The organism is Pseudomonadota bacterium, from assembly GCA_034189865.1.
GTDB lineage: Bacteria > Pseudomonadota > Gammaproteobacteria > UBA5335 > UBA5335 > JAXHTV01.
This window is the reverse complement of sequence record JAXHTV010000006.1, coordinates 1-113,117: the sequence shown is the minus strand read 5'-3', so window position 1 is coordinate 113,117 and position 113,117 is coordinate 1. Positions and strand designations below refer to the sequence as shown.

Sequence of the window (113,117 nt, the reverse complement as noted above, 5' to 3'; positions counted from 1 at the left end):
CACCACCCGGACACGAGCACCATCGTAGCCCCGGCCCACCAACGCCTGGCGGGTGGATTCACTGGTGCAAATCACGCCATCCAACTGTGCCAGTGCTCGCCGCTCAAGGGCGTCCAATTGGCGGGCAGCGGCAGCGGTCAGACCGGTCTCGAGTGCCAGCGGATGGTGAATCAGGCCAACTACACTGTCTCGCCGCGGGCGACGGGGCAAAGCATCGGTGAACGCTGGCAAAGCCAAGCCGTCGATCACCAAACAACCGCCGGATTCCAAGCGGGCCAGGATTCGGCGGGCGCTCTGCCGCGCCGCGTCATCCGGCAGCGGGAAGGCGCCGGCCATCTCATGCACGTGTAGATCATGCCCCATCGCGCGAAGACCATGGACCATCTCGCGGTCATACAAATATCCGCCGGTCCGCTGTTCAAGAGGGCCCGGCACCGCGAAGTGAACCGTCATCGATCCAGGACCAGAGACCCTTCATAGGTCGCCCAGGCGGTAGGTGACTCCCGCAGCGTCACCCGCAACCCGTGAAGCCGGTTGAGCGCTTCCTTGCCCAACGCACCGGTGAGAATCTCCGCTTTCAAATCCTCGAACACGGCCAAGGCCAAATACTCGGTGGTGGTGTTTTGGCCGGCAAAGCGGGGCATCTCGTCCAGGTTTCGATAGTTGAGCGGGGAAAGCACACGGCTGAGCAACTCGCCGGCCTGACCGATGTCAACGATCAAACCATCCTCATCCAATCGATCGGTCAGGAAGCTCGCTTCGACCGCGTAAGTGGCCCCGTGCAATGCCTGAGCGGGACCGAACACCGCACCGCGGAAACTGTGGGCGATCATGAAATGTTGGCTCACGGTCAAGCTAAACATGGCAATTCAATCCGGTTCTAGGGAATGGAACGATTCGGCGTAATCCAGCACTTGGCAGAGCGCGGGCTGCTCACCACAAGCGCGGGCCATCGCCTCCGGCGCCCGAGCAAACGGCATGGCCGGTTCAAGCAACACATCCAGGCGCGGATCGGCCAACAGGGCCAGGGCCAAGCGCAGCCGGCGCGCCCGGGACCAACGGGCCCGCCGGCTGGCTGATACATGCCCCACCTGGGATGAGAGCAATTGCAAGCGCTTGGCGTGGAATTCCTGTCCCAACGGCAGCTCCACGGCCCGATTGCCGTACCAACTGAGCTCCACCACCCGACCTTCGAAGCCGCACAGACCCAGCGCCAAACGCAGTCCGTCCGGCTGACCGCTGGCATGGAACACCAGGTCGGCGTCGCCGTCGGCTTGTCCCGGCTCGGCAAATGACAACCCCAAGGCCTCCGCCACCGCCCGCCGCTGGGGTTGACGATCGATAAGTTGTACGCGGGCGCCCGCCAAGGAGGCCGCCAAATACGCCGTCAGACAGCCGACCACCCCCGCGCCCACCACCCGAATCTCATCGCCGATGCGGGGCTCTCCGTCCCACAGCGCGTTGATGGCCGTTTCCATGTTGGCAGCCAGTACCGCGCGCTGCGGCGGCACCTGGGCCGGCAGTGGGTGCACCGCCTCGGCGGGTACTTCGAACCAGTCCTGATGGGGGTGCAGGCAAAACACCCAATCGTGCGGTACCTCAGGATCGAGCACCCGGCCTACCGCCGAATAGCCGTATTTGACGGGACTTGGAAAATCACCCGTTTGAAAAGGGCAGCGCATGCGGGCGTACTCGCTCTGCGGTATACGGCCGTGAAACACCAACCGCTCAGTCCCGCGGCTGATGCCACTGTAGCGCGTCCGTACCCGGACCCCGCCGGGCTCCCCGATTCGGGCCGGTTCGGTGCGCAAAGCCACCTCGGCGGGACCGGTCACCCACAGGGCCGTGGCCGATTCAAGCAACGCCGACATCGCGCATCTCCATGTCAAACAGCACGTCCGGACCCTGAATAAAATGCCGGGCTACCGGTCGCAGCGATTGTCGCAAACTGGAGATGGTCTGCAGATTGATACCCTGCCGGCCGGAGCCGATGATCACCGGCGCCACCGTCACGTGCAGTCGGTCGAGACAGCCCTGCGCCAGAAAGCGCGAGACCGTCACGCCACCACCCTCCACCATCAGCCGAAACAAGCCACGCTCGGCCAATGACTTGACCAAACTGGCCAAGCGCAAGCCGTCGCCCTGCCGGGGGATACGGATCACCTCGCGCTCGGGCAACGGTAACCGGCGGGCGTCGAAAACAGCGTCTTCAGCGCAGCACAGCAGCGTTTCGGCCGCGTGGTCCTGAAACAACCCGAAACGGGGATTGAGCGTGCAGTTGGTATCGATCACCACCCGAACGGGGTTGGTGCCATCGCAGCGCCGCACCGTCAGACGGGGATCGTCATGGTGCACGGTACCCGCGCCCACAATCACCGCATCGCACAGGGCGCGCAGGCGATGGACGTGGTCGAGATTCTCAGTGCCGGTAATGAATTGGGACTCACCGGTGGTGGTGGCAATACGCCCGTCCAGGCTTTGCCCCAGATGGGCAACCACGTGCGAACGACCCGGCTTCGAGCTCACCAGCGGCAGATACAAATCCAGCATCCGGGCCGCCGGCTCCTCTACCGGCAGGGCGGCATCCCACTGCCCGTTCCGGTGAACCCGCAACACCGTGCCAGCGAAATGGGTTGGTGCCCGCTGCATGCGACCGTCTGTCGAGGTCAGACTCAGGGTATCGTCCGCATCGCTGCGTGCGAAACCGACACACGCCGCCTGCACGGCCTGCCAAGCGAGTATCGCGTCGATTCGGTTCACCATCCTTCGCGGCATATTGTGCATGATCGCAACTCCCTTGCCCGAGTCCGCGTTCGCTTGACCGGTATGGGTCAAATGCGGCACCCATCTTGACCATGCGTTCAATCTTAGATGGACGGCCGCCAGATGTGAACGCCAAAGATAGGCATGGGCGGCCACAACACCAAAGCGGCCACCAGTAACCACAACATAGCGGCGAGCACAACGGGGGATGCGTCGCGGTTCTCACCCCTGATCCAACCGGCCTGAAACAGCATCCAGGGCAGGGCGGCGAACCACAGCGGGAAAACCACCGAAACGTTTCCCTGCCGCCAGAATACCGCGGCCAACATCAGCACCACGCTCCCCATGGCCAGGACGTAATCGGGACCGGCCACGGCATTACGCCCCATCGCCGACCGGAGCAAGGCCGGCCCCGCACTCGCCGCCAATGCGACCAATGAAAGTAACGCCCACGGAGACTCGCCAAGCTTTACGGCGGCGAGTGCCAAGGCCGCGGCCCCAACGAAAGGTCCCAAGGTTCCCACCACGGCCCGATCAAGCAACAGCCCCCAAAGCATTGCCACGGCCGCTAGGGCCATCAGCAGTCCGTAACCCACCGCCGCATACTCAAACGGAGTCCCGCCCGCCAGCACGGTGACATAAGCCACACCCACCGATCCGCCCAAGGCAAAGACCAACCGGGCCTTTCGGGACAATGGCAAGTCGAACAGCCTCACGTAAACCAAGCCGCCGGCGGCGCACAGAACCAGAACGGCCAGGACCGCCTCAAGCATACTAGGACGGTCCCACTGCCAGTTAAGAATCCGGCCCCAACTCAGCAGCAACGCCAGCACGGCGCCGCTGCCCCACCACGGTAAGCGCATGGCTAGCAGCAACGCCCCAATGCCCATCGACAACAGAAACGGCAAGAACAGCGCATCGAACACGGGCGTATTCAAATAGTCCAGCATCGGGTTTGCTCACATCGGAATAGGAGGGAGCGGCGGCTCCCTCCGGGTTCGGAAGGTATTCTAGGCTGCGACGGACGCCGGCGACAGGGCGGCGCGGCCGAGAGATACCCGGCCGCGCAAGATCTCAAATGCGGTTGGCGAAATACTTGCGGATGAGATGATCCAAACTGAGTTTACCGGCGCCGAAAAAACCCAACGGGACAAACATCACCAGAAAAATCAACGGCAGACGATAATTGCCGAAGCCCTTGTTGGTGATGACGTAACCTTTCAGGAAATCCGCTAGCCCCGTCCACTGATCGGGGAAATGAACCGCGTACGCCGCAACGAAAGTCACCACCATGAGCGTTGCGGTTACAAAACGCGTGCCCAGGCCCAGTACCAATGCGATCCCGCCGATGACCTCGGCCCACAGGGCGAGCTGCCAGCTCAGCGAGGTGGGCAGTACATTAAAGGGGAATGGAAAATCGTCTTGGATCCGGGCAAACCAATTCTGCCCCCGATACTTCATCATCCCCGCACTGTAGAACTCCCAGCCCAGGATCAGCCGAATACCGAGCAGTCCCAGGTAGGCACCGAACCGCTCTAGTTGTTCCGTCACCGCAAAATAGAACGCGATCAACCGGTCCATATCCACTCCAAGCATTTTGTTGTTCGTTAGGTTTTGGCGCCGAGAATGACATCCCGACGGCGCAGGTCGGCGAGAATGTCCCCGCCGGCCTGCATCACCGACGACGGATCGGCATGACCCAATTCCTGCGCCAAGCGCGCGAGCAATTGTTCGCCGGTGAGCGCCGCCTCGTTCATGAGTTCCAGCAGGCGGGCCGTCACGGCATTGATCTCCAAAAAACGAACCGTGTCGTCAAGATCGCGCCAGACCACGAGAAATGTCGGCGCCTCCGGTGGATCAGCGGGCTGATAGTCTTTACCAATCCGGTGCACCGGCCAGGTGTATTGCAAGGTCCAGCTGAGGGGCGAGACGATGGGAACGGCTGCTATCAGATCGCCATCAGCGTCGATAGACGCCCAATCCGGTTCCGCATCGGAGGTGGACAAGGCCAACTCGGACCACTCGTAGTGCGCCAACTCAAGCAGGAAAGGGGGGTCGGCCGGGTCGGGTTCCCGACCCGCCATGAGGTAATCCAGAAATTCTTTGGGAATCTCCCGAAACAGCGGCGTGGCCGGCCGATAGTTAGCGAAGAAATCCCGCACGATGCCGTGCCAGCGAGCATCGTCGGTCAGTTGCCGGATCACCGGAAAGGCGTTGGCCACGAACCGCTCGAAGTTACGGTAGAAAAGCTCACGATAAACCGCCATTCGGCGCGCTTCGACATCCGTCGGCGCGGCGGCGTTTTCGGGATCCCGAATATGGGCCGCGAAATCCCGTTGGCTGCGGTGCAGGTCGTGCAAATCAGCCATTGACCACCTGCCCCATACGATCCTGAACGCGCCGAATCATGCGCACTTCGTTCACCAGTTCATTGAACGGCGGAATGTTGAAATCCCGCTCCAACAAGGTAGGGAACACCCCGAAGCGATCATAGGCATGGGCCAACAGATCCCACACCGGATCGCACACGTCGTTGCCATGGGTATCGATGCGAAGATCCGGCGCTTCTTCGTGGTGCCCGGCGATATGCCCGTAGGCAATCCGATGCCCGGGTAAGGCATCGATGAATCCGACCGGATCGTAACCGTGGTTCACGGAATTGACATAGACGTTGTTCACATCGAGCAGCAGGTCACAATCGGCCTGTGCCAAAACGGCGTTGAGAAACTCGATCTCGGCCATCTCCTGGCCGGGCGCGGCGTAGTACGAGACATTCTCGATCGCGATCCGCTCGCCCAGAATATCCTGGACGCGGCCGATTCGCCCCGCGACGTAGTCCACGGCCGCATCGGTGAACGGAATCGGCATCAGATCGTAGAGCTGGCCACCATCGGTGCAGTAGCTCAGGTGTTCGCTGTAGCAACGGATCCGGTGCTCACGCATGAACGCGCCGACCTGCCGCACCAGATCCTCATTGAGCGGATCGGGTCCTCCCAGAGACAACGACAGCCCATGACACACAAAGGGCCAGCGCTCGGTAATAGCCCGAAAACGTTTGGCCAAACGCCCACCCAGGCCGATCCAGTTCTCCGGCACCGCTTCCAGGAAACTGATTTCCCCAGGCTCGGTTTCGGCAAGGTCGGCCAGGATGGCCCGGCGCAGGCCAAGGCCTGCGCCGTGTAACGATTGGCTCAGTGGATTTACTTGATTTGCCATCACGTCAAACCATCGCTAACAGGACAGCTGTCCTGACCGTCTTAACCGACGATGTTGCCACCACAGCTGCCTTCGCCGCAGCTGCCCTCACCACAACTGCCTTCCGGCTTTTTGTCGTCCTCACCGCAGCTGCCTTCGCCGCAACTGCCTTCACCGCAGCTCCCCTCGGTACCGGCGACCTGATACCCCTTGCTCAGCTCGTTAACCGAAAAGGGATTGTCACTGGCCGTGGCCACAACCTGTGTTGACAGCGTGCCGACGAACAAGGCGCCGAGGGCGAGAGCAGCAGGTTTGACGTACTTTTTGTCCGACATGACGGAAATCTCCTGATAAGTTTCAATTTCGGATGTTGGGTTATACTCCACCCGCGAGCCGGGCATTCGGACCCAACCCTCGTCGAGTATAGCCTTCGGGACATTGGACCGGGACGATGCCGAACTGCTTGCGGATCGATTGTGTTCTGCCCGCACCCGTATGCCGACAACGACACCCGTATGCCTGGCAATAGACCGAGGTCGTCATGAAATCCTTACAGCCACGACGTGAAAGCAAATCGACGGTCGAACGGTCTGGCAAGGATATGAACGACAAACAACGCGGCTTTGAACTGATCGTTAAAGCGTACAGCGACGATATGTATCGATTCGCGTATTGGCTCTGCGGGGATCAGCATCAGGCGCACGACTTGGTGCAGGAAACGTTCCTGCGGGCGTGGCGGTCCATTGATAAGCTTCGCGACGCCAAAGCAGTCAAGGCTTGGTTATTCACCACCTTGCGGCGGGAGAACGCCCGCTTGTACGAACGCAAGCGGTTCGACACCACCGACATCGACGAAATGGAACTGGCCGACGGTTTCACCCCGGAGCCGATGGAAGCGGCGAATCTGGCACAGATTCGCGGCCACCTCCTCGATCTGCCCCCTGACTATCGTGAACCCTTGGTGCTACAGGTCTTGTTTGGGCACTCGGTGGCGGAAATCGCCGAGCTACTGGAATTGAGTGACAGTGCCGTCATGACCCGGCTTTTTCGCGCGCGACAAAAACTCATGGCCCGCCTCGAAGATCAAAATTCCCGTACTGCCCGGGAGGTTTCGCCATGAACTGCATAGAATTCCGCCGAAATGTATTAACCCATCCTGCCGAGCTGAACGCCGAGTGCAGAACGCACCGCGATACGTGCCCGCCCTGCGCGGCTTACGCGGAACGGGTCATACACATGGACCGACAGCTCCATGACGCCTTCGCCGTCAACGCACCGAAAGAGCTGGTGGCCGATATCCTGGTAGCCCAGCATCTCGGCGAGCGCCGTTCGCGTTGGGATATCCGCTGGTTTGCCCTTGCAGCCTCGGTGTTGCTGGCAGCCACCCTACTGTTCACACAATGGCCCCAAACAGACGCCTTCAGCCAACAGATCGCCGAACATCTCTCAGCCGATCCGCTGCATCTGGTGGCCCAATCCACCACCGACCGGGCGGCCGTCGCGCAGATGGTCGCGGACATGGGCGGCCAACTCCAACCCGACCGTATGCCGGCGCCCATCCATGCGACCGGTTGCGTGATCACGGGGAAAAAAGGCCTGCACCTGGTGCTCCAAGGTCGACACGGTTTGGTCACCGCCTTCTTGTTGCCGGCGCACCCGAGCCGAGAGGCTCCCGCCACGCTTCACCTCGGGCAGCAGGAAGGCACTGTATTGCCCGCGCAGCGCGGCGTGATCGTGGTTGTGGGCGAGCCGAATGAACCCCTCGATGCCATCGGTCATCAGCTCGATGAGGCCATCGTCTGGGGAATCTAGACGGTCCGTCGCGCAACGAACTCATCGTTGCCAACATCAGCTCAGGCACGCTAGGGTGAATCCATGAGCCCCTTCGCCCGTTTGTTTCTGCTGTTCGCGCTGGTGCCGTTGGTCGAACTCTACCTGCTCATCCAGGTGGGGCTGAGAATCGGTGCCGTGCCCACCATCTTGTTGGTGTTGATCACCGCCTCGGTGGGTGCGGCCATGATGCGGCACCAAGGGCTGCAGACCTGGGCCCAAGTTCAAACGGCGACGGCCCGCGGCGAATTACCTGCGGTGCCGCTGCTGGAAGGCCTGTGCCTGCTCGTCGCCGGCGCCTTATTGCTGACTCCGGGCTTTTTCACCGACACGCTAGGTTTCCTGTTACTGGTCCCGGAACTCCGGCGGCGCTTGATCCGGCGCTATCTGCATCGGCTCGACGCCCATATGCGCGCTGCTACCGGAACCGGCCCCAGGGGCCGACAACCGCCGCGGGGTGATCGCGGCGGTCGGATCATCGAAGGGGAGTTCGAGCATCGCGACCGCGATTGAGCGCTCTGCTGCCCGGATGCACGCCGGACGTGTGATGGCCCGCTTGGCCTGATAAAATCGCCCGCTATGAATGCCTTGGTCGGTTTAATCATGGGCTCCCGCTCCGACTGGAGCACCCTGGAACATACAGCCAATACCCTCGAACAATTGCAGATTCCGTTCGAGAGTCGGGTTGTATCGGCCCACCGAACACCGGACTTATTATTCGAGTATGCGGGTAGCGCCCGGGACCGCGGTCTGGAAGTCATCATTGCCGGAGCTGGCGGGGCCGCCCATCTACCCGGCATGGTGGCAGCCAAAACGCCGTTGCCGGTGCTCGGGATACCGGTGGAGTCGCACAGTCTCAAAGGTATGGATTCGCTGCTGTCCATCGTGCAAATGCCCGCCGGTATCCCGGTGGGAACGCTGGCCATCGGTCGGGCCGGCGCCGTCAATGGCGCCCTGTTGGCGGCGGCCATTCTGGCCAGCAAGTATCCGGCCATCCGCGCCGCCCTGGACCGATTCCGCCAAGATCAAACCGAGCGCGTGCTCGCCCATCCGAGCCCCGAGGCCGAGCAATGAAAATCGGCATTTTGGGTGGTGGCCAGCTTGCACAAATGCTGGCCCTGGCGGGATTTCCCTTGGGGCAGCGCTGCGTCGCGCTGGATCCCAAGGCCGATGCCCCCGCCGGACAATTGGTCCCGCTGATTGTCGCCGATTACGACGACCGGGCGGCTTTGGACCAACTCGCCGCGCAGGTGGACGTGGTCACCTTCGATTTCGAAAACGTGCCGGTGGAGTCCGCTCGCTATCTGTCCACCCGCCTGCCCTGTTTCCCGCCCCACTTGGCGCTTGAGAAATCCCAAGATCGTTTGGCCGAGAAATCGCTCTTCACGGACTTGGACATTCCCACGGCACCCTATTTCCCCGTGGACACCCGCGAGGATCTCACTGAGGGCGTGGCAGCCCTCGGCCTGCCAGCCCTGCTCAAAACCCGCCGCTTCGGCTATGACGGCAAAGGTCAGTTTCTACTTCGCGAGGCCGCCGATTTGGACCGGGCCTGGACCGAACTGGGCGGCCAGGCTTTGCTGCTGGAAGGTTTTGTTCAATTCGAACGGGAACTGTCCATCATTGCCGTGCGCGGACGCGACGGCCAGACCGCCTTCTACCCTTTGAGCGAAAATCAGCATTCCGGGGGCATCCTGCGGGTTTCTCGTGCCCCTTATCGTGCGCCCGAGCTGGAAACCCAAGCCCAAAGTTACATGGACCGACTCCTGAATGTGCTGGATTACGTGGGGGTACTGGCACTGGAATGTTTTGTTTGCAAAGACGGGTTGCTGGCCAACGAATTCGCGCCACGGGTACACAACTCGGGGCATTGGACCATCGAGGGCGCCCGCACCAGCCAGTTCGAAAACCATCTGCGGGCCATCGCCGGTCTACCCCTCGGCGATCCCAGCGCCCGGGGTGATAGCGTGATGTTCAACTGTATCGGTAAAGAGCCGCCGCTGGCACAGGTCGCAGCCGTTCCCGGCGCCCACATCCATCGCTATGGCAAGGCCGCCCGGCCCGGCCGCAAGCTCGGCCACATCACCCTCACCGGCCAGGACCCGGCTGAACTCCGGGAACGGGAGGCACAGCTGGCCGCACTGATACCCACTGATTCGGCAGATCCGTCCGCGATCAGCTGAGCACAATGCGATAGCAAACGGTCCCTTCGGCCACCGCCCGACCGGTTTCGGCGCCCACCACTAACACGCGGCTCAGGAACATCTCATCACGCTCCCACTGTGCCTGTGCCAGCGCGGTCAACGCCTCGTCCGACCCACCGGAGGCGAAGAAGCTCACGTTGATCGCCGGCGTGGAAGCCCGCTTTGCACCGGCGGCTAAGGAAGCCCAAGCCGCCATGGCCCCAGCGGTGTCGATTAAAGCGGCCACCGCGCCATCGTGCAGCTGGCCTTTTCCGTCGCCGATCTCGTCGCGATAAGGAAGCGTGAGCTTCGCCCGCCCGGCGGCCATGTGCTCAATGGCAATTCCCAAATGGCCGATAAAACCGGAGCCGGTGAGCAGCTTGCCCATGGCGCTGGATTGGTTATCGCCTTCCACGAATTCTCCCGGCCGAACCTCGACGGGATCGATGGCGTAGTGCGGGGCCGTTTGCGCGATACGAACAATCACCTGTCCGACCGCGAGCGGCTCTTCATCGGTGGTCAAAACGTGAACATCAACGAAAACAATGCCTTTGCCAGTTTTCACCACCCGCCCCTCCGCCACCACGGCTTGTTGCACGGCCGCGGCCAGATAGTGCACGTTTTGATTGACGACTTGCACCTGGGCAGCCTGAACGTCGGGTACCGTTTGCAGCACCGCCTCACGCGCGGCCAAATTAATGAGTGAAGCGGAAACACCGCCATGCAAGGCACCACCCATGTTGGAATTCTGCGCCCGATAGGGCAGATGAAGGCGGATGCCGCGCTCACTCACGGCAAGTCCCTCCACCCCGAGCCAGTCACGATACGGAACCCTGACTACGCCATCTTGCGTCATCCTCGTCTCCTTACTTGCGCGCGGAACCTCGATCCGTCCCGGTCCGCGGATGGGCGTTTTGATTCATCAGAACTTCCGGCCTGCACGCCGGCAAGTCTCCATCAGCGTAGACTAGAGACATGAGTACGCAATGGAAACGTGTTCTTGCCCTGGTGGTGATGTTGATCGTGGAATCGACGGGCTATGCAGCGGCCAGTGAACCGAAGATCTGGGATACCCGGGAAGGTCGATGGATCACAGAGACTGATCTTCATGCGCGCTTGGCCACGGCACCTTTGATCGTGTTGGGTGAAATCCATGACCACCCCGTCCATCATCGAATCCAAACGCGCCTGATCGAAGGGCTGGCAAGGCAAGGTCCACCGCGCACGCTGTTACTGGAAATGCTCACCACGGAAGAACAGCCCGCGCTGGCGAACTACCTGCGTGAACACCCGACCGATGCCGGTGCGCTCGGTGCCGAGGTGCAGTGGGAGGAGCGGGGCTGGCCGGACTGGTCACTGTATCGCCCGGTGGTTCAGGCAGCGCTGGATGCCCGAATGCCGCTGGCTCCCGCGGATCTTCCCCGGGGGATCATCAAACAAGTCGCCAAAGACGGAATCGACGTGCTAGCACCTGAGGTGCAGGCGGAACTGGCCATTGAAACAGCGTTTCCGGCCCCGCTGGAGGACGCGCTCGCGGCGCTACTCTCGGCGGCACATTGCGATGCCCTCCCCCCAACAGCCTTACCTGGCATGGTCGCCGCGCAGCACGTCCGAGATGCCTATATGGCCCGACAACTGCTGACCCGCGCCACGGCTGGCGGTGGCGTTTTGCTGACCGGCAACGGTCACCTGGACCGGCGCTGGGGTGTTCCGGCATTCGTCCGGCGACAAGCGGATGACACCGAGGTCACCACCGTGGCCTTGATCGAAACCGCCGCGGAAGACCCGGCCCCGGCTCTTTCGGCGTCCTCCGGTTATGATTTCATCTGGTTTACCGAGCCACGACATCGGGCGGAAGATCCCTGCGCCGCGTTTCGGGCGATGCAGACCACCGGGCCCGGCAACGCCCTGACCGAGAAGCGCTAAGAGGCCAGTGTGGGGACCGACTCACCGATTTCCTCGGCAAAGTGGCAGGCCACCCGATGGCCGGGTATCAACTCACGCAGGGGCGGGGCGGTCTCGGCACATTGAGACCGGGCATAGGTGCATCGAGTGCGGAACCGGCAACCGCTCGGCGGGTTAATGGGAGAGGGTAGATCGCCTTCCAGGGCCGGCGGGCGAACACGCGCCATCTCGGGATCCGGCAAGGGAATGGACTGAATCAGCGCCTGCGTATAAGGATGCGCCGGCTGGGAAAACAGGGCATCCCGGTCCGCCAGCTCCACCACGCGACCGAGATACATGACCATGATTCGCTGGCTGATATGACGAACCACCGACAGATCGTGCGCGATGAACAGCAAGGTCAGAGACATCTCCGCCTGCAAATCCTGCAAGAGATTGACGATCTGCGCCTGAATAGACACATCCAGAGCCGATACCGGTTCATCGCAGATCAATAGTTTGGGCCCCAGAATCAGCGCCCTCGCGATACCGATGCGCTGGCACTGCCCGCCGGAGAACTCATGGGGATAGCCATTCAGGTGGCGCTCGGACAAGCCCACACGCTCCAAGGTTTTCACCACCTCACGCCGGGTCGCGTCACGTCCGAGATCGGGCCTGAATGTCCACAGCGGCTCGGCCACAATCTGCCCCACCGTCATCCGGGGATTCAAGGACGCCAGCGGATCCTGAAATATGATCTGGGCTTTCTGCCGAAGCCGGTGCTTGGCAGTTTTGGATAATCCGGTGATGGACTCACCTTCCAACAACACCTCGCCGCTGCTGACCGGCAGCAAACCCAAGATTCCACGTGCCAGGGTGGATTTTCCGCATCCCGATTCGCCAACGATGCCCAGCGTTTCGCCTACGCCAACCTCGAAGCTCAGCCCGTCGACGGCCCGAAGATACGGCCGCTCACCAAACAGGCTTGGTCGCGGACAGGGGAAATGGACCGCCAGATCGCGGACTTCCAGCAGTGGACTATCGTTCATGGGATTCCAACGCGAGATGGCAGCGCTTGAAATGACCGGGCTGCGGCTCGGTCAGCGCCGGAATCTGGCGATCGCAAATCGCGACCCGATGGCGACAGCGCGGGTGGAAGGGGCAACCGCTGGGCAAGGCGCGGGGATCGGGCGGTTGGCCCGGAATGGTCAGCAAACGCTCCCCGACACTGCTCAGGCGAGGCAGCGAATCCAACAAACCCATGGTGTACGGGTGGCGGGTATCGCCGAATACCTCGTGAACACTTCCGGACTCCACTGCTTCGCCGGCATACATCACCAATAGCCGGTCGCACAATCCGGCCACCACACCCAAATCGTGGGTGATCAGGATGATGGCCGTGTTGAACTCGGTGCGAAGATCTCGCAACAACTCTACGATTTGTGCCTGGACTGTCACGTCCAGTGCCGTGGTCGGTTCGTCTGCAATCAATAGCTGCGGCCGACACAGCAAGCCCATGGCGATCATCACCCGTTGCCGCATCCCCCCCGAAAACTCGTGGGGATATTGATCGATCCGGCAGATCCCTTCGGGGATGCGCACGGCATCGAGCATGCGCAACACTTCCTGGCGGGCCACGGCGCGGGACACGCCCTTGTGTCGGGTCAACACCTCGGCCATTTGTTGCCCTACCGTCAGATAGGGATTGAGGGACGTCATGGGGTCCTGAAACACCATGGCAATCCGCGAGCCCCGCAACCGGTTAAGATCGGAAACGGGCATGCCGAGCAACTCCTCGCCCGCGAAGCGCACCGATCCGCTGGCCTGAGCATTGTCGGCCAGTAATCCCATCATGCTGAGTACCGACTGGCTCTTACCAGAGCCGGATTCACCGACGATTCCCAGGGTTTCGCCTTGATCCAGAGTAAAACTGAGATTTCGAACCGCCGGCACGGCGCCGTCGGGCGTGCCAAAAGTCACGCTGAGATCTTGTACGTCCAAAAGCACCGCTAGCGGTCCTTGGGATCCAGGGCATCTCGCAGCCCGTCGCCGATAAAATTAAAACAAAACAAGGTCAGTGCCAGAAACAGCGCCGGGAACACGAGCAGCCATGGTGCGGTTTCCATCTGCTGTGCGCCGTCATTGACCAGCGCTCCCCAGCTGGTTTGGGGCTCTTGAACGCCAAGACCGAGAAAAGACAAAAACGACTCCACCAATATCACTTGGGGGATGGTCAGCGTCACATAAACCACCACCACCCCCAGGAGGTTGGGAATGACATGGCGACGTAAAATATCGAAACTGGAAACACCATAAGCCTGCGCCGCTTCGACAAATTCGCGCTGTTTCAAACTCAAGGTCTGACCGCGGACGATGCGGGCCATATCCAACCAGTTGATGGCGCCGATGGCGGCGAAAATGAGCAAAATGTTGCGGCCGAAGATGACCATCAGCAAGATGACGAAAAACATAAACGGCATGGCGTAGAGAATATCCACGATCCGCATCATGATGCTATCCACCCGGCCACCCAGGTAACCGGCCGTGGCGCCGTAGCTGATGCCGATGATCAAACTGACCAAGGTCGCCGCCACACCGACCAACAATGATATCCGCCCGCCGTACAAGGTCCGGGCAAACAAATCGCGTCCCAAAAAATCGGTTCCAAAGATATGGCCCGAGGTCAAAGACGGTGTCAGCAGAATCGCGTCCCAATCGCTGGTCTCGTAATCGTAGGGACTGAGCCACGGTCCGATGGTAACCAGAATCGCGAGTGTCATGAGGATTGCCAAACTCACCATGGCGGCGCGATTGGCCCGCAGGCGGCGCCCGGCGTCGACCCAAAGGCTGCGGCCCTTCACGGGATGCCCTTCGAGTGCTGATGGAACGGATACGTTGGACTGTGACACGAACTTAATACCTGACCCGTGGATCCAGCACCGCATAGAGCAAATCCACGAAAAAGTTGAACAGAATGATCAGCGTGCCATAGAAAACGACCACCCCCATCACCAGGGTATAATCGCGGTTCAATGCACCCTGGACGAAGTAGCGCCCGATCCCCGGAATACCGAAGATGCTCTCGATGACGACCGAGCCGGTAATGACGCCGGCCATGGCGGGTCCGAGGTAGGAGACCACGGGCAACAGGGCCGGTTTCATCGCGTGGCGGAAAATAACCAGCCAAGTCGGCAAGCCTTTGGCATGTGCGGTACGAATGTAGTTGCTGCGCAATACTTCAATCATGCTCCCCCGCATCAAACGCGCGATGTAGGCCACCATCGGCAGTGCCAAGGCCACGACCGGCAACACCAAACTGGCCCAGCCCTGGTCCAGCCCGCCGGCAGGTAGCCAGCCCAGGCCGACGGCGAAAAACAGAATCAGCAAGGGCGCCACGACAAAGTTGGGGATGGAAATACCGGTCATGGACAGCGCCATCACACCATAATCGGTCGGACGGTTTTGCCGCAGGGCGGCCGAAATACCGGCACTTAAGCCGAGCAACAAGGCCAACGCCATGGCCAACGCCCCCAACCGCAGGGAGACCGGGAAGCCCTGGGCAATCAGTTCGTTAACAGTGTAATCGGCATACTTGAACGACGGTCCCAAGTCGCCACGCAACAAATCACCCAAGTAGCGCAGGTATTGTTGCCAAAGCGGTTCATCCAGATGGTACTTGGCGGCCAGATTGGCTTCGATCTCGGGGGGGAGATTTTTCTCGATATCGAACGGCCCGCCAGGCGCAACGCGAATGAGAAAAAATGCGAGGGTGACCAAGACCCAGAGCGTCGGCAATGCCCCGAAAAAGCGCGCAAGACTATAACGTAACAGCGCTGGTTCCTCCGAAATGTGACCCGTTTATAACCCGACGGGGCGCCGAATGATGAGATCTTTGGTGTAGTGATGATTCATGATGTTCGGTACGTAACCCTCAACCCAGGGCTTGATCAAGGTCTTACTGACATAGAAGAACAAGGGAATCACCGGATGATCTGCCAGCAGCCGCGACTCCGCTTGCGCCATGAGCCGATTACGCGCCTCACCGTCGGGTAGTTGAGAGATTGCTGCCAACAAAGCATCGTAGTCCAGGTTATCGTAGCCCGAGTCATTGATCCCGTGTTGGGAATGCATCAATTCCAGGAAGGTATAGGGATCGGGGTAGTCGCCAATCCAGCCCGCGCGGAAAACCTCGGTGACTTGTTTCTGCTTACGGTTCTGCAGGAAGACCTTCCACTCCTCATTGAACAAGGTCGTTTGAACGCCAAGGGCTTGTTTCCACATCTGGGAGATCGCCACCGCGATTTTGCGATGATCCTCCAAGGTGTTGTAGCGAATCTCCACCCGCAACGGGTTGTCCGCCGAGTATCCGGCCTCCGCGTACAGCCGACGGGCCTCGGTGATACGCTCCTCCTGGGTCCATTCGGCGTAGTCCAGCTGCTGCTGCTCGTATCCGGGCAACCCCGGCGGTACCCAGCCATAAGCCGGGATTTCACCCGCACCGGTGATTTTTTCGGCCAGAACCGTCCGATCGATGGCCATGGACAAGGCCCGCCGCAGCTTCTCCGCGCCAGCGAACGGCGGACGGGTGAGATTAAACCCATAGTAGTAGGTGCCCAGATACGGGTTGACGTGCAGCTGGGAGCCCAAGTGCTCTTTGGCCCACGGGAACTGTGCCGTGGGCACCCCCCCCCAATCCAACTCACCGGCACGATAGCGTTTGAATTCGGCCGAGGCGTCTTCAATCGGGTAGTAACGAACCTCGTCGATATGGGTGTTGGCGTTGTCCCAATAGTAGGGATTGCGACGTAGCGTAATGTGGGATTGCACCACCGCTTCAGCCAAGCTGTAAGCGCCGTTGGAGACCATATGTCCGGGCCGGGCGAACCGTTCGCCGTACGCCTTCAGCGACGACCGATGAATAGGATAGGTCGTGGAGTGAGTGAGTAGACCCAGAAAATAAGGCGTGGGGGCTTTGAGCTGGATTCTCAGCGTATGGGCATCCAGGGCATCAACCGCCAAGGCCCGAGGCGCTAGATCGCCGGCGAGAATGGCTTCGGCATTGAGGATGGGCGCCAGAATCAACCCGTAATTGGAACCCGTGGCGGGGTCGACACTTCGCCGCATACCCGCCACGAAGTCAGCGGCAACCACCGGGTCACCATTGGACCAATGCGCGGTCGGGCGCAGATTGAAAATGTAGGTTTTCCCATCGGCACTGATATCCCAGGACTCTGCCACGCCCGGGATGGGTCCCCCATCTGAGCCGGTCAAGACCAAACCTTCGTACAAATCGCGGAGAATATTGGATGAGGACACATCTTCAGCGCGATGGGGATCCAAGGTCTGGGGTTCGGCCCCGTTGCCTTTGCGCAGGACGGTCAGACCCCGCTCGATCAGCGGACCTTGTTTCTGAGTGTCGACTGGATCGTCGCTCGAACACCCTGTCAGCATCAGTGAGAACAGCAGGATGCCTAGGAGTGTGATCATGTTCCGGTTGTTAATCATGGCTTCGGCCTTTCCTTTGCCCTAGCAGCCAGCACGCAGTGGTACAAGCGCGTGCCCTCGTTGCGATTATTAAATAGTATGACTCGGTCGAGATGGCCCCAACGACAACCGCCCCGGTCTGACAACTAGGCCGACCGCTTCAGGTGCACCAGCAGCAACGAGATGGCCGCCGGGGTAACACCCGATATTCGTGCCGCCTGACCCACCGTGCTCGGCCGAACGTTGGCGAGCTTCTGGCGCACTTCATTCGAAAGCCCACTGACGCGTTGGTAATCCAAGGTTTCCGGCAAGAGCGTTTGCTCGTGTTCCCGTTGCCGCGCGATCTCTCGCTTTTGCCGATCGATGTAACCAGCGTACTTTGCCTGGATCGTAACCTGATCCGCCACCGGGCCAACCACCGGCGTTAATCCGACCAGATCCATCAAGCCGGCGTAATCCACATCCGGCCGCTTTAAAAGCTCGCTGGCACGCTGCTCCCGGGTCAGCGCTGTTCCGAGCACCCGTGCTGCATCCGGTTGCGAGAGCTCCTCGGGCCGGATCCAGGTTTGTTCCAACCGTTGCAGTTCGGCGGCAATAGCGTCCCGCTTGCGGGCGTAGTGATCCCAACGCTCGGCGGGAACCAATCCCAGCTCACGGCCGATTTCCGTCAGCCGGAGATCGGCGTTGTCCTCACGCAGTAGCAAGCGATACTCGGCACGACTGGTAAACATCCGGTAGGGCTCTACCGTACCGCAGGTCACCAGATCATCGATCAGGACGCCAATATAGGCTTGATCGCGGCGCGGCGTCCAAGCCGGCTCGCCCAAAACGCGCCTGGCGGCGTTCAAGCCAGCGATCAGGCCTTGCGCCGCGGCTTCTTCGTAGCCCGTGGTTCCGTTGATCTGACCAGCGAAAAAGAGATTGGGCAAACACTGAGTTTCCAGCGAGTGCTTAAGCCCTCGCGGATCGAAATAATCGTATTCGATCGCATACCCTGGACGGGTAAGACGCGCCTGTTCTAAGCCAGCCATCGACCGCACGAGGGCATACTGAATGTCGAACGGCAAACTGGTTGAAATGCCGTTGGGGTAGACCTCCGTGGTGTTGAGACCCTCCGGCTCCAGGAATACCTGGTGGGAGGTCTTCTCGGCGAAGCGCATCACTTTGTCTTCAACCGACGGGCAGTAACGAGGACCGACCCCTTCGATCTGCCCGGTGTACATGGGTGAACGATCCAAACCGCCCCGAATAATCTCGTGGGTGCGCTCGTTAGTGTGGGTAATGTGACACGGAATCTGGCCCGGATGCTCAGATGGCGTACCCAGGAACGAAAACACCGGTAAGGGGTCATCACCCGGTTGCCGTTGCAGACGATCATAATCGATGCTCCGGCCGTCGATTCTCGGCGGGGTGCCGGTCTTCAACCGGCCTACGCCCAGCGGCATTTCCCGCAAGCGTGCGGCCAATGCGTTGGCTGGGGGATCGCCGGCTCGCCCGCCCTCGTGATTCGATAAGCCGACGTGAATTCGGCCGCCGAGGAAGGTGCCGACCGTCAAAACCACCGCCTGGGCCCGAAACGTCAAGCCCAACTGGGTCACCACGCCGCAGACGGCTCCCTGCTCAACCAGCAGGTCGTCAACCGCTTGCTGGAACAGCGTCAAATTCGGCTCTCGCTCCAACACCTCGCGCACGGCGGACTTATACAGCACCCGGTCCGCTTGGCAACGGGTCGCCCGCACCGCCGGGCCCTTGCGCGCATTAAGAATACGGAAATGGATGCCGGCACGATCGGCCGCTCGGGCCATCAGTCCGCCGAGGGCATCAATTTCCTTGACCAAGTGGCCCTTGCCGATACCCCCGATGGCGGGATTGCAGCTCATTTGCCCGAGGGTTTCGATATTGTGGGTCAGCAGCAGCACGCGCACCCCCATACGGGCTGCGGCCAGGGCCGCTTCCGTGCCAGCATGGCCGCCACCGACAACGATGACATCAAAAGTATCGGGATACGACATAACGGTACTTAATCTGTTTCTAAAACAAGAAATTGTATGATTTTTCCCGTATCAGACCAAGCCCGAGACAGGGTTTCACTTGCCGATACAAAAACTGGAGAAAATTTTTCCCAGCAGATCATCACTGGTGACCTTGCCGGTGATCTCTCCCAAATGCTGCTGCGCAAGCTTCAACTCTTCGGCCACTAATTCACCCGCCGCTGCGGTGTCCAGCTGGCGACGACCGGCAATCAAATGGCGGCGAGCCCGCGCCAGGGCATCCATGTGTCTTCGGCGAGCGGAGAAAATTCCGGCATCAGAACCGCCCTTACCCACCACCGACCGAAGTTCCTGCCGCAACACCTCGAGCCCCGCGCCGCTTCGGGCCGAGACGCCGAGAACCTGTCGGTTAGCAGCGAAGCCGGACACCGGACCCGGGGGGGTCCCGGTCAAATCGATTTTGTTTCGAACCCATAGCATCGGGGAGCCATCCGGGATCGTCACCGCCATTTCTGCCAAGTAGTCGACCGGATCGCCCGCATCCAGCCGATCATCGGTCACCCACAATAAGGCATCAGCACTGGCCGCGGCGCTGCGGGCACGACGAATCCCTTCCCGCTCGATTTGGTCATCACTGGCTCGCAGACCGGCAGTATCGACCACATGCACCGGCATGCCGTCGATGAGAATCTGGGTTTTCAGCACATCCCGGGTGGTACCGGGAATATCGCTGACGATGGCGGTTTCTTCACCCGCCAAGCGATTGAGTAAACTGGATTTACCGGCATTGGGCGGACCCGCGATGACCACGGTCATGCCCTCGCTCAGCAAACGCCCCTGGTCGGCCGTCGCCATGAGCGCGTCGATCCGTGTGATTAGATCTGCAATCCGCCCGGCGACATCCCCCGAGGAGAGGAAGTCGATCTCCTCATCCGGGAAATCCAACGCCGCTTCGGTGTAAGCGCGAAGCTCGGTCAAGGCCTCAACCAGACTGTCCACACGGTGGGAGAATTCACCCCGCAGCGAAGCCCCTGCGGCGCGGACGGCAGCCACCGAACCGCTGGCGATCAAATCGGCCACTGCCTCAGCCTGGGTCAGATCTAACTTGCCATTCAAAAACGCCCGCTCCGAGAATTCGCCCGGGCGTGCCGCGCGCGCCCCCAATCCGAGACAGCGCGCGAGCAAAAGATCCATCACCACAGGACCACCGTGGCCCTGAAACTCCACGACGTGCTCGCCGGTAAACGAGTGCGGTGCGGGAAAATACAGGATGAGTCCTTCATCGATGGGCACTCCCGCCGCATCGACAAACCGAGCAAACTTGGCCTGACGCGCGTCAGGCAACGAGCCTGCCATGGTACGGGCTATTTCCGGCGCCTGGGGACCGGACAGTCGGACGATACCTACGGCGCCGAAACCCGGTGGCGTAGCCACCGCGGCAATCGTGTCCCGAACGTAGGTCACACGGACCTCAAGTGGCAGGTTGGGTCTTTCCGGTCTCCGCATCCACTTTTCGGGTGATATACCACTGTTGAATAATGCTGAGAACGTTGTTGACCAACCAATAAAGCACCAAGCCGGATGGGAAAAGCGCGAAGAATACGGTGAGTCCCACTGGCATAAACATCATCACCCGTTGCTGGATGGGATCCATCGTCGCCTGGGCAGCACTGAGCTTCTGTTGAGCCCACATGCTGACGCCGAACAGAATCGGCAAGACATAGTACGGATCAGGGTTGGACAGATCATCGACCCATAAAAGGAAAGGTGCCTGACGCAACTCCACGCTCTCTGACAGCACCCAATAGAGCGAGATAAACACCGGCATTTGAACCAAAAGCGGTAGACACCCGCCCAGGGGATTGAATTTCTCTTTGCGATACAACTCCATCATCGCTTCGTTGAGCTTTTGACGATCGTCCCCGAAGCGTTCCCGTAACGCCTGAATACGGGGTGCGAACTGGCGCATTTTAGCCATGGAGCGGTATTGGGATTCCGACAGCTTGTAGAAGGCGAGCTTAATCACGAAGGTCAGAATAATAATGGACAAACCCCAGTTACCAACCAGCGCGTGGAACCAGGAAAGCACCAAAAATAGTGGCTGGGCAATAATGGTGAATATGCCGTAGTCGACGGTCAACTCTAAGCCAGGTGCGATATCGCCCAAGGCATCTTGTGCTTTTGGCCCGGCATAGACCCGATTGCCGAAACTGATGGTCCCGCCAGGTTCCACGCTTTCGGTGGAACTGACAAAGCCCATCAAATAACGGTTGCCGGATAGCGTCTTGCCATAGTAGCGGTTGACGATTTCCGGTGGAGGGATCACGGCGGCGACAAAATAGTGTTGCAGCATGGCAGCCCAACCACCGGTGATTTCAGTGTCCAGTGCCTCTTCGTCCAGGTCGCCGAAATCCAGCTTGTGGTACTTGCCATCGTAATAGGCACCGCCGACATAGCTTTGGGGCATGAAAAAGCTGCCCCCCTTGGATTCCGCATCACTGCGTTGCAGCTGGCTATAGGGACGGCCTTGCCACGTGGCTTGGGTGCCGTTCTCTACTTGATAGGTCAAATCGACGTCGTAGCGGCCGCGGTGCAACACGTAGGTCTTGGTAATCTTCACGCCGCTGGCCGACTCCCAGGTCAGCGGTACCACTAGGGAATCGGCACCGTCGACCAAGCGATAGCTTGCCTGGTCAATGGAGAAATCCGCCAAATGGTCCGGCGCCATCCCTTCGGCCGCGAGAATTCCGCTTTGGGCCACAAAGAACCGACCGTTGCCGTCAGCCAACAATTCGACGGGCTCGGCAACTTCACCCAAAGATTGGGGATACTGGAGCAATTGAACGGATCGTAAATCGCCGCCGCGGGTATCGATCTCCACGCGAAGCACATCCGTCTCCGCCACGATGCGATGACCGCTGGTGAGTGCGGGGGCTGTCATTGCGGAAGCTGGCGGGGCCGCTCCGCCAACCGTCGCCTGGGGACGATCGTCGGTTTCCACCGAACCGGGCGAGGTTGTGGCGATGGGCGGGGAGGCAGGTTGACTGATCTCGGTTGGCGCAAAGTCTTCTTGCCAGGCTTGCCACAGCAAGAAACCGAGAAAAATCAATGCTGCCAAAAGCAGGAAGCGCACATTTTCCATGAGTACCCTCGAATGCCGTCAAGGACTGCATCGCGACTCATTGAACGGCATTCCGCCGTCGGGTCCGTTCGATGATGCGCCGCCAATGTCTTTCCAGGCTTGCGAACAATTGACTACGGGTGGCAGAAGCCACATCGGGTTTCGCCAATACGACGATGTCCAGTCCGTTCAATTCATATTGCCGATGCCGGAAGCTCTCCCGCACCGCCCGTTTGATGCGATTTCGCGCCACCACGCCACCAGCGTTCCGATTTGACACGACCATGCCCAGCCGAGGTCGCCCCAGGCCGTTGGGCCGAGCCAAGACGGTCAGATAGGTGTCTTTTGAACCCGTCGCTTCGGCAAACACCCGATCGAATTCCGCTCGGCGGGTCAAACGCGCGTCGCGGGGAAAGCCCCGGTTGACCGTCACCACGCTGCTGACTGTCTGAGATTTACGCTGAAAGGCGATGGCGTCCTTTCGCACGTCTGGATTTCAACACCAAACGACCACCCCGGGTTGATGTCCGTTGACGGAATCCATGGGTTCGTTTGCGCCGCAGGTTGCTGGGCTGAAAAGTTCGTTTCATGGCCTTATCCGCAAGTAAATTGTTCGGCAAAACAAATACTTGAGATTTGATCGCCGGGTATTTTTAGGCGCGAGATCCTAAAGGCTCTGACCCTCCGCTGTCAACCTCTGAAGTCTGTTTCGAAGCGGTGGTATAGGTTCTCGAAGGGGTATAGACTGGGCCATTCGCCAATCAGGTCGATCATGACCTGGGCCGGAAAGAGCATTTTTTCGATGTCAGCTGAAGGAGTTCGGTTCAACGTGGGACTGTGGCAGGAGTGCGTAAGATACCTGGAAACACGGCTACCAGAACAGGAACTCAACACCTGGATTAGACCGCTACAAGCCGTAGAGAAAAACGATTGCCTCCGTCTGTTGGCTCCAAATCCCATCGTCCAAGACCGCGTTCATCGGAATTTTTTCGGTTTAATTCAAGAAGCGGTTTCTGAATTGTCTCACGAACACCAGCCCGCCGTCACCGTGGAGGTCGGCACGCTCGGTGGCGAACGCGACACGGCGAACAACGGCGCAGTCGGCCCCAAACGGAACCGAAGCACCGGCCGCCGCGGAGTGGGTAGCAATCTCAACAACACATTTACCTTCGACAGCTTCGTCGAAGGTAAATCCAATCACATGGCCATCGCGGCAGCCCGCCAGGTGGCCGACAACCCCGGCGAATCGTATAACCCACTGTTTATTTATGGTGGTGTTGGGTTAGGCAAAACCCACCTCATGCATGCCGTGGGTCACCAAATGCTGGCCCGACGACCCGAGCGTAAGATTATTTATCTTCACTCGGAACGCTTCGTCGACGACATGGTCAATGCCTTGCGTCACCGCCGAATCGATGAGTTCAAAAAGCTTTATCGGTCCGTCGATGCCCTTTTCATTGATGACATTCAGTTTTTCGCATTCAAAGAGCAATCCCAGGAAGAGTTCTTTCACACTTTCAACTCGCTGGTCGAGGCCCAAAAACAAATCATACTGACATGCGATCGCTACCCGCGAGAGGTCGAAGGCCTAGAGGAACGCTTGAAATCGCGCTTCGGGTGGGGTTTGACGGTGGCGATCGAACCGCCGGAGTTGGAAACGCGAGTTGCGATCCTGATGAAGAAAGCCGAGCAGTCCGCCATCGAATTGCCCAGCGACGTGGCCTTTTTCATTGCCAAACGCATTCGTTCCAATGTTCGGGAGCTCGAAGGCGCGTTGCGCAGGGTGATGGCCAGTTCCCGTTTTACCGGCCAGCCGATCACCCTGGATCTCAGCCGCGAGGCATTGAAAGATCTGCTCATATTGCAGCAGAAGAAAATCACGCCGGAGAACATTCAAAAAACCGTCGCAGACTATTATAAACTTCGCGTTGCCGATTTATTATCCACGCGGAGGACGCGAACGATCGCGCGCCCCCGACAAATCGCGATGGCACTGGCCAAGGAATTAACTAACCATAGCTTGCCGGACATCGGTCGTTCGTTCGGTGGACGTGATCACACAACCGTGCTCCATGCGTGTCGGAAAATTCAGGAGCTTCGTGAATCCGATCCCAGTATAGAGGAAGATTATCAGTTGTTGCTTCGAATTCTGTCGGGTTGAGGGTAAACCCGGTAAAACCTGTGGATAATCTGGGTATTTCTCTGCGGATACCCAAGGGGGCAAATGTTACCCCCAAATTATCCCCAGGTTTTTTCAGTCATTTGCACAAAGTTCAAGGTAGCTGAAAATCCGTTTAAGTGATTTATTTTATTTGTTTTTTATGGTTTTGCTCACAGCAACGGTTGAGACCAATTACAACAACTAGGATATTTAATATATTTTGCTGTAGTTAAGAAGTCCGGCAAGCAGGGATCGTGATGAAGCTCGAAATCGTACGCGAAAATTTGTTGTCTCCCCTTCAAGCCGTGGTTGGTGTTGTCGAAAGACGCCAAACCATGCCCATACTCGCAAACGTGTTGCTGCGCGTTAGAGATAACAAGCTGTGGCTGGCGGCAACGGATCTGGAAGTGGAGATGGTCGCTCACGCGGATTTGGATGAAGGGCTTGCTGGCGCCACAACGGTCGCCGGACGCAAACTCATGGATATCTGTCGTTCCCTTCCGGAGTCCAGCGAGATCGCTATCGCCGCCGAGGGAGATCGGTTGGTTCTAAAATCGGGAGGCAGCCGATTTTCCTTAGCAACCTTACCCGCGGATGACTTCCCGTTGGTGGATTCGGTCGATGGCGATCTGAGTTTCCAAATTTCGCAAGCTCATTTGAAGCACTTAATCGAGCAAACCCAGTTCGCGATGGCCCATCAGGATGTTCGCTACTACTTGAATGGGCTACTTTTTGAGTTTCGTCCCAACAAGCTCAGAGCGGTAGGCACCGATGGTCATCGGCTTTCTTTGTGTGATATCGACATGGCGCTGCCAGATGTGGGCGTTCGCCAAGTCATCGTTCCCCGAAAAGGGATATTGGAATTGCAGCGTTTGTTGACCGACGATGAGGACCAAGCGGACATTGAAGTCAGCCATAATCACATTCGGGTTAACTTGGGTTCGCGGCAGTTCACTTCGAAGTTGGTCGATGGTCGTTTCCCGGATTATGAGAAAGTTATCCCCCCGAAGGGAGCTCGTCGACTGGTCGTCGATCGCGGTCAGTTTCGCCAAGCGCTTACCCGTGCCGCGATTTTGTCGAACGAAAAGTTCCGAGGTGTTCGCTTGAATCTGAGTCCGGATAGTGTGGTAGTGCTCGCCCACAATTCCGAACATGAAAATGCGGAAGAACAGTTGCAGGCGAAATTTCAGGGCGAAGGCTTGGAGATCGGGTTTAACGTCGGTTACTTATTGGATCCCTTGTCCGTCGTACCAGCCGATGAGATTGAAGTCGAGTTTACCGATGGGAACGGCAGTTGTGTGATTCATGGCCTGAGCGACGAGCGCAGCCGGCATGTTGTGATGCCCATGCGTCTCTAATTGCCTATGCCCCTTGTTTCTTTGGGGAGCCGAACGTTCCGGTGTTTCCAACACTTGGATGTTGAGCTCAGTGAACAATGGAATTGTGTGTTCGGTCAAAATGGCTCTGGGAAGACCAGCTTTTTAGAAGCCATTGCCGTTCTGGGGCACGGACGATCCTTCCGCACCAATCTCCGTAAGCCACTTGTGAAAGCGGGTGCGAGTGGCTTTCAAGTGTTCGGGCAAGTCACCTGTGGTCCTGGGCGGGCCTGGCCGATGGGTCTGAGTTGGACGACCAGTCAGGGCGTTGAAGCACGCATCGGCGGTCAGCCCGCAAGGTCTATCGGGGAGTTGGCTCACCGTTTGCCGGTGCAAGTTCTGCATAGCCGAAGTCACGAACTGGTTTCGGGCGGACCGGCAGAGCGTCGACGGTATTTGGACTGGAGTGTGTTCCACGTGGAACACACCTCCCATGCCGCTTGGCGTCGGTTTCGTGGCGCATTAGATCAGAGAAATGCCTGTTTGAGGCGCGGCGGTCGTCCGTCCGAGATTCGGGTTTGGGATCACTCACTGGTCGAAGCTGGGGAGTTGATTGATCGGTGGCGTCGGCAACAGTTGGCAGAATTGCAGCCGAAGATTGAGTCGCTTGTTGCGCATTTGGCGAACATAGGGTCTTTGACTCTGCGGTATCGGTCCGGCTGGCCGGATGGGCAGAGTCTTGGGGAGGCAATTTCGAACGGCATTGCCGTCGATGTCCGCTACGGACAGACGCGTTCCGGCCCCCATCGGGCCGATCTGGATATTCTGGTGGACGGGCGCCCGGCGGCGGAACGTCTATCCCGTGGGCAACAGAAATTGTTGTCAGCCGCACTGGTGTTTGCGCAGGTGGCGACTGCTCGGGAGGTAAATCAATGCACACCCTTACTTCTAGTCGACGATTTATCGTCGGAATTGGATGAAGAGGGGGTGATTCGGTTGACCGCGGCCATGGGTCAGCTGGGGGCGCAGATTGTGGTATCCAGCCTTCGTCGAGATTTGCACCCGCCGGCAGAAATAGACACTACAAGGTGGTTCCACGTGGAACACGGCCATGTGAAGGCAATGATATAATTACTTTTTTATTATTAAGGCGACTAGGGAATGAGTGCGAATTCCTACGACTCGAGCAATATTAAGGTTCTCAAGGGGCTCGATGCTGTTCGAAAGCGTCCGGGTATGTACATTGGGGACACGGATGACGGTACCGGATTACATCACATGGTGTTCGAGGTCGTCGACAACGCCGTTGACGAAGCCTTGGCCGGCTATTGTAGCGAGATCCAAGTGGTGATCCATGGCGATCAATCGGTTACGGTCAGTGACAATGGGCGGGGTATCCCGGTCGACATGCATCCGGAAGAGGGTCGACCGGCTGCGGAAGTGATTATGACCGTCCTTCATGCAGGCGGGAAATTCGACGCGAACTCCTACAAAGTCTCCGGTGGATTACACGGTGTTGGCGTTTCAGTGGTGAATGCCTTGTCCGAAACCCTGGAGTTAACCATTTATCGTGCGGGGAAAATCCATCGGCAGCGATACGAACACGGCGAACCGGTGACCAAACTGGAAATCGTCGGAGATACGGATCGTACCGGGACGACGGTTCGGTTTAAACCCAGCGCGGAAACTTTCACGAATATTGAGTTCCATTTCGATATTCTGGCCCGCCGCCTTCGTGAACTGTCTTTTTTGAACTCAGGTGTACGCATCCAGTTGACGGATGAGCGCGCTGACCGCGACGCATTGTTCGAGTATAAGGGTGGTATCCGAGCGTTTGTCGAGCATCTGAATAAAAAGAAAACCCCAATTCAGCCCGGCATTTTTCATTTCATCGTCGACCGTGATGACACATCGGTCGAACTGGCGTTGCAGTGGAATGATTCCTATCAAGAGAATGTCTTTTGTTTCACCAACAACATTCCCCAGCGCGACGGCGGCACCCACTTAGCAGGTTTTCGCGCGGCTTTGACGCGGACGATGAACCAGTACATCGAAACGTCCGGGTTGGTCAAAAAGGACAAGGTCAACCCGGTTGGTGATGATTCGCGAGAGGGCTTGACGGCCGTGTTGTCGGTTAAGGTTCCGGACCCGAAGTTTTCGTCTCAGACCAAAGACAAGCTGGTTTCTTCGGAGGTTAAGGGCATTGTCGAGAACGCGGTCGCCGAGAAGCTCTCAGAGTTTTTGATGGAAAACCCGCAGGACGCCAAAGCCATCGCGGCGAAAATCGTGGAAGCCGCGCGAGCCCGAGAAGCGGCGCGTAAAGCGCGCGAGATGACCCGCCGAAAAGGTGCTCTGGATGTGGCGGGTTTGCCGGGCAAGTTAGCGGACTGCCAAGAAAAAGACCCGGCGAAGTCGGAGATCTTTATTGTTGAGGGTGATTCTGCGGGCGGCTCGGCCAAACAAGCGAGGGATAGACGGGCTCAGGCCGTCTTGCCGTTGAAAGGAAAAATCCTGAACGTGGAAAAGGCCCGATTCGACAAAATGCTCTCTTCGCAGGAAGTGGCCACCCTGATCACGGCACTGGGCTGTGGGGTGGGAAGAGAAGATTTTGATCCGGACAAGCTTCGTTATCATCGCATTATTATCATGACCGATGCCGATGTGGATGGCTCCCACATCCGTACCTTGATGTTGACGTTCCTATACCGTCAGATGTTCGAGTTGGTAGAGCGGGGCCACGTGTATATTGCCCAACCGCCCTTATATAAGGTCAAGAAAGGAAAACAAGAGCGTTATCTGAAAGACGACACCGCACTGGCCGACTACCTGTTGGAAACGGCGGTGGATGGTGCCCGTCTTTTCGTCGCTTCAGATGCCCCCCCTATTACGGGTGAGCCATTAGAACGCTTGGTTCGGACGTACCAACAGACCATGCAGACGATTGGTCGCTTGAAACGTCACTATGACCCCTTGGTTCTGGAAGCACTGATCTACCATACGGCGGTCACAGAAGAGTTGATGGGGGACGGGGCGCAGCTCCGTGACTGGGCGCTGAGCTTGGTCATCGAACTCAATGCGCTCTGTGATTCTCAAGTACGGTATGAATTGCAGCGCGCAAGCGCTGACGGCGTGGCTTTAAACCGGATTCGCCACGGTATCCCCCAAACAATTAACCTGCCTCGGGAACTGTTCGTTTCCGCAGAGTATCGTGGTCTGATCGAACTCGGACGGGAACTGGCCGACTTGCTCCAGGATTCTGCACGTATTGAGCGGGGAGACAAGCAGCAGGCGATTACCAACTTCAAGACTGCTGTGGATTGGTTGATGGACGAAGGCTGGCGGGGTCAACATATTCAACGCTATAAGGGTCTCGGCGAGATGAATCCGGATCAGCTGTGGGAGACCACGATGAATCCAGAGACTCGACGGCTGCTGCGGGTCAATATCGAAGATGTCATCGCAGCCGATGATATCTTTACCACGTTGATGGGAGATCAGGTCGAACCGCGCCGTGAGTTTATTGAAAAAAATGCATTGTTAGTTGGTAACTTGGATGTCTAAATACTCGGAAACGAGTTGTTATCGGCAGCTGAAAGATTGTTGGCTCAATAAAGTCACTATCGAAACTCGCTGATTTCATCCATCGACCCTTCGATCCAGTCCTGAGCTCTTTGATTGATCTCTGCTGGACTCAAAGCTGTCGTATCAATGGGCTCCCCGATTCGTACTTCGCAGCGACCGGCGCGTACCCAAGGCGAGTCGTTCAACCAGTATTCACCGGTATTGTGAGCAATCGGAACCACCGGTACGCGCGCGCGTTTTGCCAACAACGCGCCGCCTTTGAAGTATGGCTTGGATTTGCCTGGCTCAACCCGTGTCCCCTCGGGAAAGATAATAACCCAAGTGCCTTGGATGAGATGATCGGCGCCTTGGCGCAGCACGTCTTTGAGTGCACTGGCAGCCGATGCACGGTCGATATGAATGGGTCTTAAGCGCTTGAGACACCAACCAAAAACCGGGATCCCGAGCAATTCTCTTTTGATCACCCAAGTCTGCCGGGGCATGAACAGCTGAAACGTGAGTGTCTCAAGGGCCGATTGGTGTTTGCTCAGAACCACCACGGGGCCTTGCGGCAGATGTTCTTGTCCATGGACGGAAAAGCTGAGTCCCAGCAGGCGACGCACCAGACAATAGTGAAACCGTAACCAGACTAACGCCAAACGATACGTTGCGTGATATCCGAACAACGACCCGATCAGAAAAATCGGTGCCCAAGCAAGCACGCTGAGTACGACGCAAACTTTGAATAGAATGCACCTTCCCTTTTGTACCCAGCTAATGTGAAGGTTATTCGCGGGCACGAACGTCTCCCCCATCAGGCGAATTCTCAGCCATGGCATTGGCAAAGGCGGCTAGGTTATCAAAGACCGGTATCGCCTCGGAGTATGAATAAAGGGCTTCGTTATCCGAACCCCGGCCGGTCCGTACTAAAATGGGTTGCGCCCCCGCCGCCCGGGCGGCGTCGATATCGCGGGAAGCATCACCGACGAATGGTACGCCGTCGAGCGAAACGTGATAATAACGCGCGATCTGTTCCAGCATGCCGGGTTGAGGCTTGCGACACCGGCAATGGGCATCCGGATGATGCGGGCAGTAAAACATCGCATCTATCGCTCCGCCAAGCTGCGCAAGCCGGCGCTGCATCTCGCAGAAAATCTCGTAAAGTGCGTGCTTGCTCATCAGGCCGCGCCCGATGGCGGATTGGTTCGTTGCCAAGACGACGCGGTAACCCGCATTCTTGAGCTGAACGACCGCCTCCAGGCTACCTGGCAGCGGATGCCACTCGTCGACGTTTTTAATGTATTGATCTGACTCGGCATTGATCACACCATCGCGGTCAAGAATGATAAGCCGATTTGTACTCATGCCGAGTTCTGTAGACACGACAGATCCGCCACCCCCAAAAACATCTCGCGCATTTGCGCCAATAGACTCAGCCGATTGGCGCGCACGGCGGGATCGTCCGCCATCACCATCACCTCGTCGAAAAAACGATCCACCGGTTCCCGCAGATGGGCGAGATGGAACATGGCCCGGCTATAATCTCGCTGAAAAAGTGCGGATTCAACTTCCGGCGCGATATTTGACATCGCGCTGAAAACCGCTTTCTCGGCGTCTTCCTCGAACCGGTCCGGATCTGTCGGCGTGTTGTTTGGTTCCGCCTGTTTGAGGATGTTATGGATTCGTTTGTTCGCTGCGGCCAAAGCCTCCCAGGACGAAGACTGTCGGAAGTTCAGCAGCGCTCGGAGACGACGATCAAAATCCAGCGGCGATCCGGGACGTCGGGCCATCACCGCCGAAATGACATCGTGCGGGATGTCTTGTTCAAGGTAATGAACCCTGAGGCGCTCGAAAATGAAATCGAACACGGCATTGCGTGTTTCCGGGTCCGTCGATACCGGTTGGGCGTCAGCGGCCGCCTTTATCAAAGGCACGAAATCCACGTCCTGTTCCGCTTCGATGGCGATCCGCAGAAGGCCGATGGCAGCTCGCCGTAAACCGAAAGGGTCCCTTTCCCCGGTGGGACGTTGACCAAGCGCGAATATTCCACACAGTAGATCGAGCCGATCCGCTAAGGCGAGGGCCTGAGATTCCGGGTCGGCAGGCAGCGCATCTCCGGCGAATCGGGGTAGATAGTGCTCCCTAATCGGCGTAGCCACCTTCGAGGAGTAACCCTGTGCCCTCGCGTAATAGCTGCCCATAACCCCTTGCAGTTCGGGAAACTCGTTCACCATTCCCGATAAAAGATCCGCCTTGGCCAGCTGGCTGGCTTGCCGAACGGCCTCAATATCTGCACCGAGCGCCTCTCCGATTCGGGCGGCGAGCCTCTCGAGGCGCTCCACGCGATCGGCCATGGAACCCAACCGGTCTTGGAAAACGACGCCGCCAAGAGCGCTCGCCCGATCCTTCAGCGGGGTCTTCAAGTCTTCCCGGTAGAAGAACTCCGCGTCGGCCAATCTCGGGCGCACCACACGCTCATTACCGGCCTTCACTTGAACCGGGTCGCGGCTGACCAGATTACTTACCGTGACGAAATACGGCATCAAGCCACCGTTTTTCGGATCTCGAATGGCAAAATACTTTTGATGACCTTGTATGGTGGAAATGATGACTTCCGGCGGCAGCGCCAAGTACCGATGTTCGATTGCGCCTACGATTGCCACCGGCCATTCGATGAGCCCAGCCACCTCTTCTAGGAGTGCGGCGTCGAGAACAGCTTCCCCGCCGAGCTCTTGGGCGAGTTTTTCAATCTGAGCTCGGATGGTTTGAATCCGTTCATCCGTATCGACCATCACGGACGCTTGTCGGAGCTGCGCGGTATAGTCGCCCGCCTGATCCAGACTCACCGACCCGGGGTGGAGAAAACGATGACCCCGGGTAACACGATCCGCCGCGTGTCCCAGAACTTCGCCGCCTACTACATCACGGCCCAGTAACATCACGACCCAGTGAACTGGCCGAACAAAGCTGACATCGCCATCACCCCATCGCATCAACTTCGGGACGGGTAACTTGGCCACGGCTAGGCGAACGGCTTCGGGCAACAAATCCACTGCGGTTTGACCGGGTTGGTGCAAACGCGCCAGCAACCACTCTCCCTTGTCGGTGACTAACCGATCCAACTCGGCCACCGTGGTGGCGCATGATCGGGCAAAACCCTCTGCGGCTTTGGTGGGATTCCCTTCCGAGTCGAACGCGCTGGCGATCGCTGGACCACGTCGGTCTTCCGTGCGATCGGGTTGCTCAGTTTCCAAACCTGAGACCAGAACGGCCAAACGTCTCGGACTGGCCAGGGCCCGGATAGAATCGAAATTCAATTGGAGTTGTTCTAACTCGTTACCCAAATGATCGCGCAGCGCTTCACTCAGCTTACGCAGCGCCTTGGGCGGCAATTCTTCCGTACCGATTTCGAGTAAAAATTCCGATTGCTCAGCCATGCGAAGACTCCCGCCCTTTCAACATGGGAAAACCGAGCGATTCGCGCGTTTGATAGTAGCGTTCGGCAACCGCGCGAGCCATGCCTCGAACGCGCAAGATGTACCGTTGCCGCTCAGCGACGGAGATGGCTTTGCGTGCATCAAGAAGATTGAAGGTATGTGAGGCGTTGATGACTTGTTCGTACGCCGGTAACGCTAAGCCCGCTTCGAGCAAGGCTTGGCATTGCGACTCACACTCGTCGAAATGACGGAACAGAGGTTTGGTCGCGGCCACCTCGAAGTTGTAGCGGGACATCTCGACCTCATTTTGATGAAACACGTCGCCATAACTCACCGGGCCCTTTGGTGTGCGGGCCCAAACCAAATCGTAGACGGAGGCGACGCCCTGTAGATACATCGCGATTCGCTCCAGGCCGTAAGTGATTTCACCACTCACCGGGCGACAATCCAGACCGCCTACTTGTTGGAAGTAGGTAAACTGCGTCACTTCCATCCCGTTCAGCCAGACTTCCCAGCCCAGTCCCCAGGCTCCGAGGGTCGGTGACTCCCAATTGTCTTCGACGAAGCGAATATCGTGGACCAACGGGTCAATTCCCAGTGCTTTGAGCGAATCGATATAAAGCTCTTGAATGTGGTCCGGCGAGGGCTTCAAAAGCACCTGAAACTGGTAATAGTGTTGAAGGCGATTGGGGTTTTCACCGTAACGTCCGTCCGTTGGCCGACGTGATGGTTGAACATACGCCACGTGCCAGGGTTCAGGACCGATGGCTCGGAGAAACGTTGCGGGATGAAAGGTTCCTGCCCCGACTTCCATATCCAGCGGTTGTAGCAGGACGCAGCCTTGCTTGGCCCAGAATGTCTGGAGAGCCAGGATCAAATCCTGGAACGTCTCGGGGGTTGATGCGCTCATGCGTAGACCTTAAGTCACGACGAAAACGGGACCGTTCTCGGTTCTATCTTAGGGAATTCAGCGGGCCAGTATAGCTTGGGGCGCGCTCTGCATGCACCCGTCCATGCCCATGGGTCCAGCGCCCTTGACCCCCCGCGAAATGCGGCACAAAACATGACACGATCTGTGTTACGCGGTAAGAAATATCAGCGTGAGGCGGGATTTCGGGATGGCCGGGCCTGTCCTGAAGCAGAAAACGACCGTTACCCACGATACGACAGTGATGGTGAACGAGCATCCAGCCTCAATCCGTATTAGGATGTGCGTGCGAGATGAGTGAAACCAGAACCATTCACCGTTTCGTCCATCGTTGATCTATTTTGGTGCAATCCGTTTTTTTTCGCTCCATAATGGTGCGATGGCTGATGTGCGGCGCTGGGTAACTGCCGGCATTCCCAAGCAAATGCTCTTGCAGTCGCGTGGCATAGTTTGTGCAAAAGGCAGAAAATCGCCTGACCCGAAGAGCAACGGGTGGGAGATTCATTGTTTCGCATCGTGGAGGAAAATAATGTCCGCTAACGACGTCATGAAGATGCTCAAGGACAAGGATGTTAAGTTCGTGGATTTCCGCTTCACGGACACCCGTGGTAAAGAGCAGCACGTCACTGTGCCGGCCCACACGGTTGAGGAAGATGTCTTTGAAGCCGGGAAAATGTTCGATGGTTCATCCATTGCAGGTTGGAAGGGGATTCAGGAATCCGACATGATTCTCATGCCGGATGCCGAGTCCGCGGTGCTCGATCCGTTTTTTGAAGAAACGACCATACATTTGCGTTGTGACGTGGTCGAACCGAGCACGATGCAAGGATATGATCGGTGCCCGCGGTCGATCGCCAAGCGCGCTGAGGCTTATCTCGGTTCCACTGGTGTTGCGGATACCGCGTATTTCGGTCCCGAGAACGAATTTTTCGTATTCGATGATGTGCGCTGGGGCAGCGATATCAGCGGTTCTTTTTACAAGGTCGACTCCGAAGAATCATCCTGGAACACCGAGCGGGTCTATCAAGACGGTAACTTGGGACACCGGCCTGGTGTAAAAGGCGGTTATTTCCCCGTCCCGCCGGTCGACTCGCTGCACGACATTCGCGGTGCCATGTGCTTAGCCCTGGAAGAGATGGGCCTGATCACCGAAGTACACCACCATGAGGTGGCAACCGCCGGACAATGTGAAATCGGCGTGAAGTTCGGCACCTTGGTGCGCAAAGCGGACGAAGTTCAAATTCTGAAGTACGCTATCATGAACGTCGCCCTCGGCTACGGTAAAACGGCTACTTTTATGCCCAAGCCGCTGGTCGGTGACAATGGCAACGGCATGCATGTCCACCAGTCCTTGAGCAAAGACGGTACCAACGTCTTTTCGGGCGACCAGTACGGCGGTTTGTCGGAATCCGCGCTCTACTACATTGGCGGTTTGATCAAACACGCCCATGCCATCAACGCCTTCAGCAATCCCAGCACCAACAGCTATAAGCGCTTGGTGCCGGGTTTCGAAGCACCCGTCATGTTGGCTTATTCCGCCCGTAACCGCAGTGCGTCGGTTCGAATCCCTTGGGTATCCAGCCCCAAAGCGCGTCGTATCGAAGTGCGCTTCCCGGACAGCACCGCCAATCCGTATCTCGCCTTCTCGGCAATGATGATGGCCGGCTTGGACGGAATTCGAAACAAGATTCATCCGGGCGACGCCATGGATAAAGATCTTTACGATCTACCGCCAGAGGAAGAAAAAGCGATTCCTCAGGTGGCCAATGCGCTTGACCAGGCACTGGCGGGCTTGGATAGTGATCGTGAGTTCCTTACCGCCGGCGGTGTGTTCAGCAACGACATGATCGATGCTTACATCGCTCTCAAGATGGACGAGGTCACGCGCCTGCGGATGACCACCCATCCGGTCGAGTTCGACATGTACTACAGTCTCTAATAGAGATCGTCGAGATCGGACAGATAGAGGCCCCTCAAACAAGGGGCCTCTATTTGCCTCACGCGACCAAACGCAGTATCTTCCCCACATGCGGTTCAGCGTTTTCAGCTTTTTCCTCTGCTTTGTTATCTCGGCTTCTGGCTTTGCCGCGACGATTTACTATTGGGTCGACGAAGATGGCAACCGCCACTATTCCGATGAGCCCCGTCCTGGCGCCCAGCGGATGGAATTGGACGATCCACATACGATTCCTGCACTACCTCCCCAGAGTGATTCCAAAGAGTCTGCTGCGTCAAAGACATCCGCTGACGCTGAATACCAGAGCTTCTCCGTCCTTTCGCCGGCGGTCGATGAGGTTGTTCTGACCAATCTTGGAAACGTTGAGATCAAACTGAATATCCAGCCGTCATTGATGCCTGAGCATCGCATTCAGGTCATCCTGGATGGCGAGGAAAAAGGCAGCTATCTCACCAATCAATTTTCCATCGAAGACGTGAATCCGGGAACCCACCAGCTCACCGTCCAAGTGCGCGAGGAGACCAACGAAGTCGTCGTGTCCTCGTCCACTACCTTCCATTTACGCCGCTTGGGCGGTGCCCAACCAATTCCCTCACCACTACGCGCCCCGTAAAGAGCGCACTATAATGGTGCGTCGATTCTGGTGAGATTGACGGGACCGTTCTTATGTCCTTGGGTGGCGCTAGTAATTACGAAAATACTCGTATTATCAGATCGTTATCAGTTCCTTAAGCGCATCTCGAATCGTTTGGTTTTGCTATTGCGCTGATCTGCGCCGGTTCCGAATTGACCTCATCGTCTATCGCCCGTATCCGCCATGCCCGGCGCTACATGTCGGTTTTCGTTCTGTTGGTTCAGTTTTTGCATTAAGGCGACCATGACCAATCGATCATCTGACAAGACAAAAAGGTCTCCGGACGTATCGAGTTGTCTGCAATCCGAATTGCTGGACTACTTGAGCACGGCAGTGGTTTATCTGGATCAGAAGCTAATTGTTCGTTATCTCAACAGCGCCGGTGAAATGCTGCTGGGTTTCAGTTCACGTCGTTTGGTCGGGCATTCCATTGATGACACCCCGCTGGGTATTACTGCCCTGCGATCCAAGCTGGCCGAAGCCTTGGCAACCAATAGCCCGTTCACTGAGCGACAGATGCGCCTGAATCCGGCGAATGATTCAAGCCAAGGCATATTGGTCGACTGTGTGGTTACGCCGTTGGTCGGTGATCGTGGGGAACCTGGCTTGTTGCTGGAGTTGCCGGCGCAAGATCGGCATCAACGGATCACACGGGATGAACAGTTGTTGGCACAGCAACACGCGTCTCGGGCGGTGGTCCGAGGGCTGGCGCATGAGATCAAAAATCCCCTGGGCGGGTTGCGGGGCGCGGCCCAGCTGTTAGAGCATGAATTCGATAGTGCGGCTTTACGTGAATACACCCGCGTGATTATGGATGAGGCTGACCGCCTGCAGAATCTGGTAGATGTCTTACTGGGTCCAAATACGCTCCCCAGGATGCGAGAAATCAACGTTCATCAGGTTGTCGAACGGGTACGTACCTTGGTCGAAGCGGAAGGCCATCCCGGCATTACACTGATACCCGATTATGACCCCAGTTTGCCTACGATCATCGCCGACCCTGATCAGCTTATTCAAGCATTACTAAACATCGTGCGCAATGCCACGCAAGCTTTGGATGCCCAAGTAGCAGAAGGTCGTCACGCTGAAATTCTGCTGAGAACCCGGGCCGAGCGGCAGTTGACGATTGGCCACCAACGCCATCGAATAGTCGTTCGAGTCGATGTCATCGACAACGGTCCGGGTATCCCGGCAGACGTGGTCGAGCATGTGTTCTATCCGATGGTGACCAGCCGTGCTGACGGGACCGGCCTGGGACTGTCCATTGCGCAAGATTTAGTGAGCCGTCACGGTGGCCTGATTGAATGCGAGAGCCGCACTGGCCGTACCCGATTCTCAATCTATTTACCCTTGGAGCCGCCTAGTCATGAGTGCAAGTGATGTAAGTGTTTGGATCGTCGACGACGACCGTTCCATGCGCTGGGTGCTGGAAAAGGCGCTCCGCAATGATGGCATGGCCACACAAAGCTTCGAGGGCGCCGAAGAGGCGTTGTACCGCTTGAAGACCGAACGACCGGATGTGATTGTCACCGATGTGCGCATGCCCGGAATGGACGGATTAGAGTTCATGCGCCAAATCCATGAGGTCGAGGCGGATCTTCCGGTGATCGTCATGACCGCTCATTCCGACTTGGACAGCGCGGTGGCGTCGTATCAAGGCGGGGCTTTCGAATACTTACCGAAACCGTTTGACGTTTACGAGGCCGTCGGTCTCGTTCGCCGTGCCTTCAAGCACCGCATGGAACAGAGCCGGGCCATGGGGGTGAATCACGGCGACGCATCTGAAATCCCCACGATTATCGGCGAAGCCCCGGCCATGCAGGAGGTGTTCCGCGCTATCGGGCGTTTGAGTCGGTCCCACATTACGGTACTCATCAACGGCGAATCCGGCACCGGCAAAGAGTTGGTCGCTAAAGCGTTGCACCGACACAGTCCGCGTGCGGACAAGCCCTACATCGCGATCAATACGGCAGCCATACCCAGGGATTTGCTGGAATCGGAGTTGTTCGGCCACGAACGCGGTTCTTTCACTGGCGCCCAGACTCAGCGTCGGGGTCGGTTCGAGCAAGCCGACGGCGGGACGCTGTTTCTGGACGAGATCGGCGATATGCCGGCCGACTTGCAAACACGGCTATTGCGGGTGCTGGCCGATGGCCAGTTTTACCGGGTTGGGGGCCACATGCCGATCAAAGTCGACGTGCGCATCATCGCCGCCACCCACCAGAATCTTGAAGCCTTGGTTCGCTCGGGAGATTTCCGTGAGGATCTGTTTCATCGTCTCAATGTGATTCGGATACAAATACCGCCCCTGCGTGAACGCCGGGAAGATATTCCTTTGCTGCTGAAGTTCTTTCTAAACCGTGCGGCGAGAGAACTGAATATGGAGCCGAAGGTATTACGCCCGAACGTGGAGGCCTACTTGTGTCGGTTGGAGTGGCCCGGCAACGTTCGCCAGTTGGAGAATGCCTGTCGATGGTTGACGGTGATGGCGTCAGGGCGCGAGATCCATATGCAGGACTTGCCGCCGGAGTTGAGAAACCCCGACGTGATGGAGGCCGAGGGGCCGATTCAAGGTTGGGAAGAAGCACTTCGGCAGTGGGCGGAGCAGCAACTGGCCAGTGGCGAAGCCAATCTGCTGGGTCACGCCACGCCCAACTTCGAGCGGATCATGATTCAAACTGCGCTGAATTACACTGGCGGGCGCCGCCAAGAAGCCGCTCGTTTGCTGGGCTGGGGTCGTAATACCTTGACTAGGAAAATCAAGGAGCTGAATCTAGCCGCGGTTTAGTGGCCGGCGCATTACGGCCATTGATCCCATCTCAACTGCGACAACCGAGCGAACGCGTCGGTGCGACAGGTCAGGAAGATGGCGGCGGTCGATGGGCCCGTCCCGCCTGTTCGGTTCTGGCTTCCGGTACGCTAGTAATGAGGCGGGCGCCACTTTTCCGGGTGACATAGCTCCACGCCCAGCGGGTCATCACCAGCAAGCGGTTACCGAATTCGATCAGTCCCATGATGTGCACGGCCACCCACAGGTACCAAGCCAGTGTTCCGCTGAGTCGGAGGAAGCGCAAATCGGCTATGGCCGCATGGCGTCCGATTACGGCCATGCTGCCTTTATCTCGATAGCGAAATGGCGGCGTGGTCTTACCCCGCCGTCTTGCGCTTAGAAGACGCGCGACATAGCGGCCTTGTTGCATCGCAACGGGTGCTACGCCTGGCAAAGGCTTATCACCTTGATGCTCGAAATGGGCCAGGTCGCCGATGATAAAAATATCCGGGTGATCTGGCAGTGATAAATCCGCGTTGACATACACTTTGCCTGCCCGATCCAGTTGACACCGCAACTTTTTAGACAGCGCCTGTCCGAACTGGGACGCTTTGACCCCTGCGGCCCAAAGAACGGTTTTCGCCGGCAGCGTTTCTTCGTTCCCGCTTTGATCCTTTAACACCACGCGGTCGTGATCGATTTGGGTGACCAGCGTTTGAGTGCGCACTTCCACGCCCAGCCTTTCAAGATACCGTTGAGCGGAGTTGGCCAGTTTTTCCGGATAGGACGGCAAAACCTGGTTTGCGCCCTCGGCCAGAATAATCCGTGCCTCGGGAGTGCTGATATTCTGGAACTCGCGCTTCAAAGTGTGCTGGGCCAACTCGCCGATGGCGCCCGCCAATTCCACACCGGTCGGGCCCGCGCCGACGATGACGAAATTCAGCAAGGCCCTCTGTTTGATTGAATCCTTTTCCAGCTCGGCCGCCTCAAACGCGGTGAAGATGCGCTGGCGCATCTCCAGGGCATGCTCAACGGTTTTCAGGCCCGGAGCGCACTCCCGCCACTGGTCGTTACCGAAGTAACTGTGTTTAACTCCCGAGGCGGCGATGAGAATGTCGTAGCGGATTTCGCCGTCGCGGTAGAGGACTTTCTTCTTTTCCGGGTCGATATCGGTGATCGCCGCTTGGACCACGCGGACATTAGGACGGCCTCTGAGAACGTGTCGAATCGGTGTGGCGATGTCGCTGGGCGCCAGGCCGCCTGTGGCTACCTGATACAGTAGCGGTTGGAACAGATGATAGTTACGCTTATCGACGATCGTGACGAAAAAATGGGGATCACGCGATAACAACTGGGCTGCGTGAAGACCGGCAAAGCCTGCCCCGACGATCACAATATGTTGAGTTTGCTCTGACTGAACCATTCCAATTCGCACGAAGTTTGGGTGAAGTGGTGTGAGTTTGAGGTCAAGCCTCATATTCGAGACCCTTAGTCGGGCCGTAGTGGGGACCGCGTAGTTTACCGGATGACCTGAGCCAGTCAATCTCCGATGCTAAAACGCGAATGTTAAACTGAAAACACAACGACCGTGGCCCGGCTAGTTCTAAGAGCGGGCTTGTTATCATTTTATGTGCGTACTGTTTATTGCTTGGAAACGGCATCCGCGCTATCGCGTGATCCTGGCGGCAAATCGAGATGAATTCCATGATCGGCCCGCTTCGCCTGCTGGGGTGTGGCCCGATATGCCCAACGTAGCGGGTGGGCGGGACCTGCTAGGCGGCGGGAGTTGGCTTGCGGTGCGTTCGGACGGTTGCTTTGCCGCCGTGACCAATGTTCGCGAGCCAGCCTCCCGGCGCGCGGATGCACGCTCGCGCGGGGAGCTGGTTCAAAACTTTGCCTCGACACCACTGCCTCCGGTCCATTATGCGCGGTCTGTGTCGAGCTGCGGTGATCAGTATAATGGCTTCAACCTCCTGCTTGGCGATGCCGATTCGCTGGTGTACGCCTGTAACCGGCATCAGCCGTTCTTAAATGAACTCTCGCCCGGAATCTACGGGCTGAGCAATGGCCGCCTGGATTCGCTCTGGCCCAAAGTGATCAAGGGCAAACAACGTTTTGAAGGCATCGTTCAGGAGGACGCGGTCGATCCGAACGCGCTGCTGGATCTGCTCTATGATCGGGATAAAGCGACCGATTCGGAGCTGCCCGATACGGGGATCGGTCTCGAGTGGGAACGCTTGTTATCGCCCATCTTCATTCAGAGTCCGCTTTACGGGACCCGCGCTTCGACCGTGCTCCTGGTCGATCATGACGACAACGTGACCCTTATCGAGCGTTCCTTCAAGCCGGACGCCACTGCTGAGGAAACGCGCCGCATCGAGTTCTCCAACGGGGCGTTGCGACAGGAGTCGGGTTGAATGGATCATACTGACGCGTCATTGCCGGTGATGCCATATGGCCGCTGGATCTCCCCCCTGTCCGCAGCCGCCGTGGCGGCACAGCGTGCCTTTCCTTTTCGGCCAATCCAAAGCGGTGGAACGTTGTATTGGGCCCAACCGGTCCCACAGGAAGGCGGCCGGGTCGCGATTTACTGCGCCGATCCGGGGCGGGATCCCCGACTTTTGTTGCCCGAACCGTTCAGTGTCCGAAGTCGGGTGCATGAGTATGGCGGTGGTGCGTTTGCGATTGCTGATGGCCATCTTTGGTTCGTCAACGATGCGGACCAAGCGATTTATTGCTTGGAAGAAGGTGTGGCGCCCGAACCGTACCTGGTCGATCCACGGCGCCGATTCGCTGATTTGATTTGGGATGTCCCGCACCAGCGTCTGATCGCCGTCGCGGAGCATGAGCAGGTGGGGGGCGAACCGCGCGCGGAAATCGTCGCTATCCGCCGGAACCGGTGTGAAGTTCTCCAAGCCGGACGAGATTTTTATGCCAGCCCGCGGGTGAGTTCGGACGGCCGGAGACTGGCGTGGTTGTCGTGGGATCATCCCAATATGCCCTGGAATGGTAGCGAATTGTGGCTTTCGGATGTGACCTCGACCGGCGAGTTGGTGCAAGAACGTCGGATCGCGGGATCGGCCGCGGAGTCCCTGTGCCAACCCGAATTTTCTCCAGATGGCGGCTTGTACTACATCTCGGACCGGAGTGGTTGGTGGAATCTTCATCACTGGGACGGCACCTGCTCCCGCAACCTCTGTCCGATGTCGGCCGATTTCGGTTTTCCGCAATGGCAGTTCGACATGCGCAGCTATGCGATCTTGCCGGACGGCCATCTGTTGTGCGTCTTTATTCGGGATGGCCGTCGATGGTTGGGCCAGTTGAATCCGGGTACCGGGGCTTTTAAGATTTTGGATCTTCCATGGACCGAATATGAAGACATTCGCGCGGGTGAGATCGGCGTGAATTTCGTCGCCGCATCGCCTCATGAGCCGCCGGTTCTCGTCGACGTACCGGTGGGGGGCATTGAGACGATGCGGCGCCGACAGATGGGCGAGGCCCCTTTAAAACCGACGCTTGTATCCACGCCGGAACCCATCTCGTTTCCGACCGAAGGAGGCGCGTCGGCCCATGGTTTGTTTTACCCGCCGCGCAACGACGAGTACCGCGCGCCGGAGAATACCCTGCCGCCGTTGCTGGTGAAGTGCCATGGCGGCCCCACCAGTCGGGCGACCACGGCTTTCGACCCCCGCATTCAGTTTTGGACCAGCCGTGGATTTGCTGTTTTGGATGTCAACTATCGGGGGAGTACAGGATACGGCCGCGCTTATCGAGATGCCCTGGAGGGTCAGTGGGGAGTAGCTGACGTGGCCGACTGTGTGGAAGGCGCCCGTTTCCTGGCCGAGAATGGTCGGGTCGACAGACGTCGTATGGTAATCAGCGGCAGCAGCGCCGGTGGTTATACTGTGTTGTGTGCTTTGTGCTTTTACGACATCTTCGCAGCCGGGACCAGCTACTACGGAATCAGCGATCTGGAGTCGCTCACGCGTGATACACACAAGTTTGAATCCCGCTATTTGGACCGTCTGGTCGGTCCCTGGCCTGAGGCCTCTGATCTTTATCGTGCGCGTTCGCCGTTGTTTCAGCTCGATGGTTTCAATCGCCCGGTGTTGTTTTTTCAGGGACTGAAGGACAAAGTGGTTCCGCCGGATCAAGCGGAAGGCTTGGTGGCCGCGCTAGGCCGAAGAAATCTGGATGTTACCTATCGGTCCTTTGCTCATGAAGGTCACGGCTTCCGTCGGGCAGAAACCACCATCGCTTGCCTGAAGGACGAACTGGCGTTCTACCAGCGGGTGTTGGAACTCTAAGATCACCGGGTTCAGAATCCGGTTCGGGGTTCCAACCGACTCAACCACACGCGGCCGAGCGAAAGCGGTGTTGATCTGGCGACGCGGTAAACGTCTTCAAACGGCCGTCGATAGGCGTTGTAGACAGAAAAACCGTGGGCGCTTAAGAAGACCTGTAAGGGTATCGGCAGCACATCCAATTGCGCCTCGATGGGCGAACGCGCGTCGGAGAAATAGGCCATCATCGCATGGGCGCCGGGGTGGGCACCGGGGCTTGCCACGCCGGCCGTATTGGGAACCGGATCCCGGACATTGACGTAGTGAACATACTGGGGACCGTCAGGATAGTCGCGGGCGATCGAGCCGTGACTCTCGAACCGGACAAGCTCAAGCCACCGACGCGCTGATGACCGATCACGGGTACGTGCCTTCGCCAACGCTTCCACGTTCTGAAGTGCATCGGCGACCACCAGCGTGCCCGCGCTGCCACTTCGGATTTGAATGATTTCGCGTTTTTCCAGGTGTTGGACAATCAACTTGGTTAGGGTATCCACCGCCCGGCTGCGAGACTGGTTCGGGTTAACGTTGACCAAAGCATCGGCTCTGCCGGTGGACGAAAAATAGATTCCGACGACGGCTAATTGGTGTGTCGTTGCCAACTCCCGTAATTTCGCCGCTTCCCGTGCGGCCGTCGCCGATGCGCCGTTGACATAGTAGATCCGCCGCCGCTCGCTCCGAAGGGAAGGGTGGCTGAATGCGGGAACCGATTGGGCGTCGGTGTGGGCGGGATCGTAGAAGCATTCGTCGCCGCCTAAAAAGTAGCCGTCAAACAGCGTTTCGTCACCGTCAGGGGCAATGCCTCGCGAATAGTCGCAGCTGGCTGTCGATGGTGCTGGAGCGGTCAGGATCAGCAATACAAGTGGGATCGTAGGCCATCGCATTTTATTAAACTTGTCCTTGTTATTTTTTCAGAATAATCCGTCTGATACCGCTGATTTCCCCGGCCTGTGCGGTCTTTTGTTGCGCCGGTGTCGTTCCGTGCCACCTCGCCGAGGGGCCCTGCGTTTGCACCGTCGCGGGGCGCCGGAAGCATCGGCTGGACATTTACCTTGTTGTTTTAACGAAACTATTGTTCCCCAATTTCATTGGCGAGCGATTCTGTTAAGTTGCACCAAATCGCTCCGATGATCAATAACTATTGCCAGGATTGGGCGGATCGTTATTCTTTAATAATCGGGTTTATCCTCAATTCTGTTGTCCACGGTCGGTGGATGGTCAGTAGCTCGGGCCACTATCGGACGGCAGCTTTCCTGCGGTGGGTGATTCATGGATGCAGCCAGCATCTCGGCGGCCCTGGGCCTTGGCTTCGCCTTAGGGCTTCTACATGCCTTGGACCCTGATCACGTTTTGGCCGTTGCCAATTTAGGAAATGATCGCGGAAACCGGCGTTCCTCGTTGGCGTTTTGCGGTCGATGGGCGCTGGGCCATGGTGCGGTGTTGCTTCTCATTGGTGCTGGCGTGTTATTTGCTGGCCAAGCCATGCCGGTGATGCTCAGTGAGATCGCGGAAAGCCTGGTCGCCTACGTGCTCATTGCACTGGGGATATGGGTTTTTTGGACCTTGGGTTTTGGTGTGCCGCCCTTGCAACTGCACCGCCATGGGCGGCACGGACGGCATCTTCACGTGTCCGGTTTGCCCACGCACCGTTCGGGACAGCTCGCCGTGATGGTGGGCTCGCTGCACGGTCTGGCGGGATCGGCGTCGCTGCTGGCCTTGCTCCCGTTGACTCAACTGACCTCCCCCTGGCTGGGCATGCTGTACCTGGTGCTGTTCGCCCTAGGGGTTTTGTTGGCGATGTTGGCGCTCGGCCGCGCACTCGATGGCCTGTTTCGGTTAGGTCGTCGGGGAAAGGGCGTATGGGTGAATCGCTTGCGAGCGGCATCGGCGAGTCTGGCCATCGGTTTCGGGTTCTATCTGTTGCAGGGGTATTGGTTTTGAGCGCAACCGAAGCGCGAGTTTCTGCGGCTCCGGGATGGCAGGCTGGAATTCGGTTGGGTTTTGCACGCGCGGGTGAGCGCACGGTCTTGTCTGAGCGCCGACATCAAGGGCCGTTGATGGTCCAGCGTCCGTTTTATCCTGAGGGTCCCGGGGTGTGTCATGTGTGTTTGCTTCACCCGCCGGGCGGCTTGGTGGGAGGTGATCAGCTCACCACGCAGGTGACAGTCGGGGCCCGGGCCCACGCACTGATCACCACACCCGCCGCCGGGAAGTGCTATCGATCGGGGGGTGAGTCGGTCGTCCAGGCGCAATCGTTTCATATCGAATCGGGGGCTTCGCTGGAATGGTTACCCCAAGAGACCATCGTTTACGGCGCCGCGAAATGGGTCGCGCCCACCGAAGTGGTGTTGGCCGACGACGGTCGATTTGCGGGCTGGGAAATTCTGTGCTTGGGAAGACCTGCCGCCGGTGACGATTTCGCGACCGGGCATTGCAGCTTATCGATGAAGCTGCTTCGGAACGGCAAGCCCTTGTTTCTGGAGCGGGCCGCTTACGATGGCGGTTACCCCATTATGAGAGAGCCATGGGGATTGGCTGGGCATTCGGTAGTGGCCTCGTTTGTTCTCACAGGCAATTATCCTGGTCTTGATCAACAGTTGACCGATGCCCTCCCGGAACCGGATGGTTCAGCCTTGTGGGCCGTGACTCAATTGCCCGAAGTATTGGTGGTCCGCTACCGTGGCAATAGTGCCGCTCAGGCGCGGGAGTTGTTGAAGATGGCGTGGTCCGTTCTTCGTCCGGTCGCTGTCGGGCGGGCGGCGTGTGCGCCACGGATTTGGAATAGCTGAAATAGGGTTAAGGCATGGAATTGTCGCCGAGAGAAAAGGACAAGCTCTTGTTGTTCACCGCCGCGCTGCTGGCCGAACGGCGTTTAGCGCGTGGTGTGAAACTGAATTACCCGGAAGCGGTCGCCTACATTTCCGCAGCGATTATGGAAGGCGCGCGGGACGGTAAGTCGGTAGCAGAAATGATGGCACATGGACGCACGCTTCTCACCCGCGACGAGGTCATGGAAGGCGTAGCCGAGATGATCCATGAGGTCCAGGTCGAAGCCACGTTCCCCGACGGAACCAAACTGGTCACGGTTCACAATCCTATTCTCTAGAGTGAATTTCCCAAGACTTCGGTGGCGGATGCCAAACCACGAACAACACATGTTTTACCAACGTTCCGCGAGGACAAGGAGGCCGAGGCGATGATTCCGGGCGAGATTGATACGGCACCGGGCGAGTTGACCTTAAACGAGGGGTGTCCGACCGTTCGCATCCAGGTGGCCAACACCGGTGATCGGCCTATTCAGGTGGGATCGCACTACCATTTTTTCGAAACCAATCCTGGTTTGCATTTCGATCGGCAGGCGGCGCGTGGCTACCGTTTGAACATACCCGCCGGGACAGCGATGCGTTTTGAGCCCGGCCAAACGCGGGAAGTGGAACTGGTCGCCTATTCGGGAGCTCGGCGCGTTTTTGGATTTAACGCTGCCGTCATGGGTGAGCTGGGAGATGCCCAATGAGTCCTATCGATCGACGGGCTTATGCGGATATGTACGGCGCCACGACCGGCGATCGCGTTCGCTTGGGGGACACCGAGCTTTGGGTCGAAGTCGAGAAAGACCATGCCATCTACGGTGAGGAGGTCAAGTTCGGCGGCGGCAAAGTCATTCGGGATGGCATGGGCCAGAGTCAGCAAGCATCGGCGACCACTGTCGATACGGTTATCACCAACGCCCTCATTGTGGACTACTGGGGTATCGTCAAAGCGGATATCGGCATTAAGGAAGGGCGAATCGCCGCCATCGGCAAGGCAGGAAACCCCGATGTGCAGCCGGGTGTGGATATCGTCATCGGGCCGGGTACGGAAGCCATCGCCGGAGAGGGGCTGATCGCCACCGCCGGCGGAATCGATGCTCATATTCATTTCATCTGTCCGCAGCAAATCGAAGAAGCGTTGATGTCCGGGGTGACGACCATGTTGGGTGGCGGCACCGGCCCGGCGACTGGGACCAATGCCACGACCTGCACGCCGGGTCCCTGGAACATCGCCCGGATGTTGGAGGCGGCGGAGGGCTTGCCCATGAATCTGGGCTTTCTCGGTAAAGGCAATGCCAGTCTTCCGGCAGCCATCGAGGAACAGGTAGCCGCGGGGGCCATCGGACTGAAATTGCACGAAGACTGGGGCACCACGCCCGCCGCCATCGATTGCTGCCTGTCGGTGGCGGACCAATACGATGTCCAAGTCGCGATTCACACGGACACGCTCAATGAGTCCGGTTTCGTCGAGAACACCTTGGCGGCCTTCAAAGGCCGGACGATTCACACCTACCATACGGAAGGGGCCGGCGGCGGGCATGCGCCCGACATCATCAAGGCCTGTGGTGAGGCGAACGTGCTGCCCTCGAGCACCAACCCCACTCGGCCTTATACCGTCAACACCGTGGATGAGCATCTGGATATGCTGATGGTCTGCCACCATCTTGATCCCAATATCCCGGAGGATGTCGCTTTCGCCGATTCGCGGATCCGCCGTGAAACCATCGCCGCGGAGGATATCCTTCACGATCTGGGCGCTTTCTCCATGATCGCTTCCGATTCACAAGCCATGGGTCGTGTCGGTGAGGTGATATGCCGCACTTGGCAGACCGCCCACAAGATGAAAGTGCAACGCGGTCCCCTGCCGGAGGATAGCGACCGGGCCGACAACCTGCGGGCGCGTCGGTACATCGCGAAGTACACCATCAATCCGGCGATCACGCACGGTATTGCGCATGAGGTGGGTTCCTTAGAGCCCGGCAAATTGGCGGACATCGTGTTGTGGAAACCGGCGTTTTTCGGCGCCAAGCCCGCCCTGATTTTGAAGTCCGGATTCATCGCCGCAGCACCGATGGGCGATCCAAATGCTTCCATCCCGACGCCACAGCCCGTCCACTACCGACCGATGTTCGGGGCGCTTGGTAAAGCCCTGCCTGCCACGTCGGCCACGTTTATGTCTCAAGCTGCCATCGATGCGGGCGTGCCCGAGCGCCTGGGCTTGGCCCGGCGGGTGGTGCCTGTGCGGGGAACGCGCCAGTTGTCGAAAAGCGATATGCGACTCAACGACCGGCTACCGCACATGGAGGTGGACCCACAAACTTACGAGGTCCGCGCGGATGGCGAACTTCTGACCTGCGAGCCGGCCGATGTGTTACCCCTCGCGCAGAGATACTTTTTGTTCTGACGCTGTTGGCGCTTGGTCGGGTTTCACTTGGTGCCGCGCTTATCAGTTCAAAAGTTAACGGGCGGCGATGGATGATCCATGGTCGATCCGGGGTCGGGCGTGAGGTGGGCGATCAAACTGCAATTCCCTCGCACTGCTATGGGGCGCAATTGTGACAGATGGGTTACACTAGCGCGCGAAGGAGGCCTCGTTTGATCGAAGTTCGCGAGATTGTCAGTACCGCTTGCGATCAGGATGTCACAAGTTCCGTGACATTGCCCTTTGAGGACAGACAAAAAAGTAGACAGCGGGTTTGTCTCGATAGCGGAGAACAAATCGGTTTGTTTTTGCCGAGGGGCACGATTCTGCGAGGGGGTGATCTGCTGCGAGATGAGGCAGGACGCTTCATACGTGTCGTGGCGGCTGCCGAATCATTGTCGATCGCTTCAACACCTGACGCTTTCCAATTGGCTCGTTGCGCCTATCATTTGGGGAATCGTCACGTACCCATTCAGATGGGTGAGGGATGGCTTAGCTATCAGAAGGACCATGTCTTGGACGAGATGGTGGTCGGATTAGGGTTGGTGGTGCGGTCTGAACAAGCACCGTTCGAACCGGAATCGGGTGCCTACAGCCAACATACGCACCATGGGCATTCGCATGGCTAGTTCAGTCCCATTAGACGACGCCGGATTGCTGCGTTTGTTGCAGGTGACGAGCCCGGCTTTGCCGGTGGGCGCCTTCGCCTGGTCACAGGGTTTGGAATACGCCGTACACGTCGGTTGGGTGAACGACGAAAGCAGCGCCTTAAATTGGATAGGTGGCCTGTTGAGCCACAGTCTATCGATGCTTGATTTGCCTTGTTTGACGCGCCTATATCGTGCTTGGCAGACGGAGGATAATGAACTCGCGGTGAAGCATTGGAATGCTTTTTTGCTGGCCAATCGGGAATCGCGCGAACTGCGGGCCGAAGATACGCAATTGGGTGGGGCATTGATGCGGCTGTTGGCGGACTTGGATGTGCCGCAGGCGAAGTCGTGGACCGGACCGACGGCATTTGCCAATGCGTTTTCGCTCGCGGGTGTCGCATGGCGGATTCCGCTTCGGGAGACTCTGCTGGGTTATCTGTGGAGCTGGACGGAAAATCAAGTGGCGGCGGCCATTAAGCTGGTTCCGCTCGGGCAAACCGCCGGGCAGCGCCTGTTAAGTCAATTGCAGCGACAAATGCCGACGTCGGTGGCGCGCGGGTTGGACTGTCGCGACGGTGAGATCGGCCAACTGGCCGTGGGTCTCGCGCTCGCGTCAGCTCAGCATGAAACGCAGCGGGTCCGGCTGTTTCGTTCCTGAGCCGCGGAGGAAATAACGATATGGAACAGACCAAGCATGGCGCATTGAGAGTGGGAATCGGCGGCCCTGTGGGCTCCGGCAAAACGGCTTTGGTCGACGCTTTGTGCAAACAAATGAGAGAACACTTCCAGATCGCCGTCGTGACGAATGATATCTATACCCGTGAAGATGCGGATTTTCTTACCCGCAGTCAGGCGCTCACGTCGGACCGCATCATGGGTGTGGAAACCGGCGGTTGTCCGCATACCGCCATTCGGGAGGATGCATCGATGAATCTCTCCGCCGTGGCGGAGCTGTCATCCCGATTTCCCGATTTGGATGTCGTTTTTATTGAAAGTGGCGGCGACAATCTGGCGGCCACCTTCAGTCCCGAACTTTCGGACCTGACGATCTATGTCATCGACGTTTCGGCCGGAGACAAGATTCCCCGCAAGGGGGGGCCGGGAATCACGCGTTCCGATCTTCTGGTGATCAACAAAATCGATCTGGCACCGCACGTCGGCGCCTCGTTGGATGTCATGCGGCGCGATGCGAAAAAAATGCGGGAAGATCGTCCTTTTGTGTTCAGTAATCTCAAGTCCCAGGAGGGTTTGAGCCACATCATGGATTTTATCGTCGATGCCGGCATGCTCCGTAGAAGCGGGCGTTCGACATCGCCTGAGCCGATCGATTTGCACCAAAAAGGCGCGTAGCGCCCAATGGCGCACCATCCTGGATGGTTTGGGGGAGGTTTGATATCAAAGATTTTGGCCGATGGTCGGCCAAAAACCGATGTCCCGGGGGTAAATGAATGATTCTCGCCATATGGCACAAGAATTGCTCATTAGGTCGGGACCAACGAAAACCCGTACGGACGTTGGGCTGTCTGGTAAACGGGTGTTTCAATACAGCTAGGAGTATGCTTTGTTATGAGAGGAAATAACATCCAAAAGAAGGTCGCCGGTGCTGCTTTAGTTTCCGCTATGGCTTTCGGTGCCAGCGCAGCTCACGCAGAGTTGTCCGGTAACATCGGCGTTTACTCAAAGTACGTTCTACGTGGGATCACTGCGGCAGCTGAGAACAGCAACACGGCTGTTCAAGGCGGGCTGGACTATGCTCACGACAGCGGTTTCTATGCCGGTTGGTGGGCTTCTAATCTGGATTACACCTACTACTCTGATCCGGTTGATGACCCCGTCAGCAGCGGTTTCGAGAACGACTTTTATGTCGGTTTCGCTCCCAGCTTCGGTGATTACGGCTTCGACGTTGGCGTCATCCAGTACTATTACATCGGTGTGGATGATTCGGATCTCACCGAAGCCGTCTTGGCTTTCAACTTCCTTGACGGTTACGTGCAAGCTCAGTACCTGATCAACGATGGCTTCTGGGGTAACAGTGGCGATATCTACTGGACCGCCGGCTATGCCTTCGCGTTGCCAGCCGACTTCAGCTTGGCCGTCGATATCGGCTACTACACCTATGACGACGACGATAACGACGAGCTCGGTGGTGTTACGTTGCAAGACTCCGGCTTCCGTCACGCCAACCTGACCTTGTCGCATCCCATCGGTAGCACCGGCGCCGACATGGCCGTCACCTACATCTTTGGTGGTGAAGACCGTGCAGAACAAGAACAAGGCGATACCATGGTGCTGAGCGTCAGCTACAAGTTCGGCATCATCTAAACTTCGTTTAACCTGCCCGTCTACACGGCGGGCAGGCCTCTTTCTAATACGAATTCCAAAGGAGGTCCACCATGCGAAACGGGCGGATATCGCAGGATCGAGTGCGTCTGGTTGCAAGCATCGCGCTGTGTTTTACCTTGGCCTTGCCGGCGGCTTATGCGGAATCGACCATCAAAGTGGGAATTTTGCATTCGCTTTCGGGAACCATGGCGATCAGTGAGACAACCCTCAAAGACACCATGCTGATGCTGATCGAAGAGCAGAATCGGAAAGGCGGTGTGTTGGGTAAGAAGCTCGAACCGGTGGTGGTGGATCCGGCCTCCAACTGGCCTTTGTTTGCTGAAAAAGCCCGGGAACTGATCGCCAAAGACAAAGTGGCTGTCACTTTTGGTTGTTGGACTTCCGTTTCGCGCAAATCGGTGCTGCCGGTTTTCGAAGAACTGAACGGCTTGCTTTTCTATCCGGTTCAGTATGAGGGCGAAGAATCCTCGAAGAATGTCTTTTACACCGGCGCGGCGCCCAATCAGCAGGCCGTCCCCGCGGTGGACTATTTGATGAATGATTTGGGTGTCGAGCGCTGGGTGCTGGCCGGAACGGACTACGTTTATCCGCGGACGACCAACAAGATTTTAGAGGCATATCTCAAGGCCAAAGGCGTGGCGGACGCCGATATAATGATCAATTACACACCGTTCGGACACTCAGACTGGCAGAGCATTGTCTCTGAGATCAAGAAGTTCGGTTCGGCGGGCAAGAAAACCGCAGTTGTCTCCACCATTAACGGTGATGCCAACGTACCCTTCTATAAAGAGTTGGGTAACCAAGGCGTTTCGGCCGATGAGATTCCGGTGGTGGCATTCTCGGTCGGTGAGGAAGAACTCTCCGGAATCGACACCGCGCCTTTGGTGGGCCACCTCGCTGCCTGGAACTACTTCATGAGTGTAGACAGCGAAGAGAACGACGAATTCATTCAAGCTTGGCATAAGTTCATCAAAGATTCCGACCGCGTGACCAATGACCCCATGGAGGCCCATTACATCGGTTTCAACATGTGGGTTAAGGCGGTGGAACAGGCCGGTACCACCGACACCGATGCGGTTGCCAAAGCGATGATCGGCATGACTTATCCCAATTTGACCGGCGGCGTTTCGGTGATGTACCCCAATCACCACTTGGCCAAGCCGGTATTGATTGGGGAAATTCAAGACGATGGCCAGTTCGAAGTGGTCTGGGAAACGCCGGGTACCGTGATTGGTGACGCTTGGTCCGACTTTCTCCCCGGCAGCAAAGACATCATTGCCGATTGGACACCGCCGGTAAACTGCGGGAATTTCAACATCAAAACCGGCCAGTGCTCCGGGCAAAATTACGAGTAGATCGCCATAGCATTCAGGCTGGGCCGGTGTTCCGGCCCAGCCTTTTCTTTCTGTAATGTTCCAAGTGATATTGGTCCTGCGGTTTCACGGGAAACCGCGCTTGACAGGTCGATGGGGGATCGAGCCATGGGATCGCTGATTCACGTAGGTCGGTCCGTTCGTTGTTTCCTGGCAGTGCTGCTGGTCATGCTCGGCATGTCGGGTCCGCCCAGTGTCGCAGCGAGCGAACGTGATGTTTCCCTGGCCGAGCAGTTGGCCGAACTCAACACGCGGAGCTTCGCGGCCAAAGCCCGAGTCATCGAAAGCTTGGCGCAGTCTCCGGATCGTCGCGTCCTGCCACTTTTTAAGCAGCTTTTAGACGGCGACCTTTACTATGCCAAGCCTTTCGATGCCGTGGTGCTTGTCACTCCCGTTTCGGACGGGTATTCCGTCGCCGACGTCTTATCGGGCGAAGCACTCGGTGTCGTAGGCAAGCGAGCGGTCAAGCGTATTTCGATCAACAACACAATTCGCGGTTTGCTGAAGATGCAGATCGCTACCTTAAGCCTTTCCGATCCGGAGCCGGATGTTCGTTCGGCGGCGGTTAAGGAACTGACGGGTCAGGCGGAGCCGGAAATCATTCAGCTCTTTGTTGAGCGACTTGCTGTGGAGTCCGATCAGGGGGTTAAACGTCAATTGGCCGTGGCCTTGGCGCTGAACGACCTGAGCCATGGCGACCGTGCGGTCCGCTTGGCCGCGATCGACATTGTCGCCGGAAGCTTGTTGCCGGTCGTGGCCAACCGCCTGCGTGCGATGACCGAGACCGATTCTGACGGGCATTTCGGGGAGTCTGACACCGAGGTACGGGCGTCAGCCGCAAAAGCGTTGCGCGACATCGAATCGCGAGTAGCCTTTTACGAGCTCATCGAAACGGTGTTTTTCGGCTTGAGTTTGGGCTCGGTTTTGGTTCTCGCGGCCATCGGTTTGGCGATTACCTTTGGGGTCATGGGCGTTATCAACATGGCCCACGGTGAGCTCATCATGCTGGGCGCGTACACCACCTATGTCATCCAGCAGCTACTTCCCGACCAGATTGGGTGGTCGGTGTTGCTGGCTATTCCGACGGCGTTCTTAGTATCGGGTCTGGTGGGTATCTTGATCGAGCGAGGCGTTATTCGGTTCCTCTATGGGCGGCCGTTGGAAACGCTGTTGGCGACCTTTGGTGTGAGTTTGTTGTTGCAGCAAACGGTGCGATCCATTTTCTCGCCCTTGAATCGGTCGGTGGCAACGCCGAGTTGGATGAGTGGTTCGCTGGAAATCAACAGTGCGTTGTCGTTGACGTACAACCGCCTTTACATCTTGCTATTCAGTTTGCTTGTCTTTGCCTTGTTGTGGCTCGTGCTCAACCGAACCACGCTGGGTATTAAAGTGCGGGCCGTGTCTCAAAATCGTGCCATGGCCCGCGCCATGGGTATTCGCGCCAACTGGATTGATGCGTTGACCTTTGGTCTGGGCTCGGGCATTGCCGGCGTTGCCGGTGTGGCGCTCAGCCAGCTGACCAATGTAGGACCCAATCTGGGGCAGGCGTACATCATCGATTCTTTTATGGTTGTGGTATTCGGCGGCGTTGGGAATATCTGGGGTACGCTCGTTGGCGGGCTCACGTTGGGAGTGGCGAACAAGTTCCTGGAGCCCTATTCCGGGGCGGTGTTGGCCAAGACGCTGGTCCTGGTGTTCATCATATTGTTCATTCAGCGCCGACCCCGCGGTTTGTTTCCGCAGAAAGGCCGGGCGGCGGAGGGCTGATGATGCTGATGAGGTATCTCAGAGCCCATGATTTGATCGGCTGGTTGTTGCTCGGGGCGATCGCCCTCATGGCGGTGGCGTTTCCGGTCTGTAACCTGTGGGTGCCCGCCGATTCGCCGTTGCACATCTCCACTTACACTCTGACGCTGTTCGGTAAGTATCTCAGTTTTGCCTTGTTGGCTTTGGCTCTTGATCTCGTTTGGGGCTACTGCGGCATTTTAAGCCTGGGCCATGGCGCGTTCTTTGCGCTGGGTGGATACGCGATGGGTACGTACCTGATGCGTCAGATCGGCGATCGGGGGGTTTATGGTCATCCGATCCTGCCGGATTTTATGGTTTTTCTGAATTGGTCCGAACTGCCATGGTACTGGTACGGATTCGATCAATTTTGGTTCGCCATGGTGATGGTGGTTTTGGTTCCCGGAATCCTGGCGTTTTTGTTCGGGTGGTTCGCGTTTCGTTCGCGGGTCACCGGCGTGTATCTCTCGATCATCACCCAAGCCCTGACCTATGCGTTGATGCTGGCGTTCTTCCGCAATGAAATGGGATTCGGTGGCAATAACGGCTTAACGGATTTCAAGGACATTCTCGGTTTCAACCTACAATCCGATCACACTCGGGCCGCGCTGTTTTTTGCTTCAGCTGTGGCATTGATTGCAGGCTATCTGGCCTCGTTGTACGTGGTTAATTCCAAGCTCGGGCGGGTGGTGGTTGCTCTGCGTGATGCGGAAGATCGAGCACGTTTCCTGGGCTATAAAGTTGAAAATTTCAAGCTATGGGTGTTCGTGTTCTCAGCCTGTATGGCTGGTGTTGCCGGTGCGTTGTATGTCCCGCAAGTGGGAATCATTAACCCCAGCGAGTTCTCACCGCTGAACTCAATCGAACTGGTCGTTTGGGTTGCCGTCGGCGGTCGAGGGACGCTGTATGGCGCGATCGTGGGCGCCTTCTTGGTCAATTACGCCAAAACCTATTTCACGGCGGCGTTGCCCGAAGTGTGGTTGTTCGCTTTAGGCGCGTTGTTTGTCCTCGTCACGATCGCGTTGCCGCGCGGGATTGTCGGTTTGCTCCAACGAAGACGGGCGGAGCAGCGCGCATGAAGTCTCTGGACCGGTTTCGAGAAACCATGCGTCGGGATCGGGTGTTCGATTTCGTCGCCGACTCGCCCGTCGATGTCCCGGATTTGGATACCCGGCATGGCCCCATCCTCTACATGGAAGGTGTCAGCGTCTCCTTCGATGGTTTCAAGGCCATCGACGATCTCAATCTCTACGTTCAACGGGGTGAGTTGCGTTGCATTATCGGGCCAAACGGTGCGGGTAAGACGACGATGATGGACGTCATTACCGGCAAAACGCGTCCGGACCAAGGCACGGTTTTTTTCGGCCAGCGGATCAATCTGCTCCGGCTCACCGAGCCGGAGATTGCCAGTATGGGTATCGGCCGAAAGTTTCAAAAGCCCACTGTGTTCGAAACGCTGAGCGTGTTCGAGAATCTGGAGTTGGCCATGCACGCCAACAAAGCTGTCTGGCCGACTCTGGTATCCCGCTTGACGGGCGAGCAACGGGATTTGATTGACGAAAAGCTTCGTGTAATCGGTCTGGCGGATCAGGCCAATTATTTGGCGGGCGCTCTTTCCCATGGCCAAAAACAATGGCTCGAAATCGGTATGTTGTTGATGCAGCGACCCCAGTTGTTGCTCATCGATGAGCCCGTCGCAGGAATGACCCATCAGGAAATGGAGCGCACAGCCGAACTGCTGTTGTCCCTCGAAGGACGCCATTCGGTGGTGGTGGTGGAGCACGATATGGCATTTGTACGGTCCATCGCACGACAAGTGACCGTTCTCCACCAAGGTCACGTTCTGGCGGAAGGCACGATGGAGCAGGTACAGAACAATCCCCAGGTGGTGGAAGTGTACTTGGGGTCGTGAACATGTTAACCATCGAAAGCATGAATCAATACTACGGTCAAAGTCACATCCTTTGGGATTTGAATGCCGAGATTCCAGAAGGCAGCTGCACCTGTTTGATGGGGCGCAACGGGGTCGGTAAGACCACTTTCCTTAAATGTGTGATGGGTTTGCTGCCGGCGCGTACAGGTCGCGTTTTGTTCGATGGCGTGGATCTTTTGCCTTTCGCCGCGGAAAAAAGAGCCGCAGTCGGTATTGGTTACGTTCCCCAAGGCCGGGATGTGTTTCCGCTGATGTCGGTCGAGGAAAATCTTCGGGTGGGTCTTTTGGCCAATCCCAAAAAGCCCAAACAGTTGCCCGATTTGATTTTCGAGTTGTTCCCGGTTCTAAAGACGATGCTTCACCGCCGCGGCGGGGACCTCTCCGGCGGCCAGCAACAACAGTTGGCCATCGGTCGGGCACTGGCGCTGGAGCCACGGCTGCTCATTCTGGACGAACCCACCGAGGGTATTCAGCCCAATATTGTGCAAGAGATTGCCGACGTGATCGTCAAACTCAACCGTGAATTGGGTTTAACGGTCTTGTTGGTGGAGCAAAAGCTGGAGTTCGCACGCCACGCATCGAGTCATTTCCAGATTTTGGAACGGGGGCGGTTGGTAGCGGGCGGCGCCATGACCGAACTGAACAACGATCTGGTCAAACAATACCTCACCGTGTAATTTCCGCTGTCGGTCGGGCTCTTTTCCCGGCTAGACTTCGCCAACGGGCCTGGGGTGTTCCCGGCTCAGAATGAACCTCTTGCGCTGGCTGAGGAGCGGACATGACAAGATGGACCTTATTGGGGCTTGTTTTTCTTCTGATGGTCACTCTGGCCTTGGCCACCCCGTACGGAGTGGGGGTTATTGCCGAGCGCCACTTCCAAGACCTCATCATCACCTTGGACCAGGACCCTCAGATTCACGTGGTCTCGCAATCCTATGAGCGTGGCTATCGGAAGTCGCAAGCGGTCGTGGTGTTGGAGTGGGTCCGGCCGCGTCGTTCGCGGGGTTTGGGGCAATGGTTGGATCGGTTGGGCATTGACCAACGCGCATCGGTCCCGTTGACGATGAAGCATCAGATCGATCATGGGCCGATGTGGCGCGCGGTGGGCGCATCCGCACTCGGTTTCGGCGCCGGTAGAATTCAAACGGCCATTTCTTTGCCGCCGGACTTACAACAGCAACTGGCCGGTTATTTTCCGGACGGCGCGGTCCTGACGACTCAGGGTGAAATGACGTTCACCGGCCGACTTAATGGACACTTTGACGTTCCCGCTTACCAGGGCCCGATTCATGGGCAGCCGGGAGGTGCGGTGGCCTGGGAACCCGCCAAATTGGCATTCACACTGACTCCGCACAGCCAAATACTCAAGACATCGGTCGCTTGGCCGCGGCTGACGATCAGTTTGCCGGACGGGCAACGGATTCAAGTCGACGGATTGGGTGGTGACGGCGAAATGCGGCCTGGACCTTCGGGGATTTATCTCGGGCGATACACGGTTCGAATGGACGCCATCTCGGGGCAGTCGGGCGGTGACACTGCAACGAATTGGCGGGCCGAATCGGTTGAGAGCATCTACGATGTGGATCAAAACGGCGAGCTGATCAATCTCGGTCAAAAACTGCGTCTGACGGGGTTGGAGTGGGCGCAGGAGCGCCTGGGGCCTGGCAATCTCGAACTGCGGTTGGAAAACCTTGATCCTATTGCGTTGGCGGGACTGCGTCGCCGCTTGCTGCAAGCTCGTAGCGGAGGACTTAACGCCGCGCTTGTGGTTGGCGGTTTCGACGATCTCGTTGGCTTGTTGGCCGCTTCCCCGCGGTTTGAAATCAAGGAGATGGTGTTGATGACTCCCGATGGTGAGGTGCGCGGCCATGGCGAAGTGGCGTTCGCCGGCGGGGGTAATGTTCCGTTATTCGATATCAGAGCGTTGATCGGCCGGACCCATGCTGCTGCAGGCCTGAGTTTGCCCGAACAGGTGCTGTTAGATGTGCTGATCGAGCGTAGCCGCTGGGATCTACTGGAAGAAGGCATGCCCAGTGGGCCCGAGTTGGATGCGGCCGCTGCCAGATGGGGTCAGGCTCGTTTTGATGAGCTCGTGAGCCGGGGCGTTTGGCTGCGAGAGGGCGGTCGGCTGAAATCAGAAATCGAGTTGAAGAACGCCAATCTACTGATCAATGGCCAACTCGCGGGCGAGTTAGGTAATGTTATACCTGACGCATTGGCCCAACCGCTGCGACCCTGATTCTCTTCAGCGATTGTTAACGTTGCGGTGGATCTTAGAAGATGGTTAAGTGGCTTCTTGAAAGGCCGGGACACCGCGCTTTTTGATATACCGCCAAGGAGATGGGTCGAGACGAGGCCTGGATGGGGCACGTCGACGCTGGCGGATAACGAGATACAAAAGGAGAGACCGATATGAGCTTCAGCTTTGATGGAAAAGTTGCTGTGGTAACAGGTGCTGGCCACGGATTGGGCCGGGCGCACGCGCTGGAACTGGCTAAGCGAGGAGCCAAAGTTGTCGTCAACGACTTGGGTGGGAACGTTGATGGTACGGGCGGTTCTAGCGAAGCGGCTCAGCAGGTTGTGGCAGAGATCAAAAATGGTGGCGGCGAGGCCATTTCCAATGGTGGATCCGTGTCCGATCCGCAGGGCGCGCAAAGCATGATTGATGATGCGATGAACGCTTGGGGTCGCGTGGATGTTCTGATTAACAATGCAGGCATTCTGCGGGATAAGAGCTTCAAAAACGTCACCATGGAAGATTTTCGGGCCGTCGTGGAAGTGCACTTAATGGGCACCGTGCTAGTGACAAAGGCCGCTTGGCCCATCATGCAAGAGCAAGAGTACGGCCGCATCGTGGTCACCACCTCGGCTTCCGGGCTTTGGGGTAATTTCGGCCAAACCAATTACAGTGCCGCAAAGTTGGGTATTGTCGGATTCATGAACACCCTTGCCAAAGAAGGGGCGAAGAAGAACATCCGATGCAATGCCATCGCACCCATCGCCGGGACGCGCATGACCCAGGGCCTTATGCCACAACCCATGCTCGACCAACTGAAACCGGAACTGGTGACACCGGGTGTGGTGTATCTATGTACCGAAGATGCCCCCAATGGCTTTATTCTCCAGGCGGGTGGTGGCCGATTCTTCCGGGCTCAAATGATGGAAAACCAGGGTGCCACGATCAAGGAACCCACGGTAGAAAGTGTTGCCGAGCAGTGGAAAGCTGTCGCTGATATGACCAAGGCCAGAGGTCATTGAACCAGAGATTCAGTCATCTCGAAGGAAAAGGCCCGCGATAGCGGGCCTTTTCCTTCTCATTGATTTGTTCTAGCGGCGGTTCTTCCTATGGTAGCGCTCCCGGCAACCACAGGTACATAAAACGAGGACTCTGAGGGCCGACCAGCTGCTCGGCCACCGCGGCCCATCCCGTTTGCGGGCTTTGGGCCGCGGCCTGGGTATACACGTTGTCGTTGAAGATGCCGTTTCGGCGATAAACGACGACTTGTGCCTGATGGACATGGGCAGCTGCTTTGGCCGCTTCAATGACATCATGTAATCGCCCAATTTCGTCGACCAAGCCGAGGTTGAGGGCCTGCTCTGCGGTAAAGATGCGGCCGTCGGTAATGGTTTCCAATTGCTCCGACTTGAGGTCGGATCGGTTTTCCCGAACCAAGCTGACAAATCGCCCGTACATGCCGTCCAATACGCCCTGCATAATTTGGCGCTCTTCCGGCGTGGGTTCTTTCCAGGGCGACATGAGATCTTTGTTTTCCCCGGATGTATAGGTCTGATTTTCGATACCGATCTTATCGAGCAGCTCGGTGGCCGTGAATCCGGTCATGATCACGCCAATGGACCCGGTAACCGTGGTGGGGCTGGCGTAGATGCGATCGGCCGCCAGAGCAACGTAGTAGCCACCGGAAGTGGCCATATCGCCCATGGACGCGAAGACTGGAATGTTCTGCTCTCGTTTGAAGGCTTGGATGCGGGCGTATATTTCATCGCTGGCCGTGACACCACCACCGGGGCTGTTGATGCGAAGAATAACCGCAGTGATTTGAGAATCCCGGGCGGCAGATTCCAACTCGCCTTCGATTCTGGACAACATGCTTTCGTCCACGAACAAGCCGAAGCCGCTGCTGGAGGATTGATCAGATATCACACCGTCGACAGTGATGAGCAATATCTTGTGATGGCCGGACCCGGAGACAACGATTTGCTCCCGTTCTTCGACCTCTTGGAAGAAGCCGGATGGGCCGCTGACTACTAAACAGCCGCTCGTCATCAGAGCTGCACTGACAACGATCAGAAACCCGATGGCTCGGGATCGGATGTGGGGCAGGCGCGAGATCATGTGGGAGCTCCTCTCTGAATTTTCATGGGTGATATGGGACGCTCGAAATTACACGGAACGGTCACGGACTGCTTGCCATGCAGCGTCGTTGATCGGCGTGACCACCAAGCGCTCGCCTTCATAGGTGAGCTCGTATATGGCGCCGTCGGTCATGGGCCAGTAACCGGCATCGGCTTCCCAAACGATCGACGTCGAAATGCGATCCCCGATAGACCGCATAAATTCGCCCAACCAACTTTGCAAAGATGCCTCACGATAGAGCGGTTCGGTCGTGGGGGGGCGTGATGGAAGTTGATTCAAATCCGTATAACGTGTTCGTAACCATTGTAGGCGGTAGTGCGACGGCGGTTTTCGAAAGTAGCGCACGTCGATCCGCCACTCGTCGCCAAATACCGTCATACGGTCGGAAGAATCGGGAGAAGGCTCCAAAGTGACCAGATACTGTTGTCGGTCAGTTTGCTCGAAATGCACGCGCCAACTCGCCTTCTGGTCAGCGTCTAGATAGGTTTCCAGATAGTGACTTACCCCACCGATGGCCAGGCCGGTGATCACCAAGATGAGGCCAGCCAGGGATAAATAGATAGCAGCCACTCGGCGGCTCGACCACAACCGACGGGTTCCGATACCCAGGGCGGCGGAACCGACCATGATTAAGATGAGTCCGATCAAGAGCCCGAAGGCCATCTGTTTTTCCTCAATGCGTTGTCAGCGGGGCCCTTCAGGGCGGCCAGGATGCAACCTTTGGTTCAGATGATATGAACCGTCTGTGGTGCAACTAGGGTACGTCCTGAGAAAAAAAATGGAAGTGATTGTTTGACGACCCGGCCGAACATTCACGGCACTTGCCGGTTACAATAGCATCTCGCTGGCGATGGTGAAGCGATACTGATGAAAATCCCTTTAGGTGCTTTGTCCCCGGAAGAATACCAACTGCTGGTCGGCCCGGTTTTGAAAGTGACGGCGGAATTGGCCGCCGGTCGTCGGGATCCGTTCCTGTTTACCGATATGGCGAGCATGATCACGCTTCGACATTTGGTGGGCGAGTTAGCTGACCGTTACCGGGTCGGTGGTGATGAGTTTTCGGGTGCTTCGCAGTCAGAGGTTCTGCGGCAGGCACCTGATGCGGCCTGCATGATGGCCTTGCGGCAGTCGACAATGAGCCCGGATCAATTGACCCAATGTCAGCATGCGTTGGCGGTTTCTCATCGAATGGTCCAGCAGGCAGGCGTGCTCGCCGGCCAAGACACGCTACTGGACGAGATTTGGCAGGCGCTCAAGAGGGGCGAGCGACAGGCGGCCGAGGCCGGTTTACGTACCGTGGCGCTACGGTTGGTCGATGCCGTCGATCGATGGGAAGCGCAGCACAGCGCGCCCTAGCGACCCGGCCGGCGCAGCCTATTCGGTAGTGGCCGTGCGGTGTTGATCATCAGCGTTCATTCATCGCGATTTCGAAATCAGCTTCTGGTATCAAAATCGCGCCTTCCATCAGACGCCTGGCACTCCGATACATACTCACCGATCGTGCGCGCCAGATGCCGTCGTGCTGTTCCACATGGGCATCCAACGACATCACTCCGGCAGCATGGCCCAGCCGCACTGCTGGTTTCGAGCGACTCTCAGATCTGACTGACTCGTAGATCACGGTACCAGGCAGTTTGGCAGCTACGGCGACGGCGATCGCACCGGTGCCCGTGAACGCGTGATGGGGTCGGCCCATCGATAAAATTCGGCCGAGGATGTCGCACGCGCTCTCGTCGATAAGGCATCCGTCGCTAGTCACGAACGAACCGGGTGGGGCGACGAATGCCAACTTGGGGGTGGCGGGACGGTTTCTTGTCGCCTCTTCGGGCGTACTTGCAAGACCCATCGCCACGGCCGCATGGGATCGGATCGCTTCGAATCGGTCAAAACGTTCCAGGTCGGCGGCGAGCTCTCGAGGCCCTTCATGGACGGTCAAGCCGACGTCTTCGCCCCGAACAAATACAATGGGATTGCCCGCGTTCAACAGGCTGACACGGAGAGGACCCCAGCCCGCGATATCAAGTATCTCTGAGGCTTGCCCGGTGGGCAGCACCGTCTCCCCAGGTCCGTTCGGGTTCAGATAGATTAGTCGCATTGCCGCGCCGGGGAAGGCGACACCATCAAGCCGGAAATCACCGCTGACACGTGGAACGCCCTTTTCGGTGGGTATCTCGGCCACAATCCGTTTGCCTACGTTACGTTGCCAGATACGCAGCGTGGTCATGGGGTCCGTGGTCTCGACGAGGCCTTCCTCAATCGCAAATGGGCCCACCGCCGCCGCGAGGTTGCCGCAACTTCCCGAATCATCCACCAGGGCTTGCTGGATTGCGACGTGCCCGAACCAGTAATCGACATCGCAATCGGGCCGCGATGAGCGGCCCACAATGGCGACTTTACTGGTGCTGGAAGTCCCGCCACCCAAACCGTCCATTTGAGTGCCATAGGGATCGGGACTTCCGAGGGCGCGTATCAATACGCTATCACGCGCCCGTGCTGCGGTTGGCAACACGCCCTCACCGAAGAACAAGCCTTTACTACTGCCGCCGCGCATTAATACCGCGGGTAATCGCTTCTGTGCCATGGTCTTGCGGGCCGTCGCTACGGCTAGGCGGTCAGCCCGGCCGCATGGGCATCTACCAAGACTGAGTTGATCAGCGATTGCACCAATTCGTAGGTCATTTCCGGTTCTTCTTGCATAAAGTTGTGACTACCGCGGATGCGTGCGCACTGAATCATTGGGTTCTCGGCAGCGGCCTTTTGTGCGCCCGGGGGTATCGTGGGTATGGTGCGATCGCCATAGACGATCACGGTAGGGACGCGGAGGCGCCGCAAGGCATCCCACAATGTGGTCAACGGGTCGCTATAGATGGGTGCCTCCATTTCCGGTGGACATTTTAGCGTTCGGCGGCCGTCTGGGTGGGCTTCCAACAGGTGGTCAACTAAGCTGCATAAGGCATCGGGGTGCCAGTTCTTGAACGTCGGCTTGCTGGAAAAGTAGGCTTCAGCCTCGGTCTTGGATGCCCATTGGGTGCGTCGGCGTAAGGTGCTCAGGGTCATGGGACTGGGGCTTCCGTCGTTGCCTTTTATCCATTCCTCCGGCAACAAAATGGGATCGAGCAGGACCAGGGCGGAGAACCATTCCGGGTGATCCGCGGCCAATAACGCGGTCATCACACCCCCATAGCTGTGGCCCATTCCGATTAAAGGCAGGTGATTCTCATTAGCAAGTTGCTTTTCAATCACCTCTTTGCAGCGCCGTAGATTTCCGTCCCAGCCGGCGAACTCCTCGCCATTGTCGCTGTCTCCATGCCCTTGATAATCCTGCGTAAATATACCGTATCTGGACGTGAAGTGGCGCAGGTAAGGCCAGTACATCAGACCGCAAAAACCCGTACCGGGCAGGAAGTGAATTGTCGGTCGTTCGGGGTGAAATCGATGGATACCGCGAATAATTACTGAATTTTCTGTGATACAGTCCCAACCATGGGCCCTTTGGAGCAGTGGGCAATTCTTCATAGCAGAGACATCCTTTTCCCCTGTTCTTTGTCGATCAGACAAGGTTAAAATCGGGCGTCCATTATGACAGTGCGCTAGGATCTGAGCATCCGCTAAGCTGCTCTACCGCTAGATGGAGCGGACCTGAGATAGCCTGACCGCTAGCGCGGTTATAAGCGAGGGGGGACGTCCTTATCGGCATCGGTCGGGACAGGTTTTCAGATCAGAGTGACTCATTTGGAGGAGTTTAATTTTATGCGTAGTTTCTATACGTCCGCCGTTCGATTGGGGATGGCACTTATTACCCCGGTGGCGATGATGGGCGCCACTAATGCAGCCCCTATCGGTGAACCGTTGGGCGCAGCCCGGCAGTTGGAAGTGGCTGTTATCAAGGGCGAAAAGTTAACAGCGTTGTCGGGTCAGGCGACGGCGGATTATTCCGTGATGGCCGTCGTTGACGGACAATTGGCACCGATTCCGTATCAATTCGATGATATTAACGAGCGGGGTTTCCCATATGTCCCCGGCGGTAAGTTCGCCATCAACGGCACAGAAGGTGTTCTCGATGCGCAGGACGAGCTGGTGTTTATGTTCAAAGACACCGGACCGCAAGCCAGCGATGAAGCCAAAGCTGCTGTTGAAGGCACGCTGGTCTCCGAACTTGAAGTCGGCGACGGGAAATCCACGGGGTACGCCTACGTCGTGAAAGGCAACAGCGCCCGCAGCGACAAGGAGTATACGCATTACGATCGCGAAACGGGCGTGGCCAAAACCGATTATTGGTCATTACAAATGGACCCCGATAGTCCGCTGACCTGGAGCGACTTCAAATTCAAGGACTTTGCCGAAGACCGCACGATTTTGGACACGATGAAAGTGCGGGTACGAGCCAAACTGGGCTTCGTGCGAGCCACCATCCACAATGGTTTGATTCCGAACGAGGTCCTTGCCGTCAAAAACGGACCGGTGCGCAGCATCGTTGAGGCGGATGCGTCGATTACCATCTTACGGATTCCCCTCTTGACTGCGGGCGCTGATTTCGTGATCGCGCCGGGTTCATTGCAGGTTCCGGTTTTGGCCACGATCCCGTCGGCGGCCGCTGCATTGAGTGATCTCAAGATTGAGATCTCGCTCGATTTCCACGAACTCGAAGGTGCCAAGATCCGTTCCGCGTTGGGGCCGGAAGAGGCTCTGGTGACGGGTGAGAAAAGTGATTTGGCATCGCAGCAGAAAGTCGATCTGGAATCCAACTGGCTGACCGGCAGCCACGATAAGGGCTTCGATATTCTGGCGACGTTCTATTTATCTGAAGGATTTAGTCCCGGCTTGGATATCCTGTACATGGATGACACGACCGGCGATGATCCGGATAAGCCCGAGCGCTATAAAGGTTCGCATCCACAGGTCGGTTACGTCGTATCCGATATTCCCACCGGTGTGGACGTGGATTTAGGAGTGAATCTCTACTTTGCCGATGGCATTTGGGAAGGCAGCGATCCCACGGCCGAAATCGAAAAATATCTGGACCCGGTATCGACCAAGGTTACTGCCTTGTAATTGAGTCATTACCCTAGGGTCTGTTGAAAAGGCCGATGCCCGGAGGGCATCGGCCTTTTTTGATCTAGCATGATGGTCTTACGGCGATCTCGGAGGATTATGTTTTTCGTTTGGCGATCAGTTTATCCACTTTGTCAAAGACCGCTCGGAATACCCGCATGTCCTGAGCGCCGGTAAAAGCCATCTCGCCTTCGAAGACAAATAACGGAACGGCGCCGATTCCCTGTCGCCGGACGTATTGGTCATCGGACTTGATCTCTGCCACGCCGTCATTGCTATCAAGGTGGGTTGCTACCATGTCGGTGTTCAATCCCCCACTTTTCGCGATGTCCAATAATACATCTCGGTCACCGATATCCCGCTGTTGCAGAAAATAAGCTTCGAACACGGAATCGACAATAGTCTCCTGACAGTCGAAATCAGCGGCGAGTCGTATCAGTCGGTGGGAATCTTTGGTGTTAGGCAAATGATCGAGTTTGGCCCAATCAAGTTCAACGTTCTCCCGGGCTGCCAGTGAGTGGAGTCTCTGCATGGTATCGCGCAGCATGACCGGTTCGGGATAACGGTAAGCCAACCACTCGGTTCTCGAACCCCCACGATCAGGCATGTGAGGGTAAATTTGGAAAGCCCGCCAACGAATGATGGCATCTTCCCGGCCTGTCTCACGTAAAGCGCGTTCTAACTGGCGTTTGCCGATCAGGCACCAAGGACAAGTGGTGTCGGCGTAGATATCAATGATCACACGAAAAAAGTAGTTGTCGTGGCGCCGCGGATCAAGCCACTTTACCCGCTCGAGCCGCCGCGCAGACCCTGTTTCTTCCTAAAGCCTTGGCTTGATAGAGTGCTTGATCTGCGGCGGCAATAAAACTTTCCACCGAGTCCATTTTGTCATGCCACTGCGCAACACCCAAACTCGCCGTGATGTACAGCTCGTTCTCTTCGAATGGGATGAGTTTGCTCGAGACGCCACGGCGCAAGCGTTCCGCGGCGCGGATGGCGTTGCCAAGATCGGTATCCGGCAGGACGATGCCGAATTCCTCGCCGCCGTAGCGTCCGAGGATGTCGGTCTTGCGGAGCGCGCCCCTCAGTCGTCCGGTTATGGTTCGAAGTACGGCGTCACCGGCCAGATGTCCGCATTCGTCGTTGACGTCCTTGAAATGGTCCAAATCGCAGATCACCAGTGACAAGGGGTGTGCATAACGCTGAGTTCGCGCGATTTCCTCACGCAAGCGCTGCTCCCAATAGGCGCGATTGAACGTTTCAGTGAGTCCGTCCAATTGGCTTTGCTCTTCCAGTTTTTGCAGTGTGGTCGATAGCTGTGTGTGATAGATCGCTGCATCTGTGGCGTCGCTAATGGTGATACACACCGCGGAGACTTCGCCACTCGGGTCCAGGTGCAAAGGAAAAAACGTGCAATCCTGACGCATGTGCTCGAGGTTTCCGGTAACCGGCCGGTTGTGTTGAAACGGAAAGAGAAAGGGGCGTTGTTCCCAAGATGTGAAGGCGAAATTGTTCAGAACGAAAACGCTGTGAATCTTCTTTTCTAGCCACGCTTTAGGTAGTTCGGGAAAGGCATCGAAAAGGTTCTTACCCACGATCTCGTCGCTGGGATATCCACTGCGACTGGCCAGATAACGGTTCCACAATTGGACGCGCATGTCTTTATCGACCACGAAAACACCCAGGTTGATTTGGTCGACAATCAGCGGAAAAATCCGGGCAAGCGGTAATTCACTCACTCCAATTGATCCAGAATTCGATCTAATGATTGTAATAGCACGCGGACAGTGGGATCCGGCATAAGCAGCAACATGTCGCACTGGAATCTATTGTTTTCGAGCTTGTAATTGATGTTAACAACCAAGACCTGGTGCCAGTTTAATTGCTGTGGGTCGACAACGTTTTGAATTGGAATGCCTTGGCCGATCAATGCCGGGGGCGCATAGCTCAACTGCTGGCCAAGCTGGTTGGCAAGGCTACCCAGGCATGCACCGTTCAGAATGTTGCTCACATCCAGCAGGAGTTCCTGCTGGGCGTGAAGGTCCAACTGACTGTCGTAGGCTAGCAGATTAGCGAGCTCGTGGTAACTGGCATCACTGAAAACCACAATGCTTTCTCCCCGCAATCCTTGGGGATCGGTGGCGCCGTAGTAGCCCTGGCGTACGGCCGATACGGCGGAGTCGTGTTTTAGCAAACCGCTCAGCGCCCCGATCATTTGTCCTGGCGCGATCAAGGAAACTGTAGGGACCGAAAGATAGATAAAGACATTCAAAAGCCTCGCCAAGGAGTCGCCGGCTTGGCCCATGGCAATATTGATCGTCTCTTGGAGGCAGTCACGCTGCGCTTCGGTGAACTGAACGGCCGTGTTCATAGCAACCCACAGCTCTTCATGGCCGAGCGAAGCCGCTCTTTGTCGACAGGCTTGCGAATAAAATCCAGCGCTCCCAGTTCCATCACGCGTGCTCGCGCTTCGGGTTGTACGTCAGCGGATACGACAAACACCAGGGTGTTCAGATCTTCGCGTCGGATGGTTTCAAGGACCTGGAAGCCGTCCATCTCCGGCATGGTCAAGTCGAGAAAAACCAAGTCGCCACCACCGGTCCGAATCACTTCAAGTGCTTCGACGCCATTGGAAGCCATTCGAATCGAGCCAAGCCATTCTTCCGGCAGCGCACGAGAAATTTGCTTGCGTGCCATGGCTGAGTCGTCGCAAATGAGGGTTGAAACCGCCATCTTTAGATAGTTCTCTCCGCTCTGATGAATTGCCGGATCGTGGTTCAAGACGGAATAACCGTGATGAATAGTCCGTTCGCCCCGTTTCGAGTTGGGATCAGCCCAACGGCACTCCGGAAACGGGCTTTCACAGAGATTGTTATTCAAGCCATCCTGTTGTGGCTCTATCGGCAGAATAGGCGGGTGGTTGAGCGTTAGTTTGACGGTCTGGTGGTGGGCTAGATTAGGTATTGTCAAACAATAGCCAGCCTAGCGCCCGGATTCACCGGACGCTAGGCCGAACTGCAGCCACGATGGAAAGAGAGATCAGTCGCAGCTGGCTAGTTTTCGGGAAAACTTAGAATTGACGACGCGGCCCGCGGCTCGGGCGGCTGGCGCCGCGCTCAAGCGCTTCGTTCACACGCAGGCTACGTCCGCCAAGCTGGCTTCCGTTGAGTGCATCAATGGCTGCATCGGCCTGGTCGGATTCCATTTCCACGAAAGCGAAACCACGGGGACGACCGGTTTCCCGATCAGAAACGAGTTTGACGGACAGCACAGAACCATGGGCTGAGAACAAGTCCCGCAACTCCTCTTCGGTCGTGGTGAAGGGGATGTTGCCTACGTAAATTGATTTGGACATAAAACACTATTCCGAAAATAAAAAACGCGCCAATCAGGGCTGATCAGCGTAAATCACCGGGAGGATCACGAGACCGTCGTCCGGTACCATACGAAGCCGCACCACGGGGTGAAGCGACGCCTGCGCCAAGCAGCGGTTTTGCTTGACAGCTTCGCTAGTATGCACCGAATTGCGTGGCGAGACATTAAATTTTTTATTCAGGCTGTCTGGCCTGCCCATTTTAGGCTGCCCACTAACTCGGAGATGTGCGTCAGTTTGTGGCGAGTAAGGTAGGCTCGAAGTCCTTCGCAGATCTTGTGACACACGAGTGGATCATAGAACAGGGCTGTGCCGATGCCGATGGCGCTGGCGCCGGCAATCAGGAATTCTATGGCATCGGTCGCGCTGATAACCCCGCCTTGACCGATGATGGGGATACCGTGCGGTCGGCAGACTTGATAGACCTGATGAACTTTGAGCAATGCGACGGGTTTGATCGCGGGGCCTGAAAGCCCGCCTTGAACGTTGCCGAGAATGGGGCGACGGGTTTCCGCATCAATTGCCATTCCCTGCAAGGTGTTGATGACGGAGAATGCGTCACTCCCGGCTTCGATACAGCGTCGCGCATTTTCGGCGATATCTGTTTGATTGGGCGATAGTTTTGTGATGAGTGGTTTGGAGGTCGCTGCGCGACAGGCCGCAACCACACGGGCGGACATGTCCGGGCTGTTGCCGAACGCAACGCCACCTTCTTTCACGTTCGGACACGAGATGTTGATCTCAATGGCATCCACTGATGAATCATCGAACAGGCGGGTGACCTCTTCGTACTCTTCCACGGTCGATCCCGAAACGTTGGCGACGAAACGAGTTTCGTCGAAATTGAGCGAGGGCAAAATGTCGTCGATGACCGCCTGAACCCCTGGATTTTGAAGTCCGATGGCATTGAGCATGCCGGCGGGGGTTTCATAAATTCGGTGTGGACGGTTGCCGAGCCGCGCAGTGGCTGTTGTGCCTTTGAGGCAGATTGCGCCCACATCGGCGTTGGAAAAGCCGGCGACACGTGTGTATTCTTCGCCGAACCCGACGCAACCGGATAGCAAGACCAGCGGGTTGGCCAGTTTCAGACCACAGAAGTCGACCGTCAGCGGATCATCGCTTGAGGTATGCATTGTCTGTTTGTTCACGTGATTTCAGTCGAACCCTATTGTAGCGAAAAGACGGCTTATCCGGATCGTGTTCCACATTGTTCTATTCCAGCCTCGGATTCCACCCAACACCGGCAACGTGATTCGGCTTTGCGCGAATACCGGGGCGAGTCTGCATCTAATTCACCCGTTGGGTTTTGACTTGGACGAACGTCGACTGAAGCGAGCTGGGTTGGACTACCATGAGTTCGCCGCCGTTCGCGAGCACCCGACGCTTGAGTCATTTCTGGATACCGTTCGCCCTGTGGACCTGATGGCGTTTTCCACTCGCGGTGGGCGACGCTACGATCAAGCCCGTTTTCGCCCCGGCCAAGCGCTTTTGTTCGGTTCCGAGACCGCCGGTTTGCCGACGGATGTGTTGACTTCACTGCCATCGGATCGGGTGATGCGAATCCCCATGCGGCCGGACAGTCGCAGTTTAAATCTATCCAATGCGGTGGCGATCGTGGTCTATGAGGCTTGGCGACAGCAGGGTTTTACCCATGGCGCCTAGTGTGCGTGGTCAGCTGGCTTCAGGTTTGGCTTCGCCACTGGTCAGCGATTCCACGGCCGATCGGGGCGTTAAGCCTTCGTAGAGCACCCGATAGAGTTGCTCTGTGATGGGCATATCCACCGTCAGTTCTCTCGCCCGGTGCCACACGGCCTGGGTCGCCTTCACCCCCTCCACGACTTGCCCGATGCGCTGGCTGGCAGCCTCGATGCTCAAGCCTTCCGCCAGCGCCAATCCCATTCGTCGGTTCCGGGACTGATCGTCGGTACAGGTTAGAACCAGATCACCCACGCCGGCCAAGCCGATGAACGTCTCCTGCCGGCCACCCAAGCGGAGCCCGAAACGCATGATTTCGGCGAGCCCCCGGGTGATCAACGCGGCCCGCGTGTTGGCGCCGAAACCCAGGCCGTCTGAAGCGCCGGTGGCGATGGCCATGATGTTCTTCACTGCACCGCCGACTTGCACACCGATGATGTCGGTCGAGGTATAGGCGCGGAAACGACCATCGTGGAGGGTCGTGGCCACCGCCATGGCGTAGTCTGGATCACGGGAGGCCACAGTGAGTGCCGCCGGATAGCCACCGGCCACTTCGGCCGCGAAGGTCGGGCCGGAAATCACCGCCATGGGAATATCACCCAATACAGATTGGGCAATATCGCTGAGTAAAGTGCCGGTGCCGGGCTCGAAACCCTTGGTTGCCCAGATCAATCGACCCTGTTCTGGCCAGATTGGCTGTAATCGCTCCAGCTGGGCGCGAAACGCGTGGCTGGGTACGACAATGAGAATCTCGCGGCATCCGTCAATCGCCTGTTCCAGGTTTTCGACCGGGTTCAGATCGTTGGGAAATGCGTAGCTCGGGAGATATTTCCGGTTTTCCCGATCTTGGCTCAGTTGTCGAATATGATCCCGGTGGTGCCCCCAGAGCCGGACTTCGCGTCCCCGTCGGGCCAGATGGATCGACAGGGCGGTACCCCATGAACCGGCGCCCAGGACTGCGATGGGTGAATTCATGGGTTTAAGACGTCCCGGCTTTGGGGGATTGCTGCAGACGTTGCGCGTAAAGCGCATCGAAGTTGACCGGGGCCAACAACAGTTGAGGGAAGCCGCCGCGGCTGACCAGGGAGGAGATGGCCTCCCGGGCATAAGGGAATAATGTATTGGGACAGTACGCGCCGAGGACTGCGCCCATTTCCTGTGGATTGAGCCCTTCGATCCGAAACAGGCCGGCCTGATGGACTTCGGCAAGGAAAACGGTTTTTTCTTCGTGCGTCGCGGTGACGGTGATGCGCAGGACCACCTGATATTGGTTGTTGGTCAGTTCGTCGACCTGGTGATCCAAGTCCACCTGAATGTTGGGATTGACCTGGTTAAGGAAGGCTGATGGTACGCTCGGCGCTTCGAACGAGGCATCTTTGACGTAGATTCTTTGGAGTTGCAGCTGACGTTTGGTGTTTTCGCCGGCGTTGCCGTTGTTCGGATGTGCGGTTGCCATGTCAGATCTCGCTCGTTAAATGAATGATTGGTTCGAATGCGGGCTTCGAACGGCCGCCGGTCGCCAGGATCGAATCTCGTTCGATCAGAAGGTCTGTTTGAGGCCGTGGTTCGTTTCTGGGGCTATCAAGATCCATCTCTGGTATCCCCGTCCGTTCGTGGTCCTAAAATTTCCTTCCGTTTAGCGGGTTCCGGCCCTGTAGGGGCGTGTGCCTTCAACCACCGTCAATCCAGTGGCAGATTAGCCTCGCGCCATGCCTGAATACCACCCTTGAGTATGTAAACCTTCGCGAAACCGGCTTTTGACAAACGACTGGCGACGCGGCCGGCACTTAAGCCGGTGCTGCAGCAAACTATGACGGGGCGCGGCTTGATCTCCGCCAAGCGATCGAGATGCTCATCCAAGTGTCGTTCGGGGGCGTTTACCGCGTCGATGATGTGACCTTTCTTGAAATCACCCATATCCCGAATGTCGATCACCGCCGCATTCTCCCGGTTTAGCATCTGGACCGCTTCGACTGGTTCGATCCGCCGCAAGCGAATCAGCCGACTCAACTCTAAGGTCAGGGATGCCAGCAGCACCAAGGTAAAGGCGCCAACCAGATAGGGGTGATTTCCAACAAATTGCAAAAGTTGCGACATTTTTCACCGTTCCGAAGGCCACGGAAGAATATCCCCTCCGCTATGGGGCGCACAGTATAAACCGCTACCGTGATGTGAATCATCCGTGCCTTCCCATTGTTATCCCGGCCGGGAAACTCAGGCGTCCAACCTTGATCTGCAGCGGTGGATCCCGGTTGGCGGCGTTCGAGTTGGGTTTCTATACGCAGTCGCGCCGTGGTCCAGTTGTGAGATGATGTATCGAATTTTCACCAAGCGATGGATGATGGGTCTGATCATGTCGAACGACAGGGCTGATCGCGGGCGACGAATCTTCGAAGCGTCCCGCTTTCCGTTTAGGTCGGTCATCATCCCCGGGAGCTTGGCGCTGCTCTTGATGCTGCCGGCCACGGGGGGAGCGGAGGCCACCGCCGAGCAGCTGCGTGAACTGAAGGCACGGATCGCCGATCTACAGCAGCAGCTTTCCCAGGATCGTCACGCGATGGATCGCTCCGTGTCCACGCTTCAGGCGGCGGAGAAGCGCGTCGCCAAAGCGGCAGCCGCACTGGAAATCACCGAACGCGATGCGGCCGCCGCCAAGCGGCGACTGACGGCGCTGGAGGCGGAGCGTGATGGTCTTCGCCGTCACTTGGCGCAGGACCGGGCACAGCTCACCCACCAACTACGGGCGGCCTACGCACTTGGCCAACAACCGCGCCTCAAACTGCTGCTGAATCAACAAGAGCCGGCCGCGGTCGGGCGCGCCTTGGTCTACTACGACTATTTCTCCAAGGCGCAAGCGGAGCGGCTGACCGAATTGAACAACCGGCTTCGTGCGTTGGCCGATGTCGAGACCCGGCTTCGGGCCGAGAAAGTCCATCTTGATCAACTGCGGGATCGTCAGTTGGTGGCGCATGATCGATTTGAAAAAGAACGGGCTGAGCGGGCGATCGCGTATTCGGCGCTGAAGAAATCGCTTACGGACAGCGAGCAACAACTCGATGTGTTTTTGTCCGATCAAGCACGGCTCGAAGATCTTTTGGCCTCAATTCGAAGCAGTTTGGCCGATATTCCAAAAGAACTGGGCCGAGAAGACGATTTCCAGAAGCTTCGTGGAAAACTCGAGTGGCCTGCCGACGGTCAGGTGGTGGCTCATTTCGGGAGGGCAAGGCGGGAGGGCCGCTTGCAATGGCGCGGCATATTGATCGCTGCCGAAGCGGGCACAGAGGTTCGAAGCGTGGCCCGTGGTCAGGTGGTGTTCGCGGAGTGGTTGCCTGCCTATGGTTTGGTTGTGATCGTCGATCACGGGCATGACTACCTGAGTCTGTACGGACACAACCAGGCACTCTACAAATCGGCAGGCGATTGGGTTTCTCGTGGTGAACTGATTGCTCGGGTTGGTGATAGCGGGGGCCGTTCGGAGCCGGCGCTATATTTTGAGATCCGCCAGGGTTCCAGGCCACAGAATCCGGAAATTTGGCTTTCCGCTTCGCGCTCCTGACTCGCAAATGGACATTTTTTTAACGAATAAGGACAATGATGGACGCGAGTGGTTGCAAATGCGCGGATCACAATGAATGCGCCGGCGCCGCTGTCTTAAAACGGAAGGGCTGTGCTGCTGTTCTGCCTGGGTCCCAGCGGCGCTTGACAACGAGGTGAGCGACGCCACCGCCTGAGTTACGGCAAGCACGAAGGAAGCGTTCTTACGCAATGGATTGTGGCATTGTGATGGATGGAGCCGACACGCTCATATAGGCGTGATGCCGACGTTTTTTGCGTCGCGATCATTTGGTTTCGGAGACGATTAGATAATGTTGAATCGTACCCGCAGCGGTTTGCTGCTTTTTATTGGCGTATTAATCGGCGTTTGGCTGACCTTCGCGCATTCTGTGTTAGCCGATCGGCCCAAGTCCGAATCGGTTCCTATCGACGAAATTCGCAACTTCACTGAGATTCTCGAGAGAGTGAAGGCGGAGTACGTTGAAGAAATCGACGATCAAACCCTTCTGCGGAGCGCCATTCGGGGCATGCTGGCAGGCTTGGATCCGCACTCGGCGTATCTGGATGTCGACGAATTCGAAGAGATGCAGATCAATACCAGTGGCCGTTTTGGCGGCCTGGGGATCGAAGTCCAGATGGAGGATGGTTTCGTCAAAGTCGTCGCACCCATCGATGACACCCCTGCCGCACAGGCTGGATTGCAAGCCGGGGATCTGATCATTCGTCTCGACGATCAACAGGTAAAAGGTTTGAGTTTGAACGAAGCCGTGCAACTCATGCGTGGCACCCCCGGTAGCAAAATCAAGTTGACCATTGTGCGTGAGGGGCGCGATGCGCCGTTCACCGTCACTGTCACTCGAGCCGTCATTAACGTTCAAAGCGTCAAGCGGCGTTTGTTGGAGCCGGGTTACGGTTATCTAAGGGTGACTCAATTTCGCAACGAAGCGGCGAAGGATCTGCGCAAAGCGTTGGCAAAACTGGAGAAGGAAAACAACGGCCCGTTAACTGGCGCGGTATTGGATCTTAGAAACAACCCAGGCGGGCTACTGACGGCCGCGGTTGAAGTGGCAGACGTGTTCTTAGATGGTGGTCTGGTGGTTTATACGCAAGGTCGTGAGGCCAGTGCCCGGCAGGACTACTACGCCAAACCCGGGGAATCGCTCGATGGCGCGCCGCTGATCGTGCTCGTGAACGGGGGGTCTGCATCGGCTTCCGAGATTGTCGCCGGCGCTTTACAAGACAACCGGCGGGCGATTGTGATGGGGACCGATACCTTTGGTAAGGGATCGGTCCAGACGATATTACCTCTGCCCGATGGCGATGCCATCAAGTTGACCACGGCGCGCTACTACACACCGGGCGGTCGTTCCATCCAGGCCGAGGGCATTGTTCCGGACGTGCCTCTACAGCGACTCAAAGTCAGTACCGTCGAAACGGACAGTGCAGGTTTCGTGCGGGAAGCGGATCTCGCTGGCCGGCTCGAACCGGACGGCGAGGATGACCAACCTCGCCGCAACAATGGCGACAACGGATTGGTGGAATCGGACTATCAGCTTTACGAGGCATTGGTATTGCTGAAAGGGCTGAGCCTGTATCAGGGGCAGAAATAGCCGGCACCTGGCTCATGTCGCTTTTTGTATGTAACCGCAGACAATGGGCGGGCGCGCTGTTCGCGGTGCTGCTGGTTGTGGGGTGGTCACCGCCGTCTGCGCAGGCAAGCTGTCCTGTGCCGTCAGGCCCGGGGTCGGCGCGTGCGCGGGTTGCTGTCATCATTGACGATCTCGGTCAGAACTCCACCCTGGGCATGCGGTCTGTGGCGTTACCGGGGCCTGTGGCACTGGCATTCCTGCCACACCGGCCTCACGCCGCCGCACTTGCCGCTGCCGCTCGCAACGCGGGTAAAGAAGTTCTGCTGCATTTGCCTCTACAGCCGCAAACCGGTGCGGCGCTTGGTCCGGGCGGGCTCACGATGAAGATGAGCGAGAGCCACTTTCGTGAGATCGTGCGTGAGAATCTAAAATCACTACCCGCGGTCCATGGGCTGAATACGCACATGGGAAGCCTGCTCACGCGTCATCGCGAGCCCATGGGCTGGTTGATGGAAGAATTGCAAGATCAATCCCTATTTTTCGTCGATAGTTACACCACGCCAGAAAGTGTGGCGATGGCCGCCGCGGCGTCGGCCAAGATTCCGCACACTCGCCGAGACGTGTTCTTAGATCATGTCCGCGATGACGATGCCATCCAGCGCGAGTTCGAGCGATTGGTCGCCTTGGGCCGGCAGAACGGCGTGTCGGTCGGTATCGGACATCCTTATCCGGAAACGTTGGCCTACTTGGAAACCGCCTTACCCCAGTTGTGCGCGCAGGGGGTGGAGTTGATATCGTTGCAGGACGCGATACGGTTTCAGCAGGAACCCTCACCATGACACAGGTTCTCGTTCCCTTGGCCGAAGGTTGTGAGGAGCTCGAGGCGGTGACCATCATCGACCTGCTTCGGCGTGCGGGGGTGGTCGTGGTCAGCGCTGGGCTGGTCTCCGGCCCGGTTCGGGCGAGCCGGGGTGTGATGCTTGTTCCGGACCAAACCCTCGATGAGGCCTTGGCCGATTCTTACGACATGGTGGTGCTGCCCGGTGGCGCCCAAGGTGCCGAGCGCCTTGCGCGAGATCATCGGATTCTGCCCCTGTTGCGGGAGATGATTGCGGCCGGAAAATACGTGGCAGCGATCTGCGCGGCGCCGAAAGTTCTTGCCGAGGCGGGCTTGCTGGCGGGAAAAATGGCCACCAGCTACCCGGGTTTTTTGAAGCCGGCAGCGGTGCCTGGGCTGATGTATCTTGAGCAGCCGGTGGTGCGGGATGGTCCCATTATCACTTCGCGAGGTCCGGGAACCGCGATGGATTTTTCTCTGGCCCTGATTGAGATCCTACTCGGCCCGGAGCAGCGCCACGCAGTGGAAGCAGCCCTACAACGTTCCTGAAGCGCGCTTCAATTCCTGTTTCTCTGTCGTCCTCCTGATGATCTGGAATACAAACCCATGCATCTGATTGAAGTTGTCACTGAACAAGGTTATCAAGACACCGTGCAGGGCTTGGCTGAGCAACGACAAGTGATTGACTCATGGGTGCTTCAGGCCGATGAAACGGGCGGGCGGGTGTGCGTGCGAATCTTGGTCACCGATGAGTGTACACAGGCGCTGCTCGACGGGCTGCAAAAAGTGCTCGGTGCGAGTGAGGGCTCCCGCATTTTGCTATTGCCGGTGGAGGCCGTTTTGCCGCGCCCGGCAGGGGAGGTTGCGGCACAGGAGGCATCAAAGACCACCCGCGAAGAGCTGATCGAAGAAATGGAACGCAGTGCGCGGTTGGATCTGAGCTTTCTGGGGTTGGTGGCGCTGTCCAGTGTGGTGGCGGCCGTCGGATTGATCAGCGACAACGTCGCCGTCGTCATTGGGGCGATGCTGATTGCGCCGTTGTTGGGGCCAAACCTAGCACTGGCGCTGGCCACCGCCATTGGCGATCATCATTTGGCGGCGACGGCGCTCCGGACCACATTCACCGGTCTACTGCTGGCCATTGCCATTGCGTTTGTTGTCGGGTTGATGTGGTCCACGCCACTTGGCAGTTTGGAAGTGCTGGCGCGCACGGATGTTGGCCTGGACGGGGTGGCCTTGGCCTTGGCTTCTGGCGCGGCGGCCGCCTTGTCTATGACCACCGGCGTGTCGTCCGTGCTGGTGGGTGTGATGGTCGCTGTCGCCTTGTTGCCGCCGGCCACGGTGTTGGGGCTGTTGCTGGGTACCGGGCAGTGGCCGCTGGCGCTTGGTGCCGGACTGTTGTTGGCGGTTAACGTGGTCAGCGTCAATCTGGCGGCCAAGTTGGTTTTTGCCTGGCGCGGGGTGCGACCTCGAACCTGGATGGAACGACAGCGAGCGCGGCGCTCGTTGATGGCGTTTATTGTGTTTTGGCTAATCTCGCTGCTGATTCTGTTAGGCGCTGTGGCGTTGCGACACGTGCTGATGGCCAACTAAGCGCTGCGGGCGAACAACGCTAGTTGTTGGGCCAAGCGGCCACCAGACAAAGTGCGCCAGCGGTTCCTAAAACCCAGGTCGAAAACGGCGTTTCCAGCCACCATCGGGGTGTGATCTCGTCCAATCCCATCAAAATGGCCGCACTGACCACCAGTGTTCCACCGACAATCGCAAGTACGCCCCGGCGGCCGTTTCTTTTTAATTGTTGGTCCACATTTTCCAGTTGTTGTTCGAGCACCTGTTGGCGTTGCTCCGCCGCATGAAGGCTTTTCAGCGCACGATCCACGGTCAGCGGCAGCGTCGGGAGCGTGTTCATCATTTCCGGAAGATTGTCCCGGACTTTGCCCACGACCCCGCGTAAGCCCAGTTGCTCGTGCATCCATCGTTCCATAAACGGTTTGGCGGTGGTCCACAGATCCAGCTCGGGATAGAGCTGACGTCCCAGGCCCTCAATTTGAACCAGCGTTTTTTGGAGTAGTATCAGCTGCGGCTGCACTTGAATGTCGAAGCGTCTGGCAATTTCGAACAAGCGCAACAGCAGTTGGCTGAATGGGATCTCACTGAACGGGCGATACAAAATCGGTTCGCACAGCGTGCGAATGACCGATTCGAGTTCTTCCGGTCGCGTATGTTCGGCAACCCAGCCGGAACTGACGTGCAACTCCGCAACACGGCGGTAATCTCCGTTGAAAAATGCGTAAATGTTGTGGGCGATGTACTGCTGATCTTCTTTGCTCAGGCTACCGACAATGCCGAAATCCACTGCCAAATAACCCGGCTTTTGGGGGGTGCTAGTATCTACGAAGATATTGCCGGGATGCATGTCGGCATGGAAGAAATTGTGTCGAAACACCTGGGTGAAGAAAATCTCCACGCCCCGTTCGGCCAAGTATTTGAGGTTGACGCCCCGAGCGCGCAGCGTTTCGAGGTCGCTGATGGGTACGCCATGAATTCGCTCGGTCACTAACACGGTTCGTCGCGTCCAATCCCAGAAAACTTCCGGTACGTAAAGGATCGGTCGGTCCTGAAAATTGCGCCGGGTCTGGGTGGCGTTAGCGCCTTCGCGGACCAAATCGAGCTCATCTAGAATGGTTTTCTCATAGTCGGCAATGACTTCCTGGGCGCGGAGTCGATCACCGTCGGGCAGGAATCGCTCGATGAGCCGGGCCATGAGATACATCACGCGCAGGTCGCGGCGGATCTGCTCCTCAACCCCGGGCCGCAGAACTTTCACCACCACTTCCCGGTCGTCTTTGACAAGCCGGGCTAAGTGAACCTGGGCGATGGAGGCGGAAGCCAAGGCGTTTTCATCGAACTGCGAAAACACCTGCTCCAGGGGAGAACCATAGGCTTCTTCGATGATTCGTCTGGCGATATGGCCGGGAAAGGGCGGGACGCGGTCTTGGAGTTTGGCCAACTCGTCGGCCACATCCAGCGGCAGCAAATCGCGTCGAGTAGATAAGGCCTGTCCCATTTTGATGGCGACCGGGCCCAGTTCTTCCAGCGTCAGCCGGATGCGAACGGCCAGCGGCGGCTCCGGCGTCGAGAACCAGTGCCACGGCAGCAAATATTGCAGTTTGGCGTAAGGGGCCAAGATAGGGATGAGGAACGCAGCCTCGTAGAGTCGATGACGCAGAATCACGCGCCCAGCCTGGAGGATACGAAATATTGGCGTGTGCCCAATCATGAGTCGGCTTCTTGGTTCTCGGACAAGGTTTTCTCGATGCGTTCAAGCCGTGCTTCGAGGCGCTCGGTGTCATCCCGCAGCTGGTCGACGTCGCGAACGAATTCACCCAACTCGCCAACGTCCGGGATTTCGCCGGTTTCGTACTGCAAGTACTCCGATAGGTCTTCCCCCACGGCCTTCAGGCTTTGCTTCAGCCAGCGAGCCACGCCACGCACGCCCTCGCCCACTTGATGCGCGACCACATCGCCGGTGACGCGGGCCAACAGCGCTTCCCAGTCCGGTGCCGCAAGGCGCAACAGTTTCTGAAAACGCTGACCGGTTTCCACATCGCCGCTGATTCGGACTTCACCCGAAAACAGCGCACCGGGCCGGGTTTCGGTTAAACCCATGAGCGTCAGGGCCAGGGTACTTCCGGAGAGGCAGGTCTGTGCCGGTTGGTCTAACCGTCGCAACACTTGGACGTTGTGGCCATGGGATACCAGAAACAGGTCCATATCCAGGTCGGCAAAATGCAACTGCAGCCGCTTTCCGGATAAGCCTCGGCAAATATTCATGGCACTGGGGCTTTGGCCGATGGCGGCGTTGAGCGCTTGCTCCACCGCGGCCAGAACCGGGCTATCGTTGCTCAGCACTGAGGGCCTCGATGGGTCATATCCGGTAACCGCGATGGATGGCGACGATCCCGCCGGAGAGGTTGAAGTATTGACAGTTCTCGAAACCGGCTTCTTCCATCATGTGTTTCATGGTCTGCTGGTCGGGATGCATCCGAATGCTTTCGGCGAGGTAGCGGTAACTGTCAGCATCATCCGCCACTAGGCGCCCCATTCGCGGCAGAACGTTGAACGAATACCAGTCATAGGCGGGGCGCAAGGCGGCGATTGCGGGGGTCGAGAACTCTAAAATCAGCACCCGCCCGCCGGGTTTCAAACAGCGGTACATTTCGGCCAACGCCGCGTTCTGTTCGGTGACGTTTCTAAGGCCGAACGCGATGGTGATGCAATCCGCCGCTGCGTCCCGGATGGGCAGTTTTTCGGCATTGGCCACCATGAAACCCATGTTGCCCAATACCCCGTGGTCGATCATCCGCTCCCGGCCGCGGGAGAGCATGGCCTGGTTGATGTCGGACAAAATGACATGGCCGTCGCGTCCGACCCGTTTGGCGAATTGGCGCGCCAAATCCCCGGTGCCGCCGGCGAGATCGAGCACCGTCTCACCGGGGCGCACCGCGGCCAAATTGACCGTAAAGCGTTTCCACAGCCGGTGAAGGCCGAACGACATCAAATCGTTCATCAGATCATAGCGGGGAGCCACCGAATCGAAGACTTCGCGGACCCGGTGTTGCTTGTCGGCTCGGTGTACCTGCTCGAAACCAAAATGGGTTTGGTCGGAATGCGAATCGTCTTGATCGCTCATTTCGCTGTCCCTCTGCCGAAGGTGATGCGTCGGCGCCGCTCGTTCATCCGGGGTGGCCTCGGCCCCGCCCGTTTGATGGCTTTATTCGCCTTTGCGCTGATGTCCCGCGGCCTTTAATCGTTGCAAATAAGTATTCCAATTGGCGCTTTGTTGTGTTCCCAACTCGTACAGTACGCTCCAGGAGTACAATCCAGTGTGATGGCCGTCATCGAAATGTAGTCGAACAGCGTAATGCCCCACCGGGTCAATGCGGGTGATGTTGACATTTTCTTTGCCGATTTGAAGCACTTCCTGGCCGGGGCCATGTCCCCGCACTTCCGCTGAAGGCGAGAAAACCCGCAGGTACTCGCAGCTCATCGAGAAGGTTTCGCCGGTGTCGAAGGCGACCTCCAGCAGTCGGGAGCGTTGGTGCAACGTGATCCGTGTCGGGCGGGGCGTCGGCTTGCTGCTCATCTTGGACAATCTCAATACACTGCGGCCATGTCGTGGCGGTTACAAAATATAGCGACTGAGGTCTTCATCTTTGGCGATATCGCCCAAAGATGCGTCGACGAATGCGGCATCGACGGTCACCGTGGTACCCGAACGGTCGGAAGCCTCGAAGGAAGCCGATTCCAACAACCGTTCCATCACAGTGTGTAAGCGACGGGCGCCGATATTCTCGGTCCGCTCGTTGACTTGGTACGCCACCTCGGCAATTCGGTTGACCCCCTCGGGTTGAAATTGGAGTGTGACCCCCTCGGTTTCCAGCAAGGATTGGTATTGCCGGGTCAGGGATGCATCGGGCTCGGTCAGGATGCGAACGAAATCCTCGATTCGCAGCGGTTCTAGTTCCACCCGGATGGGGAGTCTTCCCTGGAGTTCAGGGATCAAGTCGGACGGCTTGGCGAGATGAAAAGCGCCCGAGGCGATAAACAGGATATGGTCGGTTCTCACCATGCCATATTTGGTGCTAACCGAGCAGCCTTCGACCAACGGCAGGAGGTCGCGTTGGACACCCTCTCTCGAGACATCGGCGCCGCTGCTCCCGGTGATATCCGAGCGACGGCAGACTTTGTCGATTTCGTCGACGAAGACGATGCCGTTCTCCTCCACGTTTTTGATGGCCTGGACTTTCAGGTCGTCCTCGTTGACCATCTTCAGTGCTTCCTCGTCCGTTAACAGCTTGAAAGCGTCTTTCACTTTCATCCGCCGCTGCCGCGTGGAAATGGATCCGGCCAGGTTTTGAAACATGGATTGAAGCTGCCCGGTGAGTTCTTCCATGCCCGGCGGCGCCATGATCTCCACCCCCATGGAACTGCCTTGGGTGTCGATTTCAATTTCTTTCTCGTCGAAATCACCTTCCCGCAGCTTCTTGCGCATTTTCTGTCGGGTGTCCTCGCTGACCGTCGATTCGGCGCCGCCGTAGGGTGCCCGGGGCTGCGGCAGGAGAGCATCCAAAATACGCTCTTCGGCGGCTTCCTCGGCTCGGAAACGCATGGTTTCGATGGCCTGCTCCCGGGTCATCTTGAACGCCATGTCCGCCAGGTCGCGGATGATCGAGTCAACTTCCCGGCCGACGTAACCGACTTCAGTGAACTTGGTCGCTTCCACCTTTAAAAATGGCGCTTTGGCCAGCTTCGCCAAGCGGCGCGCGATCTCGGTCTTACCCACACCGGTGGGGCCGATCATGAGGATGTTCTTGGGGGTGATTTCTCCCCGCAAAGGTTCGGCGACCTGTTGCCGCCGCCAACGATTTCTCAGCGCAATTGCCACTGCCCGCTTGGCGGAATTCTGGCCGACGATGTGTTTGTCGAGTTCCTCGACGATTTCCCGTGGTGTCATGTAGGACATGGCGACTTACCTGCGTGCGGCGCACGCTCTGAGAAGAGAGGAAAGCGGACCCGTGTTACCCGATTTCTTCAATGGTCAAATTATGGTTGGTGTAAACACAAATATCCGCGGCGATATGGAGCGACTTCTCCACGATATCGCGGGCCGACAGGTCGGTGTTGAACGCCAACGCCCGCGCCGCCGACAAGGCATACTGGCCGCCCGAGCCGATGGCCATGATGTCCTGTTCCGGCTCGATCACATCACCGTTGCCCGAGATGATGAGCGAGGTTTGAGCATCGGCCACGCACATCAGCGCTTCGAGCCGGCGCAGCATGCGGTCGGTCCGCCAATCTTTGGCCAACTCAACGGCGGCGCGCGCGAGCTGCCCGCCGTGCGCTTCCAGTTTCCCCTCGAATCGCTCGAAGAGCGTGAATGCATCGGCTGTTCCGCCGGCGAAACCGGCAATGACGCTATCGCGGAACAGACGGCGAACTTTGCGAGCGTTCCCTTTCATAACGGTGTCGCCCATGGACACTTGGCCGTCACCGGCCATGGCCGCTCGTCCGTCGCGGCGGACCGACAGGATAGTGGTTCCATGAAATTGTTGCACGGCAAGCCTCCGCAAGCCCGTCGGCCATCCGGCGAGCGTTTAAATCATCAAGGGGTGCTTAGGCGGCAAATTGTACATGATCCCGGCCCTAGTCGTGCTGTCTTCTGGTGCGCTTGCGGGCTCGGGGGTGGGCGTTGTCGTAGACCTGGGCAAGGTGTTGAAAATCCAGGTGGGTATAAACCTGTGTGGTGCTGATGCTGGTGTGACCGAGCAGTTCCTGAACGGCACGAAGGTCACCGGAGGATTCCAGCAGATGGGTGGCGAAGGAGTGGCGAAGCATGTGCGGGGAGATGTGGCGATCCAATCCTTGCCGTTGGGTCAACTTCTCAAGACGGGACTGAACGCTGCGGGCTGAGAGCCGGTTGCCACGTTGACTGATGAATACCGCCTGTTCGCCGGCGGCGACCCATTCACTGCGGATGGTGAACCATCGTTTAAGGGCCCGGCGTGCGAACTCGCCTATGGGTACCACCCGAGTCTTGTTCCCTTTGCCGGTCACCCGCGCTTCGCCGGCAGCAAGCTCGAGATCGCCCAAGTTCAGTGCCACAGTCTCGGCCAAGCGCAGCCCACAGGAGTAGATGAGCTCGGTGACCGCCAGATCTCGGATCAGCAAGGGTGTCTGCGCTCCTGGCGGGAGGCTTAACAACCGATCGACACTGTCCGGATCCAGCGCTTTTGGAAGAGCGGGTCGTTGGCGTGGTGCCCGCACCCCCTCGGCCGGGTTGTGCGCCGCCCAACCTTCCCGGATCAGATATCGATATAGGCCGCGCAGCGCGGACAAGAGCCGTTGCAGGCTGCGCGGCGAAAGACCCCGCCGATGCTGGTGGGCGAGTAAGTCTTGAACGTGGTGGCGGCGCAAGGCGCCCCAATCGGCAACAGCAACCCGACCGCAGTGGGCTTCCACCAGCATAAGGTCCCGGGCGTAGCTTTCAACGGTGCGATGCGAGAGCTGTCGTTCGATTCGCAGTTGGTCCAGATAAGCGCAGCGTTGGTCGCGAGCCTGCGCGTCCATTTACCACCGGCGGGTTCGCAGGGCCGCGCTCACCAATTCGCTCACGCGTGATAAAAACAGGGTGCCCATCTCTTCGGAGAAACGCTCGGCCTCGTGGCCCCCCAACGCGATCACGACCGGTTCATCATCGATTCGCATGGGGATGATCGCCGCGGAGGATACGTGCTCTGCTCGCTCGCCAAACAGGTATTGGATCGTCGTGGCCTGAAAGACCCCGCAGCGGGGTTGATCGGATTCGCAGAGCTGCGCAAGTTCGGACGGCCATTGGGTATCCAGCGGTCTGAGCTCTTCGAGCTCTTGCCCTTCGGCCCAGGCCGCCGGCAGTGCTAACGTCACCTCGTCGGCACCGATGGTTTGGCGAAGGCCGCCGATGATGGCCGCCAGCGCGCTCGTCAAGTCAGTCGCTTCAATCAGGGTCAGCGCCAGGCGGTGGACCCGTTCGACCAGTGACTCGTTGTTGCGTGCCTGGCTGAACAGCTCATCCAGGGTGGATTCCAGTTGCCGGTTTCGATCGCGCAGCACACCGACCTGACGTTCGATCAAGGAGGTGGCGCCGTGGGTGGCATGGGGTATTTCGAGTTGGCCGAGCAGCTCCGGTTGTTGCAGCAGGAAATCGGGATGGCGGCGTAAAAATTCGATGAATTGTGCGCTTTCATCCGCATCGATTTCTTTGCGCTCGTTGGCTTGGTTATCCATCATGCTCCATGTCTTATCCGGTGTTTCAATGTCAGGCCAGTTCGCCTTCGAAGACGGTCACCGCTGGCCCGCTCATCCAGACAGGCTCTCCCTCGCCGGCCCATCGAATTGTTAAATCACCTCCCGGGAGGCTCACCCGAACTTCCTCGTTCAGCTTTTCCCACAAACGGCCGACCACCACCGCGGCACAGGCGCCGGTGCCGCAGGCCAGTGTTTCGCCCACACCGCGCTCGTGAACGCGCAAACGGATGTGGTCGCGCGAGATGACTTGCATAAATCCCACATTGACCCGGCTGGGAAAGTGGACATCGTGTTCCAATTTCGGGCCGAGGGTATCCACCGGTGCGGTATCGATATCGTTAACCGGTAACACCGCGTGCGGATTACCCATTCCCGCCACCCCGAGGGTCAGGGTCTCATCGCCCACGGCAAGGGTATATTCAATGCGGCGCCCTGGTGCATTGAAGGGCACTTGCTCCGGTTCCAGTGATGGCACGCCCATGTTAATCCGCACCATCTCGCCTTCGGGATAGAGCTCAATGAGCCCGGCGGCCGTTTGAACGGGAATGACGGACTTATCGCTCAGACCGTGGTCCAGAAGAAAACGGGCGAAGCAGCGGGCGCCGTTGCCGCATTGCTCGACTTCCCGGCCATCGGCGTTGTAGATCCGATAGCGGAAATCGGCGCCGGGGGCACTGGCCGGTTCGACCAGCAGGAGTTGATCGCAACCCACGCCAAAATGCCGGTCGGCAATGGATCGGATTTGTTCAGCGTTCAAGTTCACGCGCTGGTGCACGCCGTCGATAACCACGAAATCGTTACCCAAGCCGTGCATTTTGGTAAAACGGAGGCCCATACGGGAGAAGATACCCCTTGCGCTTAAGAGAAGCTATTTTAGCCGTGATATCCGATCGCGCGGTAACGTTTGCTGTCAAGCGGGTTGTGATAATCCGCATCGTATCGGGGCTGGCTTGAAAGGACCTGTCAATTCAATGAAATACAAAGATCTGCGCGATTTTATGTCGCGACTGGAACAGTTGGGCGAGCTCAAACGGATCAGTGTTCCGGTGGATCCGAACCTGGAGATGACCGAAATTTGCGATCGCGTTTTGCGCGATGGCGGGCCGGCGATCCTGTTCGAGCAGCCGAAAGGATCGAATATCCCGGTGCTGGCCAATTTGTTCGGAACCCAACGCCGAGTGGCTTTGGGCATGGGCGCGGATGATACCGAAGCGCTTCATGAAATCGGCCGGGTCTTGGCGTTTTTGAAGGAACCCGATCCACCGCGCGGCGTACGTGATGCCTGGAATGCGCTACCCATCGTGCGCAAAGCGCTGGATATGGCGCCGAAGACAGTCTGGCGGGCACCGTGTCAGCGGGTGGTGATCGAAGGCAGTGAGGTGGATCTGGGTCGTTTACCCATACAGACCTGCTGGCCAGGCGATGCGGGTCCCCTCATCACTTGGGGGCTGGTGGTCACGCGCGGGCCCGAGAAAACGCGGCAGAATTTGGGTATCTACCGTCAGCAAGTGATCGGACCGAATCGTGTCATCATGCGTTGGCTCTCCCACCGCGGCGGGGCATTGGATTTTCAGGATTGGCAACGTGCGCATCCCGGCGAGCCGTTCCCGTTAGCCGTGGCATTGGGGGCCGATCCGGCCACGATTCTGGGGGCTGTCACCCCCGTGCCCGATACCCTTTCCGAGTATGCTTTCGCCGGTTTGTTACGTGGCTCGCGCACGGAGTTGGTTAAGTGCAAGGGCTCGGATCTTCAGGTGCCGGCAAGTGCCGAGTTCGTTTTGGAAGGGCACATCCACCCCGATGACACGGCGGTCGAAGGGCCTTTCGGCGATCACACTGGCTATTACAACGAAACCGAGACATTTCCGGTGTTCACCATCGATCGCATCACCCACCGTGAGCAACCGATCTATCACAGCACCTACACCGGTCGTCCACCGGATGAACCGGCCATTTTGGGCATGGCGCTCAACGAGGTTTTCGTGCCGATTCTGCAAAAGCAGTTTCCGGAAATCACGGATTTCTATCTGCCGCCGGAAGGTTGCTCGTATCGTTTGGCCGTGGTCAGCATGAAAAAGCAGTACGCGGGCCACGCCAAACGCGTGATGATGGGTGTGTGGTCGTTTCTACGGCAGTTTATGTATACCAAGATCGTCATTGTGGTGGACGAAGACGTGAATGCGCGGGACTGGAAAGACGTCATATGGGCCTTGACCACGCGTATGGATCCGGTTCGCGATATCCACCTGGTGGAAAACAGTCCCATCGATTATTTGGATTTTGCCTCGCCCGTGCCGGGTCTGGGGGGGAAAATGGGAATGGACGCCACCAATAAATGGCCAGGCGAGACCGACCGGGTTTGGGGACGTCCCATTGTCATGGACGAGACGGTGAAGCGGCGTATCGACAGCCTTTGGGATTCGCTTGATATCTGACCTACAGGGCGATATTTACTCCGAATCGTTCAGGCAGGCCGGCAAGCCGTCACGTAGGGTGGGATATTTCAATTTGACTTTGAGTTCTTTCACCATGCGTTTGTTTTCCAGCCGTTTGGATTCGTTAAGAAACGAGAGCATGGCCGGGCTCAAGACTTCCTGCGCTTCGTCCAGGCTGATGGTCGGCGGTGGTTCCAGGCCCAAAAGATCGGCGACCCGCAGGAAGTAATCGGACATGGTGGTGGGGTGACCGTCGCTGACGTTGTAGACCCGTCCGGAGGGTGCTTTGTCGGCGGCCGCGAAGCAAATCTGGGCCAAATCGTCGGCGTGAATGCGGTTGGTATAGGAACTTTCGTTCTCATCTACGATGGGGGCGCCACTTTTTAACCGCTTGACGGGTAGGCGCCCCGGACCATAAATACCGGGGACGCGAAGAATCACATACTCCACATCGTTTCGGGTACACCATTCGGTCAGTATTTGTTCGGCTGCCAGTCGTCGCCGGCCACGGTCTGTGTCAGGGCTCGGCGCCCGGTCTTCATCAACCCAGTCACCGTCACAGTGGCCATAGACAGCACTGGTGCTGATGTAAACAATGCGCTTTGGCCGCTTGGCGGGATCGATACCAGCAAGAAATCGTTCCAGCCGGGGATCGCCCCGACCTTCCCGGGGGGGTGGAGCGTAATAGTGGATAGTGCTGTCCGCGGTGGGCAGCCCATCTCCTGGTCCGTTCACATCCAAATCCAGGCTCATCGATTCGATGCCGAGATTCCGAAGTTTTCGTGCGCTGTTATCGCTGCGGACTACGCCGAGCAATTTAACGCCGCGTTTTTGATAGAGTCGGGCCACCCGTTGGCCGATGTCCCCACATCCGACGATCACTACCGTGGCCATTCAATTCCTTCCTGCCGAGGGGTTGCATGCCGATGATGGGGCCCTTATAGATTTTGTCGAACAGTCAGGCAAGAGCCTCGTGTGAGTGCTCTATAAGTCAGTACTTTCGGTTCTCTGTATTTGTCGTATTATCAATAGCTTGCTAAGTGACCGTTCAATGGGTCTCGGGGGCGGATCAGGTATCCTCGGACTCATTCTGCGCAAGAAGGAGTATCGTGCATGGGTAGGTCCGTGATTCTGGAGCCGGGCCAGGTGAGTTTTCAGGTCGAGCCGGGTGAAACCGTACTCGAGGCGGCGCTACGACAAGGGGTGGCGCTGCCCTATGGTTGCCGAAACGGCACCTGCGGCACCTGCCGCGCGCGTTTGATTTCAGGTTCCGTCGGGTACGAAGACGGGCGCCCGTCCGCCTTGTCTGCTGCCGATCACGATGCGGGTGAAGTGCTGCTGTGTTTGGCGCGCCCGGAATCTGATCTCAAGATACGCGCCCGCGTTTTACCTGCGGGTGACGTGCGCCCTCACCGGTTTCCCGTGCGTGTGGTCAGTTTATCGCGGGTGACTGACGATGTGATGATCGTGCGGTTGAGACCGCCGTCGGCCCAACCCTTTCGGTATTTGCCGGGGCAATTCGTCGATGTGCTACTCAAGGACGGCCGACGACGCAGTTATTCCCTCGCTACGGCTCCGGGCCGCGGTGAAGAATTAGAACTTCACGTTCGACGGGTGAGCGGCGGCGCGTTTAGTGAATATGTTTTTTCCCAAATGCAGGAGAAAGCGTTGCTTCGTTTGGAGGGCCCTTTGGGAGGGTTCTTTTGGCAGGAGGGCGTGGAGCGCCCGGTGCTTTTGGTCGGCGGTGGAACCGGAATCGCGCCGCTCAAGGCCATGATCGAACATGCCGTCGATCAGAACTTCTCCTTGCCGATGCATCTCTATTGGGGCGTGCGTGCGGGCCGCGATTTATATCTTGGCGACCGGCTCCGGGATCTGGCCGACCAACATGCCAACTTTCTGTTTACACCGGTTTTTTCCGCGGCAGAACCGAACGACGATGTGAACACTCGTCGTGGTTGGGTGCACGAGGCGGTGATCGCAGACTACCCGGACTTGGCAGACTATCAGGTGTACACGAGTGGCCCGCCCGCCATGATTGACGCGGCCGAGGCAGCTTTCCTCGCCCGGGGCTTGCCTCGCGACCAGCTATTGTTCGATAGCTTCGAGTGGTCGGTCGATTAAGCTGGGAGCGCTGACCCGCCGGATTCTGTGTCTGGCTTGATCGCCGTCATTGGCTTTTGGGACAGCCCCGCGCAGTTTTTCAATCCTTCCTGATAGAGTCGTTGAGCCTGATCGGGTTCACCGGTCTCCACCAATAATTCTGCCAGTTCCCAATAGGCCTGCGGGTTTGGGTCCAATCGCAGACAGGTTTCGAAGTTCTGCTTGGCTTTACCCCAAATCTTAAGCCGTCGGCAAATGCGGGCGGCGGTGAGCAGAGATACGGGCTGTTGACCGTATTTTTCCGTCCATTTTTGGATGTAATCCAATTGTTCAGCGGGCTTTTTCGTCTCCAGCAAGCCATATTGCAGCACCAAAGGTTCGGCCCAATGTTGCTTAAGGTGTTGCTCGATCAGATCGGCGGCTGTTTCATCCAGTTTCATCCGACGCAGATTTCGGACGTATTCGTTCAGCATCTCGCCATTTCGTTTCAGCGGTCGTGACATGTCGCGCCATGCGGTTTCCAAGGCCGCGATGTCGTTACGTTCCACCGCCATACGAATGGCTTGGCGATAGACTTCGAACTCCAGATTGTCCAGCGCTTCAGCATCCAGTGCTCGCGTTTCGCGAATTTTCGGTAGCAATTCCCGAAGCTTGGACCAGTCGTGAAGGGCCTCGTAACATCGAACCAGCAGACGCGTGTGCGAAGCGGCGTTGGAGTCGTCGGGCGTGAGACTATTGAGTGTCGCCAACGCGCGTTCGAACTGCTGATCCTGCAGGGCCAATTCGGCCTGCGTCATTAAGATAGCCGGGTCGTCCTTGTCGGCCAGCTCGTAGGCCAGCCGTAAATATCGATCCCGTCGCTCCATTGCACCCAAGAGTTGGGCCGCCCGCGCGGCGGTGACGTAGTGCGCCACAGGGTGTTCGGCCGAATCCACATGAGCGAGTAAGGTTCGCTCCGAACGCGTCCAATGTCCGGCCTGAAGTTCGAGCGCACCGCGCGCCAAGTCCATGGCGGCCTGATGACGACGTCGCGCCCTGGAGCGCCGGCGAATTCTGCCTGGCAAACGGATCGTACCCAGGAAGGTGCGGCTGATCAGGTAGGCCGCGACAATGGCGGCGATCAGACCGATGAGGAAGGCGACCAGCGAGGTCTCCAGGCTCCAGCCACCCCAGGCCAGCAGGGCGTAGCCGTTGTCTTCCCTTAAAAAAAGCCCCAGGGTGACGCTGGCAACGAGTACCGCAATCAGGATGATCGCCGCTCTCATGGCGTCACCATACTGGCTTCGAAATCCCTCAACAGCGTGAGCGATTGGGTTAGATTCGGCAGCTCAGGTGCCAGTGGCGCCGCCCACATTTCCTCCAACTGTGCCAAGGCGCTTTGAACCGGCGGTTGATCCGTTGCGAAATAGTCGTCGATTGCGTGGATCGCGCTTCGGATTTGCTCGCGGAAGCTGTCTTGATTGCGTTGCAACAGGGCAAGGCGCGCACTTTCCAGGGCGATCTTCGTTTGTAGGCGCTGGAGACGTTCGATTTCCGGAGCCGCCAGCGTTGCGATGGGCTCGTCGTGTCGCCGAATGACCACCATCGAATGCAACGTCGCCAGCACGGATGACACGAATCGTTGCCACGGCGATCGGGCCTCCCCGGCGTTCGGGGGAATCTCTCGCGTTCCGTGAGTGAAGGGCCCCGGCACGTGACGGGTCAAGGGCCATTGTTCGGACTGGGCGCTGAGGCTGGACAACTGCAATGCGATGCCTTCGATATCGGCGATGGCCACCGCTCGCAGGGCGACCATTTCCTCGGCCAGCGCGGCGCGGACCGGAAGCAAGCGCGGATCGGCGAGTAGTTCCAAGCTGCGGTCGGCGAGTTTTAGCGCGCGCAGACTAGTTGTTACGTCACCACGCAATTGCAGGGCTTGGTTGGCCATCTGCAACAAATACCCGGCTTCCGAACGAAGCCAAGCGGCCCGGCCACCTTCGACCAGCCCCCGCATGGTGGCAAATTGATCGTTCAGCACATTGTTTTGTTGAGATAAATCGTCCAGGCCGGCTTTGAGCGGGCTGACGGCCGCGTCGAGCGCGGCCGGCGACACCACCGTTTGTTTTAGATCATTGAGCTCACTTTGGACCCCGACCAAGGTTTCCCTCTGGCGATCGGCGCTGGTTTCCAGCTCCAAACCCCGGTAGCCGATATAGGCTCCGCCACCGGCGGAGGACAGCGCGATCAGTAATGCCACCAGCGCCAGCAGGAGGGCGCCACGTCCGGGTTTTGCGGGGGGCGCGCCACCGGTTCGCGATTCAGCGGCATGGGTCGGTGCCGGTATTGTCTGGGAGGGTTTTTGTTCTTCGGCCATGTAGGCAACTCCTTATGCCGCCGGTTCGCCCGGATGATGTCCTGTTTTCCGCCAATGCAAGATCGCCTGAACCACAGCGTCATCATTCGCGGCCGCGGCGAGCAACGCGGGTTCCCGGAAGCCCAAATCTCGTGCCATTTTTACCATAGCCTCATTCACCACCACCAGTTGCGAATCTGCAAGGCGCTTGGCGGCCGGCCCGTGTGCCAGCATGGCTTTGAGATTGGCCAGTACTTCCTGGCTGGTTGCCGTGACGACCAATGGGTGCGCATGGCTGAGCCAAACTTTCTGAATTTCCGACGAATCGGGCTTGGGGCGTCGGCGTTGATAGACTTCGGCGTATGTCACCTGTGCACCTCGTTCGCGCAGGGTTCGGGCGAGTATTTCCCGCCCACCGACGCCGCGTACGATGAGGATTTGTTGATTCTCCACGGCTTGCAAAGCGGCACATGCGAGGAGCCCTTCGCTGGTAAAACCGCCATCGGGGATCACATCTGGCGCGCGCCCGGCGATCGCCTCAAAAGCTCGGGCCGTTGCCGGCCCGACTGTCGCCACTTTCGCTTGGGTCTCCGCGATGAGGGCGGGCGCCAATTGCAGCGCACAGCGAATCGCGTTGGCGCTGATGAAAATCAACCAGTCAGCCTTTTTGCCGCGAATGGCAAGATCGCTCGTTCCGGATATGTGAACCGGCTCGATGTCCATCGCCGGAAAGCGTTCTACCTCGGCCCCCAGTGCACCGAGTTTTTCACACAGCGCTTGGGCTTGATGAGCCGGCCGGGTCACCACCACACAGGTGCCTTCCAGCGGCCGGTTGGCGGCGTTCCCCACGGTTCATATTCCCTCAGGGCGATGGGTGAGTGTCATCGAGCTCCGCCAAAATGCGGCCCGCGCCTTGATCCAGCAATCGCTCGGCCAGTGTGACACCAATGCGCTTGGCCTCCGCTTTGGGGCCGGTTAACTCGCCCTGGATAAGTTCGCTGCCGTCAGGGCGTGCCACTAAGCCGCGGAGGGTGACGGTCTCTCCTTGCACCACGGCATGGCCGGCCATCGGTACTTGGCAACCGCCTTCCAGGCGTGCGCTGAATGCCCGTTCGGCGGCGATGCGGATGTTGGCATTCGTATCCTGAAGCGGCGCCAGGCATTGATGGATGTGTTCATCGTCAATTCGACATTCGATGGCGAGAACACCCTGTCCCACGGCCGGCAGGCAGACATCCGGTTCAATGGCGCTGCGGATGCGCTCGGCCAGACCCAATCGCCGCAGGCCGGCGGCGGCCAGCACAATGGCATCGAAATCGCCGGCATCGAGTTTCGACAGGCGCGTCCCCACGTTACCGCGCAGAAAACCCACTTTCAGGTCCGGTCGATGATGTAAGAGCTGGCTTTGGCGCCGGAGGCTGGAGGTGCCCAAACGGGCGCCTTGTGGCAGATCGTTCAGGGTCGGATAGTCGTTGCACACAAAGGCATCGCGCGGGTCTCCCGCGGCGGGCACCGCGCCGATATGGAGCCCCTCCGGGAGATCCGCGGGGATATCTTTCATGGAGTGCACCGCAATATCGGCTTTGTCGCTTAGCAGGGCCAGTTCGAGTTCCTTGGTGAACAGGCCCTTGCCGCCGATCTTGGCCAGCGGTACGTCGAGGATTTTGTCGCCCTGGGTCTTGAAGGGGACGATCTCGACGGTCAGCTCGGGGTGGTGTTGTTTTAAACGGTCCCGAATATGCTCGGATTGCCACAATGCCAGTTGACTGCTGCGGGTTGCGATGCGCAAAGACCGGGTTCTCATACAGGACTCGTAGGATGACCAAATCTGGCCATCCTACGAGTCGACCCAGCGCATCGCAATCCCAGCGCCGGACGGATCAACCGGCTTGCTGTTTCAACAAGCGTCGAATTCCGGGTAGGTGCCGGCGAGACACCGCTACCAATTCGTCACAACCGCGCAGCGAGAGATCGCAGCCGGCGGCGCCGCGTCGCTGCAGGCCGGCGATGTAATCTTTGGCCACCAGGGCGTTTCTGTGGATTCGGACGAATCGGTCGCCAAACTCCGATTCCAGTTGTTTGAGGGATTCTTCCAGTAGCACTTCACCGTTTACGTAGCGCACGGTGACGTATTTCTGGTCCGCCTTGAAATAAATCACTTCGTCCAAGGGAATTAGCTCCAATCCCCCGCGAACCCGGGCACAGAGGTGGCTGCGCTCGCTCTCCCGGGAGTGTGGCGCGCTGACTTGGTTGAGTTGGGCGCGGGTCACGCGGGATGCCGATTGCAGTGCATCTTGCAGCCGTTGTTTGCGGACCGGTTTGAGCAAATAGCCGACCGCTTGGGCGCCGAAGGCTTCCAACGCGTGGTCTTCATAAGCGGTGGTAAAGATGACGGCGGGTGGCTCGTCGAGCAGTGCGATGTTCCGCGCCGTTTCCAGCCCGTCCATCCCTGGCATTCGGATGTCCAGCAGAACGACGTCCGGATCGCACTGCACCATGGCTGACAACGCTCGCTCTCCGCAGTCCGCTTCGGCCACGACGCTGTAATCTTCCAGGCTATCTAGGATTTGCTTGATGCGTTCGCGAGCCGGTTGCTCGTCGTCAACGATCATGATTCGCATAAATCAGGCTCCCTGGTCTGTCACCGTGTTATCGGCACGCAGGTAGGGAAACCGCAGCCATACTCGGTATTCATCGTCCTCTTCCTCCAGCGTGAGGCGCGCTTTGTCGCCATAGGCCAGTGCCAAACGCTGACGGGTGTTGTCCACGGCAATCCGGTGACCCTGTCGTTGGGGGTGCCGGCGGTTGGGAATGGGATTGCTGATCCATAATGTGATGATCTCATCTCGGATCTCGCCGCCGAGCCGGACCACGCCGCCTCGGGGCAGGTTTTCAATACCGTGATAAATCGCGTTTTCCAGCAGGGGCTGAAGACCCAGCAGGGGCACCAATGCATCGAGGGGAACGCCGGCGAAGTCCCAGTAGATCTCGAGCCGATCGCCGAGGCGCAGCGCCTCCATCCGCGCATAGCGCCGGCAGATTTCAAGCTCCTCGCTGAGTGGCACCAGGGTTTTGCGCTTCCCCAAGCTGACTCGAAACAGATCAGCCATGTCTTCCAGGGCCTCTTCAGCCACCTCGGGCTGACTTCGGATCAGGGACGTGATGGTGTTGATGCTGTTGAACAGGAAATGAGGGCGGATCCGTGCTTGTAAGGCCTGGATCCGCAGCTCGGCTTCGTTTTGGACGTTGCGCCACCATTGATGTTGAACGTACAAGTATCGAAGCGCCAACGCATAGACGATGGCGCCGATGGCTGTGGTTCGTCCGACAAAACCGATATGTTCAGCGTCGGCGGCAGCCCAAAGGCCACGTTCGAGTTGGCTCAGGCCCTGATAGGCGATCTCGCTGACCAGGGCGCAAACGCTCACCAGCACGGCGAAGGTGAAGCTCACCGCCAGTACCCGTGTCAGACGTTGCAGCCAGGGGCGGATGGTACACAGCAGCCCGGTGCCGGACAGCGAAATCCATTGCGCGAACAAGGACGTGAAACTCAGTCGGGACCAGAATTCGCCGTCGCCGCCGGCGAGGGTGAGCACGAACGCCAACAATTGAGTGCTCACGACAATGGCGAACACTGCACGGACGTTACATAAATCCGGCAGGAAAAAATCATCGTCGGATGACCGCGCGTGTCGGGACAATCCCCTCTCCTGTATTTCGTTGGAATTCTTTGCAGCACGCCCGAAAGGCGCGGCGCAGGCGGACCCGGTATAATCGTCGGCACATTCACGCGTTTCTGGATGGCAGGCGGCGTTCGCGCCGATGCCCAGGTGTTTCGAGGAAAATTCATGTCCGATCAAGCGTCCCCCGCCCCCAAGCCTTGGGGTGGTCGATTTACCGAAAGTACGGATGCGTTCGTTGAGGCGTTTACCGCCTCGGTGGCTTTTGATCGGCGGTTGTATGTTCAGGACATAGCGGGTTCGATCGCTCACGCCCGGATGTTGGCGCACGTGGGTGTCTTGTCTGCCCAGGAAAGCGAGCAGATTGTCGAAGGTCTAGAGACCATCCGTGGTGAGATCGAGGGAGGCGCATTTCAGTGGTCGGTGGCACTGGAAGATGTGCACATGAACATCGAGGCCCGACTGGTGCAGCTCATCGGTGATACCGGCAAGAAATTGCACACCGGCCGTTCGCGGAATGACCAGGTGGCGACCGATCTTCGCTTGTACGTGCGCGATGCCATTGACGCATTGCTTCGCGAACTCGATCGTTTGCGCTCGGCGCTGTTGGACCTTGCCGAGCGGGAAGCCGAAACGATCATGCCCGGCTTCACCCACCTGCAGGTGGCCCAGCCGGTGACCTTCGGCCATCACATGTTGGCTTGGCATGCCATGTTGAGCCGGGATCGGGCCCGCCTGCTTGATTGTCGCGCCCGAGTGAATGTGATGCCATTGGGTTCGGCCGCGTTGGCCGGTACCACCTATCCGATTGATCGCGAATACACTGCGCGTTTGCTCCAATTCGACGGGGTTGCTGAGAATTCGCTGGATGCGGTGAGTGATCGAGACTTTGCGATCGAGTTTGCCGCCCATGCGGCCCTTTTGATGACGCACCTGTCCCGTTGTTCGGAAGAGTTGGTGCTTTGGTCCTCGGCCCAATTCGGCTTTGTGGATATGCCTGATCGGTTCTGTACCGGTTCGAGCATCATGCCGCAGAAGAAGAATCCCGACGTTCCGGAGCTGGTTCGTGGCAAGACCGGGCGCGTGGTGGGGCATTTGATGAGCTTGTTGACCCTGATGAAGTCCCAACCGTTGGCTTACAACAAGGACAATCAGGAAGACAAAGAACCCATTTTCGATGTGGTGGATACGCTTGCGGGCTGCCTAAGGGCCTATGCCGACATGATTCCAGCGGTGACGGTGAATCGAGCCCGCTGCCGAACGGCCGCCCGAGCCGGATTTTCCACCGCCACGGATCTGGCCGACTATCTGGTGCGTAAGGGCCTGCCGTTTCGTGACGCCCACGAAGTGGTGGGCCGTTCGGTGGCCGCGGGCGTGGCGTCCGACAGGGATCTTTCCGAGATGAATCTCGATGAGCTCAAATCCTTCTCGCCGCTGATCGAACAGGATGTCTTTGCGGTGCTGACGCTGGAAGGTTCCGTTGCCGCTCGGGATCATATCGGCGGTACCGCGCCGAATCAGGTGCGCGCGGCTGTTGCCCGGGCACGGCGCGCCGAGTGAATTTCGTTGTCGAATCAGGGCCGTTGGCTGTTATGATCAGCAGGCGTGAGTGGGTCCGGGGTCGGCTGAGCATCCACCGGACTTTCCCCAACGGCTCAATATGTGTGGAGAAATATAAATGCAAAAACGTTGGCTTGCGATCGCTGCCTTAGGTGGTCTGGTGAGCATGCCCGCCTCGGCGGCGGAACTCGGTTATGACTACGTCGATGTCGACTACCGGTTCCTGAATGCGGACGACGACGACCTGGAAGGCTTCGGGCTGAATATCTCTCTCGGATTGACCGACAACATCATCGGTCGAATCCGCAATGCCTACACTGAAGGCGATGAAGTGGATATCGAAATCCTTGATCTGTCGGTAGGGGCCGGCTACCGATACGGCGCCTCTGAGCAATTGGATGTATTCGGTTTGGTCAACTGGGTGCGCCGCGAGTTCGACTTGTTCGTTGGGGATGATGCGGAAGACAACGGCTATAGTGTGATGGCCGGTGTGCGCTTCGGGCCGGTGGAGCGCTTGGAGCTGAATGCGGATGTGGAATATATCGATGTCCTCGATGACAGTGAGACGGTGCTTGGTTTGGGTGCGGTTCTCGGCGTATGGTCCCGCTTCCACGTTTTCGCGCGCGCGGAGTTGACCGACGATGTGGAGACGTACCGCCTGGGTGGTCGGATTGCGTTTTAAGCGTTCACATGACTCTGTCCACGAGGGAGAGGGCGCCGGTGAATCTTGAGTTAAAGCCCGGCGACGCGCTGCTCGTCGTTGATGTGCAGAACGACTTTTGCCCCGGGGGGCACTTGGAAGTTGCCGAGGGCGATCAGGTGGTGCCGGTCCTGAATCAGTGGCTGGCGGCGGCGATAAAAGCCGGTGCCATGGTGATCGCCTCACGGGATTGGCATCCCGTCGGGCACGTCAGTTTCCAGGCGCAAGGCGGTCCTTGGCCCGACCATTGCGTTCAGGATACCTGGGGTGCTGAGTTTCATCCCGATTTACAATTGCCCGATGGCGTGGTGATTGTGAGCAAAGGGACACGCTTCGATGAAGATGCCTATTCCGCCTTCCATAACACAGGATTGGGTTCGTACTTGAAACGCCAACGTGTCAAGCGCCTTTTTATCGGTGGTTTGGCACAAGATATTTGCGTTCGCGACACGGTCCTGTCGGCGCGGAAAGAAGGTTTCGAGGTGGTATTGCTGCGCGCGGCCACGCGGCCGGTGGACGCGGAGAAAGGAGCAGAGGCCTTACGCCAGATGGCCGCGGCCGGTGCCGAAATTCTCGACGATCTGTAGGGTCGGTTCAGGCGCGTCGTCGGACGCAGTCTCCCCGCTCTGCTTTAGGTTACACGCAAGATTCGCCGCTGCGTTCGTCTATTGGTCCGCCAAGTGTCGTTGCCAAAAGTCGAGGCAGCGTTTCCAAGCCAGTTCGCTGGCGGCCGCATCGTAAACATCTGAACGCTGCTCATTTACGAAAGCGTGCTGCGCGTCGTAGCGATAGATTTCAACCGGGGACTGGGTTTCGCGGCATGCGGCTTCGAACGCGTCAACCACCGAAGGGCTGCACCAATCGTCTTGATTGGCAAAATGGGCCTGTAATGGAACGCGGATGTCGCGGGGATGGGCCACCTGCTCCGGTGGAATGCCGTAAAAGCACACCGCTGCGCTGAGTTCCGGAATTCGAACTGCGCCGATAATGGTAATGGCTCCCCCCATGCAAAAGCCCGTCAGGCCGACTTTTTTGCCCTGATTTTTAAAGTATTGCGCAGCGCCTCGTACGTCCTGGTCGGTGGTGGCGACAAAATCCAACGACCGCATGGCTTTGGCGGCGGCCGACATGTCGTGGTAGGGAATCACGGTTCCGTGAAACAAATCCGGTGCAAGGGCGTGGAATCCGTCCGCGGCGAATCGATCACACAGGCCTTTGATCTGGTTTTGCAGTCCCCACCATTCCTGGATGACCACCAACCCCGGCGCGGCTGGATCGTTGGCTTTTGCCAGATAGCCTTTCGCTTGTTGGCCGTCAGGTCGCGAATACTCGATGATTTCTCCCATGGTGATTCCTCCTCCGTGATTTACGGTTCGCCCACGCGTGGATCGTGGGGCGATACGGACGAAACGGATGCGCTCGCCCACTGGGCGATTTGCTCGACTGCGCCGTGGGCGGCATTGGCCAATGCCTGGACACCGCCCGGTCCGTCGGGAGTGGGACAGGCAACGGTTTCTTGCACCGTCGACTGGGCGATGCGCTCGCGCGTACGGGCGTTGGTTAAAGTGGCGTGAACACGAATCCGTCCCTCCGCTGATGCCGGCGTGACGAAAACCTGTTCGAACTGCTCAAGGCGCAATTCCAAGCGATAAATGGTCTGCCGACCCCCGGTTGGGCTGTACCCGGGCTCGGCATTGTGCAGGCGCTGTTTTAGCCGCTCCGATACCAGCTCCACCGGCGCTGCGATCCAGTGCGTGTCGTTGTAATACTTCAGTTCGGTGGCGTCCAGGTAGGGCATGCGGTAAGGCACGGCCGTGCTGTTCAGCCACGACGGCGCCTGCGCCGAGACCACCACAGTCACGGCGGGCATGGTCAGCGGCGAGGCGTTCAACTGTTCGCCGAGATCGTGGGTCAAGGGTGGGGGAAGTCGCTCAGGCACGACTGTACAACCGCTGAGCCACACCGCCGCGGTGAGGGCAACGATAGCCAGGTTCGAGAAACGTAAGATCATGGAGAGTCTCCGTAACCTGCTTCGCCAGGTGCGGGGGCTCGCCGCTGCCGCCCATAGACGATGCTGGAAGGGTCGCTTTGTAATTCTTGGCTTAGCCGTTCGATGTTCCGGGCGGCATTTTCGAGATCGAGCAAGGTTTCGTTGATCTGGGGAATGGTGGTGATGAGGAACTCTTCACCAGCCGTTTCGGCGATCTCGCCGACGGCGGCGGCCCGTGCCGTGACTTCCCGCAGTTGTTCGGTGGCCTCACCGATTCGCTGGATGGCCGCTTGGGCGCTCTGAATCGTTGCACCGCTGTCTTCACCCAGCTTCGGCAAGATTTCCAGGAACGGGGACATCCCGTCCGCCATGGCGGAGAGATGTTGGGTCATGTTCTCCACATTCGCCATAATGGCACTGAAACGGGCCTGGTTCTCTTCATTCAAAACTTCGTTGAGGTTCTGAACCAGGTCTTGGACCCGCTTGAGCAGTTCTTCGCCCGACTCGCCGATGGATTCGATCAGCGAGGGCTTCATGGGGATGCGGGCCAAGTTGGCTTCGGTCGACACCAGCCGCTCCGCATCCACCGGGCCCTCGTCAGCCAATTCCACTTGCGCCAGGCCGGTAATGCCCTGATAGCGTAAGGTGGCATAGGTATTGGCGGTGATCGGGACGGTGGGGTTGATTTCAATACGAATCAAAATATCTCGACTTTGATCATTTGCGAACACCACCGACGTCACTTGGCCGACTTCCACGCCACGATATTGCACGGTGGAATAGGGTGACAAGCCGGCCACCGAGCCTTGTGAGACGACCAGGTAGGCGATGCGATCCTCGCCCCGCTGACCGATCCAGAAACCACCCACCATCAACGCCAGGCCCAGCGCGACCACGAACAGGCCGGTCATTAAGGCGAACGCGCGATTCTCCATTGCTTGTTTAACTCCTCAAACCGATCGTACGCCGGCCACGCCTGCCGTGAAAATAGCTTTGAATGAACGCGTGATCCACCCGAACGACTTCTTCGAGCGGTCCGATGGCCACGAGTCGTCGATCCGCCAGGACGGCAATCCGGTCGCACAGATCCTTTAACGTATCCAGGTCGTGCGTAACTAGAGCCACCGTCAGACCCAATTCGCGCCGGAGGTCATCGATGAGCTTGACGAACAACTCGCTGGTGACCGGATCCAGGCCGGAGGTGGGTTCGTCAAGAAGCAGCAGTTCCGGCTCCAGCGCCAGGGCGCGGGCCAGGGCGACCCGCTTGATCATGCCCCCCGATAAGGCGGCGGGCAGTTTAGGGCCGTCTTTGGTGGACAGTCCCACCAACTCCAGTTTTAGGTTGACCAGGCGGCATATTAGGCCCTCGTCCAGCTGTTTCAGCTCCCGCAGTGGCAGGGCGATGTTGTCGAAAACGCTCAAGGCGCTGAACAAGGCGCCGTGTTGGAAGAGTACACCCCACCGTCGTCTGAGGGCTTCCTGGGTTTTGCGGCTGGCACCGCCCAATTCGTGACCGAACACCCGGACTTCGCCGGCGCTGGGAGTGAGCAGTCCGATCATCTCCCGGAGCAAGGTGGTTTTTCCGGAACCGGATCCGCCCACCAGCCCTAAAACCTCGCCTCGCAGCAGATCCAAACTGATTCCGTCGTGGATCAGATGCCGGCCGAACCGGGTCGTGATGTCCTTCAGTTGAATGACGGCTTCGCTAGTCATACCAACCCACGTCGCGCAGGGCCACGGCGAACACCGCATCGGCCAGAATTACCATGGTGATGGCGGTAACCACCGCGTTAGTGGTCTCGCGGCCTAAACTTTCCGTGTTCGGTTGTATCCGCAGCCCGAAGTAGCAGGCCACCAACGCGATCAACATGCCGAAGACGGCCGCCTTGCCGATCCCCAGCCAGTAGGTGCCGACCGGAACGGCAGCCGGTAGGTTGAGCAGAAACTGTCCGAACTTAATGTCCAGCTCCGACTGGGCGACCAGCATACCGCCGAAGATGGCGGCGGCATTGGTCCAAAGCACCAGCAGCGGCATCGCGATGGCCAGTGCAATGACCTTGGGCAGGACAATCCGCAAGCTGGTGGATATTCCCATGGCCTGCAGTGCATCCAGTTCTTGGGTCAGCCGCATGACGCCCAATTCCGCCGTCATGGCCGAGCCCGATCGGCCGGCGATTAAAATAGCCGCGAGCAAGGGGCCCAGCTCCCGGGTAACGGCCAATCCCATCAGGTCGACGATGAATGCCTCTCCTCCCAACAGGCGAAGCTGCAAGGCCGATAGATAACTGATGACGATGCCGATCAGCAGCCCCACCAGCCCGGTGATGGACAGCGCACGGCCTCCGGTTTTGTAAATAGTGGCGGAGATCTCGCGCCAGGGAACCCGGTGCGGCCGAGTGATCAGGAACAGGAGATCCAAGACGATCTGACCGACCAGGAAGGTGACATCCCGCGCGTGCCCTGATCCTCGCCACAAGAGATCACCGATTCCGGCAATAAAATCCAACGGGTTTTGCCGCGCCGGTTTCGGCGCGCGTTCGGTCAGGCCGGTCAATCGGGCGAACAATGGTTTCTGGTCGGGCCGCACCACGAGCTGCGAAGGTTCGGTGTCGCCCCACGTTTGCCAAAGCAACAGTGCGCCGGCGCTATCCAGGGTGGTGATGGCCGTCAAATCCCAAGTGAGTGACGCAGGGGATTCCAGTTGTCCGAGTCGCCCCCGCATCTCTTCGAGCCTGGGGCCCAGTTCACGGAGAATCCACGGTCCACCGACGTTCACGACCCGACCCCGCTGGGGGTCCGTGACCAGTCTGATCGAGGGGCGTGCTGAATCGTGTTGCTCCGCCATCACCGCGTATTCCTGTTGTTCGTCAAGCCGGCCGCCCGGATCGTGCAGCATCGAACAGACGCTGAATCACGGCGGGCCGGCGTTGGGATGCGCCGGGGGCGGCTGCTCAGCCTGGCGGCATCTCGCCTTTGGCCGTAGATTCTCGCACATAGAGCAGGATTTCGGCGAAAGTTCCCGTACGGTCGGTGCGGTGGTCAGGACGAGAAGAGCGTGCGCTTGAGTAAATAAAGGGCCGAGATGTCTTGTTCGCCGTGGCCGGTGGCCATGAGTTCTTGGTAGTGCGCCCGCGTTGCATGAACAGTGGGTAGCTCGCCACCGGCTTGTGCGGCCATGGCTTCGCATATGGCCAAGTCTTTGTCGTGCAGCGCCAGTTTAAAGCCGGGTTCGAATCGGCCTTGAACCATGGTGGGGCCGCGATGGCTCAAAAACCAATTGCCGGCGGCACCGCCGCCGATCACGTCGATCAGGGCGTCCATCGGCAGGCCAAGGGCATCGCCAAAAGCCAGTGCTTCGGTGACCGCCTGGTTGATACCGGCCGCCATGACTTGGTTGACTGCTTTGGTGGCCTGGCCGTTCCCCACATCGCCCATGTGGACGATCCGCTGACCCATGACCTGGAGTACCGGCCGTGCACGCTCCAGCGTTTCTGGTGCGCCGCCGGCCATGATCGCCAAGGTTCCCAGACGGGCCCCTTCGGTACCGCCGGAGACCGGGCAGTCGAGAAAATCGGCTCCTCGCGCGCGAACGCGCTTGGCCGCATCAATGGCGGTTGATCGGGCGACCGTGGAGCAGTCGATAATGATGTGGTTCTTACCCAAACCCGGCGTCAGCGCATCAACGACGGACAATACGTCGGAATCGGCCGAGACACACAGTACGATCGCCTCGCAGTCGGATGTGAGGTCCACTGGCGAGGCGGCCAGTCGGCAGCCGGTCTCTTCCGCTAACGCCGCGGCTTTATCCCGGCTGCGGTTCCAGATTGCGGTCAGCAAGCCGGCGTGGCTCAAGTTTCGCGCCATGGGCAGGCCCATAGCCCCCAAACCGATGAATCCCGTACGCATCGCTGGATCTTCCGTTAGCGTTTTAGATAGGTGTAGCCGTACAGTCCGGCCGTCAGTTCGGCCAGAAATCGCTCGCCCTCCTCCGGCTTGAGGCCGGCTCGGGCCACTTTTTCCCGATAGCTCACCATGAGCTGATTCGGTTCAAAGTGGACGTAGGCCAAGAGCTGGTCGGCGGTATCGCCGCGCTCCGGCTGCCGCAGGGTATATCCGCCGTCGGGGGTCAGCTGGACGTTCACCGCGTCGGTATCGCCGAACAGATTGTGAATATCTCCCAGGATCTCCTGGTAGGCGCCCACCATGAAGAACCCGATCAAATACGGTTCATCGCCCTCGGGAAGGTGCAACGGTAAGGTGCCTGTGACGCCGTCTTGTTCAACATACAGATTGATGCAGCCGTCGGAGTCGCAAGTCAGGTCTTGGATGATGCCGCGATGGGTGGGACGCTGGTCCAGCCGCTGCAGCGGAACGATGGGAAAAATCTGCTTGATCGCCCACACGTCCGGCAGTGATTGAAAGACCGAAAAATTACAAAAGTACTTGGCCGCCAGTCGATCATCCAGCTGTTCGAGAATATCCTGATGTGGTCGCTTGGTTGGGTTGAGTCGGCGCGGTAGCGCCAGACAGGTGGCGGTGTAGACACGTTCGGCGTAGGCTCGTTGCGCCAGGTTGATGACCCCGTGGGTGAACATGGTTCGCGCTTCGGTCAAACCGAAAATGGCGTCGTGATAAATTTCTACGGGTGATCGGCTATCGCGGTTTTCATAGTTGTCCCACAAATCGTGCAGGATGGGCGGATCATCCGCTTCCGGCGCACAGAGCGTCGCGGTCTCCGCTTCCGGGAGCTCGACTTCCATGACCTGGGTGATGAGTACGGCGTGGTGCGCCGTCATGGCACGGCCGGCCTCGGTGATGATGTGAGGTTCCGGCAGGTCGTGAGTGACGCAGGTTTCTTTCAGGGCGTGAACCACCGCATGGGCATACTCGTTAACGCTGTAGTTGATGGAGCAAAAACTGCGCGATTTGGTGCCTTCGTAATCCACCCCCAGCCCGCCGCCGACGTCCACGAAGGCGATGGACACGCCCAACTCGTGCAGGGAGGTAAAATACCGCGCCGCTTCAGTCAAACCGCCGCGGATATCCCGAACATTGGAGATTTGGGAACCCATATGAAAGTGCAGCAGCTCAAGGCAAGTCTTCATTCCGGCGGAGGTTAACTTCTCCACCGCCTGCATCAGTTGGGTCGATGACAGCCCGAACTTGGACTTCTCTCCCCCCGTGTTTTGCCATTTTCCGGCACCCAGGCTGGCCAGGCGCACCCGGACGCCCAAAGACGGATCGATACCAAGCGCGCGGGATTCCTCAATGACCAAGTCGATTTCATTGAGTTTCTCCAGCACGATGAAAACACGGTGTCCCAGGCGCTTTGCCATCAGGGCACGGCGGATGTATTCCCGGTCTTTGTAGCCATTGCAAATGATCAAGCCATTCCGGGGGGCGAGCCCGAGCAGGGCCATCAGCTCTGGTTTGCTGCCCGCTTCCAAGCCCACGTTGCCCTCTTTGTGGGCGAGAATTTCCTCGACCACCGCCCGTTGCTGATTCACCTTGATCGGATACACTGCGGTGTATTGGCCCGCGTATTCGTGAGATTGCATGGCGCGATCGAACGCACCGAGCAGGCTGTCGATCCGATCGTGCAGAATGTTGGTGAAACGGACCAGAACGGGGAGGTTGAGTCCGGCCTGGGTCAAGTCGGACGCCAAAGCGGGCAGATTGATCACACCACGCGCCGGGTCGCGATGAGGCTTGACCACAACATGGCCCTCGGGCGAGGTGTCAAAGTAGCCGTCGCTCCAGTCGGGGACGTTGTATAGGCTGCGTGCGTCGTCGGTTGTCCAGTCGCTCATGCGATCGTCCAGATTAGTGGGTTCGGGGCACAGGGTAAGGGAAGGCCAGGGAAAAAAGAATACGACAATCCGGCCCGGTTCTGTTGGCTGCCAATGTCATGGCGGCCCGCTATAATTCGTCATTTTCGTGGTGGAGTAAATCATGGCGCTGGAAGGCAGGTGGTTTAGCGAGGTTGATGGTCGCGGCGGGAGTGCATTTTCGCTGAGCGTAACGGAAAAATTGCACGAAGAACGCAGCGAATTTCAGCTCATCGAAATTTACCAAACCGAGACATTCGGCCGGCTGATGGTCATTGACGGCTGTATTATGCTCTCCGAGCGCGACAACTTCCTGTACCACGAGATGATGACCCATCCCGCATTGTTCAGCCACAACGCGCCGCGCGAAGTTGCGATCATTGGCGGCGGGGATTGTGGCACGCTGCGGGAAGTGCTCCGACACGACGAAGTGGAGCACGCCATTCAGGTTGAAATCGACGAACGGGTGACACGGCTCTCAGAACAATATTTTCCGAGCCTGTGTGAAGCGAATGATGACCCCAGGGCCGAGCTCTATTTCGGCGATGGCATCGCCTGGATGTCGGAGCGTCCGGCCGGTAGTCTGGATTTGGTGATCATCGACAGCACCGATCCGGTCGGCCCGGCATTGGGCTTGTTTTCCGAAAGCTTTTATCAGGATGTGTATCGGGCACTCAGGCCCGGCGGGCTATTGGTTCAGCAGACCGAATCGCCCCTGTATCATTTGCCGATCATTCAAGGCGTGAGGGCCGGTCTTCGGCGGGCGGGATTCGCCGATATCCAACTGCTGAGCTACCCGCAGCCGGTCTATCCTTCGGGCTGGTGGACCGCGACTTTGGCCGGCCGGGATGGCCAGGTCACTTTTGCGCGGCAGGACGTGGCGCGATCTTGCCCGTTTGCGACCCAATACTACTCAGCCGACATCCATCAAGCCGCTTTGGCTGTTCCACCGTTTGTGGCCAATGCCTTTGCAGAGAGCGATTGAGCAAAACCGGATTTTTAGTCGGCGTCGCCGCAAGCTTTGCGGGCTAGCATCCGAACCTTCTCCACTTCGGCCTGGTATTGCTCATCGCTGAGGATCTGTGTTTCGCCGTCCGGGTCTTCCCGGTAGAGATAACTGGCGCGCTCGTATTTCGCGAGTGTCGTCCGGGCCTTGTCGCATTGCGCGGCCGAATCGGCCTGACTTGGTGCGGTATTTTCCAAAGATTCGACCGAATCCTCAGCCGTATCCTCGGCTGGATCGGTGGGGTTTTTTGAGTAGTCGATTTGAGTCTTCTCGGCACCGGGCCTGATCGCCCGGTCGCTATAGGCCGGCGTACCGTCTTCACCGGTCCAGCGATACACTTCGCCCAGCGCCGGCGTTGCGATCAGTAGCAATCCGAGTAACCAGACGGGCATTGGCCGTGTTGTGTTCATGTTCTCGCTCCTGCTGCAATGCATCGGGAAGCGGTGATGGGTCTATTTCGCCCCCGAGGACGATGGTAGCCTCAGCCGCTCCAGCCGCAACCGGTCGCGCTGATCGAACAGCCGCCGCACGCTGAGTTGTACCGAAACCAACGTCCCCAACCCGGAACCTCCGGCGATCAGAAACATAATGAGAATCTGATACTTCACGGCTTCTTCGGGTGGTGCGCCGGCCAAGATCTGCCCCGTCATCATGCCGGGCAAGCTGACGATGCCGGCAACCGCCATGGCGTTGATGATGGGGATCAAACCGCTCCTGATGCTATATCGTCGGATTTCCGCCAAAGCTTGAGAGCCGGTTTGACCCAGCATTAGGCGTTGCTCGATGGTTTCGCGCTGATCCCAGCAGGATTGCGTCACCCGATCCAGTGCCAAAGAGATTCCGTTCATGGTGTTGCCCAGAATCATTCCCAGCAGCGGAATCGCGTACTGTGGGTGATACCACGGTGTCGCCGAAACGGGCACCAGCAGAGCAAAGATGGTGAGCGTGAAAGAAGAGGCGAACATGGACGCGGTGCCCATGCCGTACCCCCAAACGCCGCGAAACGGGCGGGTTTGCCGCTGCATCACCTCGTAACCGGCGACCGCCAGCATCACCAACGACACGGCACCCACGAGCCAGAGACTCACGTAGCTGAAAAGGGCTTTCAGCACCAAGCCAACGAGAAGGAGCTGCGCGATCATGCGTCCGGCCGCCACCAATAGTTCTCGCGCCACTCTCAGCTGTAGCGACACGCTCAGTAGGGCCAGGATGCCGATCAAGCTGGCGCTGATGGCCAGATCCCAGGCGGAGAGCTGGATCAAGTTCACGGAGCCACCTCCGCCAACTGCCCGTTATCAAGGCAGAGTTGACGATCGCTCACACGACGTCGTTGGGCCGGATCATGGCTGACCCACAACAGCGCCGAGGCGTGATCACGCCGATAATTTCCGAGCAACGCTTCCACCGCCTGAACATTTTTGCCGTCCAGATTGGCTGTGGGTTCATCAAGCAATAAGACACGCGGTCCAACGGCAAGTGATCGAAGCAAACCCAGGCGCTGGCGTTCGCCACTTGATAAGCGCTCGATGGGCCATGTGGCCACCGCGGGATCGAAACCCAGCGCCGCAGCTGCCGCCTGGTCGAACTCGGGAAAATGATCTCCGACATGGGGGTACCACCACTTGGGCTCGGAGGGCATCAACTGCACTTGGCGGCGCCAAGCCGTGGCCGAGAACTGCTGGGCCGGGACCCCATCCAGTCGCACTTCGCCACCGTGGGGATCTAAATCGGCGATGGCGCGGAGCAGCCGCGTTTTCCCCGCGCCCGACGGGCCAAACAGGGTCACGCACGTGCCGAATTCGATATGGAAGTCCACGGAAGATATTTGGTCGGTGCTCAGATGCCGAACTTCTAACACGTCTTAGCGGATCCGCAATTTAAGGTGAGATTGAGCTGGCGAGTTGCTGCACGATGCTCTCTGGTATCCAGGCGTGATATGCGTCCGGCGTTTTCCGTGTGTTATCACAACGGATTTCGGGTTCGCCGTCGGGGTTTCGGATGCAACCGAAACCCCGACGATACGGACACTTAGAGGTTGTAACCTCGTTCGTCGTGCAGCGCCAAGTCCAGGCCCTCGACCTCGGCCTCTTCGGGTACCCTGAGCCCTATGAGGGCGTCCACCAGCTTTAAGATGATCAGCGTTAGCACCGCGCCGTAGGCCACGGTGACAACCACGCCGATGGCTTGCTTGATCACTTGTGCGGACATGGTCACATCCTCCAGGCCCTCGCCTCCGAGATTCTCGGCGACAAAGACACCGGTGAGAATTGCACCGATTATACCGCCGATACCGTGAACGCCAAACGCGTCCAGCGAATCGTCGTAGCCCAAAACGGGCTTGAGCCGCGTGGTGACGAGGAAGCAACCGAATCCGGACAGCGCACCGATCGCCAATGCACCCATGGGGCCGACGAAACCGGCGGCAGGCGTGATGGCTACCAGGCCGGCGATGGCGCCCGATGCGATTCCCAGCGCGCTGGGCTTACCGTGCGCCTGCCATTCACCAAACATCCAGACCAACGCGGCGGCCGCAGTGGCCACTTGAGTGACCAGCATGGCCATGCCCGCTCCGCCGTCGGCCGCCAGTTGGCTGCCGGCATTGAACCCGAACCAGCCCACCCAAAGCATGCCGGTCCCGGTCAAGGTCAGGACCAGGCTGTGAGGTGGCATGCGGGTTGAGGGATAGCCTTGTCGTTTGCCGATTACCAAGGCCGCCACCAGCCCGGCCACACCGGCGTTAATGTGCACCACGGTACCACCGGCGAAATCCAGTACCCCCAGTTCGCCTAACCAGCCACCGCCCCAAACCCAATGAGCTACCGGCGCATAGACGACAATCACCCAGAGCGTGACGAAAAGCAGCAGAGCGGAGAATTTCATGCGCTCGGCAAAAGCGCCCACGATCAGTGCCGGGGTGATGATCGCGAAGGTCAGTTGAAAGGTGGAAAAAACCGTCTCTGGGATGGTTCCGTAAAGGGAATCAGCCGTTATGCCGCGCATGAACAGGTAGTCCAGGCCGCCGATCACGCTGTTGTAGGCGCCGCCATCGGCAAACGCCAGGCTGTATAGGCACAGCACCCACAATATGGTGACCAAGCACGTAATGGCGAAACATTGCATCAGCACGGACAGCGCATTTTTGGTTCGAACCATACCGGCATAGAACAACGACAAACCCGGGATGGTCATGAACAAAACCAAGGCCGTGGCGACCAGCATCCATGCGGTGTCTCCGGCATTGAGTTCTGTGCTCTCAGCGCCCCAGGCCAACGGCGCCGCGATCAAGCCGATGATGGCCGGGCTTCCATGCCTCATCCAACGCGGAAAACCATTCATCCCATTTGTCTCCTTACATTCGTATTCTTCTTCGGTGGTGTCTTCGCGTTTTAGATGGCATCGCCATTCATTTCCCCAGTGCGAATCCGGACGACCTGTTCCAGCGTGGTGACAAAAATCTTACCGTCCCCAATCTTGCCGGTGTTGGCCGCCTTGGTGATGGTGTCAACGACCTGCTCCACCAGATCATCGGTGATGGCGACTTCCAGTTTGGCCTTGGGTAGAAAATCCACCACATATTCCGCGCCGCGATAGAGCTCGGTGTGTCCTTTCTGGCGGCCGAATCCTTTGACTTCGGTCACCGTCATTCCTTGAATACCAATGTCTGATAGCGCAGCACGTACGTCGTCAAGCCGAAACGGTTTGATGATGGCAGTAACCATTTTCATCGAGAGTCCTCCTGGTTGGCGTTTCTTTTGGGCACACCGTTTATTCTTGGCCCCGGCAGATTATGGGTCGGAAGTGGGGCCATGTAAAAAAAAGCGGGCACCGAAAGGTGCCCGCCTTGGGGTTGCTGGTAGGGGTTGTACTATTTTTGCGGGCCGAATTCGGGATAGGCTTCCAGACCGCACTCGGTATAGTCCACGCCCTTGTATTCCTCTTCTTCCGACACGCGGATGCCGACCAGCACCTTGATGACGGACCAGACAACGAAGCTGGCCGCGAAGACCCAAGCGAAGATCACGGCGGTACCCAACAATTGAGCACCGTAGGTGGCATCGTTATTGGTCAGCGGGACTGCCAGCAGCCCCCAAATACCCACCACCCCGTGGACCGAGATGGCACCCACCGGGTCATCGATTTTGGCCTTGTCCAAGGCGACAATGGCGTTGACGACGATAATGCCGCCGATGGCACCGATCACGGTTGCCCATCCGGCCGTTGGCGTCAGAGGTTCGGCGGTGATGGCGACCAAGCCGGCTAAAGCACCGTTCAGCGCCATGGTCAGATCCGCCTTGCCAAAAAGAATTTTGGACATAATCAAGGCCGCGACAGCACCGCCCGCGGCGGCGGCATTGGTGTTGACGAAGATGTTGGCGACCGCGTTACTATTTTCGAAATTACTTAGGCTTAGCTTTGAACCACCATTGAATCCGAACCAACCGAACCAGAGAATAAACGTGCCCAGGGTCGCCAATGGCAGGTTGGCGCCGGGGATGGCATTGATCTCGCCGGACTTGCCGTATTTTCCCAGGCGGGGGCCGAGCAGTAGAACACCGGCCAGGGCTGCGGTGGCGCCGGCCAAGTGTACGACACCGGAACCGGCAAAGTCTGCGAAACCAGCTTTGAACAGGAAGCCTTCGCCCCAATGCCAATAGCCTTGCACGGGATAGATGAAGCCGGTCATGACCACGGCAAAAGCCAGGAACGACCACAGCTTCATGCGTTCCGCAACGGCGCCCGAGACAATGGACATGGCCGTTGCAACGAAGACCACCTGAAAAAAGAAACTAGACATGTCAGAGTACGTAGGTGTGTTTTCGCCACCCGCAATGAGCGCTTCGATTGTGTTGTCTTCGACAACGAAGAAGCTAATGCCCGGCCACCAGGAACTGACGGCTCCACCCGGATACATGATGTTGTAGCCCACCACCAGATACATGATGCAGGCGATGGCATACAGAGCGACATTTTTGGTGAGAATCTCAGCGGTGTTTTTTGATCGAACCAAGCCGGCTTCCAGCATCGCGAAGCCTGCTGCCATCCACATCACCAATGCGCCGGACAATAATAAATAGAAGGTGTCGAGCGCGTAGCTCAGTTCCGCAAGTTGTTGTTCCACTTTTTACCTCCACAAAGCAAGCGGCATTTTTAAGGTGTTTTGGTATTCCAATTGAGCGAGGGTTAAAGGGCGTCGCCGCCGGTTTCCCCTGTACGGATGCGGATGGCTTGCTCGAGGTTGAACACGAAGATTTTTCCGTCCCCGATCTTGCCTGTCTTCGCCGCTT

At 58.1% G+C, this 113,117-nt stretch carries 115 protein-coding genes; 46 read left to right on the top strand and 69 right to left on the bottom strand.

Going from position 1 to position 113,117, the window contains the following annotated elements:
• From SVU69_05040 to SVU69_05000, 9 genes are all read right to left on the bottom strand, one after another.
• On the bottom strand, nucleotides 1-453 hold a 453-nt coding region (locus tag SVU69_05040), incomplete at its 3' end, for a glycosyltransferase (protein ID MDY6942362.1).
• Entirely contained in the window at nucleotides 450-863 is a 414-nt protein-coding gene (locus tag SVU69_05035) for a 6-carboxytetrahydropterin synthase (GenBank protein ID MDY6942361.1), read from the bottom strand. The genes SVU69_05040 and SVU69_05035, both read right to left, overlap by 4 nt.
• 6 nt (nucleotides 864-869) lie before the next feature.
• Nucleotides 870-1,871, bottom strand: a complete 1,002-nt coding sequence (locus SVU69_05030; GenBank protein ID MDY6942360.1) for a zinc-binding alcohol dehydrogenase — start codon at nucleotides 1,869-1,871, stop codon at nucleotides 870-872.
• Nucleotides 1,855-2,784, bottom strand: a complete 930-nt coding sequence (locus SVU69_05025) for a RibD family protein (GenBank protein MDY6942359.1) — start codon at nucleotides 2,782-2,784, stop codon at nucleotides 1,855-1,857. Before SVU69_05025 ends, SVU69_05030 begins: the two co-directional genes overlap by 17 nt.
• Nucleotides 2,785-2,867: 83 nt before the next feature.
• Nucleotides 2,868-3,713: a hypothetical protein gene (locus SVU69_05020; protein MDY6942358.1), complete on the bottom strand. Its 846-nt coding sequence runs from the start codon at nucleotides 3,711-3,713 to the stop codon at nucleotides 2,868-2,870.
• A 124-nt stretch (nucleotides 3,714-3,837) separates the two neighbouring features.
• Nucleotides 3,838-4,344: a DoxX family protein gene (locus SVU69_05015; protein ID MDY6942357.1), complete on the bottom strand. Its 507-nt coding sequence runs from the start codon at nucleotides 4,342-4,344 to the stop codon at nucleotides 3,838-3,840.
• A 26-nt stretch (nucleotides 4,345-4,370) separates the two neighbouring features.
• Entirely contained in the window at nucleotides 4,371-5,132 is a 762-nt protein-coding gene (locus SVU69_05010; protein ID MDY6942356.1) for a putative DNA-binding domain-containing protein, read from the bottom strand.
• Nucleotides 5,125-5,979: a DUF692 domain-containing protein gene (locus SVU69_05005; GenBank protein MDY6942355.1), complete on the bottom strand. Its 855-nt coding sequence runs from the start codon at nucleotides 5,977-5,979 to the stop codon at nucleotides 5,125-5,127. The genes SVU69_05010 and SVU69_05005 overlap by 8 nt, the downstream gene beginning before the upstream one ends.
• Nucleotides 5,980-6,020: 41 nt before the next feature.
• The gene (locus tag SVU69_05000) at nucleotides 6,021-6,293 is read right to left on the bottom strand and encodes a hypothetical protein (GenBank protein ID MDY6942354.1); all 273 of its coding nucleotides are present in this window, start codon (nucleotides 6,291-6,293) and stop codon (nucleotides 6,021-6,023) included.
• 206 nt (nucleotides 6,294-6,499) lie between these two features.
• On the opposite strand from SVU69_05000, the gene SVU69_04995 reads away from it, so the two are divergent.
• The 5 genes from SVU69_04995 (at nucleotide 6,500) to SVU69_04975 (ending at nucleotide 9,971) form a co-directional block, all read left to right on the top strand.
• Nucleotides 6,500-7,078 (top strand): sigma-70 family RNA polymerase sigma factor, encoded by a 579-nt coding sequence (locus SVU69_04995; GenBank protein ID MDY6942353.1) that lies wholly within the window; start codon nucleotides 6,500-6,502, stop codon nucleotides 7,076-7,078.
• Entirely contained in the window at nucleotides 7,075-7,770 is a 696-nt protein-coding gene (locus SVU69_04990) for a DUF3379 family protein (GenBank protein ID MDY6942352.1), read from the top strand. The genes SVU69_04995 and SVU69_04990 overlap by 4 nt, the downstream gene beginning before the upstream one ends.
• Before the next feature lie 63 nt (nucleotides 7,771-7,833).
• Nucleotides 7,834-8,301 carry an FxsA family protein gene (locus SVU69_04985; protein ID MDY6942351.1) on the top strand — a complete coding sequence of 156 codons (468 nt, stop codon included), beginning with the start codon at nucleotides 7,834-7,836 and terminating at the stop codon, nucleotides 8,299-8,301.
• A gap of 66 nt (nucleotides 8,302-8,367) precedes the next feature.
• On the top strand, nucleotides 8,368-8,862 hold the full coding sequence (purE, locus tag SVU69_04980; protein ID MDY6942350.1) for a 5-(carboxyamino)imidazole ribonucleotide mutase: 495 nt from the start codon (nucleotides 8,368-8,370) through the stop codon (nucleotides 8,860-8,862).
• The gene (locus tag SVU69_04975; protein ID MDY6942349.1) at nucleotides 8,859-9,971 is read left to right on the top strand and encodes a 5-(carboxyamino)imidazole ribonucleotide synthase; all 1,113 of its coding nucleotides are present in this window, start codon (nucleotides 8,859-8,861) and stop codon (nucleotides 9,969-9,971) included. Before purE ends, SVU69_04975 begins: the two co-directional genes overlap by 4 nt.
• Here the strand turns inward: SVU69_04975 and SVU69_04970 are convergent.
• The gene (locus tag SVU69_04970) at nucleotides 9,964-10,827 is read right to left on the bottom strand and encodes a hotdog fold thioesterase (protein MDY6942348.1); all 864 of its coding nucleotides are present in this window, start codon (nucleotides 10,825-10,827) and stop codon (nucleotides 9,964-9,966) included. The two genes, SVU69_04975 and SVU69_04970, sit on opposite strands and share 8 nt — an antisense overlap.
• 119 nt (nucleotides 10,828-10,946) lie before the next feature.
• Here SVU69_04970 and SVU69_04965 point away from each other — a divergent pair, with 119 nt between their 5' ends.
• Nucleotides 10,947-11,897: a ChaN family lipoprotein gene (locus SVU69_04965; protein MDY6942347.1), complete on the top strand. Its 951-nt coding sequence runs from the start codon at nucleotides 10,947-10,949 to the stop codon at nucleotides 11,895-11,897.
• Here SVU69_04965 and SVU69_04960 read toward each other — a convergent pair.
• From SVU69_04960 to rpmH, 10 genes are all read right to left on the bottom strand, one after another.
• Complete coding sequence (locus SVU69_04960; GenBank protein ID MDY6942346.1) at nucleotides 11,894-12,904, bottom strand: oligopeptide/dipeptide ABC transporter ATP-binding protein; 1,011 nt, start codon at nucleotides 12,902-12,904, stop codon at nucleotides 11,894-11,896. The two genes, SVU69_04965 and SVU69_04960, sit on opposite strands and share 4 nt — an antisense overlap.
• Nucleotides 12,894-13,862: an oligopeptide/dipeptide ABC transporter ATP-binding protein gene (locus tag SVU69_04955; GenBank protein ID MDY6942345.1), complete on the bottom strand. Its 969-nt coding sequence runs from the start codon at nucleotides 13,860-13,862 to the stop codon at nucleotides 12,894-12,896. Before SVU69_04955 ends, SVU69_04960 begins: the two co-directional genes overlap by 11 nt.
• 2 nt (nucleotides 13,863-13,864) lie before the next feature.
• Complete coding sequence (locus SVU69_04950; GenBank protein ID MDY6942344.1) at nucleotides 13,865-14,773, bottom strand: ABC transporter permease subunit; 909 nt, start codon at nucleotides 14,771-14,773, stop codon at nucleotides 13,865-13,867.
• Nucleotides 14,769-15,686, bottom strand: coding sequence for an oligopeptide ABC transporter permease OppB (gene oppB, locus SVU69_04945; protein ID MDY6942343.1), 918 nt, complete (start codon nucleotides 15,684-15,686; stop codon nucleotides 14,769-14,771). Before oppB ends, SVU69_04950 begins: the two co-directional genes overlap by 5 nt.
• A 27-nt stretch (nucleotides 15,687-15,713) precedes the next feature.
• Complete coding sequence (locus SVU69_04940) at nucleotides 15,714-17,360, bottom strand: peptide ABC transporter substrate-binding protein (GenBank protein ID MDY6942342.1); 1,647 nt, start codon at nucleotides 17,358-17,360, stop codon at nucleotides 15,714-15,716.
• Between the two features lie 125 nt (nucleotides 17,361-17,485).
• A complete protein-coding gene (mnmG, locus tag SVU69_04935; protein MDY6942341.1) occupies nucleotides 17,486-19,351 on the bottom strand; it encodes a tRNA uridine-5-carboxymethylaminomethyl(34) synthesis enzyme MnmG in 1,866 nt (621 codons plus the stop codon).
• A 75-nt stretch (nucleotides 19,352-19,426) separates the two neighbouring features.
• Entirely contained in the window at nucleotides 19,427-20,794 is a 1,368-nt protein-coding gene (gene mnmE, locus SVU69_04930) for a tRNA uridine-5-carboxymethylaminomethyl(34) synthesis GTPase MnmE (protein ID MDY6942340.1), read from the bottom strand.
• A gap of 7 nt (nucleotides 20,795-20,801) precedes the next feature.
• Nucleotides 20,802-22,472 carry a membrane protein insertase YidC gene (gene yidC / locus SVU69_04925; GenBank protein MDY6942339.1) on the bottom strand — a complete coding sequence of 557 codons (1,671 nt, stop codon included), beginning with the start codon at nucleotides 22,470-22,472 and terminating at the stop codon, nucleotides 20,802-20,804.
• A 37-nt stretch (nucleotides 22,473-22,509) separates the two neighbouring features.
• A complete protein-coding gene (gene rnpA, locus SVU69_04920) occupies nucleotides 22,510-22,938 on the bottom strand; it encodes a ribonuclease P protein component (GenBank protein ID MDY6942338.1) in 429 nt (142 codons plus the stop codon).
• Nucleotides 22,907-23,041, bottom strand: coding sequence for a 50S ribosomal protein L34 (rpmH, locus tag SVU69_04915; protein ID MDY6942337.1), 135 nt, complete (start codon nucleotides 23,039-23,041; stop codon nucleotides 22,907-22,909). Before rpmH ends, rnpA begins: the two co-directional genes overlap by 32 nt.
• Before the next feature lie 212 nt (nucleotides 23,042-23,253).
• Here rpmH and dnaA point away from each other — a divergent pair, with 212 nt between their 5' ends.
• From dnaA to gyrB, 4 genes are all read left to right on the top strand, one after another.
• On the top strand, nucleotides 23,254-24,612 hold the full coding sequence (gene dnaA / locus SVU69_04910; protein ID MDY6942336.1) for a chromosomal replication initiator protein DnaA: 1,359 nt from the start codon (nucleotides 23,254-23,256) through the stop codon (nucleotides 24,610-24,612).
• A gap of 257 nt (nucleotides 24,613-24,869) precedes the next feature.
• Nucleotides 24,870-25,970 carry a DNA polymerase III subunit beta gene (gene dnaN / locus SVU69_04905; GenBank protein MDY6942335.1) on the top strand — a complete coding sequence of 367 codons (1,101 nt, stop codon included), beginning with the start codon at nucleotides 24,870-24,872 and terminating at the stop codon, nucleotides 25,968-25,970.
• A gap of 6 nt (nucleotides 25,971-25,976) precedes the next feature.
• Nucleotides 25,977-27,059, top strand: coding sequence for a DNA replication/repair protein RecF (gene recF, locus SVU69_04900; GenBank protein ID MDY6942334.1), 1,083 nt, complete (start codon nucleotides 25,977-25,979; stop codon nucleotides 27,057-27,059).
• Between the two features lie 30 nt (nucleotides 27,060-27,089).
• Complete coding sequence (gene gyrB / locus SVU69_04895; GenBank protein ID MDY6942333.1) at nucleotides 27,090-29,489, top strand: DNA topoisomerase (ATP-hydrolyzing) subunit B; 2,400 nt, start codon at nucleotides 27,090-27,092, stop codon at nucleotides 29,487-29,489.
• Nucleotides 29,490-29,545: 56 nt separating this feature from the next.
• Here gyrB and SVU69_04890 read toward each other — a convergent pair whose 3' ends face one another.
• The 4 genes from SVU69_04890 to glyQ are packed head-to-tail and all read right to left on the bottom strand — an operon-like array spanning nucleotide 29,546 to nucleotide 33,836.
• On the bottom strand, nucleotides 29,546-30,289 hold the full coding sequence (locus tag SVU69_04890; protein ID MDY6942332.1) for a lysophospholipid acyltransferase family protein: 744 nt from the start codon (nucleotides 30,287-30,289) through the stop codon (nucleotides 29,546-29,548).
• The gene (gene gmhB / locus SVU69_04885) at nucleotides 30,276-30,854 is read right to left on the bottom strand and encodes a D-glycero-beta-D-manno-heptose 1,7-bisphosphate 7-phosphatase (protein MDY6942331.1); all 579 of its coding nucleotides are present in this window, start codon (nucleotides 30,852-30,854) and stop codon (nucleotides 30,276-30,278) included. Before gmhB ends, SVU69_04890 begins: the two co-directional genes overlap by 14 nt.
• On the bottom strand, nucleotides 30,851-32,926 hold the full coding sequence (glyS, locus tag SVU69_04880; GenBank protein MDY6942330.1) for a glycine--tRNA ligase subunit beta: 2,076 nt from the start codon (nucleotides 32,924-32,926) through the stop codon (nucleotides 30,851-30,853). The genes gmhB and glyS overlap by 4 nt, the downstream gene beginning before the upstream one ends.
• Nucleotides 32,919-33,836: a glycine--tRNA ligase subunit alpha gene (gene glyQ, locus SVU69_04875; GenBank protein MDY6942329.1), complete on the bottom strand. Its 918-nt coding sequence runs from the start codon at nucleotides 33,834-33,836 to the stop codon at nucleotides 32,919-32,921. Before glyQ ends, glyS begins: the two co-directional genes overlap by 8 nt.
• Nucleotides 33,837-34,383: 547 nt before the next feature.
• Between glyQ and glnA the strand changes: the two genes are divergently transcribed.
• The 4 genes from glnA (at nucleotide 34,384) to ntrC (ending at nucleotide 39,233) form a co-directional block, all read left to right on the top strand.
• Nucleotides 34,384-35,793, top strand: a complete 1,410-nt coding sequence (gene glnA / locus SVU69_04870; GenBank protein ID MDY6942328.1) for a glutamate--ammonia ligase — start codon at nucleotides 34,384-34,386, stop codon at nucleotides 35,791-35,793.
• 88 nt (nucleotides 35,794-35,881) lie between these two features.
• Entirely contained in the window at nucleotides 35,882-36,424 is a 543-nt protein-coding gene (locus SVU69_04865; GenBank protein ID MDY6942327.1) for a DUF4124 domain-containing protein, read from the top strand.
• A 264-nt stretch (nucleotides 36,425-36,688) separates the two neighbouring features.
• Nucleotides 36,689-37,825, top strand: coding sequence for a nitrogen regulation protein NR(II) (gene glnL, locus SVU69_04860; GenBank protein ID MDY6942326.1), 1,137 nt, complete (start codon nucleotides 36,689-36,691; stop codon nucleotides 37,823-37,825).
• A complete protein-coding gene (ntrC, locus tag SVU69_04855) occupies nucleotides 37,812-39,233 on the top strand; it encodes a nitrogen regulation protein NR(I) (GenBank protein ID MDY6942325.1) in 1,422 nt (473 codons plus the stop codon). Before glnL ends, ntrC begins: the two co-directional genes overlap by 14 nt.
• 70 nt (nucleotides 39,234-39,303) lie before the next feature.
• On the opposite strand, the gene SVU69_04850 is transcribed toward ntrC, so the two are convergent.
• Complete coding sequence (locus SVU69_04850; protein MDY6942324.1) at nucleotides 39,304-40,638, bottom strand: NAD(P)/FAD-dependent oxidoreductase; 1,335 nt, start codon at nucleotides 40,636-40,638, stop codon at nucleotides 39,304-39,306.
• A gap of 205 nt (nucleotides 40,639-40,843) precedes the next feature.
• Here SVU69_04850 and SVU69_04845 point away from each other — a divergent pair, with 205 nt between their 5' ends.
• Nucleotides 40,844-41,632 (top strand): NRDE family protein, encoded by a 789-nt coding sequence (locus tag SVU69_04845; protein MDY6942323.1) that lies wholly within the window; start codon nucleotides 40,844-40,846, stop codon nucleotides 41,630-41,632.
• Nucleotides 41,633-43,522, top strand: coding sequence for a prolyl oligopeptidase family serine peptidase (locus SVU69_04840; GenBank protein ID MDY6942322.1), 1,890 nt, complete (start codon nucleotides 41,633-41,635; stop codon nucleotides 43,520-43,522).
• An 11-nt stretch (nucleotides 43,523-43,533) separates the two neighbouring features.
• Here SVU69_04840 and SVU69_04835 read toward each other — a convergent pair whose 3' ends face one another.
• On the bottom strand, nucleotides 43,534-44,442 hold the full coding sequence (locus SVU69_04835; GenBank protein MDY6942321.1) for a hypothetical protein: 909 nt from the start codon (nucleotides 44,440-44,442) through the stop codon (nucleotides 43,534-43,536).
• Between the two features lie 385 nt (nucleotides 44,443-44,827).
• Here SVU69_04835 and SVU69_04830 point away from each other — a divergent pair, with 385 nt between their 5' ends.
• From SVU69_04830 to SVU69_04755, 16 genes are all read left to right on the top strand, one after another.
• Complete coding sequence (locus SVU69_04830; GenBank protein ID MDY6942320.1) at nucleotides 44,828-45,499, top strand: urease accessory protein UreH; 672 nt, start codon at nucleotides 44,828-44,830, stop codon at nucleotides 45,497-45,499.
• Nucleotides 45,418-46,347, top strand: coding sequence for an urease accessory protein UreD (locus tag SVU69_04825; GenBank protein ID MDY6942319.1), 930 nt, complete (start codon nucleotides 45,418-45,420; stop codon nucleotides 46,345-46,347). Before SVU69_04830 ends, SVU69_04825 begins: the two co-directional genes overlap by 82 nt.
• A 14-nt stretch (nucleotides 46,348-46,361) precedes the next feature.
• Nucleotides 46,362-46,664, top strand: coding sequence for an urease subunit gamma (ureA, locus tag SVU69_04820; GenBank protein ID MDY6942318.1), 303 nt, complete (start codon nucleotides 46,362-46,364; stop codon nucleotides 46,662-46,664).
• A 90-nt stretch (nucleotides 46,665-46,754) separates the two neighbouring features.
• Complete coding sequence (locus SVU69_04815) at nucleotides 46,755-47,072, top strand: urease subunit beta (GenBank protein ID MDY6942317.1); 318 nt, start codon at nucleotides 46,755-46,757, stop codon at nucleotides 47,070-47,072.
• Nucleotides 47,069-48,772, top strand: coding sequence for an urease subunit alpha (ureC, locus tag SVU69_04810; protein ID MDY6942316.1), 1,704 nt, complete (start codon nucleotides 47,069-47,071; stop codon nucleotides 48,770-48,772). The genes SVU69_04815 and ureC overlap by 4 nt, the downstream gene beginning before the upstream one ends.
• A gap of 191 nt (nucleotides 48,773-48,963) precedes the next feature.
• Nucleotides 48,964-49,419 (top strand): urease accessory protein UreE, encoded by a 456-nt coding sequence (ureE, locus tag SVU69_04805; GenBank protein ID MDY6942315.1) that lies wholly within the window; start codon nucleotides 48,964-48,966, stop codon nucleotides 49,417-49,419.
• Nucleotides 49,412-50,098: an urease accessory protein UreF gene (locus SVU69_04800; protein ID MDY6942314.1), complete on the top strand. Its 687-nt coding sequence runs from the start codon at nucleotides 49,412-49,414 to the stop codon at nucleotides 50,096-50,098. Before ureE ends, SVU69_04800 begins: the two co-directional genes overlap by 8 nt.
• Nucleotides 50,099-50,118: 20 nt before the next feature.
• Nucleotides 50,119-50,790, top strand: a complete 672-nt coding sequence (gene ureG, locus SVU69_04795; protein MDY6942313.1) for an urease accessory protein UreG — start codon at nucleotides 50,119-50,121, stop codon at nucleotides 50,788-50,790.
• A 216-nt stretch (nucleotides 50,791-51,006) separates the two neighbouring features.
• Entirely contained in the window at nucleotides 51,007-51,762 is a 756-nt protein-coding gene (locus SVU69_04790; GenBank protein ID MDY6942312.1) for a TorF family putative porin, read from the top strand.
• Between the two features lie 71 nt (nucleotides 51,763-51,833).
• Nucleotides 51,834-53,138: an urea ABC transporter substrate-binding protein gene (gene urtA / locus SVU69_04785; protein MDY6942311.1), complete on the top strand. Its 1,305-nt coding sequence runs from the start codon at nucleotides 51,834-51,836 to the stop codon at nucleotides 53,136-53,138.
• Between the two features lie 126 nt (nucleotides 53,139-53,264).
• Nucleotides 53,265-54,923 (top strand): urea ABC transporter permease subunit UrtB, encoded by a 1,659-nt coding sequence (gene urtB / locus SVU69_04780; protein MDY6942310.1) that lies wholly within the window; start codon nucleotides 53,265-53,267, stop codon nucleotides 54,921-54,923.
• Between the two features lie 2 nt (nucleotides 54,924-54,925).
• On the top strand, nucleotides 54,926-56,020 hold the full coding sequence (gene urtC, locus SVU69_04775) for an urea ABC transporter permease subunit UrtC (GenBank protein MDY6942309.1): 1,095 nt from the start codon (nucleotides 54,926-54,928) through the stop codon (nucleotides 56,018-56,020).
• Entirely contained in the window at nucleotides 56,017-56,853 is an 837-nt protein-coding gene (gene urtD, locus SVU69_04770; protein MDY6942308.1) for an urea ABC transporter ATP-binding protein UrtD, read from the top strand. Before urtC ends, urtD begins: the two co-directional genes overlap by 4 nt.
• A 2-nt stretch (nucleotides 56,854-56,855) precedes the next feature.
• The gene (urtE, locus tag SVU69_04765) at nucleotides 56,856-57,551 is read left to right on the top strand and encodes an urea ABC transporter ATP-binding subunit UrtE (protein MDY6942307.1); all 696 of its coding nucleotides are present in this window, start codon (nucleotides 56,856-56,858) and stop codon (nucleotides 57,549-57,551) included.
• A gap of 101 nt (nucleotides 57,552-57,652) precedes the next feature.
• Entirely contained in the window at nucleotides 57,653-59,113 is a 1,461-nt protein-coding gene (locus SVU69_04760; protein ID MDY6942306.1) for a DUF945 family protein, read from the top strand.
• A gap of 173 nt (nucleotides 59,114-59,286) precedes the next feature.
• Complete coding sequence (locus SVU69_04755) at nucleotides 59,287-60,132, top strand: SDR family oxidoreductase (GenBank protein ID MDY6942305.1); 846 nt, start codon at nucleotides 59,287-59,289, stop codon at nucleotides 60,130-60,132.
• A gap of 85 nt (nucleotides 60,133-60,217) precedes the next feature.
• On the opposite strand, the gene sppA is transcribed toward SVU69_04755, so the two are convergent.
• Together sppA and SVU69_04745 are read right to left on the bottom strand one after the other, a co-directional pair.
• The gene (gene sppA, locus SVU69_04750; GenBank protein ID MDY6942304.1) at nucleotides 60,218-61,228 is read right to left on the bottom strand and encodes a signal peptide peptidase SppA; all 1,011 of its coding nucleotides are present in this window, start codon (nucleotides 61,226-61,228) and stop codon (nucleotides 60,218-60,220) included.
• A 48-nt stretch (nucleotides 61,229-61,276) separates the two neighbouring features.
• Nucleotides 61,277-61,912: a hypothetical protein gene (locus tag SVU69_04745; GenBank protein MDY6942303.1), complete on the bottom strand. Its 636-nt coding sequence runs from the start codon at nucleotides 61,910-61,912 to the stop codon at nucleotides 61,277-61,279.
• 204 nt (nucleotides 61,913-62,116) lie between these two features.
• On the opposite strand from SVU69_04745, the gene SVU69_04740 reads away from it, so the two are divergent.
• Nucleotides 62,117-62,605 carry a hypothetical protein gene (locus SVU69_04740; GenBank protein ID MDY6942302.1) on the top strand — a complete coding sequence of 163 codons (489 nt, stop codon included), beginning with the start codon at nucleotides 62,117-62,119 and terminating at the stop codon, nucleotides 62,603-62,605.
• Nucleotides 62,606-62,654: 49 nt separating this feature from the next.
• On the opposite strand, the gene SVU69_04735 is transcribed toward SVU69_04740, so the two are convergent.
• Nucleotides 62,655-63,830 carry a PrpF domain-containing protein gene (locus tag SVU69_04735; GenBank protein ID MDY6942301.1) on the bottom strand — a complete coding sequence of 392 codons (1,176 nt, stop codon included), beginning with the start codon at nucleotides 63,828-63,830 and terminating at the stop codon, nucleotides 62,655-62,657.
• 23 nt (nucleotides 63,831-63,853) lie between these two features.
• Nucleotides 63,854-64,765, bottom strand: coding sequence for an alpha/beta hydrolase (locus SVU69_04730; GenBank protein ID MDY6942300.1), 912 nt, complete (start codon nucleotides 64,763-64,765; stop codon nucleotides 63,854-63,856).
• Nucleotides 64,766-64,999: 234 nt separating this feature from the next.
• Between SVU69_04730 and SVU69_04725 the strand changes: the two genes are divergently transcribed.
• On the top strand, nucleotides 65,000-66,301 hold the full coding sequence (locus tag SVU69_04725) for a hypothetical protein (protein MDY6942299.1): 1,302 nt from the start codon (nucleotides 65,000-65,002) through the stop codon (nucleotides 66,299-66,301).
• Nucleotides 66,302-66,398: 97 nt separating this feature from the next.
• Here the strand turns inward: SVU69_04725 and SVU69_04720 are convergent, their stop codons facing one another.
• From SVU69_04720 to SVU69_04695, 6 genes are all read right to left on the bottom strand, one after another.
• A complete protein-coding gene (locus tag SVU69_04720) occupies nucleotides 66,399-67,043 on the bottom strand; it encodes a DsbA family oxidoreductase (GenBank protein MDY6942298.1) in 645 nt (214 codons plus the stop codon).
• A gap of 31 nt (nucleotides 67,044-67,074) precedes the next feature.
• Nucleotides 67,075-68,040: a diguanylate cyclase gene (locus SVU69_04715; GenBank protein ID MDY6942297.1), complete on the bottom strand. Its 966-nt coding sequence runs from the start codon at nucleotides 68,038-68,040 to the stop codon at nucleotides 67,075-67,077.
• The gene (locus tag SVU69_04710) at nucleotides 68,037-68,672 is read right to left on the bottom strand and encodes a histidine kinase (protein MDY6942296.1); all 636 of its coding nucleotides are present in this window, start codon (nucleotides 68,670-68,672) and stop codon (nucleotides 68,037-68,039) included. The genes SVU69_04715 and SVU69_04710 overlap by 4 nt, the downstream gene beginning before the upstream one ends.
• Nucleotides 68,669-69,034 carry a response regulator gene (locus SVU69_04705; GenBank protein MDY6942295.1) on the bottom strand — a complete coding sequence of 122 codons (366 nt, stop codon included), beginning with the start codon at nucleotides 69,032-69,034 and terminating at the stop codon, nucleotides 68,669-68,671. Before SVU69_04705 ends, SVU69_04710 begins: the two co-directional genes overlap by 4 nt.
• Nucleotides 69,035-69,371: 337 nt before the next feature.
• A complete protein-coding gene (locus SVU69_04700; GenBank protein ID MDY6942294.1) occupies nucleotides 69,372-69,656 on the bottom strand; it encodes an RNA-binding protein in 285 nt (94 codons plus the stop codon).
• 197 nt (nucleotides 69,657-69,853) lie between these two features.
• A complete protein-coding gene (locus tag SVU69_04695) occupies nucleotides 69,854-70,807 on the bottom strand; it encodes a dihydroorotate dehydrogenase (protein MDY6942293.1) in 954 nt (317 codons plus the stop codon).
• 64 nt (nucleotides 70,808-70,871) lie between these two features.
• On the opposite strand from SVU69_04695, the gene SVU69_04690 reads away from it, so the two are divergent.
• On the top strand, nucleotides 70,872-71,336 hold the full coding sequence (locus tag SVU69_04690; GenBank protein MDY6942292.1) for a tRNA (cytidine(34)-2'-O)-methyltransferase: 465 nt from the start codon (nucleotides 70,872-70,874) through the stop codon (nucleotides 71,334-71,336).
• A 9-nt stretch (nucleotides 71,337-71,345) separates the two neighbouring features.
• On the opposite strand, the gene SVU69_04685 is transcribed toward SVU69_04690, so the two are convergent.
• The 3 genes from SVU69_04685 to SVU69_04675 all read right to left on the bottom strand — a co-directional run bounded on the left by SVU69_04685 (nucleotide 71,346) and on the right by SVU69_04675 (nucleotide 73,466).
• Nucleotides 71,346-72,344 (bottom strand): NAD(P)H-dependent glycerol-3-phosphate dehydrogenase, encoded by a 999-nt coding sequence (locus SVU69_04685; GenBank protein ID MDY6942291.1) that lies wholly within the window; start codon nucleotides 72,342-72,344, stop codon nucleotides 71,346-71,348.
• 4 nt (nucleotides 72,345-72,348) lie between these two features.
• Entirely contained in the window at nucleotides 72,349-72,825 is a 477-nt protein-coding gene (gene secB / locus SVU69_04680) for a protein-export chaperone SecB (protein ID MDY6942290.1), read from the bottom strand.
• A gap of 224 nt (nucleotides 72,826-73,049) precedes the next feature.
• Nucleotides 73,050-73,466, bottom strand: a complete 417-nt coding sequence (locus SVU69_04675; protein ID MDY6942289.1) for a rhodanese-like domain-containing protein — start codon at nucleotides 73,464-73,466, stop codon at nucleotides 73,050-73,052.
• Between the two features lie 256 nt (nucleotides 73,467-73,722).
• On the opposite strand from SVU69_04675, the gene SVU69_04670 reads away from it, so the two are divergent.
• The 5 genes from SVU69_04670 to SVU69_04650 all read left to right on the top strand — a co-directional run bounded on the left by SVU69_04670 (nucleotide 73,723) and on the right by SVU69_04650 (nucleotide 78,944).
• Nucleotides 73,723-74,925, top strand: a complete 1,203-nt coding sequence (locus tag SVU69_04670) for a peptidoglycan DD-metalloendopeptidase family protein (protein MDY6942288.1) — start codon at nucleotides 73,723-73,725, stop codon at nucleotides 74,923-74,925.
• Between the two features lie 310 nt (nucleotides 74,926-75,235).
• Nucleotides 75,236-76,534, top strand: coding sequence for a S41 family peptidase (locus tag SVU69_04665; GenBank protein MDY6942287.1), 1,299 nt, complete (start codon nucleotides 75,236-75,238; stop codon nucleotides 76,532-76,534).
• 14 nt (nucleotides 76,535-76,548) lie between these two features.
• Complete coding sequence (locus tag SVU69_04660; GenBank protein MDY6942286.1) at nucleotides 76,549-77,352, top strand: divergent polysaccharide deacetylase family protein; 804 nt, start codon at nucleotides 76,549-76,551, stop codon at nucleotides 77,350-77,352.
• Nucleotides 77,349-77,900, top strand: a complete 552-nt coding sequence (locus SVU69_04655) for a DJ-1 family glyoxalase III (GenBank protein ID MDY6942285.1) — start codon at nucleotides 77,349-77,351, stop codon at nucleotides 77,898-77,900. Before SVU69_04660 ends, SVU69_04655 begins: the two co-directional genes overlap by 4 nt.
• Nucleotides 77,901-77,957: 57 nt before the next feature.
• Complete coding sequence (locus SVU69_04650) at nucleotides 77,958-78,944, top strand: TIGR00341 family protein (GenBank protein ID MDY6942284.1); 987 nt, start codon at nucleotides 77,958-77,960, stop codon at nucleotides 78,942-78,944.
• Nucleotides 78,945-78,963: 19 nt separating this feature from the next.
• Here the strand turns inward: SVU69_04650 and ubiB are convergent, their stop codons facing one another.
• The 9 genes from ubiB to dapF form a co-directional block, all read right to left on the bottom strand.
• Nucleotides 78,964-80,631, bottom strand: coding sequence for a ubiquinone biosynthesis regulatory protein kinase UbiB (gene ubiB / locus SVU69_04645; protein MDY6942283.1), 1,668 nt, complete (start codon nucleotides 80,629-80,631; stop codon nucleotides 78,964-78,966).
• Entirely contained in the window at nucleotides 80,628-81,263 is a 636-nt protein-coding gene (locus SVU69_04640) for an SCP2 sterol-binding domain-containing protein (GenBank protein MDY6942282.1), read from the bottom strand. Before SVU69_04640 ends, ubiB begins: the two co-directional genes overlap by 4 nt.
• A gap of 16 nt (nucleotides 81,264-81,279) precedes the next feature.
• Nucleotides 81,280-82,044, bottom strand: a complete 765-nt coding sequence (ubiE, locus tag SVU69_04635; GenBank protein MDY6942281.1) for a bifunctional demethylmenaquinone methyltransferase/2-methoxy-6-polyprenyl-1,4-benzoquinol methylase UbiE — start codon at nucleotides 82,042-82,044, stop codon at nucleotides 81,280-81,282.
• 81 nt (nucleotides 82,045-82,125) lie between these two features.
• The gene (locus SVU69_04630) at nucleotides 82,126-82,497 is read right to left on the bottom strand and encodes a DUF971 domain-containing protein (protein ID MDY6942280.1); all 372 of its coding nucleotides are present in this window, start codon (nucleotides 82,495-82,497) and stop codon (nucleotides 82,126-82,128) included.
• Between the two features lie 39 nt (nucleotides 82,498-82,536).
• Nucleotides 82,537-83,877, bottom strand: a complete 1,341-nt coding sequence (gene hslU, locus SVU69_04625; protein MDY6942279.1) for an ATP-dependent protease ATPase subunit HslU — start codon at nucleotides 83,875-83,877, stop codon at nucleotides 82,537-82,539.
• 55 nt (nucleotides 83,878-83,932) lie between these two features.
• The gene (gene hslV, locus SVU69_04620; protein MDY6942278.1) at nucleotides 83,933-84,469 is read right to left on the bottom strand and encodes an ATP-dependent protease subunit HslV; all 537 of its coding nucleotides are present in this window, start codon (nucleotides 84,467-84,469) and stop codon (nucleotides 83,933-83,935) included.
• A gap of 88 nt (nucleotides 84,470-84,557) precedes the next feature.
• Nucleotides 84,558-85,481, bottom strand: coding sequence for a tyrosine recombinase XerC (gene xerC, locus SVU69_04615; protein MDY6942277.1), 924 nt, complete (start codon nucleotides 85,479-85,481; stop codon nucleotides 84,558-84,560).
• Complete coding sequence (locus SVU69_04610; GenBank protein ID MDY6942276.1) at nucleotides 85,482-86,180, bottom strand: DUF484 family protein; 699 nt, start codon at nucleotides 86,178-86,180, stop codon at nucleotides 85,482-85,484.
• 28 nt (nucleotides 86,181-86,208) lie between these two features.
• Entirely contained in the window at nucleotides 86,209-87,033 is an 825-nt protein-coding gene (dapF, locus tag SVU69_04605) for a diaminopimelate epimerase (protein MDY6942275.1), read from the bottom strand.
• Nucleotides 87,034-87,169: 136 nt separating this feature from the next.
• Here dapF and ubiD point away from each other — a divergent pair, with 136 nt between their 5' ends.
• Nucleotides 87,170-88,633, top strand: a complete 1,464-nt coding sequence (gene ubiD / locus SVU69_04600; protein MDY6942274.1) for a 4-hydroxy-3-polyprenylbenzoate decarboxylase — start codon at nucleotides 87,170-87,172, stop codon at nucleotides 88,631-88,633.
• A 15-nt stretch (nucleotides 88,634-88,648) separates the two neighbouring features.
• Here ubiD and SVU69_04595 read toward each other — a convergent pair whose 3' ends face one another.
• Nucleotides 88,649-89,527 carry an SDR family oxidoreductase gene (locus SVU69_04595; GenBank protein ID MDY6942273.1) on the bottom strand — a complete coding sequence of 293 codons (879 nt, stop codon included), beginning with the start codon at nucleotides 89,525-89,527 and terminating at the stop codon, nucleotides 88,649-88,651.
• A 219-nt stretch (nucleotides 89,528-89,746) separates the two neighbouring features.
• On the opposite strand from SVU69_04595, the gene SVU69_04590 reads away from it, so the two are divergent.
• Nucleotides 89,747-90,757, top strand: coding sequence for a CDP-6-deoxy-delta-3,4-glucoseen reductase (locus SVU69_04590; GenBank protein ID MDY6942272.1), 1,011 nt, complete (start codon nucleotides 89,747-89,749; stop codon nucleotides 90,755-90,757).
• Here the strand turns inward: SVU69_04590 and SVU69_04585 are convergent.
• The 6 genes from SVU69_04585 to SVU69_04560 form a co-directional block, all read right to left on the bottom strand.
• On the bottom strand, nucleotides 90,754-92,001 hold the full coding sequence (locus SVU69_04585; GenBank protein MDY6942271.1) for a heme biosynthesis HemY N-terminal domain-containing protein: 1,248 nt from the start codon (nucleotides 91,999-92,001) through the stop codon (nucleotides 90,754-90,756). The two genes, SVU69_04590 and SVU69_04585, sit on opposite strands and share 4 nt — an antisense overlap.
• Complete coding sequence (locus SVU69_04580) at nucleotides 91,998-93,089, bottom strand: uroporphyrinogen-III C-methyltransferase (GenBank protein ID MDY6942270.1); 1,092 nt, start codon at nucleotides 93,087-93,089, stop codon at nucleotides 91,998-92,000. Before SVU69_04580 ends, SVU69_04585 begins: the two co-directional genes overlap by 4 nt.
• A 12-nt stretch (nucleotides 93,090-93,101) precedes the next feature.
• Complete coding sequence (locus tag SVU69_04575; GenBank protein MDY6942269.1) at nucleotides 93,102-93,917, bottom strand: uroporphyrinogen-III synthase; 816 nt, start codon at nucleotides 93,915-93,917, stop codon at nucleotides 93,102-93,104.
• Between the two features lie 13 nt (nucleotides 93,918-93,930).
• Entirely contained in the window at nucleotides 93,931-94,872 is a 942-nt protein-coding gene (gene hemC / locus SVU69_04570; protein MDY6942268.1) for a hydroxymethylbilane synthase, read from the bottom strand.
• Nucleotides 94,873-94,948: 76 nt separating this feature from the next.
• Nucleotides 94,949-95,689, bottom strand: a complete 741-nt coding sequence (locus tag SVU69_04565; GenBank protein ID MDY6942267.1) for a LytTR family DNA-binding domain-containing protein — start codon at nucleotides 95,687-95,689, stop codon at nucleotides 94,949-94,951.
• Nucleotides 95,690-95,692: 3 nt separating this feature from the next.
• On the bottom strand, nucleotides 95,693-96,769 hold the full coding sequence (locus SVU69_04560) for a histidine kinase (GenBank protein MDY6942266.1): 1,077 nt from the start codon (nucleotides 96,767-96,769) through the stop codon (nucleotides 95,693-95,695).
• Nucleotides 96,770-96,916: 147 nt separating this feature from the next.
• On the opposite strand from SVU69_04560, the gene argH reads away from it, so the two are divergent.
• From argH to SVU69_04545, 3 genes are all read left to right on the top strand, one after another.
• On the top strand, nucleotides 96,917-98,308 hold the full coding sequence (gene argH, locus SVU69_04555; protein ID MDY6942265.1) for an argininosuccinate lyase: 1,392 nt from the start codon (nucleotides 96,917-96,919) through the stop codon (nucleotides 98,306-98,308).
• Nucleotides 98,309-98,426: 118 nt separating this feature from the next.
• On the top strand, nucleotides 98,427-98,990 hold the full coding sequence (locus SVU69_04550; GenBank protein ID MDY6942264.1) for an outer membrane beta-barrel protein: 564 nt from the start codon (nucleotides 98,427-98,429) through the stop codon (nucleotides 98,988-98,990).
• 38 nt (nucleotides 98,991-99,028) lie between these two features.
• Complete coding sequence (locus SVU69_04545; protein MDY6942263.1) at nucleotides 99,029-99,595, top strand: nicotinamidase; 567 nt, start codon at nucleotides 99,029-99,031, stop codon at nucleotides 99,593-99,595.
• Nucleotides 99,596-99,673: 78 nt separating this feature from the next.
• Here the strand turns inward: SVU69_04545 and SVU69_04540 are convergent, their stop codons facing one another.
• From SVU69_04540 to speA, 7 genes are all read right to left on the bottom strand, one after another.
• Nucleotides 99,674-100,354 (bottom strand): dienelactone hydrolase family protein, encoded by a 681-nt coding sequence (locus tag SVU69_04540; GenBank protein MDY6942262.1) that lies wholly within the window; start codon nucleotides 100,352-100,354, stop codon nucleotides 99,674-99,676.
• 20 nt (nucleotides 100,355-100,374) lie between these two features.
• Nucleotides 100,375-101,019, bottom strand: coding sequence for an ABC-type transport auxiliary lipoprotein family protein (locus tag SVU69_04535; GenBank protein MDY6942261.1), 645 nt, complete (start codon nucleotides 101,017-101,019; stop codon nucleotides 100,375-100,377).
• Nucleotides 101,016-101,933 carry an MlaD family protein gene (locus SVU69_04530; protein MDY6942260.1) on the bottom strand — a complete coding sequence of 306 codons (918 nt, stop codon included), beginning with the start codon at nucleotides 101,931-101,933 and terminating at the stop codon, nucleotides 101,016-101,018. The genes SVU69_04535 and SVU69_04530 overlap by 4 nt, the downstream gene beginning before the upstream one ends.
• Nucleotides 101,934-101,940: 7 nt before the next feature.
• Nucleotides 101,941-102,711 carry an ATP-binding cassette domain-containing protein gene (locus SVU69_04525; GenBank protein MDY6942259.1) on the bottom strand — a complete coding sequence of 257 codons (771 nt, stop codon included), beginning with the start codon at nucleotides 102,709-102,711 and terminating at the stop codon, nucleotides 101,941-101,943.
• Entirely contained in the window at nucleotides 102,704-103,843 is a 1,140-nt protein-coding gene (locus SVU69_04520) for an ABC transporter permease (GenBank protein MDY6942258.1), read from the bottom strand. The genes SVU69_04525 and SVU69_04520 overlap by 8 nt, the downstream gene beginning before the upstream one ends.
• A gap of 194 nt (nucleotides 103,844-104,037) precedes the next feature.
• Nucleotides 104,038-104,904 carry an NAD(P)-dependent oxidoreductase gene (locus tag SVU69_04515; GenBank protein ID MDY6942257.1) on the bottom strand — a complete coding sequence of 289 codons (867 nt, stop codon included), beginning with the start codon at nucleotides 104,902-104,904 and terminating at the stop codon, nucleotides 104,038-104,040.
• Between the two features lie 14 nt (nucleotides 104,905-104,918).
• Entirely contained in the window at nucleotides 104,919-106,808 is a 1,890-nt protein-coding gene (gene speA / locus SVU69_04510) for a biosynthetic arginine decarboxylase (protein ID MDY6942256.1), read from the bottom strand.
• A gap of 142 nt (nucleotides 106,809-106,950) precedes the next feature.
• Here speA and speE point away from each other — a divergent pair, with 142 nt between their 5' ends.
• Nucleotides 106,951-107,811, top strand: coding sequence for a polyamine aminopropyltransferase (speE, locus tag SVU69_04505; GenBank protein ID MDY6942255.1), 861 nt, complete (start codon nucleotides 106,951-106,953; stop codon nucleotides 107,809-107,811).
• Nucleotides 107,812-107,825: 14 nt separating this feature from the next.
• On the opposite strand, the gene SVU69_04500 is transcribed toward speE, so the two are convergent.
• The 7 genes from SVU69_04500 to SVU69_04470 all read right to left on the bottom strand — a co-directional run.
• Complete coding sequence (locus SVU69_04500; GenBank protein MDY6942254.1) at nucleotides 107,826-108,242, bottom strand: DUF4124 domain-containing protein; 417 nt, start codon at nucleotides 108,240-108,242, stop codon at nucleotides 107,826-107,828.
• A 42-nt stretch (nucleotides 108,243-108,284) separates the two neighbouring features.
• Nucleotides 108,285-109,100 (bottom strand): iron export ABC transporter permease subunit FetB, encoded by an 816-nt coding sequence (fetB, locus tag SVU69_04495; protein ID MDY6942253.1) that lies wholly within the window; start codon nucleotides 109,098-109,100, stop codon nucleotides 108,285-108,287.
• Nucleotides 109,097-109,690, bottom strand: a complete 594-nt coding sequence (locus SVU69_04490; protein ID MDY6942252.1) for an ATP-binding cassette domain-containing protein — start codon at nucleotides 109,688-109,690, stop codon at nucleotides 109,097-109,099. The genes fetB and SVU69_04490 overlap by 4 nt, the downstream gene beginning before the upstream one ends.
• 170 nt (nucleotides 109,691-109,860) lie before the next feature.
• Nucleotides 109,861-111,168: an ammonium transporter gene (locus SVU69_04485; protein ID MDY6942251.1), complete on the bottom strand. Its 1,308-nt coding sequence runs from the start codon at nucleotides 111,166-111,168 to the stop codon at nucleotides 109,861-109,863.
• 50 nt (nucleotides 111,169-111,218) lie between these two features.
• Nucleotides 111,219-111,557: a P-II family nitrogen regulator gene (glnK, locus tag SVU69_04480; GenBank protein ID MDY6942250.1), complete on the bottom strand. Its 339-nt coding sequence runs from the start codon at nucleotides 111,555-111,557 to the stop codon at nucleotides 111,219-111,221.
• A 140-nt stretch (nucleotides 111,558-111,697) separates the two neighbouring features.
• The gene (locus SVU69_04475) at nucleotides 111,698-112,951 is read right to left on the bottom strand and encodes an ammonium transporter (protein ID MDY6942249.1); all 1,254 of its coding nucleotides are present in this window, start codon (nucleotides 112,949-112,951) and stop codon (nucleotides 111,698-111,700) included.
• Nucleotides 112,952-113,013: 62 nt separating this feature from the next.
• Nucleotides 113,014-113,117, bottom strand: a 104-nt coding sequence (locus SVU69_04470; GenBank protein MDY6942248.1) for a P-II family nitrogen regulator, incomplete at its 5' end; no start/stop codon positions are given.

Excerpts from the sequence above, each read along its gene's own strand:
- SVU69_05035 (MDY6942361.1), bottom strand. The coding sequence starts at position 863 with ATGTTTAGCTTGACCGTGAGCCAACATTTCATGATCGCCCACAGTTTC.
- SVU69_05030 (MDY6942360.1), bottom strand. The coding sequence starts at position 1,871 with ATGTCGGCGTTGCTTGAATCGGCCACGGCCCTGTGGGTGACCGGTCCC.
- SVU69_05025 (MDY6942359.1), bottom strand. The coding sequence starts at position 2,784 with ATGCACAATATGCCGCGAAGGATGGTGAACCGAATCGACGCGATACTC.
- SVU69_05020 (MDY6942358.1), bottom strand. The coding sequence starts at position 3,713 with ATGCTGGACTATTTGAATACGCCCGTGTTCGATGCGCTGTTCTTGCCG.
- SVU69_05015 (MDY6942357.1), bottom strand. The coding sequence starts at position 4,344 with ATGGACCGGTTGATCGCGTTCTATTTTGCGGTGACGGAACAACTAGAG.
- SVU69_05010 (MDY6942356.1), bottom strand. The coding sequence starts at position 5,132 with ATGGCTGATTTGCACGACCTGCACCGCAGCCAACGGGATTTCGCGGCC.
- SVU69_05005 (MDY6942355.1), bottom strand. The coding sequence starts at position 5,979 with ATGGCAAATCAAGTAAATCCACTGAGCCAATCGTTACACGGCGCAGGC.
- SVU69_05000 (MDY6942354.1), bottom strand. The coding sequence starts at position 6,293 with ATGTCGGACAAAAAGTACGTCAAACCTGCTGCTCTCGCCCTCGGCGCC.
- SVU69_04995 (MDY6942353.1), top strand. The coding sequence starts at position 6,500 with ATGAAATCCTTACAGCCACGACGTGAAAGCAAATCGACGGTCGAACGG.
- SVU69_04990 (MDY6942352.1), top strand. The coding sequence starts at position 7,075 with ATGAACTGCATAGAATTCCGCCGAAATGTATTAACCCATCCTGCCGAG.
- SVU69_04985 (MDY6942351.1), top strand. The coding sequence starts at position 7,834 with ATGAGCCCCTTCGCCCGTTTGTTTCTGCTGTTCGCGCTGGTGCCGTTG.
- purE (MDY6942350.1), top strand. The coding sequence starts at position 8,368 with ATGAATGCCTTGGTCGGTTTAATCATGGGCTCCCGCTCCGACTGGAGC.
- SVU69_04975 (MDY6942349.1), top strand. The coding sequence starts at position 8,859 with ATGAAAATCGGCATTTTGGGTGGTGGCCAGCTTGCACAAATGCTGGCC.
- SVU69_04970 (MDY6942348.1), bottom strand. The coding sequence starts at position 10,827 with ATGACGCAAGATGGCGTAGTCAGGGTTCCGTATCGTGACTGGCTCGGG.
- SVU69_04965 (MDY6942347.1), top strand. The coding sequence starts at position 10,947 with ATGAGTACGCAATGGAAACGTGTTCTTGCCCTGGTGGTGATGTTGATC.
- SVU69_04960 (MDY6942346.1), bottom strand. The coding sequence starts at position 12,904 with ATGAACGATAGTCCACTGCTGGAAGTCCGCGATCTGGCGGTCCATTTC.
- SVU69_04940 (MDY6942342.1), bottom strand. The coding sequence starts at position 17,360 with ATGATTAACAACCGGAACATGATCACACTCCTAGGCATCCTGCTGTTC.
- mnmG (MDY6942341.1), bottom strand. The coding sequence starts at position 19,351 with ATGTCGTATCCCGATACTTTTGATGTCATCGTTGTCGGTGGCGGCCAT.
- yidC (MDY6942339.1), bottom strand. The coding sequence starts at position 22,472 with ATGGAAAATGTGCGCTTCCTGCTTTTGGCAGCATTGATTTTTCTCGGT.
- rpmH (MDY6942337.1), bottom strand. The coding sequence starts at position 23,041 with ATGAAACGAACTTTTCAGCCCAGCAACCTGCGGCGCAAACGAACCCAT.
- dnaA (MDY6942336.1), top strand. The coding sequence starts at position 23,254 with ATGTCAGCTGAAGGAGTTCGGTTCAACGTGGGACTGTGGCAGGAGTGC.
- dnaN (MDY6942335.1), top strand. The coding sequence starts at position 24,870 with ATGAAGCTCGAAATCGTACGCGAAAATTTGTTGTCTCCCCTTCAAGCC.
- recF (MDY6942334.1), top strand. The coding sequence starts at position 25,977 with ATGCCCCTTGTTTCTTTGGGGAGCCGAACGTTCCGGTGTTTCCAACAC.
- gyrB (MDY6942333.1), top strand. The coding sequence starts at position 27,090 with ATGAGTGCGAATTCCTACGACTCGAGCAATATTAAGGTTCTCAAGGGG.
- gmhB (MDY6942331.1), bottom strand. The coding sequence starts at position 30,854 with ATGAGTACAAATCGGCTTATCATTCTTGACCGCGATGGTGTGATCAAT.
- glyS (MDY6942330.1), bottom strand. The coding sequence starts at position 32,926 with ATGGCTGAGCAATCGGAATTTTTACTCGAAATCGGTACGGAAGAATTG.
- glyQ (MDY6942329.1), bottom strand. The coding sequence starts at position 33,836 with ATGAGCGCATCAACCCCCGAGACGTTCCAGGATTTGATCCTGGCTCTC.
- glnA (MDY6942328.1), top strand. The coding sequence starts at position 34,384 with ATGTCCGCTAACGACGTCATGAAGATGCTCAAGGACAAGGATGTTAAG.
- SVU69_04865 (MDY6942327.1), top strand. The coding sequence starts at position 35,882 with ATGCGGTTCAGCGTTTTCAGCTTTTTCCTCTGCTTTGTTATCTCGGCT.
- glnL (MDY6942326.1), top strand. The coding sequence starts at position 36,689 with ATGACCAATCGATCATCTGACAAGACAAAAAGGTCTCCGGACGTATCG.
- ntrC (MDY6942325.1), top strand. The coding sequence starts at position 37,812 with ATGAGTGCAAGTGATGTAAGTGTTTGGATCGTCGACGACGACCGTTCC.
- SVU69_04850 (MDY6942324.1), bottom strand. The coding sequence starts at position 40,638 with ATGGTTCAGTCAGAGCAAACTCAACATATTGTGATCGTCGGGGCAGGC.
- SVU69_04845 (MDY6942323.1), top strand. The coding sequence starts at position 40,844 with ATGTGCGTACTGTTTATTGCTTGGAAACGGCATCCGCGCTATCGCGTG.
- SVU69_04840 (MDY6942322.1), top strand. The coding sequence starts at position 41,633 with ATGGATCATACTGACGCGTCATTGCCGGTGATGCCATATGGCCGCTGG.
- SVU69_04835 (MDY6942321.1), bottom strand. The coding sequence starts at position 44,442 with ATGCGATGGCCTACGATCCCACTTGTATTGCTGATCCTGACCGCTCCA.
- SVU69_04830 (MDY6942320.1), top strand. The coding sequence starts at position 44,828 with ATGGATGCAGCCAGCATCTCGGCGGCCCTGGGCCTTGGCTTCGCCTTA.
- SVU69_04825 (MDY6942319.1), top strand. The coding sequence starts at position 45,418 with ATGGGTGAATCGCTTGCGAGCGGCATCGGCGAGTCTGGCCATCGGTTT.
- ureA (MDY6942318.1), top strand. The coding sequence starts at position 46,362 with ATGGAATTGTCGCCGAGAGAAAAGGACAAGCTCTTGTTGTTCACCGCC.
- SVU69_04815 (MDY6942317.1), top strand. The coding sequence starts at position 46,755 with ATGATTCCGGGCGAGATTGATACGGCACCGGGCGAGTTGACCTTAAAC.
- ureC (MDY6942316.1), top strand. The coding sequence starts at position 47,069 with ATGAGTCCTATCGATCGACGGGCTTATGCGGATATGTACGGCGCCACG.
- SVU69_04800 (MDY6942314.1), top strand. The coding sequence starts at position 49,412 with ATGGCTAGTTCAGTCCCATTAGACGACGCCGGATTGCTGCGTTTGTTG.
- ureG (MDY6942313.1), top strand. The coding sequence starts at position 50,119 with ATGGAACAGACCAAGCATGGCGCATTGAGAGTGGGAATCGGCGGCCCT.
- SVU69_04790 (MDY6942312.1), top strand. The coding sequence starts at position 51,007 with ATGAGAGGAAATAACATCCAAAAGAAGGTCGCCGGTGCTGCTTTAGTT.
- urtA (MDY6942311.1), top strand. The coding sequence starts at position 51,834 with ATGCGAAACGGGCGGATATCGCAGGATCGAGTGCGTCTGGTTGCAAGC.
- urtB (MDY6942310.1), top strand. The coding sequence starts at position 53,265 with ATGGGATCGCTGATTCACGTAGGTCGGTCCGTTCGTTGTTTCCTGGCA.
- urtC (MDY6942309.1), top strand. The coding sequence starts at position 54,926 with ATGCTGATGAGGTATCTCAGAGCCCATGATTTGATCGGCTGGTTGTTG.
- urtD (MDY6942308.1), top strand. The coding sequence starts at position 56,017 with ATGAAGTCTCTGGACCGGTTTCGAGAAACCATGCGTCGGGATCGGGTG.
- urtE (MDY6942307.1), top strand. The coding sequence starts at position 56,856 with ATGTTAACCATCGAAAGCATGAATCAATACTACGGTCAAAGTCACATC.
- SVU69_04760 (MDY6942306.1), top strand. The coding sequence starts at position 57,653 with ATGACAAGATGGACCTTATTGGGGCTTGTTTTTCTTCTGATGGTCACT.
- SVU69_04755 (MDY6942305.1), top strand. The coding sequence starts at position 59,287 with ATGAGCTTCAGCTTTGATGGAAAAGTTGCTGTGGTAACAGGTGCTGGC.
- sppA (MDY6942304.1), bottom strand. The coding sequence starts at position 61,228 with ATGATCTCGCGCCTGCCCCACATCCGATCCCGAGCCATCGGGTTTCTG.
- SVU69_04745 (MDY6942303.1), bottom strand. The coding sequence starts at position 61,912 with ATGGCCTTCGGGCTCTTGATCGGACTCATCTTAATCATGGTCGGTTCC.
- SVU69_04740 (MDY6942302.1), top strand. The coding sequence starts at position 62,117 with ATGAAAATCCCTTTAGGTGCTTTGTCCCCGGAAGAATACCAACTGCTG.
- SVU69_04735 (MDY6942301.1), bottom strand. The coding sequence starts at position 63,830 with ATGGCACAGAAGCGATTACCCGCGGTATTAATGCGCGGCGGCAGTAGT.
- SVU69_04730 (MDY6942300.1), bottom strand. The coding sequence starts at position 64,765 with ATGAAGAATTGCCCACTGCTCCAAAGGGCCCATGGTTGGGACTGTATC.
- SVU69_04725 (MDY6942299.1), top strand. The coding sequence starts at position 65,000 with ATGCGTAGTTTCTATACGTCCGCCGTTCGATTGGGGATGGCACTTATT.
- SVU69_04710 (MDY6942296.1), bottom strand. The coding sequence starts at position 68,672 with ATGAACACGGCCGTTCAGTTCACCGAAGCGCAGCGTGACTGCCTCCAA.
- SVU69_04705 (MDY6942295.1), bottom strand. The coding sequence starts at position 69,034 with ATGGCGGTTTCAACCCTCATTTGCGACGACTCAGCCATGGCACGCAAG.
- SVU69_04700 (MDY6942294.1), bottom strand. The coding sequence starts at position 69,656 with ATGTCCAAATCAATTTACGTAGGCAACATCCCCTTCACCACGACCGAA.
- SVU69_04695 (MDY6942293.1), bottom strand. The coding sequence starts at position 70,807 with ATGCATACCTCAAGCGATGATCCGCTGACGGTCGACTTCTGTGGTCTG.
- SVU69_04685 (MDY6942291.1), bottom strand. The coding sequence starts at position 72,344 with ATGAATTCACCCATCGCAGTCCTGGGCGCCGGTTCATGGGGTACCGCC.
- secB (MDY6942290.1), bottom strand. The coding sequence starts at position 72,825 with ATGGCAACCGCACATCCGAACAACGGCAACGCCGGCGAAAACACCAAA.
- SVU69_04675 (MDY6942289.1), bottom strand. The coding sequence starts at position 73,466 with ATGTCGCAACTTTTGCAATTTGTTGGAAATCACCCCTATCTGGTTGGC.
- SVU69_04670 (MDY6942288.1), top strand. The coding sequence starts at position 73,723 with ATGTCGAACGACAGGGCTGATCGCGGGCGACGAATCTTCGAAGCGTCC.
- SVU69_04665 (MDY6942287.1), top strand. The coding sequence starts at position 75,236 with ATGTTGAATCGTACCCGCAGCGGTTTGCTGCTTTTTATTGGCGTATTA.
- SVU69_04660 (MDY6942286.1), top strand. The coding sequence starts at position 76,549 with ATGTCGCTTTTTGTATGTAACCGCAGACAATGGGCGGGCGCGCTGTTC.
- SVU69_04655 (MDY6942285.1), top strand. The coding sequence starts at position 77,349 with ATGACACAGGTTCTCGTTCCCTTGGCCGAAGGTTGTGAGGAGCTCGAG.
- SVU69_04650 (MDY6942284.1), top strand. The coding sequence starts at position 77,958 with ATGCATCTGATTGAAGTTGTCACTGAACAAGGTTATCAAGACACCGTG.
- ubiB (MDY6942283.1), bottom strand. The coding sequence starts at position 80,631 with ATGATTGGGCACACGCCAATATTTCGTATCCTCCAGGCTGGGCGCGTG.
- ubiE (MDY6942281.1), bottom strand. The coding sequence starts at position 82,044 with ATGAGCGATCAAGACGATTCGCATTCCGACCAAACCCATTTTGGTTTC.
- SVU69_04630 (MDY6942280.1), bottom strand. The coding sequence starts at position 82,497 with ATGAGCAGCAAGCCGACGCCCCGCCCGACACGGATCACGTTGCACCAA.
- hslU (MDY6942279.1), bottom strand. The coding sequence starts at position 83,877 with ATGTCCTACATGACACCACGGGAAATCGTCGAGGAACTCGACAAACAC.
- xerC (MDY6942277.1), bottom strand. The coding sequence starts at position 85,481 with ATGGACGCGCAGGCTCGCGACCAACGCTGCGCTTATCTGGACCAACTG.
- SVU69_04610 (MDY6942276.1), bottom strand. The coding sequence starts at position 86,180 with ATGATGGATAACCAAGCCAACGAGCGCAAAGAAATCGATGCGGATGAA.
- dapF (MDY6942275.1), bottom strand. The coding sequence starts at position 87,033 with ATGGGCCTCCGTTTTACCAAAATGCACGGCTTGGGTAACGATTTCGTG.
- ubiD (MDY6942274.1), top strand. The coding sequence starts at position 87,170 with ATGAAATACAAAGATCTGCGCGATTTTATGTCGCGACTGGAACAGTTG.
- SVU69_04595 (MDY6942273.1), bottom strand. The coding sequence starts at position 89,527 with ATGGCCACGGTAGTGATCGTCGGATGTGGGGACATCGGCCAACGGGTG.
- SVU69_04590 (MDY6942272.1), top strand. The coding sequence starts at position 89,747 with ATGGGTAGGTCCGTGATTCTGGAGCCGGGCCAGGTGAGTTTTCAGGTC.
- SVU69_04585 (MDY6942271.1), bottom strand. The coding sequence starts at position 92,001 with ATGAGAGCGGCGATCATCCTGATTGCGGTACTCGTTGCCAGCGTCACC.
- SVU69_04580 (MDY6942270.1), bottom strand. The coding sequence starts at position 93,089 with ATGGCCGAAGAACAAAAACCCTCCCAGACAATACCGGCACCGACCCAT.
- hemC (MDY6942268.1), bottom strand. The coding sequence starts at position 94,872 with ATGAGAACCCGGTCTTTGCGCATCGCAACCCGCAGCAGTCAACTGGCA.
- SVU69_04565 (MDY6942267.1), bottom strand. The coding sequence starts at position 95,689 with ATGCGAATCATGATCGTTGACGACGAGCAACCGGCTCGCGAACGCATC.
- argH (MDY6942265.1), top strand. The coding sequence starts at position 96,917 with ATGTCCGATCAAGCGTCCCCCGCCCCCAAGCCTTGGGGTGGTCGATTT.
- SVU69_04550 (MDY6942264.1), top strand. The coding sequence starts at position 98,427 with ATGCAAAAACGTTGGCTTGCGATCGCTGCCTTAGGTGGTCTGGTGAGC.
- SVU69_04540 (MDY6942262.1), bottom strand. The coding sequence starts at position 100,354 with ATGGGAGAAATCATCGAGTATTCGCGACCTGACGGCCAACAAGCGAAA.
- SVU69_04535 (MDY6942261.1), bottom strand. The coding sequence starts at position 101,019 with ATGATCTTACGTTTCTCGAACCTGGCTATCGTTGCCCTCACCGCGGCG.
- SVU69_04530 (MDY6942260.1), bottom strand. The coding sequence starts at position 101,933 with ATGGAGAATCGCGCGTTCGCCTTAATGACCGGCCTGTTCGTGGTCGCG.
- SVU69_04525 (MDY6942259.1), bottom strand. The coding sequence starts at position 102,711 with ATGACTAGCGAAGCCGTCATTCAACTGAAGGACATCACGACCCGGTTC.
- SVU69_04520 (MDY6942258.1), bottom strand. The coding sequence starts at position 103,843 with ATGGCGGAGCAACACGATTCAGCACGCCCCTCGATCAGACTGGTCACG.
- SVU69_04515 (MDY6942257.1), bottom strand. The coding sequence starts at position 104,904 with ATGCGTACGGGATTCATCGGTTTGGGGGCTATGGGCCTGCCCATGGCG.
- speA (MDY6942256.1), bottom strand. The coding sequence starts at position 106,808 with ATGAGCGACTGGACAACCGACGACGCACGCAGCCTATACAACGTCCCC.
- speE (MDY6942255.1), top strand. The coding sequence starts at position 106,951 with ATGGCGCTGGAAGGCAGGTGGTTTAGCGAGGTTGATGGTCGCGGCGGG.
- SVU69_04500 (MDY6942254.1), bottom strand. The coding sequence starts at position 108,242 with ATGAACACAACACGGCCAATGCCCGTCTGGTTACTCGGATTGCTACTG.
- SVU69_04485 (MDY6942251.1), bottom strand. The coding sequence starts at position 111,168 with ATGAATGGTTTTCCGCGTTGGATGAGGCATGGAAGCCCGGCCATCATC.
- glnK (MDY6942250.1), bottom strand. The coding sequence starts at position 111,557 with ATGAAAATGGTTACTGCCATCATCAAACCGTTTCGGCTTGACGACGTA.